The organism is Marinobacter fonticola (assembly GCF_008122265.1).
GTDB lineage: Bacteria > Pseudomonadota > Gammaproteobacteria > Pseudomonadales > Oleiphilaceae > Marinobacter_A > Marinobacter_A fonticola.
Genome location: NZ_CP043042.1, coordinates 1,780,526 through 1,895,178 on the forward strand (window position 1 = coordinate 1,780,526; position 114,653 = coordinate 1,895,178).

Below are 114,653 nucleotides of genomic sequence, written 5' to 3' on the forward strand. Positions count from 1 at the left end.
TTCTGCTTGCGCTGGTCGAAGCGGTCGAGCGCGCCTCGGGGCGCCCGGCGGCCATTGACCTATTGCGCGAGGAGCTTGAGATCCGCCCCAGTCTGAGAGGGCTTTTGCGGTTGGTGGAGGTGGCCGGCTACGAGAAGGGGATGACGACGGATGAAGGGCGGCTTGTTAGTCGCATGGGGCAGCTTCTGTTGGCCAACCGTCCGGTCTATCGTTGTATTAGCTGTGGCTTCGAGGGGCGTCAGCTGCACTGGTTGTGCCCAAGCTGCAAGAAGTGGGAAAAGGTCCAGCCGATTCAGGGCGTGGAGGCTGAGTAGCTGTTTCAGTCGTTCCAGCCATGACCAAGAGATAGAGTTCACTATGTTCGATCATAAAGGAGAGCTGGGACCGCGTATTATCGTGGCCCTGGATTTTGCAGATCAGGCTCAGGCCCTGTCACTGGCCGACTCCCTGGACCCGTCGCTGTGCCGAGTCAAGGTAGGCAAGGAAATGTTCACCCGCTTCGGGCCGGAATTGGTACGTCAGCTCCATACCCGGGGCTTCGAGGTCTTCCTGGACCTGAAGTTTCACGATATCCCCAATACGACATCGGCTGCCGTGGCAGCGGCGGCCGATCTCGGGGTTTGGATGGTCAACGTCCATGCTTCCGGCGGAGAGACGATGATGGCCGCCTGCCGTGAACGGCTGGAAGGTTATGGCGATGATCGGCCGCTATTGATTGCTGTGACGGTACTGACCAGCATGTCCGCCGACGACCTACAGGGGACCGGTATTAACGAATCGCCGGAAGCCCATGTCTCGCGGCTGGCGGCGATGACCTATAACGCTGGTTTGGATGGCGTAGTCTGTTCAGCGCAGGAGGCCACGACACTGCGTTCGGAACAGGGCGAGCGTTTTCGGCTGGTTACTCCGGGTATTCGCCCGACGTTCGCTGCAGCAGGGGACCAGCAACGCATTATGACGCCCGCTGATGCGCTACGCGCGGGTAGTGACTACCTTGTGATCGGTAGACCTATTACCCAGGCTGAGAAGCCTCTGGAGGCGCTTGAAGCGATCCAGGCGGAGATTCAATTGACGGAAGAGTGAGGTGTGAGCCCATCGCTGCACTTTGTCGCCGATTAGCGTAAATGGGGTCGCCGATTAGCGTGAATGGGAAGGCATCGTAAAAGGCTCGCTTAAGTAGCACAGGTCATGGGCACCTTCGGAGCAGCCTGCAAGGCTGCCCTTTGTTCCGGTTAAACCCCTTGAAAGAGGTTCCCCCCGCTAAAGTGCGATGACCATAAAAAAAGCCGCTGATTCAGCGGCTTTTTTGAATAGTGGCTCCCCGAGCTGGGCTCGAACCAGCGACAAACGGATTAACAGTCCGTTGCTCTACCAACTGAGCTATCGGGGAACGTCATCAGTGATGAGGCGCGTATATTACGGCTGCGCCCCGTTACCGTCAACCCCTTAATCGATAAACCTTTTACGGTTTTATCCTAAGCTTCAGGGACCGATTAACCGAGCGCTTTTTGTAGCCGTTCGATAGCTTCCTGCAGGTTCTCCATGCTGGTGGCGAAGCTTAGACGCATGTGCCCTGGCGCGCCGAAAGCGGAGCCTGGCACCAGTGCCACTCCGGCCTCTTTAAGCAGCATTTCCGCAAATTCGACATCGGAGTCGATATTCTCGCGCGCTTCGATGGCCTGCTGGAAACTCGGGAAAACATAGAAAGTACCGTCGCCTTCGAGGCACTCAACCCCTTGAATCTTGTTCAGCGCATCCACTAGATAGTCGTGGCGTTCCTTAAAGGCTTTGACCATCTCGCCCACGCATTCTTGCGAGCCGTCGAGCGCCGCCTGAGCCGCCGCCTGGGAAATGGAGGAAGGGTTGGAGGTGCTCTGGGACTGGATCTTCTTCATGGCCCCGATCACTTTGGCCGGGCCGGCGGCGTAACCGATGCGCCAGCCCGTCATGGAGTACGCCTTGGACACGCCGTTGAGTACGAAGGTGCGGTCGTACAGCTCCGGCGTGGCATTCAGGATGTTACTGAACGATTCGCCAGCCCACAGGATGGGCTCGTACATATCGTCGGTGGCCACCATGACCTGCGGATGCTTCTTCAGTACTTCGCCGATCGCCTTGAGTTCGTCCAGGCTGTAGGCCATACCGCTGGGGTTGGACGGGCTGTTGATCACGAACAGACGTGTGCGCTCGGTAATGGCTTCTTCGAGCTGCTCCGGGGTGATCTTGAAGCGGGTTTCTGCAGACGTCTCGATGATGACCGGTTTGCCTTCTGCAACCAGCACCATATCCGGATAAGAGACCCAATAGGGCGCGGGAATGACGGCCTCGTCGCCGGGATTCAATGTTGCCAGGGCCAGGTTGAAGAAACTCTGTTTGCCCCCACTTGATACAAGAATCTGGTTCGGTTCGTAAGTAAGGCCATTGTCACGCTTAAACTTCTCGATAATCGCTTTCTTAAGCCCGGGCGTACCGTCTACAGCGGTATATTTGGTTTGTCCGGCCTTGATGGCGTCGATCGCTGCAGATTTGATGTGATCCGGTGTATCGAAGTCCGGTTCGCCAGCGCCGAGGCCAATGATGTCTTCACCGGCAGCGCGCAGCTCGGCTGCCTTGTTGGTCACGGCCAGGGTCGGTGAGGGCTTGATCGCTTGTACACGGCTCGAGAGTTGAACGTCCAAACTAGCGCTCCTTAAGATGCGTCATGAGAGGCGGCCCGGTTGCTGGGTTGGAATACCTTGTAGGATGAACCGGGAAGCCAGATAAATGCAAAACGATCAAATGTTACCATGAAGCCCGTATAAGGAGGGAACCTCTGACTAACGCCTGAACCCTTGCGAAAGCCAAGGGCGTAGTCTGACGTTCCTGAGTTGAAGCGGGTCTTAATGTATCGCTTATCGCGACGCGACGTTTGTTGCGATTAACGCAATTTGCCTATCGCGCTGGTTCGAAGCCGCGATAACGAAAAGGGGGCACCGACGCCACATGTTCAAGGTTGAATCAGCTTACCAACCGGCCGGCGACCAGCCCAAAGCGATCGACGGCCTGGTCGACGGGATTGAATCCGGCCTGGCGCACCAGACCCTACTGGGCGTCACGGGTTCGGGCAAGACCTTCACCATTGCCAACGTCGTGGAGCGGATCAAGCGCCCGACCATCGTGATGGCCCACAATAAGACCCTGGCCGCTCAGCTCTATGGGGAGTTTAAGGAGTTTTTCCCCAAAAGCGCCGTTGAATACTTCGTGTCCTACTACGATTATTACCAGCCGGAGGCCTACGTTCCCTCGTCGGATACCTTTATCGAGAAGGATGCTTCGATCAACGAGCACATCGAGCAGATGCGGCTTTCGGCGACCAAGGCGTTGTTGGAGCGGGAGGATGCCTTGATCGTGGCTACGGTTTCCTCAATCTACGGCTTGGGCGATCCCCAGTCCTATCTGAAGATGATGCTGCACCTGGATCGCGGCGATCAGATCGACCAGCGCTATGTCCTGCGCCGGCTGGCTGAGTTGCAATACACCCGTAACGACGTCGAGTTTCACCGCGCCAATTACCGTGTTCGTGGCGATGTCATCGATGTATTCCCGGCGGAATCCGAGAAAGAGGCGATCCGCATCGAGCTGTTCGACGACGAGGTGGAAAACCTCAGCTACTTCGACCCGCTCACCGGTGAGGTGCTGCGCCGTGTGCCACGGGTAACCATTTATCCCAAGAGTCACTACGTCACGCCCCGGCAGACTGTGCTCGATGCGGTCGAGGACATCAAGGTAGAGCTGGACGGCCGGCTCAAGCAGCTGCGCGATAACAACAAGCTGGTCGAGGCTCAGCGTCTGGAAGAACGTACCCGGTACGATATCGAGATGATGCTGGAACTGGGTTACTGCAACGGTATCGAGAATTACTCGCGCTATCTCTCGGGGCGCCGGCCCGGGGAAGCGCCACCCACGCTGTTCGACTACTTACCGCCCAATGCACTGCTGGTGGTGGATGAGTCCCATGTGACGATCCCCCAGATCGGCGCCATGTATAAGGGTGACCGTTCGCGTAAGGAAACCCTGGTGGAATATGGCTTCCGTTTACCGTCTGCACTGGATAACCGGCCCATGCGTTTTGACGAATGGGAGCGTATCGCGCCGCAGATGATCTTCGTTTCCGCCACGCCGGCGAACTACGAAGCCGAGCATGCGGGTCAGGTGGTCGAGCAGGTCGTGCGGCCCACCGGTTTGTTGGATCCCGAAATCGAAGTGCGGCCGGCTTCCACCCAGGTCGACGATTTGTTATCCGAGATCCACAAGCGCGTGAAGGTAAACGAGCGCGTATTGGTCACGACCCTGACCAAACGCATGGCCGAAGACCTCACCGACTTCCTGCAGGAGCATGACATCCGCGTGCGCTATCTGCACTCGGATATCGATACGGTGGAACGGGTGGAAATCATCCGCGACCTGCGCCGGGGCGAGTTCGATGTCTTGGTTGGTATCAACCTGCTACGGGAAGGCCTGGATATGCCGGAGGTTTCGCTGGTGGCGATTCTCGATTCGGACAAGGAAGGTTTCCTGCGTTCCGAGCGGTCGCTGATCCAGACCATTGGCCGGGCGGCCCGGAATGTTCACGGCAAGGCTATTCTGTATGGCGATAAAATAACCGGCTCTATGCAGCGGGCCATCGACGAGACCGGGCGCCGTCGCGAGAAACAGATCGAACACAACGAGGCACATGGCATCACGCCGCGCGGGCTTGAGAAACGGGTGACCGACATTATGGAAGGCGCTCGCCACGGCGCCCCGGGCCGCCGCCGTGGCGGCGAACGCCCCGGTCAGCAAGCGGCCGAGGAGGCGGAAGAGTACCGCGTCAAGGCCCGTGGCAAGACGCCGGAGCAATTGCTTAAGGACATCACCAAGCTGGAGGATGAGATGTACAAGGCGGCCTCCGATCTGGATTTCGAAAAAGCCGCACGGCTGCGTGACGAAGTTGCCTCTCTCAAGGAGGCGACCATCCGGACGGCCTGATAGTACCCGGCCACGGCTCGCTAGCGGCCGTTCAGGCGGCCGTGTCCTTGCGGCCGCCGACGATCACAACGGCTTGCAGGTGCTGCTGGCGACCGTATCGGGCCATCTTCTCGAAAACACCGCGGTCGACCGGCAGGTATTGCTTGTCGGCCACGGTCTCGCCTTCTTCCACATCGATTTCAGGGTCGTGCAGGTAGACGAACTGTTCATCCATGGCGCATACCGTCACCCAGTGGGGCACGCGGCTGCGGTTGAGCTGCCAGGTACTGACGAGGATGACCGGCACATCGCCCCGGTCCAGCGCTTCTTCGATGACCGACAGAGTGATGGGTTCGTGGTGCAACTCGATGTCGGTTTGAGCCAGGTCGTCCACGAAACCTTCATGGACCAGATCCAGAACCCGTTTCTTTTTATCGCTGCGCACGGTGTCTTTGAAGAGAGCACCTTCATGGCTGACGTAGGCTGTGATGTCGAACCCCCGTTGCCATCCGGCCAGAGCTAAGCCGTGGGGGCCGCACCCACCGTGCCCAGCCAGCATGAATATGGTGGTGGCTTCGCGCCAAATGCGTAGTTCTTCCAGCGTTGTCAGGCGCCGTTCCGGGCATTGGGCTGCCATGGCCATCATCAGCGCGGCCGGGCCGCAGGTGAAATCAGTGGTTTGCGGGTAGTAGGGAACCGGACGCACCGCTCCTTTGGGCTCGAAGAAAAGGATACGACGTTCGAAGCGCAAGGCGGTGCCGTGGTCCTCGTAATAGTCCCGGTAGGTACCGAACTGACGGTAACCCAGACGACGATAGAGGCGGATGGCGGAGACATTGTCCTCCCGAACTTCCAGGCGCATGATGATGCGCCCGGCCTCGACCGCAACGGTTTCGCTTTGCCGCACCAGTCGCTCGCCGACGCCCTGTCCACGCGCGTCATCGGAGACCGCGATGGAATAGATTCGCGCCAGGCGGGTCGCCTTGTGCATCAGCACCAAGCTGTAGCCCAGCAGCTTGCCATCTTGCTCCGCGACCAGCACGCGGTCCCGGGGAACCTCCAGGAAGCGGCGAAAACTCCGTCGTGAGATACGGTCTTCGGTAAAACAACGGTTTTCGAGCGCCACCAGTGCGTTCAGGTCGGACAGCTCAGCTAGGCGAATAATACTGCTCATTTTGTTTCCTGTTGTACCTGCATAGTACCTGCGCCCGCTACCCGAACGGGCGCAGGCGCAGCTGACATCAAATAACCGGCACTACCCTCTGCAGGCTACCGGAATGAACTATTATGGGTCGTGACTGCTGCTTGCGAAAGGTGAGTGAAATCCGCTATACGCGCCTGATTGTGCGGTTGCCGGCAGCGGCGTATCTTCGCGTTTTCAGGACCGTTTCAGGAAGGAAATCGGTGACATGACCCGTCTTCTTATCGTTGTAGATCGTGACAAGGATTGGGCGCCGTACTACCCCAGTTCCGACGTCATGACGTTTGACCAGTACGTCCAGCTCTCGCTGAATGCTTCCCAGCGCGTGCGTGTGATTAATCTCTGTCAGAGTGCCCGCTACCTGAGTCGCGGCTACTACTGCTCATTGTTGGCTGAGGCGCGCGGGCACAATGTCGTGCCGTCGGTAATAACCCTCAACGATTTGCGCCGTAAGGACTTGTTCTCGTTGGAGCTGGAAGAGCTGGATCCTCGGGTGGTGCAGTGGCTGGACAAAGCGGCCGTGCCGGTGCCCGAGAAAGACGGTGGTAAAGAGTCCGTGCGCCAGGTGAAAATCCGCACGTTCTTCGGCAAGTCGGTCGACGAGGCCCTAAAACCGGTGGCCCGCGTATTATTCGAGCGTTTCCCGTCGCCGATCCTGGAAGTGGTTTTCCGTTTTCGCAAAACCTGGCAGATCGAATCCATGAAACCGGCCTCGCCGGCGGACCTGTCGGAAGCCGAACAGGATGTCTTCGCTTCAGCTCTCGATCGTTTCAGCAGCGCGCTCTGGCGTAAGCCGCGCTCGCGCCGCCAGTACCGTTTCGATCTGGCGATGTTGATCGACCCCGAGGAGAAACTGCCGCCGAGCGACCCTCAGGCGCTTGAGTATTTCATCAAGGCCGGCAAGAAGCTGGGAATTCATGTGGAGCCGATTACCCGCAAGGATTATATGCGGCTACCGGAATACGACGGTCTGTTTATTCGCGAAACCACAGCGATCGACCATCATACCTACCGCTTCGCCCGTAAAGCCGCCGCCGAGGGCATGGTGGTGATCGACGACCCGGTGTCCATTCTGCGTTGCACCAACAAGGTGTTCCTGGCGGATCTGCTGAAAAACAACAAGATTCCCACGCCGAAGACCCTGATTCTGTCGAAAGACCAGAAAGACAGCGTGCAACAGGCTATCGACACCCTGGGCTACCCGATGGTGGTCAAAATCCCGGATGGCGCCTTCTCCCGCGGCGTCATGCGCGCCGAGAACGAAGCGGAGTTAAAGGCGGCGCTTAAGACGTTGTTCCGTCAGTCCGCGCTGGTCCTGGCTCAGGAGTACTTCTACACCGAGTACGACTGGCGTATCGGTGTGCTCGGTGGGCGGGCAATTTTCGCCTGCAAGTACTACATGGTGAAGGGACACTGGCAGATATACAGCCACGGCGAAAATCAGCAATTCGACAGTGGTGAGTTCGATACGCTGCCCACTTACGAGGTGCCGCGCAATGTCATCCAGGCAGCCCTGAATGCAACGCGCCTAATCGGCGACGGCCTCTACGGTGTGGATATCAAGCAGGCGGGCAACCGGGTGGCGGTGATCGAAGTAAACGATAACCCCAACGTCGATGCCGATGTAGAAGACCGGTTCCTGGGGGGTGAGCTCTATACCCTGATCATGCAGGAATTCTTGACCCGCATGGAAGCTCGCCGCCGCGGTTGATGCCCGGTCCTCTCGGGCGCGCCGTTCGTTTACGCAATTGCCGGGTATCGATATCGATGCCCGGAGCTTGCGGGAGTGGATGAGATTTCCACCGGCCAGGGGGTTAGCGGTGCAATCGTAAAGTGTGCAGATTTGGCCTGATTTTGGAACTAACCTGATTGTCTTATGCACAAAGTGCAGAATGAACAATCAATTTTACAAACTGTTTCTTTTGGCTGTGCACCGGCTTGATGCGTTTGTAACACGCTGAAAATTAAGATAAAAAATGTTGATCAAAAAATGATCAATCTGTAGGGCGGCCCGTTTCCCAAGGGGTCTGAAAATCTGAACGCCCATTTTCAACAGGGTTATCCACAGTTTTCGTGGAAAAGGTCACAACAGCTTCACCATACAGTCATTTAGCCGTCATCTCTCTTTGGTGAGCGAGGCTGTGGAAAACCTTTCAAGCATCATTCGATCATAGAGGATGCGTCATGGGCTGCGGGTTTTTTGGTAGCCTTTCAAGTTGATGGCGCTTGGCAAAGTCGTTATCCCGGTGGCTGCCGCTCGTGCCCTTCCGTTATACTCGCGCTCCTTTGCAGGTGCTGGAGTGAACGACAATGTATGGGCTGATCCGCAATTTACTTTTTCGACTGCCTCCCGAGCAGGCGCATTCAGTGGCGTTGCGGTCCATGGATGTAGCGGAACGGTTTGGTTTGCTAAAAAAACTGTTTTCGTCCGTGCCCGACGCGCCCGTCAGTGTCATGGGGCTGCGGTTTCCCAATCCGGTGGGTTTGGCTGCGGGGTTGGATAAGAATGCCGAGCATATCGACGCGCTGGCTGCGCTGGGTTTCGGTTTCATTGAAGTGGGTACGGTCACGCCGGTGGCCCAGCCTGGCAATCCTCAGCCGCGCCTGTTTCGCCTGCCTGAGCATGGCGCGCTCATCAACCGCATGGGGTTCAATAACGCCGGACTCGACGTGCTGTTGGCCAACGTCCGTCGTGCCCGTTTCGACGGTGTTCTGGGAATCAATGTCGGCAAGAACAAACTGACTCCGGCAGAGGATACAGCCTCGGACTACCGCAAAGGCATTGCCGCAGTGTACGCGTTGGCCAGCTATATAACCGCCAACGTGTCATCACCCAACACCCCGGGTTTGCGGGACTTGCAGTTCGGCGATTCCCTGAAACAGCTCTTGGAAGCTATCAAGGAAGAGCAGTGTGTTCAGTGCGATCGCCAGGGCCGTTATGTTCCCGTTGCGGTGAAGATTGCGCCCGATATGGACGATAGCGCCATTCGGTTTGTTGCGGATGCATTACTGGAAACGGGTATCGACGGCGTCATTGCGACGAATACCACCATTGAGCGGGACGCTGTGGCTGGGCATCGCTACGCGGCAGAGCAGGGCGGGCTGAGTGGCCGCCCGGTGCGCGAGTCCTCGTTACGTGTGATAGAAGGCCTGTACAGCACCTTGGGCGATCGTGTGCCCATCATCGGCGTGGGCGGTATTGGCGATGCCGAGAGTGCGGCGGAGAAGGTGCGGGCCGGGGCCAAGCTGGTTCAGGTTTACACCGGCTTTATCTATCGGGGGCCTGAGCTTATTCGTGAAGCCACACAAGGTATCCAGGCGTTACGTTGACACGGTGAGACGTTGACACGGTGAGAAAGGGCAGCGCTAAGGGCCGGGTTTGCAGCGATCCCAAGATCACTCTCGAAAAAAAACGCCCAAAAAAATGGGCCCGCTTAGCGGGCCCGTGCGGGGAATAAACCCCGTGGCGTTGCATTTGCTGCTGGTAAGGGTCGAGTGGACCCTTTTGGGTTTTTGCTTCTGGTTCTATCCAGTTCAGTTTTTCTCTGCTAACGCTTGATAAATTGAGTGTTTCAAGCTCTCAATTTTCAGGTTTGCGATGTCAGATCATTAAAAGACAGTGGGTTATCGGCTTCAGGCCGTGATGTTTGGCAGTTTGTGGATACCTGAAACGCCCGTTAGGCCTTCCCAGTTATCCGTTCTCCCTTCCCGCCATCCGTTGAGCCATTCTTGCCGGCTTTCGGCCCTGTCGAGAGGGCAGCTATCTTTGGATTTACCGGAAATGCCGGCTAGATAACCCCGTTTGAATGCGCGAGCACTCATATCTCGTTTCTGTCTTTTCATGCTGTTCCTCACCTCATGGGTTTGAAGTTCATGAGTGTGCACACATGCCGAGCGGCCTTGTTAACCTCACCACCAACGGATGTCGTCCGCTGGAAAAGAGTTTGGCTGCAGGCCAGGATCCTGTCGCTGGCGCTATAAACGCCAACGCTTGAAAAGACGCGTCAAAAACAAGGTAAGACGAAAGTGATCAGGATGTACACTATTAATTTCATCTAGATGACTGCCGCTTTATATTTATGTGACATAAAAATGTCAGCGCTTAGCGCTCAAAGCGCTCATTTCATGCAGTTAGCGGGTAACGATTAAGTAGTGGATGAGCTTCCGCCTGAGGTCATCGACGCGCAATTAACTTGGGTTATTGCGAGAATGTCAGAAAAGGTTTGGTAAAGCGCAATACTAAGACAACCTAAGCCCATACAACGGGGCTGATCCCAAGCGTTCAAGCAGGAGTGATTTGTGTCGCGACACGATTTTTTTGTCAGTTGTCCCAAAGGCATCGAGTATTTACTGGCGGATGAACTTGCCGCGCTGGGACTGGACGTCGTCCGTCATGCCCCTGCCGGTGTCTGGGCTGCAGGCACCCTTGAGCACGGGTATCGGATTTGCCTTTGGTCACGGCTGGCCAATCGGGTGATCCTGCATCTGGGCACGGTCGATGGGCATTCCGGCGATTCGCTCCACGAAGCAGTCCATGCCATGACTTGGGAAGATCACCTGCAGGTGTCCGGTAAGTTCCGGGTCAATTTCATTGGCCAGAACGAAAATATTCGCAATACGCAGTTTGGCGTCCAGCGGGTTAAAGACGCCATTGTCGATAGGCTGCGTGAACCGTCGGGGCTTCGGCCAGCGGTGGATACGAAAGACCCGGATATCACGGTTTCTGTACGCCTGAACCGAGGTGAGGCTCAGGTTGGGATCGATCTCAGTGGTGAGAGTCTGCACAAGCGGGGCTATCGCATAGAAAAAGGCGTTGCGCCATTGCGGGAAAACTTGGCCGCCGCTCTGCTGATACGGTCCAGATGGCCGGATATCGCGGCGGCAGGTGGCGATCTGACCGATCCCATGTGCGGCTCGGGGACACTGCTGATCGAAGGGGCGATGATGGCCTGCGACATGGCGCCGGGTCTCAAGCGCGACGACTATGGCTTTCAGCGCTGGAGCGGCCACGATGCCCAGCTCTGGGACAAGCTTATGGAAGAAGCCCAGGCGCGGGCGGCGCTTGGCTGTCGAACCTCGCAAGCGCGATTCCGCGGCTATGACGAGAATGCACGAGTGATCGCGACAGCCTGGCGCAACATCGAGCGCATGGGCCTCAATGACCGTATCCATGTGGAAAAGCGGTCGCTGGCTGAATTCCATAACGCATCCCAGGCTGATAAAGGGTTGATCCTCACCAACCCGCCTTATGGTGAGCGTCTGAGCGAGCGTAAGGCGCTTGGCCCGTTGTACGAGGCGTTAGGGCAGGCCGTCCGCAATGAAGCCCAAGGCTGGGAGATGGGCGTATTTACCAGCGCGGCGGAATTGTGTCATGGGCTCGGCCTGCGCAGTCACCGTCAGTACAAGCTGTATAACGGGCAACTGCCGGCTCAGCTGCTGCTATTCACTATCAATTCGGAAAACGAGGCCAGGGTACGCCGTGCCGGTGAGCCCGAACAGGTCCGCGCGCGTATCGCCAATCCGGAACGGGCGGAGATGTTGCGTAACCGGCTGCGCAAGAACCTGAAACAGGTCGGGCAGTGGGCACGCAAGAACAATGTCGAATGCTACCGCCTGTACGATGCCGACATGCCTGAGTTCGCCCTTGCTATCGACTGCTATGGGGATCGCGTGCACGTGCAGGAATACGCGCCGCCCAAGTCGGTTGACGCGAGAGCGGCCCGTGAACGGCTGGCCGAGGCCCTGGCCGTCATTCCGGAGGCGCTGGGGATTGAGTCTGAAGCGCTGATCTGCAAGCAGCGCCAACGTCAAAGTGGTACGGCGCAATACGAGAAGCAGTCTGCCTCCGGTGATTTTTTTACCGTTCACGAGGGAGGCTGCGCACTGCGGGTCAACCTGAAGGACTATCTGGATACCGGGCTCTTTCTCGACCACCGCCCAGTGCGGCAGTGGATTCAGGGCAATGCGGCGGGCAAGCGCTTTCTTAATCTGTTCTGTTACACCGGGGCGGCCACCGTCCATGCCGGCGTTGGTGGAGCCCGTGAAACGTTAAGTCTCGATATGTCTAAAACCTATCTCAACTGGGCGCGGGAGAACCTGCGCCTGAATAAGTTAGAGGAGGGGAAACACCGGTTGTTGCAGGCTGACTGTCTGCAGTGGCTGGACGAGAAGCCGGGCAAAGGTGAAAGCGCGTTCGATTTGATCTTTATGGACCCGCCGACATTCTCCAACTCGGCCCGGATGGAAGGCGTGCTGGACATCCAGCGCGATCATCCGCACCTGGTGCGTCAGGCTATGAATCGGCTGGCACCGGACGGTGTCCTGGTGTTTTCTAATAACTTCCGGCGCTTTCGGCTCGATGACACCCTGGCGTCAGACTTCGACGTCGAGGATGTCACGCGGCAGACCATCGATAAAGATTTCGCTCGCAATACACGAATCCATCAGTGCTGGCATATTCGTCACCGCCGCACAGAGGCTTAACGTTAGCTGGCGGCAGGCGACGACGTGTGACGAGGGATACCGGCCCTTAGAACTCGTAACGAAGGCCGCCGTTGAACTGGTAACCGCTGGCGGATGTATCGGTGTCCTCGAACAGACGACCGCCCTCCAGCACCACATAGGTGTTGTCCAGCACTTCCAGGTCGATGCCGGCGAGCCAGCTGAAGGCAAAGGAGCTGCCTGGAAAATCGTCATCGAAATCGTCGTAGGGGTTATTCTCGGACGCTTCACGATTTTTTAGGTCGGCACTCCCTTGGATGTGCGAGAAGCCCACCTGAGCGTAGACATTGGAGAAATCGGTCAGGCCATAATGAACACCCATGTACCAGCTGGCGAACCAGTCGATATCCAGGGTGAGGTCGTCGGCCACCTCCGAGTCCGTAAGGCCGGCACCCGCTCGCAGCTCGACATGGAATAGATCGGAAATGTGCGATCCGAGGACGATGCTGCCGGTGCTCAGCCAACCTTCGCCGTCGTCGCCGGTGGCCTCGCCAACCTTACGGTATTCGAGCGCGGTACCGAGTACGCCAATGTAATCCAGTCCCGCCCGACTTTGCGGCGCTTCTTTCTGGGCGTGGCTGAGTGAGCTGTTCAGCAGACATGCCGAACATAGGGCGATGAACGATAAACGTCGGGCCATCATAGTGGGCTTTCCTGCCTTGGAAGTCTGACCGCGCGGTTGGCGGTTCTTATGATTATGTCTGGTGCAGGGGCGGGGATGACGTGCAGATGTGATAAACCGGCCCTGGTACGGCTATGGATTCTGCCGCTTACAGAGCGCGGATGCGTCGACCCAGATCACAATTCCCCAGGCTGGTTTTCCTCCGGAATCAACCCTTCTTCACGTGCCAGCATCAGTAAAGCGAAGACACCGCTTTCCGGCAGTTGTGGGTCCAGTCCATGGGTGAAGAGCAACTCCCGCCGCCAGTCTTCCAACTCGGGCCGGGACAGGTGCTTGACCAAGTGGTCGACCGTGGCCAGCTCGAAAGGCACGGGCATATCCATGGCCTCGAATAGCAGTTCAACCAAGCCTTCGTCCGGGTCCAGTCCGTCGACAAAGATGGTCTTGTCGGAAAGATCCTCGTTCAGTTCCCGGGCCAGTTCCAGTAGCGGCACGCCTTGTTCCTGCAGATAGCGCAGATCGACGTCGACGCTGTCCGGATCGTCGGGCAACCAGCTTTCGTCCGGCTCGATCACCACGGTTTTCATCGAACCGTCCTCCAGAGACCAGGCCATGGCGGTCGGGAAGCAGAGTTCGTCGGAGTCGACGAATTCGATGTCGAGAAACTGGGGCAGACGCATGAACACATCCCATATGCAGAAATAAAGGTGCTCAAGGATAGCAGAACTATAAGGCGGCGTGACGTGTCTCGATGGGCTTGAATCGCAGACGGTGGTAGTGAAAGAGATAGTGAAAGTGATAGTGAAAGGCGCAATTTCGAGTGCAGGCGTGATCGTGCGATACTGGCCTTAAAATCGATATTCACTTTTTTCAACGGGTACATGGATCACCATGGACAACGCGGTTTTCAACCAACAGCTTTTCGATTTCCTTCAGCAGTCCCCCACGCCGTACCATGCGGTCGAACAGTTGGCAAAGCGTCTCGAGGCTGCCGGTTTCGAGCGTCTCGATGAACAGGCGGAGTGGACCCTGGCGTCAGGTCAGCGCTACTACGTCACTCGTAACGATTCCACGATTATCGCCTTTCAGACCGGACTCGGCGACCCGGTAAAACAGGGCGTGCGGATGATTGGCGCTCATACAGACAGTCCTTGCCTGCGAGTCAAGCCCAATCCCGAGCTGTTCCGCAAGGGTTACTACCAGCTGGGCGTCGAGGTTTATGGCGGTGCGCTGCTCAATCCCTGGTTCGATAGGGATCTTTCCCTGGCTGGCCGGGTCAGCTACGTGGACAGCAACGGGCGACTGCGGGACGATCTGATCAATTTCCGCAAGCCGGTCGCGACGATTCCCAGTCTGGCGATCCATCTGGACCGCGAGGCCAACAACAGCCGTACCGTCAATCCGCAGACGGATATACCGCCGTTGCTGATGCAGGCGCCGGAGAAAGAGGCCATTCCGTTCAAGGAGTTGCTTGTTCGCCAGTTGCGCGAAGAGCACCCGAACGCCGATGTGGCCAAAGTGCTGGACTACGAATTGAGCTTCTACGACACCCAGCCACCGTCAGTGCTGGGCCTGAACGGCGAGTTCATCGCTTCGGCCCGTCTGGATAACCTGCTGAGTTGCTTCATTGGCCTGCAGGCGCTGCTGGATGCGGATGCCGCCCAGCCGGCGGTGCTGGTCTGCAACGATCACGAGGAGGTGGGCAGTATGTCGGCCGAGGGCGCCCAAGGGCCTTTCCTGTCGTCCGTGCTGGATCGCTGGGTCGGTGCAGCGCAGCGCCCGCGGGTAATCGCCCGCTCGATGATGGTGTCTGCCGACAACGCGCATGGGGTTCACCCCAACTATGCAGACCGTCACGATGGCAATCATGGCCCGCTGCTGAACGCAGGCCCGGTGATCAAGGTCAATAACAACCAGCGCTATGCCACTAACAGCCGTACGGCTGCGCTTTACCGGCACCTGAGTGAAACGCTGGACCTGCCGTGCCAGACTTTTGTGGTGCGCACCGATATGGGTTGCGGTAGCACCATCGGACCGCTGACCGCTGGCAACCTGGGTGTCCGTACGTTGGATATCGGTGTGCCGCAGTTCGCTATGCACTCGATTCGGGAAATGGCGGGTGCTCAGGACGGCTATACGCTCTACCAAGTGCTGCGGCGCTATATTGAGTTGGACGACCTGGGGTAGCCGTCTGGGAGAACGGTGTCTCGACCTCGGGCGAGGTCGATGCAAACGAAAAAGGCCGCTCGTTTGAGCGGCCTTTTGAAGTTCGGTGGCTCCCCGAGCTGGGCTCGAACCAGCGACAAACGGATTAACAGTCCGTTGCTCTACCAACTGAGCTATCGGGGAACAGCTGTGTTTCAGCAGGCGCGAATATTAAGGAAGTTGCGGTGGGGGGTCAACCCTCTCACCTGGAAAATTGGAGACTCCGCAAACTGACAATGACTGGGCGCCCCTCAAATCTCTATCCGCTGCCAACCGTTTTGGCCAGCGATGGCCACAGCTACCGGCCGCCGCTATGGTTGCGTAACGGACACCTTCAGTCCGTATGGTCCACATTGTTCCGGCGGGTGGCGTTGACGCGACCCCGGGAGGAAAGTCTCGCAACCGAAGATGGCGACGCACTGGACCTGGACTGGTACGCGCAGGGTAGCGATCGCTTGGCTATCCTGTCTCACGGTTTGGAGGGCCACAGCCGGCGGCCGTATGTCTTGGGTTTGGCTCGGGCGCTGTTGGCGGACGGCTGGGATGTGCTGGCCTGGAACTTTCGTTCCTGCGGCGGGCGTATGAATGACCAGCCACGCTTCTACCATAGCGGCGCGACGGAGGATCTGCATGCCGTCGTGGAACACGTGCTGGAGGCGCCAGCCCGTTATCGTCACTTGGCACTGTCCGGTTTCTCCATGGGCGGCAATCTGACGATGTTGTACCTTGCCGAGCAAGGCGAGCGCCTGGATAGCCGTATCTGCGGTGGGCTGGGTTTTTCGGTGCCCTGCGACCTGGCCGGTAGCGCTTCGATGCTGGCTCGGCCCAGCCGCAAGGTTTACATGCGGCGCTTCCTCAGGGACCTGCATGTCAAGATGAGCGAGAAGGCACGGCGTTTCCCGGACCTGATCGATATCGATGGGTTCGACCAGATCCGCAACTTCCAGCAATTCGACGAGCGCTACACGGCGCCCCTGCATGGATTTCGCGATGCGCAGGATTACTGGGCCCGGGCCTCGTGCCTGCCGCGTTTGCCGGATATCCGGGTGCCGTCGCTCATCGTCAATGCGCTCGACGATCCGTTTCTGTCGCCCTCGTGCTTCCCTGACAACAAGCAGCAGTTGGGAGACTGGGTACAGTTGGAAGCCCCAAGGTGGGGCGGACATGTGGGTTTCGTCGAACTGGCGCGCGACAGCTATTATTGGTCCGAGCGCCGCGCCCTGCAGTTTTTCCGGGACCTAACTTGAACCCCTAGGTCACGAACACGCAGGCAGCCTGTAGGTTGGGCTGGCAAGCCCAACAAATGCGGCAAATCTTGTTGGGCTTTTCAGCCCAACCTACAGGCTTGCCGTTCTTCCGGAGGCTGGTCTGAAGCTCCCGGAAAAATCCGGCGTGGTTCACTCTGTGGATTCGGTCTTTAGCAGCGGCTGTAGGTGAGGCCATACGTTGTCGAGTAACGCAGGCTGCGCCTGCGCGGTCGGGTGAATGCCGTCATCCTGCATAAAGCCTTCCCGGTTGTAGACGTCTTGCAGAAAGAACGGCACCAGGCCGGTGTCATACTTTGCCGCCAGATCAGGATAGATAGCGGCAAAGGCGTCGGTGAAACGCTTGCCGAAGTTCGGCGGCATCTGGATACCGACCAACAGAACGCGCGCGCCCTGTTGCTGGGACTGTTCGATCATGCTCGCCAGGTTGTCCCGGGTTACCTTGGGCGGAAAACCACGGAGTCCGTCGTTGCCGCCCAGTTCGAGAATCACGATTTCCGGGCCGTGCCGATCCAGTAATGGCGCAAGCCGCCGCTCGCCACCATCGGTGGTTTCGCCGCTGATGCTGGCGTTGGCAACCTGCCACTGGTCGAAACCTTCCTCTGCCAGACGTTGACGCAGTAAGCTGACCCAGGCCTTTTCGGTCTGTACGCCGTAAGCGGCACTCAGGCTATCGCCCATGATCAGCAGGGTGGGCTGGTTCGCTTGAGCCAGCATGGCGAACAGGGCAAGAAAACAAAAAACGATTGATCTCCGGAACATAAATCCCGTATCCATTGTCAGATGAAACATTTGTTGGCCGCGAATCAGCCGACATCACACCATTCGAATCTGTTATTTCTACCGTCGAGGAGACACCGTGGCAACCGGAACTGACATTTTGAAGGTCACAGGCCTCAGTCACGAAGTTGATCTGGGAAACGATACGCTGAGGATTCTGCATGAGGTCAACCTGACCATCGGGAAGGGTGAATCCGTGGCCATCGTCGGGCGTTCCGGTTCCGGTAAGACAACACTGCTGGGTTTGTTGGCCGGGCTGGACAGCCCGAGTCACGGCCGGGTCGAACTCGACGGCCACCCCATCAGCGAGCTGAGCGAGGACGAACGCGCCAGCCTGCGGGCACAGCGGGTGGGTTTCGTTTTCCAGTCCTTCCAGCTGCTCCCGGCCTTGACCGCTTTGGAGAACGTCATGCTGCCGCTGGAGCTGGCAGGACAGTCCGGCGCCGAAGCCCACGCGCGGGAATTATTGCAACGGGTGGGCCTGGGGGAGCGGCTGCAACACACGCCGCGCCAGCTTTCCGGTGGCGAACAGCAGCGGGTCGCCATAGCCCGCGCCTTTGCCGCCCAGCCCAAGATCCTGTTCGCCGATGAACCTACCGGCAACCTGGACAACAATACAGGCCAGGCAGTGTCCGATCTGCTGATGGCCCTGAATCGCGAGCAAGGCACAACGCTCGTCATGGTGACTCACGACGAGCAGCTGGCCGCCCGCTGCGAACGCCAATTGTCGATCGAGGCCGGGGAGGTGTCCGAAACGCGTGGTGTTCAAGCCCAAGGAGTGGCTGTTTGATGGCTGCATCGAAAACCCTAGGGCACACCGGGCGTGACTGGCGCGAGCGGGATATTCGGGTGCTGGTTGCGGCGTTGGTCGTCGCCGTCGCCACCGTGGCCACCATTGCGCTGTACGCCAGCCATCTTCAGCACACCCTGGTAACGTCTGCTTCCGCCTTCCTGGCGGGCGACCGCCAACTTGAAAGTGAAAACGGCCAACCCATCCCCCAGGCCTGGCGGGATGAAGCGGAAAGTCGTGGCCTGAAGACGGCCCGCATGGTCGAGTTTTCAACGATGGTCTTCGGGGCCGGTAATTTTCAACTGGTCTCGGTCAAGGCGGTTGACGACGATTATCCCCTGCGCGGTCAGGTGGAATTCCAGTCCGGGCCGCAGGCGCCACGTGAGATGATTGAGGGTGGCCCCGGCCGGGGCGAGGTATGGATCAACCCGCGATTGCTGCGGTTGCTTGAGGTGGATATTGGCGGCACGGTCGAGGTGGGCAATTCCTCGCTCAATGTCTCCGGCCTGCTGATCCGGGAGCCCGATGGCGGCTTCAGCATGTCGGCCCTGGCTCCGCGCATCATGATGCATGCGGACGACGTGCCTGCGACAGGTGTCATCCAGGACGGCAGCCGGGTTGAATACGTCAACCTGTTTGCGGGGGAGGCGAGTGCGCTCGATGCCTATTATGCGTGGCTCCAACCCCGCTTTTCGCCGAGTCATGAGTGGGAGAGCATCGAAGACGGCGAAACCCTGTCCGAGTCGTTATCGAAAGCACGGCGTTTTCTGTTGCTGGGGGGGAGTCTTGCGGTGCTACTCGCGGCGGTCGCGGTGGCGGTGGCCAGTCGACAGTACGCCCTGGGGCAGCGGGATACGGTCGCTCTGCTTAAGACGCTGGGTGTTCCAGGTCAGCGTATTTCGCGCGTTTACATCCAGCGGCTGGCGTTGTGGGGCGTTGTCGGCACCTTAGTCGGGCTAATGGTGGCGTTACCCATATTTTGGGGGTTGGCGTCGCTGACCGCCAATCTCCTGGAGCGTGAGGTCGATTTCAGCGTCGATGTTGCTGCGCTGGGACCGGCGCTGGTGACCGCGCTGGTCTCCCTTTTCGCGTTTGCCTATCCACCGATCCAGCGGCTGCGCCAGGTGGCGGCCATGCGCGTACTGCGGGCACAGCCAGGCGAGGGCGGTAGCGGCGTGCTGCGGGATGGACTGATTGCTGTTGTCGCCATCTTCGGCTTGGTTTGGATGTACGCCCGCGAACTCTGGATGGTGCTGGCCTTGTTAGGCGGCCTGGCAGCCCTGCTGCTTATCCTGGCGGTATTGGGCTGGCTGATGGTTCTGGGCCTTCGCCGGATTGTCGGCGGCGGCAACGCCTGGCGTCTGGCCCTGGTCGGCTTGTACCGGCACCGGAGAGCCAGCCTGTCGCAAATTGCCGTGTTCGCCATGACGTTGATGCTGGCGGCGACGCTCATTTTGGTGCGCTCTTCTTTGCTTGACGATTGGCAGTCGCAACTGCCTGAGGATGCGCCCAATCACTTCCTGATCAATATCAGTTCGGATGCCGTCGGCGAGGTCACCGGCTTCCTGAATGAAAACGGCCTAACGACCGACACCCTTTATCCCATGGTGCGTGGCCGCCTGACCGAACTCAACGGCCAGCCCGTGCGTGAGGCCGTCAGCAAGGACCGCGACGTCAATGCCTTGAACCGCGAGCTCAATCTGACCTGGATGGAAAACCTGCCCGACGACAACCGCATCGTCAACGGCCAGTGGTTCGAGCCCGGTGCTACCGAGGGCGTTTCGGTCGAGGCCGAGTTGGCGCAGCGCCTCGGGCTGAAGGTGGGCGATGTGCTTGGTTTTACCATCGGCTCCGAAACCATTGCCGAACCGGTAAAGAGTATCCGTACGGTGCAGTGGGATAGCATGAAACCCAATTTTTACATGGCTTTCCCACCGGGGGGGGCGCTGGAAGGACTGCCGGCGACTTGGATTACGAGCTTTCACCTGGAGCCTGAGCGCAAAGCGGTATTGAACGCATTCACCCGCGAGTTTCCGACCATCTCAGTACTGGAGCTCGATCACATCATCGAGCGTATTCGTGAGATCGTGATTCAGGTCACGCAGGCGATCGAGGCTATTCTGGCCCTGATTCTGGCGGCAGCCGTTGTCGTCATGGCGGCGGTGGTCAGCGCCACGCTTCAGGATCGGCAGCGAGAAGGGGCGCTATTGCGGACGCTGGGTGGTCGTCAGCGCCTGCTGGTCAACAGCACCATGCTGGAGTTTGCATTGCTGGGTCTGTTTGCCGGCGTTCTCGGCGTGATGGCGGCAGAAGTTGCCGTTTGGGCACTGCAGTACCGGATGTTCCAAGGCTCCTTCAACTGGCATTGGCCGGTGGTCTTCGGTCTGCCGCTGATCAGCGCCGTGGTCCTAGCGCTGTTTGGCCGGTGGCAGCTCAATCCCGTCCTGCGGGTATCGCCGATGTTGCTGCTGCGGCGGTTGGAATAGGAGGTTGCCGCGTCGCCTGGGTGCCTAGCGATAGGCATCCATGATCCGATCCAGATCGCCGTTGGATTTCATGGCGGTGAGCTCGGCGTTGAATTTATCGGCAAACGCGTCCATATCCGGACGCAGCATCAGGCGCAAGCCTAAGTCGGTCAGCGCATTGTCGCTGACAGAAAACTGACCGCGCCAGCCATTCTGGCGGATCAGCCACTGGCCGACCAGCATGTCGGAAATGGCGAGATCAAAATTATCGTCGCCGTGCAGCAGATAGCTGAAGAGGTCTTTGTCCTTGGGGACGTCGAAACGATGGGCCCGTTTCGACTCGAACATCTCGCGCAGATAGGGGTATTTGTAGCCTAGGTGGGTGACCACGGTCCGACCGGCGATATCTTCCGGACGGTCGTAGACGAATTTCTCCTCCCCGAGCGCAAAGAAGACTTCCCGGACGCGTACGATGGGGTCGGTGAAGACAAACCGCTCCGGGCGATCTGTCCATTCCCGGGCGCGGGCCGTGGCGTCGATGAAATCGTCCAGCAGCATGTCGTCGACACGCTTCCTGGGGATCTTATAGGCTTCAAGCCGATATCCCAGACGCTCTGTGATGCGCTTGGCGACGTCCCAGATAATGCCTGACGTTTCTTCTCCATCGACGATGGTATAGGGCGGGTAGCCTTCCGGGGAAACGTTTAGCCGGAAGACAGGGGCCTCCGACGCAAGGAGGGACGATGCGAGTCCCAGTAGTAGGAGCAAGCCCGCAACGGAGCAAAGTAAGATACGCAGCATGAACAATCGGCCCAGAAAGCAAAAGCCCGAGGTCGCGCCACATTATTCCGTCGTGGGGCCAAACATCGGGCAATGTAATCGTGCAACTTATTTGCGTCCGTGCACCAATTACTATTCTGCCAGAACTTTTGGGAATGAGTCTCGTTGTTTATTGTAAAAATAGTGTGTGTAAACAGCGACAAGGCTTGAGTGGAGGCGCTCGAAGCCTCGTCGCAGCACAGCGCAGATCAACTACCCCCAGGCGCGCCTCAGCACTGCCAATGCGTCTTCTAGGGTGACCTCCCGTGGATTAAACATAATGGAACCGTCGTCCAGGGCCGAGCGAGCAATGCGGTCGAGCTGGTCCTCAGTGACCTTACCGGTTTCCTGCAGGGTTCGTGGCAATTTGCAATGCTGGTAGAGTTCGTCTCGCAGTTTTCGAATCTCGGAAATGCACGCTTCGGCGCGCCGCGCTGCCGGTGTGGTGGCGTAGACGTCCGGTCCGGCCATGTAGATCAGCAGTTCGCTGAGTGGCTCACGGATGGATTCCAAATTGTACTCAAGCACGTAAGGCAGATACACGCTCATACACAGCCCGTGCGGCAAGTGGCAGATAGCGCCCGTAGCGTGGCCCAGGGAGTGAACCAGCCCAACCATAGAATTGGAAAACGCAATGCCGGCCATTGTGGAGGCCTGGGCTAGTTCCAGACGGCTGTCTGCGTCTTTGGGGTTATCCATCACCTGCAGCAGGTTGTCGCTGATTTTCTTCACTGCTGCAGTGGCGTAGGCATCGCTAAGCGGGTTCTTCGCCATACACGTGAACGCTTCGGTCGCATGGGTCATCGCGTCCATCGCCGTGGCCGCGGTAATATGGGGTGGCAGCGTCAATGTCATGCGCGGGTCGATGATGGCCGCATCCGGCAGCAGAAAGGATGAGGTAAAGGGCAATTTCACCGATTTCTCGGTATCGGCGATTACCGCGACTGCCGTGACTTCGGAGCCTGTACCCGCGGTTGTCGGCACTACGAAGAAAGGTTTCAAGGGACGCTTGAGGACGCCGGCACCGGCGTATGCAGAGAGGTCGTCGCCCCCTTCGGAGACCAGGATGTTCACGGCCTTGGCGGTATCGATCGAGGACCCGCCGCCGACGGCAATGATGGAGTCGCATTTCTCTTCCCGGTAGATATTGGCAATCGCCTTGACCACGTGGGTCGACGAATCGGTCGGCACATCGTCGTAGATGGCCGCAATCTCCTGGCCACCTTCCTCGCAGGCCTCCAGAACCGGTTCCAGCAGGCCCGCGGCACGGACGCCCTTGTCCGTGATCAGCATGGTTCGTGTTGCCGCCACGCCGGACAGTTCATAGGGAATATGTTCGAGGGCCGCTTTCCCGGCGATGACTTTGACCGGGCAGAAGAATTCGTAATAGCGCTGACTCATGAGGCTCTCGCTGTATCGAAGAAATGGGTCGCGACTTTCAAGTAAATGCGAGCGGCGCTTAGTACCTTTTCAGGCAACTTAAGATTGCTCGGGTATTCCTTCACCGCGCGTTCGGCGACGAGTTTCGGCAAGATGAAGGTTTCCAGCCGGTTCAGTATACGCGTCATGCGGATGGCATAGCTGATATCGCCATCGACCAGCATACGGTCGTAGGCAAAAGCCACGGACGTTTTTTCCTGGAAGGAGACGACCAGATAAGCATGGGCGATATGTTTGAACTGGATTGACAAATCCACTGGCCGGGGCGCTTCGGAGCCGAGATAGCGGAAGTGCCCGCTGCCGGTGTGCTCTACGATCAGGCCCGGGCCGTTGGGGCGAACCATCATTTCGAACAGAAACCCGTCAGGCAGTTCCCGGGCTTCGTTCTGTGCCGTTTTGTCTACTTCGCTAATACCTTGAAGGGCGCGGCCCATCACCTGAAACATTAGCTCCACATACAGCCGCCTAGCCTGGAGGGCCACTGGCTTGAGTCGTTTGGCAATCATGGTCTACCCGCTTTGTTGTTTGCCGTAAATGAATTTTTAGAGCTTTTGCTCTAGAAGTCAACTGGCCCAACACGAACGTGTGATGTCGGATGGGGCCATCTGGCGTTGTAGCAGCCATCGGATGGGGCTGCATCGGCGGCAAACCGGGTTAAGGGCACTTTTCAGACGCTAACATAGTCAGTCGCTAAGCTAGACGACCGGCCCGGTTCGCAGGTAAGCCGCAAGCCGGGCGTTGCTGGAGCCATAGATCAGCCTTGGGTGAGCTGCGCCAGTTTACGGCGCGCTTCCTCGGCAATCTCCCCGCTGGAATCCGCGGCCACCTGATAGTATTGAATGGCCTGGTCTCGCTGGCCCTGTTGCACGGCGATATCGCCCAGACGCAGATAGGCGATAGACGTGGGCACGACTTCGTTAGCTGCTTTCAGATCGCTTTCGGCAGCGCTCAGGTTTTTTAGCTCCAGATAGCCTAACCCCCGGTTAATCCGGTAACTGAACATTTCCGGATACAGGCTTACGGCTTTGTCGAAGCTTTGCTGAGCCTGATCTTCCTTGCCTTGTTCGCTCAGGACCTGCCCGCGCAGGGCATAAAAGGCGGCTTCTTTAGGTTCGATCTCGATGGCTTCGTTGATCTTGGCGAGGGCGGCATCGATATCGCCGGATTGCGCCAGCTCACGCGCTTTGGTTTCCGCCTTGTAGGCCGGTTGCTTGCTACGCAGGTACGCTAGCTTTTGCTCATAGGTTTCCTTCCCCAGGTTGCCGCCTGGGGAGCCCATTTCCTTCACCAATTCCTGGTTTTCCTCGACACGTTTTTGCGACGGGGGGTGAGATGCAAACAGTCCGTCGATCCAGCCGGCCTTGTTGCCTTCGGATAGCCTGACAAAAATCTCCTGCAGTTCTACAGCCGCCTGCGGGTCGTAGCCGGCTTCGGCCATGTATTCGATACCGTAGTGATCGGATTCCAGCTCGTGACTCTGGCCGTATTGGGCCATAGTCAGCTGGCTGCCCAGCGCGGCGCCTCCCATGATTAGCCCGGCATAATCGCTGTCCGACAGCGCCAGGCCGAGTCCGGCAATCCCGGCGTTGAGCAGCATGCCTTGCTGCATGCGCTGAACGCTGTGGCGTGCCGCCGCATGAACGATCTCATGGCCCAGAACCGCAGCCAGCTGCGCCTCGTTCTGAAGTTCGCTGAGCAGACCCCGGTTGATTGCAATCTTGCCCCCCGGTAACGCCCACGCATTGGGCACGGAACTGTTGAGCACAACGAACTCATAGGGCAGGTCGGGACGGTCACTCACCCTGGCGAGCTTTTGCCCCACGTTACTTACATAGTCATTGAGTTCCTGGTCGACGTAGTACTTGCCGCCCTGAACCTGTTGAGTGGGCTGATACTGTTCGGCACCGATAGACATTTCCTGACTTTCGGAGATGAGGGCGAGCTGTCTCTCGCCCGTTACCGGATTGGTGGTACAGCCAGCCAGAATCAGCGCTATTAGCGCGGCCACTACAATCGGGAAAGGGAATGTCAAACGCACAGCTCACTCCATGATCGGTTAACGGACAGGGTCAGGTTACAACCGGTGAGGTTATAACGATTGAAGTTATAACATAGTTGCGACCTGGGTATTATGGCGGCTATCGAGACCATTCAGTATCATGCGTTTATGGCGTTTCCGAATACTGTCTGTCTTATGTTCTGCCCGGTCTTAATCCAGAGCAGAGAGAGACTTAGTTAGACGCTCCTTCGACTCTTAGACTCCCCGGAAATTTTGATGGTTCCCGTCCTCGACCTGATTGCGTTGCTGTGGTTTTTGGTTTGCTGGGTCGGCTATGGCGAATACTCGCGCCGCAGGGCCGATGTGCGGCCATGCTTGTCGAACACCCTGGATCTTTATCGTCAGGACTGGATGCGCAGCATGCTTACGCGGGAAAACCGCATTGCCGATGCCAGCGTGGTCGGCAACCTCGAGCGCAACGGTGCGTTTTTCGCGTCGAGCTGTCTGCTGATTCTTGCGGGCCTCTTTACGGCGATGGGCTACACCCGGGAAATCATGGAGGTGTTCGGCACCATGCCTTTTGGCGGCAGCGGCGACACACTGGTCTGGGAAATGCGGTTGTTCGTGCTGATGCTCGTGTTCGTCTATGCGTTTTTTAAATTTACCTGGTCAATGCGAATGTATAACTTTGCCGCCGTAATGATCGGTGGAGCGCCCTTGAGCGACGACAGCAAGGTCTCGCCCGCAGCCAAAGAGGCGTTTGCCCAAAGCTCTGCCAGCGTTTGCAACCTTGCGGGGGATGCCTTCAACCTGGGCTTACGTTCCTACTACTACGCACTCGGGCTGGTCACTTGGTTTGTCCACCCCGTGCTCTTTATCCTTGCCTCGAGTTTTGTCGTGTTCGTGCTTTACCGGCGCGAGTTTCAGTCAGACGCGCTGCTGGCTCTGCGGTCTGGTAAAGTTTTCAAAGAGCCCGAAGCAAAAAAGGTCGGCGACAACAACGTGTCAGAAGGTAGTCATTAAATGACAGACGATATTCGGTTTGATCGGGTCAGCCGATTCCTGGATACCTTAGCGCAGGTTAAGGCTCTGGGCATCGAAGCGATCGAGGCCCGGGAGAATCATCTGATCCTGCGTTTGCCTTACAGCGAAAAAATTATCGGCAACCCAGAGTCTCGCGTGATTCATGGTGGCGCCATTACGACGCTCATGGATACCGCCTCGGGCTCGGTCGTGATTTGTGCGCTGGATAATTTCGAGCTGTGTCCAACCCTGGATCTGCGGGTCGATTACATGCGCCCGGCAGAGCCGGGCCAACCCGTGTTCGCCCGGGCCGAAACCTATCGCGTGACCCGCAATATCATTTTTACCCGGTGCGAGGCTTACCAGGAAACCGACGGCCAAACGATCGCGAACTGCGTGGCCACCTTCATGCGCATCGGTCGGGAAGCGACACCCAAAGCCTACCGTGACCTGATCACCGGAGGTGAAGCATGACCCGGCCCGAGATCCTCCGATATACACAGGAAACCGGCGATTTTTCCCGGCTGCTTGCCAGCATTCCCTACGCCGAGACTATCGGCCTGACGTGCGACCGGTTTGGCGACGATTTGATTTTTCGCCTGCCGCGCAAGGCGGAAAACCTGGGCAATCCCATTCTGCCAGCGATCCATGGTGGCGTTATCGGGGGCTTTATGGAGTTGTCCGCTGCCATTTACCTGATGATGTCTCAGGACGTGCTGCATATGCCGCGTATCGTGGATTTTTCCCTCGACTATTTGCGTGCCGGCCTCGACCGGGAAACCTATGCCGAGTGCCGCCTGACACGCCAGGGTAATCGCGTGTCGAACGTTCAGGTCACGGCCTGGCAGAAGTCCCGCAGTCAGCCTATCGCGACGGCGCGCGCTCATTTTTTATTGGAAGAGTAGGTTTCTCTTTGCAGAATCGGGCAAGATAAATTCAGTCTTGAAATGGGCGAGCCCGCCCCAATCTTCATTGCCAGACCTATTACGGCTAGTCTTCGGACTGGCCAATAAACAAGCAACATTGTGGTACTGAGCAAGGAGATACCCCGCCATGACGGTCGAAACGCAGAAAGAAACTCTGGGGTTCCAGACCGAAGTGAAGCAACTGCTTCACTTGATGATTCATTCACTGTACTCCAACAAGGAAATCTTCCTACGGGAATTGATTTCGAACGCGTCGGATGCTGAAGACAAGCTGCGCTTCGCTGCCCTGAAGGATGACAGCCTGTTCGAAGACGAGCCTGACCTGAAGATCCGCCTTGACTACGACAAGGGCGCGAATACGGTTACGTTGACCGATAACGGTATTGGCATGAGCCGTGACGATGTTATCCAGAACCTGGGGACCATCGCCCGTTCCGGCACTGCGGAATTTCTCAACCAGCTCACCGGTGACGAGAAGAAGGACAGCAAGCTGATCGGCCAATTCGGCGTGGGTTTCTATTCCGCCTTTATCGTGGCGGACCGCGTTGAGGTCTTTACCCGCCGCGCCGGCACGCCGATCGAAGAGGGTGTGCGTTGGGACTCCAAGGGCGATGGCGAGTTCACCATCGAAAACGTCGATCGCCCGGCCCGCGGCACCCAGATCGTGCTGCACCTGAAGCCGGAAGCGAGCGAGTTTGCGGATGGCTGGCGTTTGCGCAATCTGGTGAAGAAGTATTCCGATCACATTTCCTTCCCGGTCGTCATGAAGGCGGAAGTCGAGGACGAGGAAAAGCAGGACGAAGCGGAAGATGAGACGGTCAACGAGGCGACCGCTCTGTGGACCCTGCCGCGCACCGAAATCAAAGACGACGAGTATAAGGCGTTCTACAAGCACATCGCCCACGACTTCGAGGACCCGCTAATCTGGTCCCACAACAAAGTGGAAGGCAAGCTGGACTACACCAGCCTGTTGTACATTCCGGCCCGTGCGCCGTTCGACCTGTACAACCGGGAAGCACCCCGTGGCCTGAAACTGTATGTTCAGCGTGTATTCATTATGGATCACGCCGAACAGTTCCTGCCTCTGTACCTGCGTTTCGTCAAAGGCGTCGTGGACTCCAATGACTTGTCTTTGAACGTTTCCCGCGAAATCCTTCAAAACGACAGTACCGTTGAAAACATCAAGACCGCGCTGACCAAGCGGGTGCTCGACATGCTGGGCAAGCTGGCCAAGAAGGAGCCGGAGGCGTACCAGAAATTCTGGGATGAGTTCGGTACCGTCATGAAGGAAGGTCCGGCCGAGGATTTCAGCAACCGTGAAAAGATCGGCGGTCTGCTGCGCTTTGCCTCTACCCAAACCGGTGAGCCGACCCAGAGCGTTTCCCTGGCCGACTACATCGAGCGGATGAAAGAAGGCCAGAAGAAGATCTACTTCATCGCTGCCGACAGCTTTACTGCCGCTAAGAGCAGTCCGCATCTGGAAGTCTTCCGCAAGAAAGGCATCGAGGTGTTGATCCTGTCCGACCGTATCGACGAATGGATGATGGGCTACCTCACCGAGTACGACGGCAAGCAACTGCAGGATGTGGCGCGCGGCGAGTTGGACCTGGGTGAGGTGGAAACCGAGGAAGATAAGAAACACCAGGAAGAAGCGACCGAAGCCCACAAGGGGCTGTTGGAACGCATCAAAAAGGCGCTGGATGATCGGGTTCAGGAGGTTCGCGTTACCAATCGTTTGACCGACTCGCCCGCCTGTCTGGTGGTCGGCGATTACGATATGGGCGCCCAGATGAAGAAGATCATGGAGGCAGCGGGCCAGAAGGTGCCGGAGAGCAAGCCGATCTTCGAGATCAACACCGATCATCCGCTGGTAAACCGTCTGGAGCAGGAGAAGTCCGAGGATCAGTTTACCGACCTCGCGGCTGTATTGTTCGATCAGGCCACGCTGGCCAGCGGCGAACAGCTCAAGGATCCAGGCGCTTACGTTAGCCGCCTCAACCGGTTGCTGCTGGACCTAAGCAACTGACATGCAGTCGATTGTCGTGGACCTGTCCGTTAGCCCTGAGGAGTGGATCAAACTCTATCAGGGCGCGGCCCACGATGTTCGCGCGGTGTCCCGGGACGGACGTACTGTCCGTTTCCCGGCCCGTATCCTTTCCCGTTTCGCCCTGCGTGATGGCATCCACGGTTCGTTCCAAATCAACTTCGACGATCAAGGCAAGTTCCATAGTATTTCCCGTCTCTAGAAAATCAACGCCTTCCACATCGCCTATTAGTGCCTGTCGACTCATGCCCCCTCTTGGCTCTCACCGCCGTTGACACTTGACCACCAGCTTTAACGATAGTCCCGCTATTCATCATTTCCGCCGTTAATAGAAATTAACTCTTAATAGTCTAAGATTAATTGATTGCCCGTTTTTATGCTTAGGCTCTATCGTTTGGTTCGTAGTCGGCGCAAATACAAGCGTTCGGTCTCGAGAACGAGCCATCTTCAAAGCGATAGGAGTGCAGCCATGACGAATGATCGGAAACCCTGGAAGCGGTCGGCTCGCGCGTGGTTCGAGTACTACGCCAATTTTGCGCTGTCGCAGTAGCGCAGTTCGTGCGCAGATTCGGCTTTTGGCAGTTCGACAGTGCCGTAGCCGTCCTTAAATCGAGAGAAGGAGTAGTTCGGCATGTCCGATAAGAGACGACTTACGACGACCGCGGGTAGCCCGATCGCGGACAACCAGAACAGTTGGACGGCAGGTGCCCGCGGCCCACTGCTTCTGCAGGATTATCAGTTGATCGAAAAGCTGGCGCACCAGAATCGTGAGCGTATTCCCGAGCGCGTGGTGCACGCCAAGGGGTGGGGCGCTTACGGTACCTTTACCGTTACCCACGATGTCACCGCGTATACCAAGGCGCGTATCTTCTCCGAGGTGGGTAAACAGACCCCCTTGATTACCCGTTTTTCCACAGTAGCAGGTGAACTGGGCGCCGCGGACGCCGAGCGCGACGTGCGTGGCTTTTCCGTCAAGTTCTACACCGAGGAGGGCAACTGGGACATCGTCGGCAACAACACGCCGGTGTTCTTCGTGCGTGATGCCTATAAGTTCCCTGACTTCATCCACACTCAGAAGCGCCATCCGCGGACCAATCTGCGCTCGCCGACCGCCATGTGGGATTTTTGGTCCCAGTCGCCGGAGAGCCTGCACCAAGTCACGATGCTGATGTCGGATCGGGGACTTCCGGTAGGCGTACGCCACATGAACGGTTACGGCTCGCACACGTTCAGCCTGATCAATGCCAAGAATGAGCGGGTCTGGTGCAAATTCCACTTCAAGACTCGACAGGGACACCGATTCTGGACCAACGAAGAAGCGGAGCAGGTGGTCGGCAAAACACGCGAGTCGACCCAGGAAGACCTGTTCTCCGCTATCGAGAACGGCGACTATCCCAAGTGGACGCTGTACATCCAGGTCATGACGGAAGACCAGGCGAAGACTTTCGAACACAACCCCTTCGACCTGACCAAAGTGTGGCCGCATGGCGACTTCCCACTGATTGAAGTCGGTGTGCTGGAGCTTAACCGCAACCCGGACAATTACTTCTCTGAAGTTGAGAATGCGGCTTACAGCCCGTCGAACATCGTACCGGGCATCGGTCACTCTCCGGACAAGATGCTCCAGGCGCGGGTGTTCTCCTACGCCGATGCGCATCGCTACCGCCTGGGCACCCACTACGAGGCCCTGCCTGTAAACCGTCCGAGGTGCCCGGTGAACCATTACCACAAGGATGGCGCCATGCGTTTCTTCGAGAACGGCGAGTCCAATCCGGATGCCTACTACGAGCCGAACTCGTTCAACGGGCCGGTAGAAGACCCGGAAGTGAAGGAGCCACCGTTGCCCCTGCACGGCGATGCCGACCGTTATAACCATCGTGACGGCAACGACGACTTCAGCCAGCCGCGGGCGCTGTTCGAACTATTCGACGCCGGTCAGCGGGAGCGCTTATTCGGCAATATCGCCGGCGCCATGGCGGGTGTTCCGGCGAGGATCGTCGAGCGCCAGCTGAAGCTATTCGATCAGGTGCACCCGGAATACGGCGCGGGCATTCGTCGCTCGCTGGAAACGTAGTTTCTTTCTATCCGTCCCCCGGCTATCCGTCCCCCGGAACGAGCTGTGTTTAGCCGGTGAGTCGCATCACCGGCTTTTTTTTGTACAAATAATCTCTACAATGCGCGCTATCCGATCCCGTGCTTTTCTTTAGGTCCCGCATGCGTGTATTTCTTGCCCCGATGGAGGGGCTTGTTGATGGTTACATCCGTGAACTGCTGACCGCGGTGGGTGGCATCGACCGTTGTGTTACCGAGTTTATCCGCGTTACCCACGGCGACCTTCCCCCGCGGGTGTTCTACCGCTTCGGGCCCGAGCTACAAAATGGCTCGCGAACCCGGGCCGGCGTTCCGGTGGCGGTTCAGTTGCTGGGTTCCGACGTGGGCCAGGTGGCGCTGCACGCGCAAAAAGCGGTCGAACTCGGGGCGCTCCAGGTGGACCTCAATTTCGGTTGCCCGGCCAAGACCGTCAATAAGCACAAGGGTGGTTGTGTACTGATGCGCGAGCCTGAGCTGATGCATGCTCTGGTCGCGGCTGTTCGCGCTGCGGTCCCAGCCGATATCCCGGTTACCGCAAAAATGCGTTTGGGGTATGACGACCGCTCCATGGGAATCGCCTGCGGTGAGGCTCTGGCGGCGGCCGGCGCGAACGAGATCTGCATCCACGCGCGTAGCAAGGTGGACGGCTATCGTCCGCCGGCGTATTGGGAAGAGATTGCCCGGGTAAGAGAACGTGTAGCCACACCGGTTATTGCCAATGGGGATATCTGGTCGGTCGACGACTACTGGCGTTGCCGGGAGGTGTCGGGCTGCGACGACGTGATGATCGGCCGTGGCCTGGTTGCGCGTCCGGATCTGGCGGTGAAAATCAAGGCCAGTCAGGAAGGGCGGGTTGTTGCCGATATGCCGTGGTCGGGTGTTGTTGAACTGCTGGTGGATTACTGCCGCACGCTACAGACGTTTCTGGAGCCGCGTTACGCCACAGGCCGGATTAAGCAATGGCTGAACTATACCCGGCGTCAGTATCCGGAGGCGGAGATCTGCTGGGGCAAGGTAAAGCGCGCGAACCACCCGGATGCGGTTTGCGCACTGCTGGAAGCCAGCGCTGAGGCTTGGGTGCCGGTCAAGGCGACGGCCTGAAAGGCCTTCAGTGCGACGACGGCTGAGAGCGAATAGCGCCCGGGCATGATGAACGCCCGGGCGAAGAGGCTTTAATTAACGGGCGAGGGCCTTAATCAGGAAAGGCACGGCTTCGTCCACTGGAATATCCTGCTTATCCGCATCGCTGCGGCCTTTGTATTCCAGGGTGCCGGCGCCCAGCCCACGGTCGGATACCACCACGCGATGGGGGATGCCCACCAGCTCCATATCGGCGAATTTCACGCCTGGCCGTTCGTTGCGGTCGTCCAGTAGCACATCGAGGCCCGCCTGGCGTAGCTGCTCGTACAGCGTCTCGGCTGCTTCCAGCACGGCCGGCGACTTATGCGCGTTGAGGGTAACGACAGCGACCTCGAAAGGCGCGATCGCAGCCGGCCAGATGATGCCCCGATCGTCGTGATTCTGCTCGATGGCCGCCGCGACGATGCGCGATACGCCGATGCCGTAGCAACCCATTTCCAGGATCGCTGTCTTGCCGTGCTCATCGAGGACGGTGGCATTCATGGCCTGGCTGTATTTATTGCCCAGCTTAAAGATATGGCCAACTTCGATACCGCGCTTAATCTCAAGCTGACCGTCACCCTCGGGGCTGGGGTCGCCTTCGAGCGCGTTGCGTAGGTCTTCCACCCGGCCCAGTTCAACGTCGCGGCCCCAGTTAACGCCGGTAAGATGGACGTCATCCTTGTTGGCGCCGCAGATAAAGTCGCCCAGGTGAGCGGCACTGCGGTCGACGATCACCGGTAGCGGCAGGTCAACCGGGCCGATGGAACCGGCCTTGCAGCCGATCGCCTTCTTGATCTCCTCGTCGGTCGCCATGGTTAGCGGCTCGGCGATGTCTTTGAGGTTTTCCGCCTTGATCTCGTTCAGCTCGTGATCGCCACGAAGCACCAGGGCAACGAGCCTCGCGCCGCCGTCTTCGTCCGCTTCGCCCTTGACGATCAGCGTCTTCACGGTGCGGGTGGCATCGACATTGAGGAAAGCTGCAATGTCGGCAATGGTGCGCTGGTCCGGCGTGTCCACGGCCTTCATAGCGTCCACTGGCGCAGGACGCTCGCCGGCGGGTGCCATGGCCTCGGCCTTCTCGATGTTGGCGGCGTACTTGCCGCCGGTGCTGAAGGCAATTGCGTCTTCGCCCGATGAGGCCAGCACGTGAAATTCGTGGGACGAGCTGCCACCGATAGCGCCGGAATCTGCCTGCACAGGCCGGTAGTCCAGACCCAGCCGATCAAAGATGCTGCAGTAAGTGCGGTGCATCACCTGATAGGTTTCGTCCAGGGAGTCCTTGTTCAAATGGAAGGAGTAGGCGTCCTTCATGATGAACTCTCGAGCCCGCATCACGCCGAAGCGGGGCCGGCGTTCATCGCGGAATTTGGTCTGAATCTGATAGAAGTTCGCCGGCAGTTCTTTATAGCTTTTCAGCTCGTTGCGGATCACGTCGGTGATGACTTCTTCATGGGTCGGGCCAAAGCAGAAATCCCGGCCATGGCGGTCGTTCAGACGTAGCAGTTCGCCACCATACTGTTCCCAGCGGCCGGACTCCTGCCAAAGCTCGGACGGCTGGATTGCCGGCATCAGCACTTCCTGGGCGCCGCTCTTGTCCATTTCCTCGCGCACGATCCGCTCGACCTTGCGCAGTACGCGCAGCCCTAGCGGCAGCCAGGTGTACAGGCCCGAAGCAAGTTTGCGGATCATGCCCGCGCGGAGCATCAGCTGGTGGCTGATGATTTCGGCGTCAGCCGGTGTTTCTTTCAGTGTGGCGATCAGATAACGGCTTGCGCGCATCTTTCGAAGTCCGTGTCCATCGAGTGAGTTATTAACGAAGTGCTTAACGGGTCTCCCCCGGCTGCGACCTTTGGCGAGGACGAAGGCGCGGTTAAAGTCCTGTAAAGTCTTCCTCTCATTTATAGAGCCCGCTATTGTACGGAGCCAATGGGATTACGTACAGGCAAGGCATCCGGTGCCGCACCGGTGAGTTTTGGTAGGAGGTATAAAATGACCCTGAGCGCAAATGAAGTCCAGGCTCTCATCCGCGAAGGTGTGCCGATGGCGGGCGACATCGGATTTACGGTAGAAGAGGTCAGGGACGGGTTTGCGCGGGCGGTGGTGCCATTCGCTACGAATTTTGTGCGCCCGGGAGGAACGCTTTCCGGTCCGCTACAGATGGCGCTGGCCGATGCGACGATGTACGCTGCCATTCTGGCCTCTCTAGGTAAGGTGGAGATGGCCGTCACCAGTAACCTGAATATCAACTTTCTGCAGAAGCCCGCGCCCGCCGATCTGGTGGCAGAGGCTGTTGTCCTGCGAATGGGGCGCCGCCTGGCGTTCTGCGAAGTCCGTCTGCTGTCCGGCGAGGAAGAACGACTGGTTGCCCATGTGACCGGCAGCTATGCGCTGCCCGCCTGAGCCACGTGCCAGGTGCAAGTTAAGCGGGTCTTATAGGAAGAAGGCCCCATAAGGCACATAGGAAAAACTTGTCAGTATGACCGAGCGCAATAGTATCTCGCCGCGTCGCAAACCTGTGCAGGCGCGCAGTCGGGAGCGCGTTGAGGCCATCCTCCAGCACGCTACCCTGACTTTTCATGATAAGGGTGTGGATGCCACCAGCATGTCCGCAATCGCCCGACGTGCCAATATGTCGCTGGCTTCCCTTTACCGCTATTTCCCCAATAAGCCGGCTATCGTGAAGGCCATTGCCGAACGGCATGTGGAAAAGCTGGAAACCATGCTGAAAAACCGGCTGGACCGATTTGGTCCGGAAACCATTGTCGAAGTGCTTCTGGATGTCTACTTCGAATTCTATCGGGACGAACCTGCCTACAAGGCGATTTGGTCAAGCGTAGAAGCGATGCCTGAGTTGCGGGAACTCGACCTGAGCGAGCTGCGGACCAACGCCAGCGATCTTGATGCCTATCTGGCCCGACAATGCCCGCATTTGCCGGCAGACCGTCGCTGGTCCGCCAGTCTCATGGTGCCTCGGGCCAGCGGCAGCTTGCTGCGAATGGCGATTACGCTCCCCGAAGAGGAGGCCAAGGCGTTGCTGAGTGAACTGAAGCGTATGGTGCGAGCGTATTTGGACCAACTGCTTGACGAAGAAAAAGGTTAGAGTCGTTGACGCACGTCCAGGAGGAAAAATTGAAACACCTGCGCCGTTATATCCATGGGCTGAATCGTCTTGGTGCTGGGTGCGTCTGCCTGTTACTGGCAGCGTGCACCGGTTTACCTGACCGTGTCGAGCCGGTAACGGGTTTCGAGCCGCAGCGTTACCTGGGCACTTGGTACGAAATCGCCCGTCTGCCTCATCCGTTCGAGGAAGGTCTGAGTTATGTGCAGGCCACCTATACGGCCAATGAAGACGGTACGATCGATGTGCTCAACCAAGGCTTCAATGCCGCCAGCGGAGAATGGGAGCAGGCGAACGGCGTGGCCAAGTTTGTGGGGGAGCGGCGTGTCGGCCATCTCAAAGTGTCGTTCTTTGGCCCGTTCTACGCGAGCTATGTGGTAATGGCGCTGGATAAGGCGGACTACCGGTACTCTTTGGTCACCGGACCGGATCGTGACTACCTTTGGCTGCTATCGCGCACGCCGGAAATGGCGGCGCCGGTGCGGAAGCAGCTCGTTGCCAAGGCTCGGGAAGCCGGCTATCCGGTGGATGACCTGATTTGGGTAGAACAGTCCGGCGAACCGCCCGCGCCAAGGCCGTAATCACATCGGTGGCGATCTGCTAATGCACGACTAAAGGTAACCCAATGGCAGCGCCGTACTGTCGATCACCCGGCGCAGCACGAAACTTGAATGCACGCCGCTCACGCCTTGAATGCGCGTGATCTTGTTGAGTAGGAACTCGTGGTACTCATCCATGCCCGGAACCACCACCTTGAGCATGTAATCCGCGTCCTGGCCGGTAATCAGGTAGCACTCTTGCACCTCGGGATACTCGCTGACCTGATGTTCGAAGGCCTCGAATCTTTCCGGTGTATGCCGGTCCATACCGATCAGGATAATAGCGGTCAGTGCCAGCCCCAGCTTTTTATGATCGAGGATCGTGACGCGTCGGACGATGATGCCCGCATCCTCCAGCGCTTTGACTCGCCGCGAGCAGGGTGAGGGTGAGAGGCCGACCCGTTCTGATAATTCCTGATTGCTGAGCTCGCCGTGGCGCTGTAATTCTTCCAGGATTTTGCGGTCGGTCCGGTCCAGTTTGATCAGCTTTTCATCTTTCATGGCAGCAATCGCTAATTTCTCGTTAAATATTGGCAGTTGTTTCTAATATTGACCTTGTTGTGAGAAAATTAGCAAGCACATTGCGTGTTGGATGGCCTATGCTGTTCACGTTGTCGGACGACTCGGTCGCTTACCGGGGAATCGGTTGTCGTCACGGCACCGTCCGGGCCACAAGCCACAGGACAAGCACCAGGCCCGTCAGCCTCAGCAGGCGGGCTTGTTTATCGTTCCAATTACACAGCAAGGAATCGTTATGGGATTTGATCATCGCAAATACGTTGCCTTCCAGCCGGTTCGCAAAACCGATCGTCGCTGGCCCGACCAGGTCATCCAGCACGCACCGACCTGGTGTGCAGTTGACCTGCGGGACGGCAATCAGGCGCTAGTCAAACCCATGACCGTGGCTCAGAAGCAGCGCCTATTCGACTTGCTGGTCAAGCTGGGTTTCAAGGAAATCGAGATCGGCTTTCCGGCGGCGAGCCAGCCGGATTTTGATTTTTGCCGCAAACTGATCGAAGAAGATCGCGTGCCGGACGATGTGCGTATCCAGGTGCTGACCCAGGCGCGTCCTGAATTGATCGCGCGGACGTATGAAGCCTTGCAGGGCGCGAAGAATGCCATCGTGCACGTCTACAATTCCACCTCCACCGTTCAGCGCGAAAAAGTCTTCGGCCTGGATCGCGCCGGTATCCGCGAAATCGCGGTCAACGGAGCGCGCGTCGTTAAAGCCCTTGCCGATAAGCAGCCGGGCACGAATTGGACGTTCCAGTATTCGCCGGAAAGCTTTACCGGCACCGAACTGGACTACGCTGCCGAGGTGATCGATGCGGTGAACGACGTCTGGCGCCCGGACCAGGGCCAGGAGGTCATCATCAATCTGCCGGCCACCGTAGAAATGGCGACCCCGAACATTTTTGCCGACCAGATCGAATGGATCTGCGATCACGTGAAATACCGCGAACACATCCAAATCAGCGTGCATACTCACAATGACCGCGGCTGCGCGGTTGCCGCCGCCGAGCTGGCTGTCATGGCCGGCGCCGATCGTGTCGAGGGCACGCTGATGGGGAACGGTGAGCGTACTGGCAACATGGATCTGGTGACCATGGCCATGAATCTCTATTCCCAAGGTATCGATCCGTTGCTCGACCTGTCCGGCATGGCCGAGATCACCGACGTGGTGGAGGCTTGCACCGAGATTCAAACCCATCCGCGCCATCCCTATGCGGGCGAACTGGTTTTCACTGCCTTCTCCGGTAGCCACCAAGATGCGATTCGCAAATGCCTGACCCCGTATCAGGAAGGTGACAAATGGGAAATCGCTTATCTGCCGATCGACCCGCGTGACCTGGGCCGTCGTTACGAAGAAGTGGTGCGGATCAACAGTCAATCCGGGAAGGGCGGTGTTGCCTATGTGCTGGAACGCGATTACAAGATTTCCATGCCGCGCTGGCTGCAGATCGAGTTCAGTAAGGTTGTTCAGCTAGCCGCGGAAACCGAAGGCGGGGAAGTGGATTCCGATACCATCCACCGCCTGTTTGAGGACAAGTACCTGGCGGTGCGCCCGGAATGGCGTCTGCGGACCTATGATCTGCACCGCACTGACGATGGCGTAACGGCGTCCATCGAGTTTGGCGAGGGTGAGCGGGTCCAGCTTTCGGGCGAAGGGCTAGGCGCTGTCGAAGCTGTCGCTGCGGGACTCGAGAGCCGCTACGGCATCACGCTGGCGGTCGAGGCTTACGATGAGTTTGCCTTGAGCGAAGGCACTAATGCCAATGCGATGGCCTGCATTCGCATCCAAGTCGATGGCTCGCCTCACAGTGCTGCAGCGCTGGCTGAGGACACCACGTCCGCAACCTTGCAGGCGCTGCTCTCGGCGGTGGCTAATCATGTTGCTGTAGCTGCACCGGAGAATGCCCGTACAAGCACCGCTTGAGGGTCTAGTGAACTTGGAGGAGGCCGTGAACAAAAAGCGCTGTTCAGCCTTCTGCATCCTCCGCGCGAAGCGTAGTTCAGAGCGGAACACGCAAACGAAAAAAGCCGGCACATTCGTGTCGGCTTTTTGGTGTGCCAGCCAAACCGTGGCTGGCGGTCAACGCTATTATCAGACCGGAGTTACGTTTTCGGCCTGCGGACCTTTCGGGCCCTGAGTCACGGTGAACTGAACCTGCTGACCTTCAGCCAGCGTACGGAAGCCAGAGGAATTGATCGCGCTGTAGTGAACGAATACGTCACTGCCGCCGTCCTGAGCGATAAAGCCAAAGCCCTTGGATTCGTTGAACCACTTAACATGGCCGGTTTTAGTATCTGACATGAATCTTTCCTGTATTCCTGAGTTTTAAGCCCACAACGGGACGCGCCTCTTCCCCATACAGAAGAGCCGGGTTGCTGAGAATTACACAGAGTACTGAGGGAAGGGACCAACGCAGAGCAATTCAAGCCGACCGTGGTAACGCTTTCACCGAATACCGCTGTCTTTCACAGCGAATTTAGTATAGACCGTGTCCGAGGACCGTCAAAGAAAAATTTTAGCCGGAAAAACAGCGTCTTCCGGCTTATAGCAGGTTCATTTCCGAGGGGCTGTGAGCGGCGTTTTGGGGGTGCGTTTGGGTAGAACCCTAATGCCTGTCTTGCTCATAGATAGCTGTAAGTTCGCCGCTTTATGTTTTGAATTTTCGATCTTTCGTGGTCATCTCACGTGATACTTTTGTCGGTCGGAGCTTGGGGTCAGTGACGGAATCGATGCTGAATGTCTTCCAGAATGGTCGGGTCATCGATCGTCGATGGCACGGCGTAGTTTTCGCCGTCAGCGATGCTGCGCAGGACTCGCCGCAAAATTTTTCCTGACCGAGTTTTTGGCAGCCGGTCGACGATCATGGCTCGCCGAAAACAGGCGATGGCGCCGATGCTCTCACGCACCATTTCCACAAGCTCTTCTTCAAGTTCGTCGTGCTCGATCATCGCGCCGTCTTTGAGCAGAACCAGTCCAACCGGTAGCTGGCCTTTCATTTCATCTTGAACGCCAATGACGCAGCATTCCGCTACCGCCGGGTGCGAGGCCACGACTTCTTCCATTTCTCCGGTGGATAGGCGATGCCCGGCAACGTTAATGACGTCATCCGTGCGTCCCATGATAAAGACATAGCCGTCTTCGTCGATATAACCACCATCACCGGAGCTGTAGTAGCCGGGCAGCGGAGACAGATAGGTTTCGATAAATCGGCTAGGGTCACCCCAGATACCGGTTAGACATCCCGGTGGCAATGGCAGCTTGACGGCCACTTGGCCCTGATCGCCCCGGCGTGTGGGTGAACCCTTGAAGTTGAGGACCTGGACGTTGTAACCCGGCGAGGGTACCGTCGCCGAGCCGGGCTTGGGTGCCATCGTTTCAATGCCAACAGGGTTGCAGCAAATGGCCCAGCCGGTTTCCGTCTGCCACCAGTGATCGAGGATCGGCAGTCCGGTTTTCTCCCGCAGCCATTCGTAGGTCGGTGGGTCGAGGCGTTCGCCCGCCAGAAGAATGCGTTTTAGCGATCCGATGTCGTAACGGTGGAGGGCATCAGCCTCCGGGTCTTCTTTACGCACTGCGCGGAATGCCGTTGGCGCAGTGAACAGGATATTGACCCGGTGATCGGCGACCACACGCCAGAAAGCGCCGGCATCCGGCGTTTTGACCGGTTTTCCCTCGTAAAGAACAGTGGTGCAGCCGGTGATCAGCGGTCCGTATACGATATAGCTGTGGCCCACGACCCAGCCCACGTCGGAAGCGGCCCAGAATACGTCGCCGGGCTCGGCGCCATAAACGAGGTCCATGCTGTAGCGCATGGCCACGGCGTGCCCGCCGTGATCTCTCACCACGCCCTTTGGCTTGCCGGTGGTGCCGGAGGTATAGAGGATGTAAAGCGGGTCGGTGGCGCGTACCGGCACGGGGTCTACCGGCTCGGCATTGGCTTCCAGCTCGCTCCAGTCGAAATCGCGGCCGTCGACCAGGGCCGCGGTGACTTGCGAGCGCTGCAGTACGATGCAGCACTCCGGCTTGTGCCCGGCCTTATCGATAGCCGCGTCGACCAATGGTTTGTAGGGAATGACCTTCTGGATTTCGATGCCGCAGGATGCCGTGAGAATGGCTTTGGGGGTGGCATCGTCGATCCGCACCGCCAGTTCGTGGGCCGCGAAACCGCCAAAAACGACGGAGTGAATGGCGCCCAGACGGGCGCAGGCAAGCATGGCCACCACCGCTTCGGGAATCATCGGCATGTAAACGATGACCCGGTCGCCCTTGGTTATACCGCGCTCCTGTAAGGCCCCGGCGAAGCGCGCGACACGGGCGTGCAGCTCCGCGTAGCTGAAGCTCTGCTGTTGGCCGGTGACCGGCGAGTCGTAGATCAGTGCAGTCTGCTCACCGCGCCCATTACGCAAGTGAGCATCCAAAGCCAGGTCGCAGGTATTGAGTTCACCGTCCTCGAACCAGGTGTAGGTGTTCGGGTCGACGCGGGTGAGAATTTTTTCCGGCGTGCGGTACCAATCGATCAGCTGTGCCTTGTCTTTCCAGAAGCCTTCGGGGTCCTGGATCGACCTTTGGAACTCGTCGCGATAACTCATGGAACCACCTCGTTTATTGTCGGCCTCGGTCGTTATGGGCCTCGTTTATTGTCGATACAGCGCAAGGAGATATTCCGCGGGGAAGGCTGGCGGTGCTTTTTTCCCGGACGTTCACCACACTGTAAGTGGTTGTTGCTGGCTCGCTACTAGACGATGGGCTAAGAACGCATCGAACGGTTCTCACTCCGGCGGATTGCCGCGTTAGGGAAAATCGGAAACGTCACTCGGCTTAATCCCCTCGGCTTAATCCCCTTGGCTTAATCCCCTCGGCTTAATCACCTCGACTTAATCAGAGGTGCCTATGGTTCTTCTTCGATGTACACCGCGGTAACCATAGCTTCGATATGCCCCTGACCCAGCCGAGCGGTAATCCCGTCGCCGGCATAGAGATCGCTTGCCTTGCGCACTACCGGCTGTTTATCGGTGCCGACGATGGCATAGCCGCGATCAAGTGTTGCCAGCGGACTGACCAGGTGGAGCGACTGCGATGCATGACTCAGGCGCTCGCGATGTTCGTTGAGTTGCCAATGCACTTCCCGTCTCAAACGCTCGCCCAGGTTGGCCACGTGCTCCAGGCGCTGGGCCAGTATGCGGCCGGGGCTCTGCGCGGCCAGCCGTTGCTGGTCATGGCCCAGCCTTTGGCCGAGCTGTTGAATCTGCTGTTTGATGGCATTGAGCTGGCGGCTCTCAAGTTCGTCCAGGCGCTGCTGATAGACCTGCAACTCACGCCTTGGATCGCGTAGACGCTGGCTAAGATGGCCCAGTTGCTGACTCATATTACGCAGCATCCGGTCCATCACCGATTCCAGGCGATGTAATTGCTGCTCCAACGTGCGGACCCAGCCGGACTGGTCAGGGGCCAAGTGCTCTGCCGCTGCGGAGGGTGTGGGTGCGCGCAGGTCCGCCACAAAGTCGGCGATACTGAAATCCACCTCGTGTCCGACAGCGCTCACGGTGGGAAGGGAGCAGCCGGCAATGGCGCGAGCCACCTTTTCTTCGTTAAAAGGCCAAAGGTCTTCCAGGGAGCCGCCGCCGCGTCCGATGATCAGCACGTCGGCGACCCCGTGGCGTTCAGCATTCTGTATCGATGCGACGATCTCGTCGGCCGCATTCTGACCTTGGACGGCGGTCGGGTAAATCGTCACCGGAATGCCGGGACAGCGGCGTTTCAGCACGGTCAGAATATCGTGTACGGCGGCGCCGGTCGGGGAGGTGACCACGCCGATGTGTTTTGGTAGCGATGGAATCGGCTTCTTCCGCTCGGCCTCGAAGAGGCCCTCGGCCTGCAGCTTTTGCTTTAGTGCTTCGAATGCAGCCTGCAACTCGCCCAGCCCGGCGGGCTCAAGACTTTCGACGATAATCTGGTAGTCGCCCCGGCTCTCGTAGAGCGTGACTTTGCCACGGATAAGGATCTGGTCACCTTCCTTGGGCGGTCTCGCTACACGCTGGTTGTTGCCTTTGAACATGGCGCAGCGAATCTGAGCCTTGGCATCTTTGAGGGTGAAGTACCAGTGGCCCGAGGCCGGTCGCGAGAAGCTGGAAAGCTCGCCTTCGACCCAGGCCTGAAGAAAGCTGACTTCCAGCAAATGGCGCACCTGATGATTGAGTTGGCTGACGGACAGCGCGCGTGGGCGAGAGGCTGAAGCGGTTATATCCATAAAATATAGGGATTTTCCGAAGACTGGTGGTATCAAAAAGGGCGCAATTTCAAAAACATGCAAAGAGTAGGGGGAAGATAGCAGGTTTACTGTCCAACCTGTCCCCCATATAATAGATCGATTAAAGGGAGCGATGATAAACGCGCTCTGGTAGATCCTCCAGAATATCGGCACATGCGGTCGTTTATCAGGAGGGTGCCGGGGCGTTTCGTTTTTCTGATATCTCTGATTTCTGCCGGACCTGCCGCGGTTCCACGTGCCGGGTTATTCCAGTACCGGAGTTTTCAGGGTAGGCCTCCCGGAAATTTAGCACGTTAAATTAAGGCGGGTCCCATGCTGCGTATTGCCGAAGAAGCCCTGACATTTGATGACGTCCTCCTCGTTCCCGGTTACTCCGATGTGCTACCCAAGGATGTCAGCCTTGAGACGCAGCTGACAAAGGGTATTTCACTCAATATTCCTCTTGTCTCCGCTGCCATGGACACCGTCACCGGTTCCGAGCTGGCTATCGCCATGGCTCAGGAGGGCGGTATCGGCATCATTCACAAGAATATGTCGGTCGAGCAGCAGGCGGCGGCTGTCCGCAAGGTTAAGAAATTCGAAAGTGGCGTGGTGAAGGATCCGATTACCGTCTCCCCGGAAACGACGGTGCGCGAGCTGCTCGATATTACCTCGGCGAACAGCATTTCCGGCCTGCCTGTTGTCGATGGCCGTGACCTGGTGGGTATCGTCACTGGCCGTGACATCCGTTTCGAAAGCCGCCTGGATACCAAGGTGGCCGAAATCATGACACCTAAGGAAAAGCTCGTCACCGCCCGCGAGGGTGCCAGCCTGGACGAGGTTAAGAACTTGCTGCACCGGCATCGCATCGAGAAGGTGCTTGTGGTCAACGATGGCTTTGAGCTCCGCGGCCTGATCACTGTGAAGGATATCCAGAAAGCCAAGGATTATCCGCTGGCCTGTAAAGACGAGCAGGGCCGTCTGCGTGTCGGCGCTGCGGTCGGCACGGGGGGCGACACCGAGGCACGTATCGCTGCGCTGGTGGAGGCAGGCGTCGATGTTATCGTGATCGACACCGCTCATGGTCACTCCCGCGGAGTCATTGAACGGGTGAGCTGGACCAAGAAGAACTACCCGGACGTTCAGGTGGTCGGCGGCAACATCGCGACTTCCGAGGCGGCCATTGCCTTGGTGGATGCCGGCGCAGACGCCGTGAAAGTGGGGATTGGTCCCGGTTCGATCTGCACCACTCGCATTGTCGCCGGTATCGGCGTACCTCAAATTTCCGCGGTATCCAACGTCGCGGCGGCATTGAAGGATCGCGGAGTGCCGCTCATCGCCGACGGTGGTGTGCGCTTCTCGGGCGATCTGGCCAAAGCCCTCGCGGCGGGCGCCTACAGCGTTATGGTGGGCAGCTTGCTTGCCGGTACCGACGAGGCGCCGGGCGAAGTCGAACTATTCCAGGGGCGCAGCTATAAGGCGTATCGCGGCATGGGGTCTCTCGGCGCAATGGGGCAAGGCTCCAGCGACCGATACTTTCAGGATGCCAGCGAAGGCGTCGAGAAGCTGGTGCCGGAAGGCATTGAAGGCCGCGTGGCCTGCAAGGGGCCGATGCGTGCCATCGTTCACCAGCTCATGGGCGGTGTGCGTGCTTCTATGGGCTACACCGGCTGCAAGAACATGGACGAAATGCGGGTGCGTCCCCAGTTTACCCGTATTACCAATGCCGGCATGCGTGAAAGCCACGTCCACGACGTGACGATCACCAAGGAAGCGCCGAACTACCGCGTCGGCTAACACCGGCTCGCGTGGGTTAACACCCAGTAAGGCAATTAACAAACGCGGTTGCTATAGAATAGGGCCCGGCGGGGCGTTCAGCAGCTCCTGGCTTTAACCGGGGTTCGGGATTTTGTTCCGAGCCCCGTTTGCATTTTCTGAATTGAGGATTTCATGGTTCAAAACATTCATGACCACCGTGTTCTGATTCTGGATTTTGGCTCCCAGTACACCCAGTTAATTGCCCGTCGTGTGCGTGAGATTGGCGTCTACTGTGAAATCCGTCCATTCGATATTGCCCTCGCGGACATCGATGAGTTCAATCCCAAGGGTATTATCCTCGCCGGCGGGCCCGAGTCGGTGACCAAGCTGGGCGGCCCGCGTGCGCCGGACGGTCTGTTCGAGAGCAACAGGCCAATTCTTGGCATTTGTTATGGCATGCAGGCCATGGCCGAACAGCTGGGCGGTAAGGTAGCCAGTTCCGAGAAACGTGAGTTTGGTTATGCCCAGGTCAAGGTGCGTGCCGCAGGTCCGCTGCTCAAGGACATCACCGATCACCTGACCGATCAGGGCGAATCGCTGCTGGATGTCTGGATGAGCCACGGTGACAAGGTGGTCACCATGCCCGATGGTTTTGAGCTTTTAGCCTCCACCGAAAGTGCGCCGGTCGCGGCCATGCAGGACCTGGATCGCAACCTCTTCGGTGTTCAGTTCCATCCGGAGGTGACGCACACCCTGCAAGGCCAGCGTATCCTCGAGCACTTCGTTCTCAATATTTGTGGCTGCGAAGCCTGGTGGACGCCGGCGCAAATCGTCGAGGATGCGATTGAGCAGATTCGTGAACAAGTGGGTTCCGAAAAAGTCTTGCTGGGCCTCTCCGGCGGCGTGGATTCTTCGGTGACCGCAGCGTTGCTACACAAAGCCATCGGCGACCAGCTCACCTGTGTTTTCGTGGATAATGGCTTGTTGCGCCTGCACGAAGGCGATCAAGTGATGGATATGTTCTCCCGCAACATGGGCGTGAAGGTCATTCGCTCGGATTCAGAAGATCTGTTCCTGTCCAAGCTCGAAGGCGTCACCGATCCCGAGCAGAAGCGAAAGGTCATCGGCAACACGTTTATCGACGTTTTCGATGAGGAAGCTGCTCGCATTCAAGACGTAAACTGGCTCGCTCAGGGCACCATTTACCCGGACGTGATCGAATCCGCCGCCTCCAAAACCGGCAAGGCGCATGTGATCAAATCTCACCACAACGTTGGCGGCTTGCCAGAAACCATGAAGCTCAAGCTGGTGGAGCCCCTGCGCGAGTTGTTCAAGGACGAGGTGCGTCGTATCGGCCTGGAGCTGGGCTTGCCGTACGATATGCTCTACCGGCACCCGTTTCCGGGACCCGGCCTGGGTGTGCGTATCCTGGGCGAGGTTAAGAAAGAGTATGCCGAAATCCTGCGTCGTGCCGATGCCATTTTCCTGGAAGAGCTGCACCGTGCCGACTTCTACCACAAGGTGAGCCAGGCCTTCGCTGTGTTCCTGCCGGTAAAATCGGTGGGTGTTGTCGGCGACCAGCGGCGTTACGAATACGTGATTGCAGTTCGAGCGGTGGAAACCGTGGACTTCATGACGGCGCGCTGGGCGCGCCTCCCATACGAATTGCTGGAGACCATCTCCAATCGCATCATCAACGAGATTTCCGGTGTGTCCCGGGTCACCTATGACATCTCGTCCAAACCGCCTGCCACCATTGAGTGGGAATAATTCGGTTTACTGGTTGCAGTGAAGGTATTTAGTGGGTGAAGCATAGCGTTAGGGCAGGGACGATTGATGACGGTCACTGAAACGGTTGATCAGGCCCGTGAAGACGAGCGCTGGATGGATCGTGCCCTGACGCTGGCTAATCAAGCGGCCTCAATCGGCGAAGTACCGGTCGGGGCCGTCGTCGTTCTGCAAGGTCAGGAAATTGGTGCCGGTTTCAATACACCGATTTCCGCCCGCGACCCCACCGCTCATGCTGAAATCCGCGCTATTCGGGATGCTGCCCGTCGCGTGGGCAACTACCGGCTCAGCGGCGCTACCCTCTATGTCACTATCGAACCCTGTACAATGTGTGCAGGCGCGCTGGTTCATGCGCGTGTCTCAAGGTTGGTGTACGGTGCGATTGAGCCTAAAGCGGGGGCCATTGAGTCGTCTGCGAAACTGCTCGATAGCGAGGCGATGAACTGGCGCGTGGCCGTCAGCGCTGGCGTGCGGGCCGAGCAATGCAGCGAAACGATCAGCGCTTTTTTCTCCGAGCGCCGCAAGGCGGCAAAGGATAGGCGATAGGCCGGCTTAAGATTGGAATTAAACAACTGGTTTTAAACAACTGGATTTAAACAACACCGTGTCCTGTTGAAGACAGGCTGAATGTAAAGGGAAAGCTATGAAAGTTCTGGTCACCGGCGGCGCCGGTTATATTGGCAGTCACGTCGTACGCCAGCTCGGAGAAGCAGGTCACGACGTGGTGGTCTTCGACAACCTATCCACGGGTTATCGCTGGGCGGTCACCTGTGGCGAGCTGATCGTAGGCGACCTGGCGGACGAAAACGCCCTGGATGCCGTCTTCAAAGCGCACGATTTTGAGGCAGTTTTACACTTTGCGGCGAACATCGTGGTGCCTGAGTCCGTTGCCAATCCGCTGAAATACTATGGCAACAATACCCGTAATACCCTCAACCTGCTCAAGGCTATCGAGCGCTACCAGACACCCTACATGGTGTTCTCGTCCACGGCCGCAGTGTATGGCATGCCTGATGCACAAGTATTGACTGAGGATATGCCGTTGGCACCCATCAATCCGTATGGGGCGTCGAAAATGATGAGTGAGCGCATGATCATGGATCTGGCGGCGGCATCTTCGCTCAACTACATCATCTTGCGCTATTTCAATGTGGCTGGGGCCAATCCGGACGGTCTTCTGGGACAGGCGACGCCTGAGGCGACGCACCTTATCAAGGTTGCCTGCGAATGCGTCAACGGTATCCGCGAGGGTATGCAGATTTTCGGTACCGATTACGATACCCGCGATGGCACCTGTGTACGCGACTACATTCACGTTGAAGATCTGGCCAAGGCCCACGTGATGGCGCTGGAGCACATGAAGCGTGGGGGACAGTCGGATGTGCTGAACTGCGGCTATGGACGTGGCTTCACCGTGCGCGAAGTGATTGAGGTGGTCAAGCGGCTTTCGGGTAACGATTTTCCGGTCACGGAAACCGAGCGCCGGGCCGGCGATCCAGAAGCGCTCATGGCGGATAACTCAAAAATCACAAGCACCTTGGGCTGGCAGCCCGATTACGACGACCTCGACACGATTGTGGGCAACGCGCTGGCCTGGGAGAAAATCTGGCAGGCTCGCCAGAAAGGTTAAAAGGAATTGCGAACTCAGGACTATAAAAGGAAAGTTTCATGAAGATTACGATTTTTGGAACGGGTTATGTTGGCCTCGTAACGGGCGCCTGCCTGGCGGATGTCGGGCATGAAGTCTTGTGCATGGATGTCGATCCCGGAAAGATTGAAAAATTGCGCAATGGCATAATTCCGATCTACGAGCCGGGCCTGGAGTCCATCGTGACTCATAACGTCTCGGCCGGTCGCCTGCTGTTCACGACCGACACCGAGGCGGCGGTCAAGCACGCTGAAGTCCAGTTCATCGCGGTTGGAACGCCGCCGGACGAGGACGGCTCCGCCGACCTGCAGTATGTAACGGCTGTCGCCCGCTCCATTGGCGAACATATGACCGGCTACACCGTCATCATCGACAAGTCCACCGTTCCTGTGGGCACCGGCGACAAGGTAAGCGGAGCCGTGCGTTCCGAGCTGGATAAGCGTGGCGCCGAGCTGGAATTCGACGTGGTTTCCAATCCGGAGTTTTTGAAAGAGGGCGCTGCCGTCGCCGATTTCATGAAGCCGGACCGGATCATCGTCGGCACCGAGAGTAAGCGCGCGGAAGAGGTGATGCGGGAAATCTACTACCCGTTTAACCGCAACCACGACCGTATGATTTTCATGGATCTGCGTTCTGCCGAGCTCACCAAGTACGCGGCAAACGCCATGCTGGCCACTAAGATCAGCTTCATGAACGAGATAGCCAACCTGGCCGAGCGTCTTGGGGCGGATATCGAACACGTACGCCGCGGTATCGGTTCGGACCCGCGGATCGGCTACCACTTTATCTATCCCGGATGTGGGTACGGCGGCTCCTGCTTCCCCAAAGACGTGACTGCACTGACCCGGACAGCGCGGGACTGCGACTATGACGCACGGCTGCTGACAGCGGTCGAGAACGTCAACATGGCGCAGAAGCATGTTCTGTTCGATAAGGTTAGCCACTACTTCCAGGGTGAGCTGGAAGGCAAGACCGTCGCGCTCTGGGGCCTGGCCTTCAAGCCCAATACCGACGATATGCGCGAAGCATCGTCGCGCCGCCTGATGGAATCCCTGTGGAAGGCGGGCGCCAAGGTCCAGGCGTTCGACCCGGAAGCCATGGAGGAGACCCAGCGTATCTACGCTGAAGAATCGGGGCTTCAGCTCTGCGGTACCAAAGAACAGGCCCTTAAAGGGGCGGATGCTCTGGTGATCTGCACTGAGTGGAAGGAATTCCGTTCACCGGATTTCGCCTCAATCGCTCAAACGCTCTCGCATCCGGTTATTTTCGATGGCCGTAACCTGTATGCACCGGAAATGGTCGAGCGCCATGGGATTGTCTACTACGCTATAGGTAGAGGAAAGAATCAGTTTTCCGCTACCGGGAGCTAGCTATGAGTGGGACAGAGGCATTTGTCCTGCACGAAAAACTTGCCGAAGACACCGTATCGCTGGCCAAGAGTGAGCTGAGCGAGTTGCGGTTGATGAATGACCGAAACTATCCTTGGCTTCTACTCGTTCCCGAGCGGGTGGGGGCCAGGGAAATCTACGAACTCGCACCAGCGGATCAGCAGCGCCTGCTGCGGGAATCCAGTGCTATCGGCGAAGCGATGATGAACGCCTTCGAAGGCCATAAGCTCAACGTGGCAGCGTTGGGAAACATGGTGCCGCAGCTTCATCTGCATCATGTGGTTCGATACGAAGGCGATGCCGCATGGCCGGGTCCCGTATGGGGTGTCGTGTCGCCCGCCGCTTACACCGAAGCGGAACTGCGCGAGGTGAAGAAGAAGCTGGTGCCGGTGGTTTCGGCGTTTCGTTCGGTTTCATGAACGATTTTTCGGTGGGTGTCGGCCGTTACGGATTCCGCTAGATGAGGGCGGCGTAGGTTAACGTTTTAGCGCTAAGGAGGCGCACGAATATTAGAGCCTCCTTAGGGCTTTCAACGTTTCTCGGCCCTTGCCGTTTGTCTTGCCAACGACTGCGCGCCCAGTAGGATCATCCTGAGCTCGGTTTTGAGTTTGGTCTTTAATTCTTCCCTCTCGCGCGTTGTCGCATCGAGTGCTTCGGCGCCCTGGTTGAACACCAGAGTGACCATCGCCTCGGCGACCATGCGCGCATCCGACAGGGGCTTGTTTTGCTCCTCGGCGAAGCGCCGTAAGTCATCCGCCAGTTCGGTTACGAAGTGATCGATTTCCGCCTGTATTGCCGTCCGGAACGTCGTTGAAACCCCCGTACGCTCACGCAGCATGAGCCGGAACAGGTTGGCATTGTTGTTCAGGTATTCCATGAACGTGTCAACCGAGGTGTTGATGGCACTGCCGTTGCGGGCAATGCGCTTGCGTGCCTGACGCATCAATTGGCGCAGAGCGACGCCGCCTTCATCCACCAGGGCCAGTCCCAGTTCGTCCAGTTCGGCGAAGTGCCGATAGAAAGAGGTTGGGGCGATGCCGGCCTCGCGGGCAACTTCCCGCAGGCTCAGGCTGCCAAACCCGCGATCGGCACTGAGTTGTCGCAGGGCGGCGTCCATCAGGGCGCGGCGGGTTTTGAGCTTTTGTTCGGCACGGGCGGACACGGGGTTCTCCAACTGCGGCTTTCAGGCGCAACATGTTACCGTTCGCGCGACGGGGCGTCATCTATCCATCGTTGGGAGGATTAAGAGGGCTGCGGCGGCTGCCAGCCGGCGACCTGTTGAGATTGGTGGAAAAGGCCTGTTTCGTTGCCTGATTTTATTGCCGGTTATGTTTATAATATGCGGCCTTTCACGGGTCTGATTGTCGTTTCCAGCCGCGGCCGGAATACCAGTGTGCAGATACCGTGGCTAAACCCGCCTTGACTGGCTTCAGGATACAGTGCCGTTGCGCCCGTCAGGGCTGACCGGCCGTTCCCGCAGGCTCGGCGGTTTCCGATGATATGACCAGCGCTTCAGTGCGAGGGATTATGGAGTTTGATTCCATAATCTCCAGCGAAGTGAGGCTGCTGGGGTTGGTTGTGTTATGGGGAGTAAATCCATGCCGATTTATGAGTACGTTTGTGACGCGTGCGGTCACGAGAAAGATGTGATCCAGAAGATGAGCGATGCGCCGCTGAAGGTGTGCCCGTCCTGCGAGGCTGAAGCCTTCCGCAAGCGGATATCGGCAGCGGGCTTCCGTCTGTCCGGCACCGGTTGGTACGAAACCGATTTCAAGACCGGTAGCAAAAAGAACCTGGTGGACAAAAAGAATCCGGTGGATAAGGGCGGTGAGTCCGGATCCAAAAGCAAGACTGAGCCGGCCGCCGGCTAAGTCACTGAATACACTGAAAATTGATTAACAGGAAAGGGTATGCGCAGTCACTATTGCGGTGGAATCAACGAATCACATATCGATCAGGACGTGACCCTCTGCGGCTGGGTTCATCGTCGCCGCGACCATGGCGGGGTTATTTTTCTGGATCTGCGTGATCGTGACGGCATGTCCCAGATCGTAGTGGACCCGGACACGCCCGAAAGTTTCGAGTTGGCGGAAAAGGTTCGCAGCGAGTTCGTCATCCAGATCAATGGCCGCGTACGTCGCCGCCCGGCAGGCACCGAGAATTCGAACATGCCGACCGGCCAGGTCGAGGTGCTTTGTAAGTCATTGGCGATTCTGAACGCTGCCGCCACGCCGCCGTTCCCGCTGGACGAGCACGTGGATGTGGGCGAGGACGTGCGTCTACGCTACCGTTTCGTCGACCTGCGGCGCCCGGAAATGCTAAACCGTCTGCGTTTCCGCTCCAAGGTGACGAGTTACATCCGCAACGTCCTGGACCGCAACGACTTCATGGATGTGGAAACACCCATCCTGACCCGGGCAACACCCGAGGGCGCCCGCGACTATCTGGTGCCGAGCCGGACCCACGAAGGTTCCTTCTTTGCATTGCCGCAGTCGCCGCAGTTGTTCAAGCAACTGCTGATGGTGTCCGGTGTCGATCGTTACTACCAGATCGCCAAGTGCTTCCGTGACGAGGATCTGCGTGCCGATCGCCAGCCCGAGTTCACCCAGGTGGATCTGGAGAGTTCCTTCATCGACGAAGAGGGGTTGATGGGGATCACGGAAAACATGATTCGCGAACTGTTCCGCGATCTGCTGGAAGTGAACCTGCCCGAATTCCCGCGCATGACATACGCCGATGCCATGAAGCGCTATGGCAGCGACAAGCCCGACCTGCGGATTCCGCTGGAGCTGATCGACGTTGCCGATTTGGTCGAAAGCGTGGATTTCAAAGTGTTTGCCGGCCCGGCCAAGGATCCCAAAGGACGCGTTGCGGCGTTGCGCTTGCCCAAGGGCGGGGAATTGACCCGTAAACAGATCGACGACTACACCAAGTTCGTGGGCATCTACGGCGCCAAGGGCCTGGCCTACATCAAGGTCAACGATCTGAGTCAGGGTGTCGCTGGCCTGCAATCGCCCATCATTAAGTTCTTGGGCGACGATGTCGCCTTGTCGGTGATCGAACGTGTTGGCGCGGAAGATGGCGATATCGTGTTCTTCGGGGCAGACAAGACAACCGTCGTCAACGAGGCGCTTGGCGCTCTGCGAATCCGGCTGGGCCACGACCTGAACCTGTTCACGGCCGAATGGTCGCCGTTGTGGGTCGTGGACTTCCCGATGTTCGAGGAAAATTCTAACGGCGAGCTTACGGCGATCCACCATCCGTTTACCGCACCGTCATGCACGCCGGAAGAGCTGGCGGCAGATCCGGCCAATGCGTTGTCGAGAGCCTATGACATGGTTCTGAACGGCACTGAATTGGGGGGTGGCTCTATCCGTATTCACGACGAGAACATGCAGCAGGCCGTGTTCCGCATTCTCGGTATCGGCGAAGAGGAAGCCCGCGCCAAATTCGGCTTCCTGCTGGATGCACTGAAGTTCGGTTGCCCGCCGCACGGTGGTTTGGCCTTTGGTCTCGACCGTCTGATTATGCTGATGACCGGCGCAACGTCTATTCGAGATGTCATTGCGTTCCCGAAAACCCAGAGCGCCACCTGCCTGATGACCCAGGCGCCGGGCGAAGTGGACGAGCGTCAGTTGCGCGAGCTGCATATCCGCCTGCGCAAGCCCGCGTTGGCGAAGGAGCCCAGCGAGGCGGACGAGAAGAATCTTTCCAAGAAAGCGTAGCCAATCACAAAGCGGATTGAGTAAGAAAAGTCGCCCCGGTCTTGCCGGGGCGCACCCGAGTTGATGGAGTGATCAATGGCAGGACACAGTAAATGGTCCAATATCAAACATCGCAAAGCGGCTCAGGATGCCAGGAAAGGCAAAATCTTCACCAAGCTGATTCGTGAGCTGACTGTGGCTGCCCGCGAGGGTGGCCCGGACCCCAACGATAATCCCCGCTTAAGGGCCGTGGTCGACAAGGCCCTCACCGCTAACATGAAGAAAGACACCATGGAGCGGGCCATCGAGCGCGGCGCAGGCAATAGCGACGATACCAACTACGAAGAGCTAACCTATGAAGGCTACGGCCCCAATGGTGTTGCCATTTTTGTCGAAGTCATGACCGACAACCGTAACCGCACGGTGGCGGAGGTGCGTCATGCATTCAATAAGTTGGGCGGCAACCTCGGCACGGATGGGTCGGTGGCTTTTCTATTCAGTAAGCAGGGTATCGTCAGTTATGGGCCGGATGCGGACGAAGACGCCTTGATGGAAGCGGCGCTTGAAGCCGGTGCAGACGATGTTGCGGAGCAAGATGATGGGTCCTACGAGATCGTCACGCAGCCCGAACAATTCCTCGACGTAAAAGAAGCCTTGGTGGCGTTCGGCCATACGCCGGATAATGCAGAGGTCACGATGGTCCCGTCGACCTACGTTACGTTGGATCGCGACACGGCGGACACCATCCTCAAGCTGATCGATATGCTGGAAGACCTGGACGATGTCCAGAATGTCTATTCCAATGCAGATATTCCCGCCGAAATCATGGATGAGCTGAATGGTTAATCGGCGTTGGCCGGCTATGGGCCGGAGCGCGTCGTGGCGATAATTCTCGGCGTGGATCCTGGGTCGCGAATTACCGGCTATGGCATCATCCGCAACACCGGCCGGCATACGGAGTATCTGGATAGCGGCTGCATACGCATGGGTGAGAAACCCATGGCGGAGCGGCTACAGGTCATCTATCAGGGGCTGGCTTCGCTGATCGATCAGTTCCGTCCGGATGAATTCGCCATCGAGCAGGTGTTTATGGCCCGCAACCCGGACTCTGCGCTCAAGCTGGGTCAAGCGCGTGGCGTTGCCATGGTTACCGCGGCCAATAGTGGTCTCGCAGTGCATGAGTACTCGGCGCGACAGGTGAAGCAGGCTGTGGTCGGTAAAGGAAGTGCCGACAAGGCACAGGTCCAGCACATGGTACAGAGTATCCTGTCGCTGAACCGCAAGCCCCAGGCCGACGCCGCTGACGCGTTGGCCATCGCGCTTTGTCATGCCCATATGAGTCAGAGTATTGGTCGCATCTCAGCGGGCAGCCGGGTGCGCGGTGGTCGTATACGCTGAGTGAAGTTGCATAACTAACGTGGCATAACGGGTGTACTGTCTGGCTCATCGGTTATTCGACAACCTATCAATCAGGCAGCACGCCAGGTCGCCGGACTGCAATTCGTGGTTCGGCCAGCGGGGGAGAGTTTCGTGATAGCACAAATCCGGGGGCAGCTGATCGAGAAGGTGCCGGGCCATGTCCTGGTTGAGTGTGCCGGTCTCGGATACGAGCTCGACATCCCCTACACCACGTTCTTCCACTTACCGGACACCGGCCAGGAAGTGGCTCTGTATACGCATTTCGCTGTCCGTGAGGACGCTCAGAATCTTTATGGTTTTGCCGCAAGACTCGACCGCGACCTGTTCCGCTTGCTGATCAAGGTGAATGGCGTTGGCCCCAAGATGGCGCTGGCTATCCTGTCTGGACTGGACGCCCAGCAGTTCGTGCGTTGCGTGGACAACCGGGACGTTGCGGCATTGGTCAAGATCCCCGGGGTGGGTAAGAAAACCGCCGAACGCCTGCTGATCGAAATGGGTGATCGTCTGGGGCAGCTCGAGGGCCATTCACAGATAGGCCTCCAAACACCAAACCTCGCGGTTAGCCCCGAAGCAACGCCTGCATACAAGCCCGAAGACGAGGCCGAGGCGGCATTGATCACCTTGGGCTACAAGCCGCAAGAGGCCGCTAAGGCGGTCAGCCGCGTGGCAGAGAAGGGCATGAACTCGAAAGATATGATCCGTCTTGCGCTTAGGAATATGATTCCCGCGAACTGACGGCCGCCTCACAAGCCGGGGCTGGACGATTCAGCCGCCGTCGATGCTTTCATACAGCGAACTTGTGTTGATGGAGCGCCCGTTTGATTCGTGTTTTTATTGATGCGTTAATGGTTTCTGTCCGGAGCGTAACGTGACAGGCGTATTGGCGTTTGTAAAATGAACGTCAATTAGCGTTAGAAGCGTCGCCGCCCAATACAGATTAAATAAACGGGATGCCTGCGAACCAATGTCATGATTGAATCCGATCGTCTGATTTCTCCGCAGCCCGGTGCGTTTGAAGATGTACAGGATCGCGCTATTCGACCGACGCTGTTGGCCGAATATGTAGGGCAGCCGGCGGTTCGCGAGCAGATGGAAATTTTTATTTCCGCCGCCCGCGGACGGCAGGAAGCGCTGGACCACGTTCTCATCTTCGGCCCTCCCGGGCTCGGTAAAACCACCCTTGCCAATATTATTGCCAACGAGATGGGTGTGGCTATTAAGACCACATCCGGTCCCGTATTAGAAAAGGCCGGCGACTTGGCGGCAATGCTGACGAACCTCGAAGAGGGCGATGTCCTCTTTATCGACGAGATTCACCGGCTGAACGCAGCGGTGGAAGAAGTGCTCTATCCGGCGATGGAAGACTATCAGTTGGATATCATGATCGGTGAGGGGCCGGCAGCTCGGTCCATCAAGCTGGACCTACCTCCTTTTACGCTCGTCGGCGCAACGACACGTGCGGGTCTGCTGACATCACCGCTACGTGATAGGTTCGGTATCGTTCAGCGGCTTGAGTTCTACAACACCGCTGACCTGACCCATATCGTCCAGCGTTCCGCCTCTTTACTGGGCGTCTCCGTCGAAGCCGAAGGTGCGTTGGAAATCGCACGCCGCGCGCGCGGTACACCGCGGATTGCCAATCGTTTGCTGCGCCGTGTCCGGGATTACGCCGAGGTGAAATCGGATGGGGTGATTAGCGTCGAAGTAGCGGATCTGGCGCTGAATATGCTCAAAGTCGACAATCAGGGTTTCGATCACATGGATCGCCGGTTGTTGCTGGCAATGATCGAGAAGTTCGACGGCGGCCCCGTGGGCGTCGAAAGCCTGGCCGCGGCGATCAGTGAGGAGCGTGGCACCATCGAAGACGTTCTTGAACCTTTTCTGATTCAGCAGGGTTATATGGTTCGCACGCCCCGTGGTCGTATGGCGACTTCGCAGGCCTATCTGCACTTCGGCGTCACGCCGCCCAAAATCGGCGAGGGAGCATAACGATGGAACAGCGTTCGGAATCGTTTCGCTGGCCTATTCGTATCTATATCGAGGACACCGATGCGGGTGGTATCGTCTATCACGCCCGCTATCTGCACTTTATGGAACGAGCGCGAACCGAATGGGTCCGTAGCCGGGGCGTTGCGTTGCGCAGCGGCCTTGAAGAAAACGTCAGCTATGTCGTCCAGAAAATGTCGATTCACTTTCGGCAGCCGGCCCGGCTTGACGACGAAGTATGGGCGACCGCCGACCTGGTGGATTCTGGCCGGGTCTGGCTGGGGTTTCGGCAGCAGATAATTCGCCAGTCTGACGGCGTTTTGCTGACGGAGGCCGACGTCAGAGTGGCTTGCATCGCTCTGGATAGCGGCCGGCCACGCGCCATGCCGGAAGCCATGCAGGCGATTGTGCAGGCAAAAACAGAATAAAACCGGCCTTGCGGGGCCAGCAATGACAAGATCCAGGAGTGAAATGTGGAGTCACAACTGTCGGTTTGGAGTCTCATCGCCAACGCCAGTATTTTGGTGCAACTGGTTATGCTACTGCTGGTGCTGGCCTCGGTTATATCCTGGGGGCTGATTTTTCAGCGGTTGCAGGTGTTCAAGAAGGCCCGCAAGGCGCAACTGAGATTCGAGGAGCAATTCTGGTCCGGCATGGACTTGGGACAGCTCTACCGGGATGTCAGCAATAAGCCGACGCCTCGCAGCGGCATGGAATCGGTATTTCGCGCCGGCTTTCGCGAATTCTCAAGATTGCGTCAGCAGAGTCAGGATCCCGATGCGGTTATGGACGGCACTCAGCGGGCCATGCGAGTGGCGCTGTCCCGGGAGCAAGAGCGCTTGGAGGCGCATCTTCCCTTCCTGGCGACCGTCGGTTCGACCAGCCCCTACGTGGGCCTGTTCGGTACGGTCTGGGGGATCATGAACTCGTTTCGCGGTTTGGCCCAGGCCCAGCAGGCCACGTTGGCGACGGTCGCTCCCGGTATCTCAGAAGCCCTGATTGCAACGGCGATGGGCCTGTTCGCGGCTATTCCAGCGGTTATCGCCTATAACAGATTTGCTGCGAAATCCGATGCGCTGTTGAAGAACTACGAGACGTTCGCCGAAGAATTCTCCAGCATCCTGCATCGCCGCGTCCATACCTCTGAGAAAGGACGGGCGGCTTGATCCGATATACGTCCCGGGATAGCGCTATGTCGCTGGATAGTGCCACATTGCTGAAAGGTGCCATGTTGCTGGGTAGCGCCATATTGCTGGTGGACAGTGCCATGTTGCTGGGGAACCACACGATCGATAGGGGAGAAGGGCGATGAAAAGCACGGGTATAACGTCGGTTTCGGTTCCCCGCCGCAAACCAATGGCAGAGATCAATGTCGTTCCCTATATCGACGTGATGCTCGTGCTGCTGGTTATCTTTATGGTGACCGCGCCTATGATGACCCAGGGCGTTAAAGTGGATCTGCCGGAAACCACGTCCGATCCGATTCAGGCACAGAAAGACGTTGAGCCTGTCATAGTGTCTATAGACGCAAACGGAGCCTACTTTATGGAAGTGGGAGACGAAGAGTCCGAACCGATGGCGCTGGCGGACCTGAATCAGCAGGTGAGTAAGATTCTGGCCGGACGCAGTCAGCGTGACGTATTGGTGAGAGGGGATGAAAACGTGGATTACGGTACAGTCGTCCGCCTCATGGCCACGCTTCAGGCCGCTGGCGCAACCAGTGTCGGCTTGATTACTGAGCAGCCGCAAGGTTGATGGGTCGTGGTGGAGAATAAACGCGAACCGAACGACTATGTGGCGCAGCCGCCGTGGAAGAGCCCTATCGCGCTTTCATTGGTACTGCACGGAGCGATTCTGTTTTTTGCGCTCGTGGGATGGAGCTGGTCGACGCCCAGCCATGAGCCGCCGCCGCGAAATATCTCGGCGCGGCTGATCATGCCTGAGCCTCAGGCGCCTCCTGCGGAGCCGGCTGCCCAGCCAAAGCCTCAGCCCCCGGCACCGGAACCGGAACCTGAGCCGCAGCCGGACCCAGAAGAAGAGGCGCGCAAGAAGGCCGAGCAGCAGGCCCAGGAGCAGAAGCGCCACGAAGATGAACGGCGCAAGCAGATATTGCTTGAGAAGAAAAAAGCAGAAGCGGCCGCCAAGGCCGAGGAAGAGGCGCGCAAGAAGGCTGAAGCGGAAGCTAAGGCCGCGGCGCAACGCAAAGCTGAAGAAGAGCGACGTAAAGCCGAGGAGGCGCAAAAAGCTGAGCAAGAGCGCCGCCGAAAGGAAGCTGAAGCCAAAGCTGCGGAAGAAAAACGTAAAGCTGAGGAACAAAGGCGAAAGGAAGAGGCCGAACGGAAACGGCAGGAGCAGAAAGAGCGCGAGCGCCGAGAGGCTGAGAAGCGCCGCCAGGAGCGGGAGCGTCAACAGCGCGAAGATCAGCTGGCGGCACTCGCTACAGAGGCTCAACAGGAGCAGGCCGCTGCCGCTCAGGCGAGAAAAGAGGCTGCCGCCGCCGCCCGGGCCCGTGATGCCCGCATGGCTTCGGAAAGCGAAAAATATGAGGCGTTGATCCGCGAGCGTTTAAGCAACGCCTGGTATATCCCGTCGTCGGCCCAAAAAGGGTTGGTGACCACTTTGGAGATCACTTTGTTGCCCACCGGGGAACTGGTATCGGTGCGGATTACGAAAAGTAGCGGCAACTCGGCGTTCGATAATTCTGCGTTGAGTGCGGTGCGAGGCGTGCAGCGATTCCCCGTGCCCGAGGAACAGGATGTTTTTAACCGGTACTTCCGGACCTTCTCGATCCAGTTTGATCCGGAGACGCTTTGATGCAGGGACGCTTTGAACTGAACGATACCGTTAAACCACAACGAGACAGGATGCCAAGCATGATGCGTGTGATTGTGACCCTGGTATTGGCGGGTTTGATGGCCCTGCCGGCCCAGGCTGAATTACTGATCCGGATCACGGAAGGCGCAGATAATGCGCTCCCCGTGGCGGTGGTTCCTTTCGGCGAATCCGGCGGTGTTCAAGTGTCCGAGAACGTCGGACAGATCGTGCGCGACGATCTGGCTATGAGTGGTGAGTTCAAGCCCCTTGAAACCAGTCGCATGCTGAGTTTGCCTAGCAGTTCGGACGACGTGTTTTTCCGGGATTGGCGGTTGCTGGGGCAGAAGTATCTTCTGGTCGGTCAGCTTTCTCCGGGCGACGCGGGGAAGGTGCAGGCCCGCTTCGAGCTGTTCGATGTCAATCGCGAGCAGCGCATTCTCGGGGCCACTGCGTCTGCGCCGGCCAACAATCTGCGCGGGTTGGCGCACCACATCAGTGATCGTGTCTATGAAGCGATTACCGGCAACAAGGGCGTCTTCTCCACCAAAATCGCGTACGTCACACTCGATATGGAGAACGACAAGCGCGTCTACCGGCTGAACGTTAGCGACGTGGACGGCAAGCAGTCCCGTGTGCGGCTCAAGTCGAACGAGCCGATTCTGTCTCCGGCCTGGTCGCCGGATGGACAGAAGCTGGCTTATGTCTCGTTCGAGACGGGGCGGCCTGCGATTTACATCCACCAGCTCAGTAGCGGTGACCGCACCCGCATTGCGCAGTTCCCGGGTCTGAATTCGGCGCCGTCCTGGTCGCCGGACGGTGAATCGATGCTGATGACCTTGTCCCGCGACGGCAATGCCGAAATCTATGAAATGGATATCGATAGCCGGCGGCTGACACGACTGACGGATCACTGGGCGATCGATACTGAGCCGAGCTGGTCAGCCGATGGCGACGAACTGGTCTTTACCTCAGACCGTTCTGGTGGGCCGCAAGTCTATGCCATGGACGACGATGGCGATGACATGCGCCGACTCACATTCGGCAGCCGCTACAATGCGCGTCCGCGCTTTAGTCCGGACGGCGATCACGTCTTCTATGTTCATCAGCGCGATTCCTCATTCCATATCGCGCGGTTGAATATCGAAACCGGTGAAGAAACGATTCTTACCCGGAGCAAACTGGATGAGTCGCCGAGCGTGGCTCCCAATGGACGTCTTTTGATTTATGCAACGCAGCAGGAGGGCAAGAGTGTGCTTGCGGTCATCTCGGCGGACGGTGGTTCCAACTACATCCTACCGTCTCGGTACGGTGATGTACGCGAGCCCGCCTGGTCTCCCTTTATCAATTGACGTTACTCTGTAATCTTTAAGCAACCGATCAAGGATAAGACAAAATGATTCGTACCTATTCCAAGTTTCTTACATTGCTGGTTGCCATGGGCGTCATGGCTGGCTGTAGTTCGACCGCTACCCAGGACGAGGGGTACGGTTCCGATGTTTCCGCAGTCGATCAGGAAGGCGGTAGTGAAGTGTATGGCGGTGAAGGCTCTGACGGCGTGTCTTCGTCAACCATGACCGACGACGAGCGGGCGGCCCAGGCTGAGCAATCGGCACAACGGGAACAGGCTTCGATGCGTAAGGTTACAACCTTCTACTTCGATTTCGATACGTCCGAAATCAAGCCAGAAGCGCGTGACGTCCTGATCGCCCATGCTCAGTACCTGTCAAACAACCCCAGTGCCCGTGCGCGCTTGGAAGGGCACGGTGACGAGCGTGGCACCAAGGAATACAACTTGGCCCTGGGCGAACGTCGGGCCAAGTCGGTCGAGCGCTTCCTGGTCGTCAATGGCGCGTCTCGCGACCAGATCGAGACCATCAGCTACGGTGAAGAAAAGCCGGCGACCATGGGCAGTGGCGAAAGCGCATACGCCCAAAACCGTCGGGTGGAGCTGATTTATCAATAATCAACGCTGAGAGTTCGTCAAAACCGAACTCGTTAAATTAAGCCATCAACAAGGTGTAAGGCACATGAGTCGATATCTCATGGCCGCTTTGGCGCTATCGCTTTGCGGTAGCGCCTTGGCGCAATCGACTGTACCGGCATACCAAAATGCGGATTCCGAGGCTCGCCGCCAGACGGGGGGCAACCAGGCTAATGCCGAACTCTACTTCATGATCGAGCGCCTGCAGCAGGAAGTTCGCCGGCTGCAGGGTGAGGTGGAAGAGCAGCGACACAAGCTTGAACAGCTCTCCCGTCAATCCCGGGAGCGTTATATAGACCTGGATCAGCGCCTGCTCGAGCTTTCACGCAAGCAGGCGGATTCTCCTGCACCGGCGTCTCAATCTCAAACCGCGGCCTCTCAAGCTGCGCCTGAGACATCGGCGCAGCAGCAGGAAACCCGGGAATACCGACAGCCGACGGAACAGGAGCAGGCCGCCTACAACGACATCCTCAACCTGATTCGTCAAGACAAAGCCTATGACCAGGCTATAGACCGCCTTTATGCCTTCATATCGGAATATCCGGAGGGCGATCTCACGGTCAATGCCTATTACTGGTTGGGGGAAGTCTATCTGGTCAAACCCCAGTTACAGCAGGCCAAGCAAGCGTTCTCGATCGTCGCGACGCGGTTTGCCGACCATCGTAAGGCACCGGACGCGTTATATAAGCTGGGGGTAGCGCAGGCACGGATGGGAGACGAACAGGAAGCGAGAAGTACGCTTCAGTCTGTATCCGGCAAGTATCCCAATTCCAATGCCGCGCAGTTGGCGAGCGACTACATGACCAAGATTTGATTAATTTCTACACGGGTTGATCAAGCTGTGAGCAGGTCTTTGTGTTGTCTTAAGATTTTAATGGATTCCGGGAATTTCCCGTGTAAAAAGGGCTTGCCAACCCCCAAAAAATCCGTACCATATGCGCCTCGTTTGGGTCGTTAGCTCAGTTGGTAGAGCAGTTGGCTTTTAACCAATTGGTCGATGGTTCGAATCCATCACGACCCACCACCCGATTCTAGGGCGTTGCGTAAGACGTATCGCCCGGTAGTTTGCCAAACCGTTTCGGGGTCGTTAGCTCAGTTGGTAGAGCAGTTGGCTTTTAACCAATTGGTCGATGGTTCGAATCCATCACGACCCACCATACGCGAGCATGCAGGACATGCTCAGAAAAAGGGGAGCCCACGAAGGCTCCCCTTTTTTGTTTGCCGCAATTGCAGTACCCAAACAGCCTAGCTTCGTGGTGTTTTTTCACCGTCGGTTATTTGAGCGACAGTGGAAACGCTCTCAGAGGTCTTTTGGCCAGCGACCTGCCGGCAAAGGACTTCGAATCGTTGAGTAAAGTCGACATGATTCTGGTGAACCCACTCGTAGGCGCGGTCTATTTTCTGTTGTAAGGCGTTTTCCGGCATATCGAGTAATTGCCCCACCGTTGATTCGATAGCCTCGGGGGTGGTTGGGAATAGCCTGCCCATTTTGAAGGACCCCTTGTTCGCGCATTCAACTAAAAATCCGCGGTCTGAAGTAATAAGCTCATTCATGGGTGGGGCGTCGGTGGCGACAACAACCGAGCCCGACAGCATGGCTTCAATCAGTACGTGTCCGAAGCCTTCGACCTCCGACGGCGCCAGTACAATACCGCAATCACGACGCAGGCTTTTCAGCGTAAAGCTATCAATGTTGCGCCATAAATGAACGTTTGCCGGTAAATCGCCTAGACGGGCGGGATTGTCCATAACGATGTCGAGCCGAGGCCATTCAGGGTGGCGTCTCCAGGCCTCGACAATAGGTGCGGAGCCTTTGCGCGAGCTTTTGCCTGCCACATGCAGAAAACGGCGCAACCTCTCCCGGCGGCACCCCTCCGAGAAGTCGTAGGGCGGTACGGCAGGCTGATTCAGTTGCGGGTTGGAGAAGCCTAGGAATTCAACAACAGCGTGGTAGGGTTCGAAAATAGTGCAGGCTTCATGGGTTTTGCATAATATCCGGTTCAGTTTCGGAAAGTGCCTGAGGTTATGCGGGTAGACCCATTCTTGATTAGGGATGAGCCAATTCACCGACGCAGCGCCGCTGTAGCCCAAGCTCATGTCTTCAAGGTGGATCTGAAGATCGACGTGACGCCTCACTGCGGCTCCCAGTGTCACTTGGGCCCAGTCCAGCAGTCGGTAGATCGCCGGCGAGCGTTTCGTTTTAAAGGCTTCCCACCAAACGATCAGTTTCTTCTCAAACTGCTTGCGTGGCCGTCGGCGTGCAAGCTTGACCTGCCAGCCGCCGTTTTCCAGTAACTCCTGAACGAGCTCGGCGTCTAGCAGCAGTCCGCGACCGGTATTGAGGAATACGATTCTTGCTGATTTCCTATTGCCGGTGCGCACGTCGATGAGGTCCATGCCTGAAATTTTGAAGTCTGTATAATTAGGCGATACAGGGTGCCCCTGAAGTATAAGCAATCCTAATTCTTGAGGGCGAGCGTTTGTTTTTGCTCGATGCCGTCGGGTAGTCTGCTCTCAGCCTCCCGAGGTATCCTTTGCCGCTTTCTCCAATGCTGGCCAACACTTAACGACTGGCCTTTTCCGCCTGTTCGAATGCAGTGGAGGGTAACCTTGCCTTATCATAAGGTTATGACGAAATAATGTCTGATCCGGGGTGGTATAATGACGTTTCGCCCATATAGAGAAGGCATTGATAAAGCGCTATCCGCGTTCACCGGGTGAGTACTGCCTTAGACAGTCCAGCCGGGTATTGAGTGAGAGATGAGAGCCCATGATAAACGCCGACAACAGAATTTTGGTTAAGGAGCATCTTGCCCACGAGGCAGAGCCCCGCGCATTGAGTGGTGATGAAAAACGCCGTCTTGAAGATGAGATCAAGGCGGAGTTGAAAGCGCGTAACGCCGTGTTGGTTGCCCACTACTACACCGATCCGGATATTCAGCGTTTGGCGGAAGAAACGGGTGGTTGCGTATCCGACTCCCTGGAAATGGCTCGTTTCGGCAATCAGCATTCAGCCTCGACCGTGGTGGTCGCGGGCGTAAAGTTTATGGGTGAGACGGCAAAGATACTGAATCCGGAAAAGACGGTTCTGATGCCGACGTTGGAGGCGACCTGCTCACTCGACATAGGTTGTCCGCCTGAGGAGTTCAGTAGATTTTGCGACGAGCATCCTGATCGCACCGTGGTGGTTTATGCGAATACGTCTGCGGCCGTGAAAGCAAGGGCGGATTGGGTGGTGACGTCCAGTTGTGCCCAAAGCATCGTTGAGCACCTTGATTCAAAGGGCGAAAAAATATTGTGGGCGCCTGACAAGCATCTTGGGCGCTACGTCCAGCGTACAACCGGGGCGGACGTCCTGCTTTGGGACGGTTCCTGTATCGTTCATGAGGAATTCAAAGCTCGGGGTGTAGAGGATCTCAAAGCACTCTATCCGGATGCGGCTATCCTGGTTCATCCCGAATCTCCAGAATCGGTCGTCGAAATAGCCGATGTGGTGGGTTCGACATCCCAACTGATTCACGCCGTTCAAACACTGCCCAACGAGCGTTTTATCGTCGCCACCGACAACGGTATTTTCTACAAGATGCAGCAGTTGGCGCCCAACAAAACGTTGATCGAAGCGCCGACAGCGGGCAACGGCGCGACCTGTCGAAGCTGTGCCCATTGTCCCTGGATGGCGATGAACGGTCTGGAAAACCTGCTACACGTGTTGCGCACCGGCGACCAGGAAATTTTTGTGGATGACGCGTTGCGAGAAGCCGCCTTGCGGCCTCTACGCCGGATGCTGGACTTTACCGCATCGATGAATCTCAAGGCGGCCGGCAACGCCTGAGCGCGCTCCGGGGAAGCGGTCTTTCCCCGGCGCTCTTTCGCTAACGGCGCTGCGCCAGGGCCTCCGAAACTTGAGACAGGCGCTGGCTCACGATTTCCCGAACCGGGGTGCCGGGTGGCACCTTGTTCTGCGCTTCCTGGAGCTGGCGACGCGCGGCTTCCAGGTCGCCCACGAGAATATAGTATTCCGCACGCGCCCGGTGTACGCCAACGATGTTGCGGGCCTGACCCTCGGCATCCGACAATTTTTGCCACAGATCAAGGCTTTCCGGGAACGTGTTCGTAAGCTGCGTATATAGGTCGGCTGCCCGTTGGGCGTGGCCGGCCTCGTAATGAGCGGCCGCTAATTGGTAGAGGATCGGGTAGTTGCCGGGGTTGCGATGAAGTGCGGACTCCAGCAATTGGATAGCTTCGTCGGTCTTACCGCTCATGAGCAGGGCTTCGGCGAGACTTACCTGGAAAGTAATACGTCCCGGGTTGCTCCCTAAAAGTTCCCGCAGAATTGTTTCGGCCTTGGCGGGTTCTTCTGCTCGCAGGTAGGCCACCGCAAGGCCGTAACGTGCAGCGGCCTCGGCTACTTCACCGCGACCTTCGACGTACGACTGGAACACATCGACAGCCTGTTGGGGCGATTGAGCGTAATGCACCTGCAGACGGACTCGAACCAGATGATATTCCAGGGTATCGTCGAAATCCCCCTGGGGATACTGACTGGCGCGGTTGCGGGTGTCGGAGATGCGGCTTTGCGTCAGGGGGTGGGTCGACAGATATTCCGGTGGCTGGCCACCCTGAAGGCGGTTCTGGCGCATCATGATTTCGAACATCTCAGGCATACCGCGTGGGTCCATGCCTGCTTCGGCCAGAATCTCGAGACCCACCCGGTCGGCTTCCTGCTCGTTAGACCGGCTGTACTGCAGCATGTTCTGGATAGCAAGCGCCTGGGTGCCCGCAATGGCGGCAATGCCAACGTCGGATTTCGTTACCGCTGACAAGATGATGCCGGCAAGCATGCCGGCGATGGTCATGGGCGTGCTGGTTTCCTGTTGTTCCATGCGCCGGGCGAAATGGCGCTGGCTTAAATGCGCCAATTCGTGCGCCATGACCGAAGCAAACTGCTGTTCGGTCTCGGCGTTGAGGAAAAGGCCGCCGTTAACACCGATGATCCCGCCGGGAACGGCAAAGGCATTGATGGCCGGACTGTCGATCACCACCAGGTTGAGGTCGCGATTCTCAAGCGGCGCGAAGGGGACCAGGCGATAGACGACGGAGCTGAGGTAATCGACGACGAGCGGATCGTTGATCTGTTCGGCGGATCTACGCAGGGACTGCATGACCTGGCGGCCGATAGCCGCTTCCTGCTGCTCTGAAATCAGTCCGCCTCCCACACCGCCCAAGGTGGGTAGGGCACTATCCTGGGCGTGCAGCGGTGTTGTCGCCGATAGGCTTAACATAAGCCCGACGGCGATCCCCCTCAGGTACTTATTTTGATGCCGGCGGTGGGGGGCTGAAGCATGATGCATAGCAGGACTGATATACTCTCAAGTGCATGAAGATGCTGGCATGACTGCGGTGTAATGCAGTGGCGCCAGCGCGGATCATGACAGATTTAAAAGACTTTGGAACCTATTCTTCCGTTCCCGGCGGTCGTTAACCTCAACAACGTCCGACCTGAACAATCATCGATACCAACAACTATTCTGGCTGATATGACTGATCACGTTCTCGATACCAGCGGGTTACGCTGCCCCATGCCCTTACTCAAGACCAAGCTCCAATTGAACGCAATGCAACCGGGTGAAATGCTCGAAGTTATTGCTACAGACCCGGGTTCCGCTCAGGATATCCCGTCCTTCCTGAAACACACGTCGCATTCACTGGAAAAATCGGAAGAATCAGAGGGGATGTACCGCTTTCTGATACGCTGTGGCGAATCGCGCTAGACGGAGTCGTTAATGGTCAGAATTATTCGGGGCCTGGCCCACAAGTATTTTTCCGATGATGAGGCAGTGATCCTGTTCCTGCTATTGGTCATCGGGACGCTGGGTGTCATCTGGCTGGGGCATATGCTGGCGCCGGTGATTGCGGCGGTCATCATCGCCTTTATCCTGCAGGGCTTGGTGACCAAGCTGACGGATAAGGGAATGCCTAATACCGTTGCCGTTATCCTCGTCTACCTGCTGTTCCTTGGCGTCCTGGTTGGTTTTCTACTGGGGATGCTGCCATTACTTTGGGTGCAATTGACCTCCCTGGCGGGAGAGGCCCCGCGGATTTTCCGCGAGATGCAGAGCTATCTCGAACTACTGCCACAAGAGTATCCCACCCTCGTATCCATGGGGTCGATCAATAGCCTGTACCAGCAAGTGACAGCGGAAGTCGCTAATTTCACCCAGTGGCTCGTGTCGTTTTCTCTGTCCAGCATTCCGGATGTGATGGCGATACTCATCTATCTGGTATTGCTGCCCATCCTGGTCTTCTTTTTCTTGAAGGATCGGGATGTGCTGATGAACGCATTGGCCTCGACCTTGCCGCAGCAGCGACCGATGATGCGGCGGATTTGGCACGAGGTGAACCAGCAATGCGCCAACTATGTCCGGGGCAAGGCGGTGGAAATCGTCATTGTCGGCGGCGTGACGTTCGTGGCATTCCGTATTATGGGGCTGCCCTATGCGGCGCTATTGTCGTTGCTGGTGGGGCTATCGGTGGTCATTCCCTACATCGGCGCGGCTGTGGTCACCATTCCTGTAGCGATGATCGGTCTTTTCGCCTTTGGCTGGAGCAGTGAGTTTATCTGGTTGATGGTGATTTACGGGATCATCCAGGCCTTGGATGGCAACGTGCTGGTCCCCGTCCTGTTCTCGGAGGTCAATAACCTGCATCCGGTTGTCATCATTATTGCCGTGCTGTTTTTTGGCGGCATATGGGGGTTGTGGGGCGTATTCTTCGCTATTCCTTTGGCGACCATGCTTAAAGCCATTTTTGCAGCCTGGCCGGTGCGTCACTCGCCAAGTCGGGGCAGGGTCTGATAGCACTGATTCAATAGAACACAGGGTCGGAAATGGCCTTTGAGATAAAAGGCGCAGCCGTCAGAGGCTGCGCCACGCTATCCATTCTCAGTCGTGCCGCTCTGGCGGATTAGAGGCTTTGAACGGCTTTCAGAACCTCTTCTACGTGGCCGTTCACCTTCACGCCGCGCCATTCCTGCCGCAGTACGCCTTCCTTATCGATAATAAAGGTGCTGCGCTCGACCCCCAGACTCTCTTTGCCGTACATCTTCTTGAGCTTGATCACGTCGAAAAGCGTGCACAGGCTTTCGTCCTTGTCAGATAGCAAGTCGAAGGGAAATCCCTGTTTGGCCTTGAAGTTTTCATGGGATTTGATGCCATCGCGGGAGACGCCGAAGATGACCGTATCTGCTTTCTCGAAAGCTTCGTGATGGTCGCGGAAATCGCCGCCCTCGGTGGTGCAGCCCGGAGTGCTGTCTTTGGGGTAGAAGTAGATGACGACGTTTTTGCTTCCACGAAAATCCGACAGCGTAATGTCCTTGTCGCCGGTGGCCGGCGTGGTGAAATCAGGTACGGGTTTATTGAGTTGTACTGCGCTCATGGCTTCTCCTTACTTCGAATAGGGCTGTTTTGACAAAAGTCGGTTAGGGGGCGACAAGAATGGTTGTTTCGGTTGTCACCCGCAATTACCATTACCGTTTTACGCGAACGGAGTCTTTATGATCACTGGTAGCCTCGTCGCTTTGGCCACCCCTATGCACCCGGATGGCGAAGTCCACTGGGAACAGCTAGACAGTCTGGTTGATTTCCACCTGGAAAACGGTACACACGGTATTGTAGCCGTAGGCACGACCGGTGAATCATCCACGCTCGATCCCGATGAGCATTGTCGTGTTATTGGCCACATTATCAAGCGTGTGAACGGACGCATCTCGGTGATCGCGGGTACCGGAGGCAACTCTACCCGCGAAGCTATCGAACTGACGACCGAGGCTCATAAACTTGGCGCGGACGCCTGCCTGCTGGTCGTTCCGTACTACAACAAGCCTACCCAGGAAGGCCTTTATCGCCATTTCCGCACCATCGCCGAGGCGGTACCGGTCGATCAGATTCTTTACAACGTTCCTGGCCGTACCGCCTGTGACATGATGAATGAGACTGTGGAGCGTCTGGCGGACATTCCCAATATCATCGGCATCAAGGACGCAACCGGAAATATCCCCCGTGGCGAAGATCTTATCCGTCGGATCGAAGGCCGCATGGTGGTTTACTCGGGTGACGACGCCACTGCAGCCGACCTCATGCTTTGCGGTGGCAAGGGTAATGTCTCCGTTACGGCTAACGTTGCGCCACGCGGCATGGCAGACTTGTGCGAAGCTGCGATTGCCGGTGATCGGGCCCGGGTGGAAAGCCTCAATGAAAAACTCATGCCGCTGAATCGCAAGCTGTTTCTTGAGGCCAATCCCATCCCGGTCAAATGGGCCCTGCATCGTATGGGGCTGATTGCTGAAGGTATTCGCCTGCCGCTCACGCCGCTCGATCCCAAGTTTCACTCTGAAGTCGAGGAAGCGCTGACCAGCGCGGGCGTTCTTTGAGTCAACACAAACAGGTGGGGGTGGGCGAAACAGGCCTGTCCCAAAGTCGTTTGATGCAAGCTTATCCGAAACGTGCCTGCCTGCTGGCGGGCGCTGTGATGCTGAGCCTCGTTTCAGGCTGTGGTCTGATCCAGGACCGTTCCGACGAATACCGTAACGCGCCTGCCGGCGATCCGATAAAAGTACCGGACTGGCAGAGCAAAGCACGGATTCAACCCGTATATGCCGTTCGTGATGCCGATGCCGGAGATGCTGTCGCGCAGGGCGAGTTCTCGGTACCTGAGCCCCCGGACATGACCTCCGAGATCCTTGACGAAAACTATGTCGTCGAAGAGCTGAACGGGCAGGTCTGGCTACTGGTTAACGAGGTGCCCGGTCGAGTCTGGCCAATGGTGTCGTCCTATCTGACGGAGCGGGGCCTTGGCGTCGCCCGGGAAAATCCACAAATAGGCTTGCTGCAAACCGATATCGCCAATTATAGCCAGCGCGCCCGTTCTCTACTGGCTCTTTCCGGTGAGGACGCCAGCAGTGACTTGACCTTGGTGCAGTCTCGGATTGCGCCGGGTGTGCGGCGCAAGACTACGGAGATTCAATTCCGCATCCGTAAAGAACCCGCGCGGCCGGACGCTATGCTCCAGTGGCCATCCGAAACCACCGTAATGGCTCAAGAGAAAGAATTGCTGGCAGACTTGGGCAACTACCTGAAGGAACGGGAAGATACCAAGTCATACTCCCGGGCGGCGTTAAGCATTCCCAGTGCGCCCAAGGTGAAGCTGGTTTCCGGTCAAAGCGACGATCCGCATATCGAGATGGAGCTGAGCTTCGATCGCGCGTGGTCAGAAGTTAACCGGGCTTTATCCGAGGCCGATATTCCACTGGTCGATATTGACCGGAGTGCGGGGCAGTTCTACGTGGATTATCGAAGCGAAGAAGAGCTCGAATCCGGCTGGTTCGACTGGTTTGCAGATCCGCCCAAACCGGAGTACACGTATCTTGTAACGATCCGTCAGGATGGGGATGTGGTTAGCCTGCGAACCCAGGTTGCGCCCGATTACGATGGCGACAATCGATCCGCTCGACTGCTGTCAGAACTTTTTGAGTATCTCTATTGATATTCGAGTACATCTATTAATCGAGTTCCTCTATTAATAAAGGGTATTGCAAAGCGTCGCTTATGCAGTGGTTTTGCAACACCCTCAACAGGCAACGCGACCGGCGGTTCGTTGGACTGCCGGCACCCACCGGAGAATGATGATGGAAAAGCGCGAAGCGCTCTACTCAGGTAAGGCCAAGTCGGTCTACACAACCGACGACCCCGACCGCTTCGTGTTGCTCTTTCGTGACGACACCTCTGCTTTCGATGGCGAGAAGAAAGAGCAACTGGCCCGCAAGGGTATGGTGAATAACCGGTTCAATGCGTTCATTATGGAGAAACTTGGGGCCGCAGGTATTCCCACTCATTTCGAGAAACTACTCTCGCCGGTGGAATCTCTGGTCAAGAAGCTCGATATGGTTCCGGTGGAGTGCGTCGTGCGCAATTACTCGGCCGGTAGCCTGTGTCGCCGGCTGGGCGTAGAGGAAGGGCTGGCGCTATCGCCACCGACGTTCGAGTTGTTCCTGAAAAACGACACCATGCATGACCCGATGATCAACGAATCCCTGGCTGAAACTTTCGGCTGGGCAAAGGCTGAAGATCTGGCGCAAATGAAGACGTTGACCTACCGGGTGAACGAGATCTTGAGTTCTCTTTTCGATGACGCCGGCATGCTCTTGGTGGATTACAAGCTCGAATTCGGCCGCTTCAACGGCGAGATTGTCCTAGGTGATGAATTCAGCCCCGATGGCTGCCGCATTTGGGACAAGGAAACTCGCAGGAAAATGGACAAAGACCGCTTCAGGCAGGGCCTGGGCGAAGTCATCGAAGCCTACGAGGAAGTGGGCAGCAGGCTTGGCATCCAGTTCGACTGAGGATTCCGCGAAGGCGCAATCGAACGCCCTGAACATCAATGAACAAAAACAGGTGAGCAACATGAGAAAGACGGCAATTGTACTACTCGGCGGCCTGACCTGCTTCAGCACGGCGACGGTCGCTGACGTTTTGGGCTTAGGGGCTAACGTCAGCTACTGGGATTCGGATCTAACCGGCACGGCCAGTCAGGGATCGGATTCGGTCGATGTCGATAACGACCTGAACCTGGACAGCGATAGCAACGCCAACTTGACGGCCATATTTGAACATCCCATCCCACTGATCCCAAACGTGCGCCTGAACTACACGGCTATTGAGCAGAGCGGGCGTGGCGAGCTCAGTCTAAGCGGTTACGATGGTATCCCCGCAGGCGCGGATGTTCGGTCAGAGCTGGACTTGGATCAGCTTGACCTGACGCTGTATTACGAGTTGCTCGATAACTGGGTGAATCTCGACGCGGGCCTGACTGCCCGGAAAATGGATGGCAAGCTCACCATACGAGATATCACAGATATTGCCACCGTGAGCAAAACCGAGGTGGACGCCGTGATCCCCATGCTTTATGCCGCTGCGCGCTTTGATTTGCCGTTGACGGGCCTCTCCGTGGGTGTGGAGGGTAACGGCATCAGTTACGGGGGAGATTCGATTATCGACGGCGCCGGCTATGCGCAATACGACATTTCGCTGTTGCGGTTGCGTGCAGGTTACCGCCAGATGAATATCGATTACGAAGATGGCGACGAAACCCTGGATATTGAGTTGGGCGGGCCGTTTATCAGCGCTGGTGTCGACTTCTGAAGATTGTCGGAGTCATTCAGAAGTTGCAGAGCTTTTGGACTTAGAAAGAGCGCCTGACGGCGCTCTTTTTTTGAACGGCCGCTTGGCATACGCTTGGGAGAAAGACTTCCCGGAAGAGCGCACATTCGGGATGCGAGGTCCCATTCGGCTTGGTCCATTGTATTGAACGCATAGAAACGGGAGATTACCTTGAAAATACTGGTCACCGGCACCGCGGGCTTTATCGGCTCTCATCTAGCGCATCGACTGCTGGCGCGCGGCGATGAGGTCATTGGCGTAGATAACGTCAACGACTACTACGACGTGAACCTCAAAGAGGCCCGTCTGGCCAGGTTGACACACCAGGATGGCTTCACCGAAATTCGGCGGGACGTCGCCGACAGAGAAGCCATGGAAGGCGTCTTCCGAGAATTCCAGCCGGAGCGGGTTGTTCATCTGGCTGCTCAAGCGGGCGTGCGCTACTCGCTGGAAAACCCACACGCCTATGTCGACGCCAATCTTGTCGGCTTCATGAATATCCTCGAGGGCTGCCGCCACAACGACGTCAAGCACCTGGTCTACGCTTCCAGCAGTTCCGTCTATGGTGCCAATGAAGCCATGCCGTTCTCGGTACACGACAACGTGGACCATCCCCTAAGCCTCTACGCAGCGTCCAAAAAAGCCAACGAGCTTATGGCGCATACGTATAGCCATTTGTATGGTTTGCCGACCACGGGGCTGCGTTTCTTCACGGTCTACGGGCCTTGGGGGCGTCCTGACATGGCGTTGTTTATCTTCACTAAGAAGATCCTGTCTGGCGAACCGATTGACGTATTCAACCATGGACATCACAAACGGGACTTTACCTACATCGACGACATTGTCGAAGGTGTCATACGTACGTTGGACCATGTTGCCGAGCCTAATAGCGAATGGAGCGCGGCCGACCCGGATCCGGGCACCAGCAATGCGCCTTATCGTTTGTACAACATCGGGAGCAACAACCCCGTTGAGTTGAGTCGCTTTATCGAGATTATCGAAGAGCGCCTCGGTCGCAAGGCCGAGAAAAACTTTTTGCCCCTACAGCCCGGCGACGTGCCGGCGACCTATGCGGACGTTCAGGCGTTGATCGACGACGTTGGTTACAAACCGAACACGCCGGTAGAAGAGGGGATTGCTCGTTTTGTAGACTGGTATCGGGATTTTTACCGGATTTAAGTCGATTTTTTCCTGATCCGGTAAAAAACGGGTTGACCGTCCCGATCCGGATCAGTATATTTCTCCCCCGTTGACGGAGGACCATAGCTCAGTTGGTTAGAGCGCTACCTTGACATGGTAGAGGTCGGCAGTTCGAATCTGCCTGGTCCTACCAATAAAAAAAGCGCCCCGAGAGGGCGTTTTTTTTATTGGTCAAAACGAGCGATTTGAACTGCCGAAGGCAGCTCGACTCGAGCAAAGCGAGAGAACGTCGGAGCTACGCGACGACGGCCCGAAGGGTGAGGCGAAGCCGAATAATCTGCCTGGTCCTACCAATAAAAAAAGCGCCCCGAGAGGGCGTTTTTTTATGGGTCAAAACAAGCGACTTGAACTGCCGAAGGCAGCTCGCCGGCACAGCGGAGCGCTACTCCACCAATCAGCGCTCTAAAGCTCACCGCCTCAGAATTAACTTCCGCACCGCACTCCACCGATTAATCAGCAATGCCGCGAAGATCAGCGAGCACCCGCTCAGCTGAACGGCTGACATTGACTCGCCAAACCAGGCCGTAGCGAAAAGGGCGACCCAAACGGGCTCTAGCACAAGGATCACAACGCCATGGCTGTGGGTCGATAGGCTTTGAGCGTAGGTCTGGACGAAGAATCGGCCGGCTGTACCGATAGTGGCACTGGCCAGCACCCAAATCCAAAGCATGGGTTCGGCGTTGGTCAAGGTGGGAGACCACGGCTCGCGAAAAGATGAGATGACCAGCGTAACGAAGCCCACGGTCGTCAGCGCGATAGCGGTCAGCGCCAATGCCGGTACGCGTTCTTTACGCTGGTCTTTACCGTCAGGCCGTTGAGCTATGCGGGTGTTGGCTGCCCGGGTATTCAAGGTGAAATAGAGCGCGAAAATAAACGCCGCGATTACGAAGAAAAGCTGACCCGGCTCGGGGCGAAAACCGTTGCGTAACGACAGCAGAGCGAGCCCGGCGATAGCAATGGGCAGGGCCAGCCAGGTCGAAACGGGTTGGGTTTCCTTGAACGCGATACGCGCGATCACCGGTACGATAACAACCCCGATACTTGTCAGGAAGGCGCCTTCACCTACGTTTTCGGTCAGGAATAACCCGGTAATCCAACAGCTCATGGCGACCCCGAAAACCAGCCCCACGCCCACCGCGCGGCGCAGCTGGTCGGCACTCAGCCGCCGAATCTGACGATGGCCGGCAACCATCAGTATCGATCCGGCGAGCAGGAATCGAAGCGCCATGAAGAGCAGCGGCGGCATGAGCAGCACCGCTTCCTTGGAAAACATCCAGCTGATTGCTGCTAATAAAGTAACAACAACCATCAAAAGGTCGGATTTTCTAGAATCAGGGAGGTTCATGCGGTGAAACAACTCTTCGCTGTGTAAAACGCGAGCAGTTTAGCATGAGATCGTTAGGGAGCGAACGTTATACCTTTGACTGACGACGGTCCGTTTCATCCCCAAATCGCCCTTTGGATTCCGCTAAAACCTCCTCGGACGACATCTTAGAAAGAGCCGCTTTTCGCATTGGCCTCGAGTTCGAAACGCAAGTGCACATCATCACCCACCATATCGAGCCCGTAGTCCATTCCCCATTCGCTGCGCTGGATAGTGGTCGTGGCAGAGAGGCCCAGGGTGTACTTTCCGTGTCCAAAGGGGTACTCCGCCGTCTTGTTCAGGGTAACGTCCAATGAGACGGGGTGAGTCTGGCCGAGCATTGTGAGGTCGCCAGCCAGAACGCCTTCTTTGTCGCCCTTCTTGGTGAAGTCGGTGAACTCAAAGACGATGTCCGGATATTCTTCGGCATTCAGGAAATCGTCACCACGCAGGTGCTCGTCCCGATCGTCGTTGTCGGTGAACACGCTATCGCTTTGCACGACAACCTTGCCCGCGCCAAATTCGCCGGTTTCTTCATCGTACGCAAAGTGGCCTTCGGCCTCTGTGAAAAAGCCCAGTACGCTAGCGTAGCCCAAATGGTTAACAGCAAAGGAAATGGAAAAGTGCTCTGGATCGATGGTGAACTCGATGGGCTCGGCATAGGCCGGTACCACCGCCATCAACGCGAAAGGTAATGCCAGGGCATGTTGAGAAAGGCGTCGCATGTTGTTTCTCCTTAGATTGGTTTTTTTGCTTCAGGGCTCCTTAGCAACCAGCCAATGTCCTTCCCAAAAGAGTAGACCAGTAGGGCGAGGGAAAGGGCGAGGAAGGCCATCGCCAAACCTGACGGAACGGGCGGGAGCAAGCAGATCACCAGCGTGACCAGTTGCCACACGCAAACCGTCTTGCGCCTAAAACTTTCCGGTAGCGGCTGGTTCAGCACAGGGTAGAACCAGCCTGCAATGACGAAGGCATAGCGCATCAAGCCAATCAGCAGCACCCAGGCACCGGCTTTCTCGAGCGTGATCAACAGTCCGCAGAGGATAAGGATCAGTAACGCATCGAGTTCCATGTCGAAGCGGGCGCCAAAAGCGGATTGGCTCTGGGTACGGCGGGCGGCCGCGCCGTCCACGCCATCCAGGATCAGCGCCGCCAGGGTGATGAAAGCGACTATCCAGGCATGTGCCTGAGCGTACTCAGCAAAGGGGATGAAGCCGGCTACGGTGCAGATCAGCGCTCCGCGCGCCAGGGTGATGCGATTAGCAGGCCCAAGGGAGCTTACATCCACCGGCCGCTTGTCCGGTGACGCGCGCTTCCAGAAAAGGCCGACAACCCCGCCAAGACCAAGGCCCAAAAGGGCAGTAAAAAGGATGAACGGGGCCGAGAGATCGAGCGCCGCTGCGAGGGCAGCCGCGGCGCTGACCGTAAGGCCGGCCGCCGCAGCCAGTTCCAGAGTCACTTTAGCGGGCAGACCCGCTGACGTGGAAAGATCCATACCCGGCCCCCGGCGTAAACATAGTGCCGCTTAACTCAGAGTCACATTTGGTGCCGTTCTGGCGCCCAGTTCCTGAAACGTCTTAGGATCGTCACTGGAGGTTCTCAGAACAGCCGCATCAATCGAAGCTTGCAAGACATCTTAGTGTAATGCTTTATCCTGTGTACGGCTTTATTGAAAGCCTGGATGGCTGACTGAACTGGCGTCTGAATTGATGGCTGGATTAATAGATGGCTGGTTTAATAAAAAGGAGCAAGTCATGAGCGAATCGGCTGCGGGCCATAACTCTCATTATGACTCTCGGCGCAATTCTCGCCCGGACTACCAGGGCAGAGCGTACTGGATTACCGCACCGAGGCAGGGCGAGATCCGGCCGGTGACCGTCGACCGCAGCGACTTGGACGATTCCGACGATGTGATTGTCGAATCCCTGTACAGCGGCGTTAGTCGGGGTACGGAGAGTTTGGTGTTCAACGCAGCAGTTCCGGAATCGGAATATCAGCGCATGCGTTGTCCGTTTCAGGAAGGGGAGTTTCCGGCGCCGGTTAAATACGGTTATGCCAACGTGGGGCGAGTGTTGGAGGGATCGCCCCAGTTGCGCAACCGGGTTGTGTTTTCCTTGTTCCCTCATCAAACCTGTTTTCGCGTGCCTAAGGCCGCGGTGACGCCGTTGCCTGACGGCCTGCCGCCTGAACGGGCTATCCTGGCCGCCAACATGGAGACGGCGGTTAACGCGCTTTGGGATGCGTCGCCCCGTGTTGGCGACCGTATCGCGGTAATCGGCTGTGGCGTCATCGGTTGCCTGGTAGCCTGGCTGGCTAACCGCATACCGGGGACGCGGGTGGTGGCGATCGATCCCAAGTCGCAACGTCAATCGGTTCTGGCCGGCCTGGGTGTGGCCTTCCATACCGCTGCTGACGGCCGCGACGACTACGACGTGGTGATTCACGCGAGCGGCCACCCTGAAGGGCTCAACACCGCACTGGGGATGGCCGGTCTGGAAGCTCGCATCGTCGAAATGAGCTGGTATGGCGAACAGCCGGTGAATCTGATGTTGGGCGGCGCCTTCCACTCACGCCGGCTTTCTGTGATATCCAGCCAAGTTGGGCGCGTGTCGCCAGTGCAGGCGCCGCGCTGGTCCTATGGCGACCGCATGGCCCTGGCCCTGCGTCTCATGCAGACGCCGGAACTGGACAGCTTGATCAACTCGGAAAGCCGCTTTGATCAATTGCCTCAGCGCATGGGTTCCATCGCGTCTAACGACTCGGATGTCCTGTGCCATCGTATTATCTATTAATCGCCTTAGGTTCTTTATACGCCTTTTGATGATCGCTTAAGAGTAAGGAAATCTTATGTTCAGCTTGACGGTGCGTGATCACATGATGATCGCCCACAGCTTTAATTCACCGCGTTTCGGCCCGGCTCAGCAACTCCACGGGGCGACCTATATCGTCGATGTCACGTTTTTCCGGGAGCAGCTCGATGCTGATGACTTGGTGGTGGACATTGGCCTTGCCTCCGAGCAACTCAAAGCGGTGGTCAACGAATTCAATCTGACCAACCTGGATGCCAGGGAGGATTTCAAGGGCCGCAATACCACCACGGAATTCATGGCCAAGGTCATTTTTGACCAGGTGGCTGAACGTATCCGCAGCGGCGCCTTGGGCGACGAAGCCAAAGAGGTGAGCCGATTGAAGGTCTCGCTTAGCGAATCCCATATTGCCTGGGCGACATTCGAAAATGCGCTCTGATCAGCCGCAAACCGTCTTTCTCGTACCGGGTGACCCCAACCAACGAACCGGGGGTTATGGTTACGTCAGAAGTATTGTCGGGAGCTTGCGCGAACGCGGCCAAAATGTGCGGCTGAGTGGATTGGAGGGTGCCTTCCCGGAAACCGACACGTTGGCCCAACAGTCCCTGGACGACGCTCTCGACGAGCTGGCCGACCGTACGACCGTGATCATCGACGGACTCGCGCTGAGCGGTCTACCGCCCCTGCAAGCCCGGCACACGACACGCTTGCGGGTGCTGGCGCTGGTGCACCATCCGTTGGCGGATGAGACCGGTCTCTCGCAAGAGCGGCAACGGGCCTACTTCGCTAGCGAGAAGGCAGCTCTGCGTCATGTAAAAGGCGTGATCGTAACCAGCGAATTTACCGCGCGGCGATTAATTGATTTCGATGTTGAGCCGGCGAGAATTGAGGTTGTGACACCCGGTGTCGATAAGCCCGACAGCATCGGGCCGGATCGCTTCCGAACACCTGAGCAACCCTTTCGCCTGCTGTGCGTGGCTACCCTGGCACCGCGAAAAGGACAGGATTTGCTGGTGGAGGCTCTGGCCCAATGTCGGGACTACCCCTGGCACTGCTCGCTGGCGGGATCGACAGAACGTCACCCTGACTTCGTCGCCTCTTTGCGCAAGCAGATTGAGCAGCTCGGCTTGGCCGAGCGTATCGACATCTGTGGAGAGCTCGGTGAGCAGGCGCTCGCCCAGGCTTACAGAGGCGCCGATGTTTTCATACTGCCGTCCTGGTACGAGGGTTACGGCATGGTGGTGACCGAGGCTTTAGCTTACGGCTTACCGGTGATTACCACCACCGGCGGTGCGTTGGCCTTCACGGCGGCCAGCGAGGCATCGATCAAGGTGCCGCCGGGTGATGTGACGGCGCTCCGTGCGGCGCTTACGCAGGTTTTAAGCGAGCCTGAACGGCATCGGCAACTGGTGGCGGGTGCGGGACGAGCGAGAAACAACCTGCGGAGCTGGTCGGATGCCGGCGAGGCCTTTGCCGACGCCATTCAGAAACTTCTCAACTGAGGTCAACTTTCCAATGAAAATGAGTTCGCGTGGATGAGTGAGTCTTTGTTGCACGAAACCGCGTGGTTCGACAGCGATTGGCTGGCCGCTCGTGAAGCCGCCGACCATGCAGCACGCAACGTTGACTTGACCCAACGACTGAGTGAGTGGGTGCGAGGCCGTCGCTTGAACCAAGAGAGCTACCGTGTGGTGGATTTGGGGTGTGGCACAGGTTCGAATATGCGATTCCTCGCGCCGCAACTACCAGACGGGCAGGGGTGGCTGTTGGTTGACCAGGACGCCGCTCATCTCGATGCCGCCGAGCGTCTGTGCGATGGCCTTCCCGGCGTGGACAGCTTTACAACACTCCGGTTGGGCATCGAACGTGAAATTGTGGCGGCCATTCCCACGGATACCGATATCGTGTCGGGCTCGGCGCTGCTGGATCTGGTGTCGGCTCCGTGGATGGCTGAGATGACCGAACGGGTTGCCGGTATGGGCGCTGCCGCCCTGTTTACGCTGTCTTATAGCGGGGACTTCGCGATATCGCCAACGCTTCCGGACGATGCGCTGATACGCGACGCGGTGAACCGCCATCAACGCTCTGAAAAGGGCAGCGGAGAGGCCCTCGGCCCCGATGCGTGGTTACACTGTATCCGCGGTTTTGAAGATCGCGGTTATCGTGTGTTTTCAGCGCCATCGCCTTGGCTGCTCGGGCGGCGGCAACGCGATCTCCAAACCCAGCTCTTCCAAGGCTGGGCCGTAGCGGCAGCCGAGCAGAGGCCCGAGATGGCTGCCCGGATCGATAGCTGGCTCGCCGAAAGGCTGTCTCTGCTGACGGATAGCGCCGCACAGGCGCAAGTCTTCCATCAAGATGTTTTGGCGCTGCCAGCGGCAGGCGATTCCGACGCTGCATGAGCCGGTTTCCTCCCTCCCGCCTCAAATGGCCCCTCCTCAAATGGCTTTGGACCCTCGCCATTCTGGCCGGCGCAGTTTTCGCTTTTGGCCAGACAGATCTCGTTTCCAGGTTAGCAAACTTATCGCTTACCGCGGTTGCGCTCGCTCTCGCCCTTTTTACCGTTCAAGTTGGCCTGTCGGCTTGGCGATGGCGCTTCACCGCGAGACAGCTCGGGCTTTCCATCGACGGCGTCAACGCTGTGCGTGAGTACTACCTTGCTACATTCATAAACCAAGTTCTGCCCGGCGGTGTGCTGGGTGACGCCAATCGGGCCTTGCGCCACGGCAAGTCAACCCAGCGCCCGACGGAGGCCATACACGCAGTTATGATCGAGCGACTGTCCGGTCAGATCGTGCTTGCGTTGCTGGCAGGGGCCGTGTGGTTCATGACGCCGGTCACGTCTCCGGAATCGCCGTTGGTATGGGAGATAGGGGGCGTTGGCTCAACGGCGCTGATCATCGGCGTGCTTATCGTGCTGACGCTAGTTGCTCTGCTGTTCCGCGCGCGCCTGCGGGCGTTCGCCGGGGCCTTCCGCCACGCGCTTTGGGTTGGGTTGATCAAGCCGCGGGTATTGATAGTGCATCTGGTTAGTTCCGTAATTGTGGTAGGCAGTTACGTGTTGGCCTTCGTGGTGCTGGGCTGGGGCATGGAGGCTGCAATGCCCCTAAGCGTGCTCGTACCGTGCGTCTTATGTCTTTTGCTGGTTATGGCGATTCCCGTCACCGTGGCCGGTTGGGGTATCCGCGAGGGCGTGGCCGGAGCGCTTTGGCTCTGGGCGGGCTATCCGGCCGAAGAAGGATTGGCGTTGAGTATTGCCTACGGCACGCTCTTCATGATTTCGAGTTTACCGGGGGCTTTGTTTTTAGCCCTGTCTTTAATCCCGCGATTTCAGGGCCTTGCGAAACGCATGTCGAACAGGTAGTCGGTAGTCAGGTTATAGACGTGAGTATTCGGGCGATGCGCTTGGTCGAGGGTGTCGATGTCCGTTAGCTGCAGGGCAGGGACGCCGCTGCCGATAATCATCGGCGCGACGATCAGGTGCAGGTGGTCCAGTAGCCCGGCCTCGAGGAAGCTGGAGACGGTTTGGCTGCCGCCTTCGATAAAAATCCGCTGGTATCCGTGGTCGTGCAAAGTCCGGACGATGCTTTCGGGAGTGAACTGAGCGTGACCATCAGCGACCTGCAATTCGTTTCCTGCACGAGGTGCATCGGCGACGAGACGGTAAGTGGGTATAGCCTGATCGCCGAATAAGGTGTAGGCGTTGGTAATGCCTCGGCGAGGATCGATCACCACGCGATCAGGTTGGCGCCCGTCAACCCGGCGCACGGTTAGTCTCGGGTTATCGGCCCGCACCGTGCCGGCACCGACGACCACAACGTCCGCCATGGCACGCAGACGGTGCAGGTGATCCAAGCCCCCTTCGCCATTGATGTAATGGGAGGCGCCCGTGACCGTGGCGATCCGGCCGTCCAGACTTTGGCCAACCTGGGCGAAGACCTTTGAACGGCTTTGTGGATGGCAAAGTGGCATGAAACAGTCGAACAAATCCTCCACCTGCTGGTCATCGGGCTCGACATGCAGTGCCCATCCACCATCGGCCAGAGTGGTTAACAGCGGGGTTGTATCGTCGCCGAGAATGACCGGCCCGGTGACGGGAGAGGACCGCACTTTAAGTAGTAACTGCCAGGCGGTGCGGGAACTGATCCGATTTAAAGCCATCTCTGTAAACATCCTTAAACTAAAGCATCTGTCAGCCAATGAATGCCCTGTATAGTCCAGTAGAGGATACAGCTGAACGATCTAACATTGGCCTGGCCTTGGCATTACCGGCCCTTAGCATGAGGCCTCGGGCCTGCGAACTAAGATTTGGGTGACGGGCCAAGTAGCGAATGGACCGTAACCGGCGCGGGCTATCGAACAGAGCGCCGGTATGCGTGTACCAGTGTACTTGAACCACAAGGATTTGGATGATGCGGAAGGTCCAGCGAGCGATAGTCGAACTGAAAGCCGGCTATCCGGTATTGGTCAGCAACGGTGACGAGGCGGAACTGGTTTTCAGTGTCGAGGGCCTCGAGTCGCCGTCCTTCAGAGCATGGCTGGGTGAACTCGATAGCTCCACCCTTAGGTTGACGCTAACGCCTAAGCGACTGGAGAGTCTCGGCATCGAGTGTGCTGGCGCGGGAGGCGTGTTGGATGTGCCGCTAGACGATCGGGACGATATGGCTGCCGTTGTCGAAACCGTGCGCGTTCTAAGTTCGGAGTGCGCGCCGCAAGGCGGCTTTTTCTCTGACTTCGGGACACCGGGCGTCATTCAGGAAGCCGGACTGGTCTTGATGCGCCAGGGTCGACTGTTGCCTGCTTCGGTCTCCGTTACAGTACCGGCCGCGGCTTGGTCGGACGTGCATGCCGCGCTCTACGCCCAGGATCTAATAAAGGTGGAAGCCCGGGACGTGCTGGCGTTTGATGGGTCGGTTGCCCAGCATCTTATACGTATTTCAGAAGCTCAAGTGCCCCTTGAGGGTGCTGAAGAAACGCGCTTTGTCATGTTTCGGGAGGGCGGCGGATTGCGTGAGCACCTGGCGTTGATGATCGGCGGTTCTGCGAACTGGCCCGATCCGGTACCGGTGCGCATGCATTCGGCCTGCTTAACCGGCGACCTTTTCGGCAGCCTGCGCTGCGATTGTGGCGAGCAGTTGCGAGGCGCTGTTCAATCGATTATGGCCGCGGGCGGCGGCATTCTCCTGTACCTGGCCCAGGAAGGCCGCGATATCGGTCTGGCCAATAAGTTGCGCGCTTATAGTCTGCAGGATAAGGGCTTGGACACTGTGGATGCGGACCAGGTCCTAGGCTTTGGCGAGGACGAGCGTCAATACGGTATTGCGGTAAGCATGTTGCGGTCCCTCGGAATCAATCGCATCGATCTTTTGACCAATAATCCCGCCAAGCTCCAGGCAATGCGTGACGGCGGCATCGAGGTTGGCCAGCGCCGAGAGCTGTTGGGCAAGGTGACGCCCCACAATCGCCGTTATCTGGCCGCCAAAGCTGAAAGGGCGGGGCACCTGCTGGAGACAGCACTGAAGGCTGGAGGGCATTGAGGAGCCTTTGAAAACCAAAGACAATCCTGATGTTATCCTGAGACGCCCTAACCGACCTAACGCAGCAGCTTAAGGTTAAACTGTTGCGCTTCCCGGATCGTGATGGCCAGGGCCTGCGCAAAATGGCTGACAAGCTTCTCCCCTTGAGCCGGGGTGGCTTGGGCGGCGCGGCCGACGACACCCGCGGGGTTAAGATCTTGGCCCATCCATGCAAACGCGGCCTCGCTTTCCGGACCGAGCTTTTCGTTGTCTGCCAGTCGTCCCTCATCGAGGGCCTCGAAGTTCTGCAAGTGTTCCTGTCTCACCGCATCGGGGGCCAAGTGCAGCATCATTGCCGTTTCCAGCTCGCCGCCATGAATGCCTCGCGACAGCTCCGAAGCGGTTACTAGCGCCTCCGGCGTCTTGAACCGAAAGTAGTTGGCCTTCACGACGAGCATGCCGAACCGCTGACGTAGCTGTAGGGCGGCAAGATCGATGACCTGCCGGTTGCCCCCGTGACTGTTGAAGATCACCAGCCGGTGCACGCCGCTGGCGGCCACCGACTGGCCAATATCCACGAGCACGTCGATGGCGGTATCCGGCCGCAGCGACAGTGTGCCAGGGAAGGCTGTGTGCTCCAGGCTCAGCCCAACCGTCACCGTCGGCAACACCAATACGGAGCCACGGTCTATTTGCTCCAGTGACTGTGGTGGTTTCAGGGACTTTGTTGATTCCCGTGACTCCGGTGATTCCAGTGACAGCGATTTTAGTGCGCTCCTGAGGATGCTTTCGCCAATCGTCAGGTCGGTGGATAGCGGCAGGTGAGGGCCATGCTGTTCGATGGCAGCGACCGGCAGGATGGCTACGGTTTTGTCGCCGACGATGCTGGCGAGCTCACCGGTGGTCAGGTCCTGCCAGTAATGAATGGATGTGCCCATACGTTTCTCCGCTTCTCGCTGGTGACCAAGCATTCTAACTCAGAGGTTCCTTGGCGCTGTTTGAAAGTTGATTTAGAACCGTGTTTCTTCGTGGGGCCATTGCGCTGCAAAAGTTTCCTGGGGTGTAATGGGCCGAATGATCGATTCTAGGTCCTTCGAGGAGATCGCTTTGGGCGACAGTAACGGCATCGAACCCTCGGTCCACGACGGGGTGGCGACACTTTCCATACCACAATCCACGGAGCGCTTTTGGACCGCAGCGGCGCTGACGGATTTTCAACAGCGGGTACAGGCGCTGGGACTGGATCCGTCGGTACGGGCCCTTGTTATAACAGGCGAGCCCGGTCAGGCCTTTTCTCACGGTATAGACTTATCAGTGTTGGCCGATGGCAGCAAGGTTGCTTCGGCGGGCGTAGGGCGCCAGTTTGCGCAGGCGTTTGCGGCATTGCGCCGTTTCCCCGGTATTTCAGTGGCGGCGCTGACCGGTAATGCCACGGACGCCGGTCTGGAATGTGCGTTATGCTGCGATTTCCGCATCGCCGAGCCGGGCACCCAATTTGCCTTGGCGCCGGGGCGCCACGGTCTGGTGCCCGTGGCAGGCGGGAGTCAACTGCTGCCAAGATTAGTGGGAGAGGTGTGGGCCAAGCGGCTGTTGCTGTGTGGCGAGACTGTCGATGCGGACCAGGCTCTGGCCATGGGTCTGGTCGATGCCATCAGCGAACCCGGGCAGGCGCCGGTGCTGGCGGCAACTTGGGCTCGACGCTCGTTCGATCTCGGGCCAAAGGCCGTCAGAGCGGCCAAGCAATTGATCGAACATGCGCGGATGCGGCCTCTCGAAACCGGATTTGCTGCGGAGCGCGACTGGATGGTGGAATTGCAGGGCTCGGCCGAACAGGCCGAAGGCATAAAGGCTGGTCTCGAAGGTCGGGCGCCTCACTGGAATGACCAAACCTGGAACGGGAGCGATCGATGATGCGGTACATGACGTCCTTTCATCGACGATTGAAAACGCTACGCGAGACGAAGCAACTCTCCGTGAGCGACCTGGCGCGTCTGGTAGAAACGGATGAACGGCGGGTTCTGAGCTGGGAGAGCGATAACCCCAAAAACCGGCATTACCCGGATATCGACGAACTCATGGATCTCTGTTTGAAGACGGAGACGCCGCTGGATGCCTTACTGGATTTCGAGGATGCGCCGGACGCGGGACAGCTGGAGCTGCCTGGCCTGGCTTTTTCCCACGATTCCGATCTGAGCAAGGCGTTAGACGCCCTGGCGGAAGAAATTGAACGGCTAAAGCCTTCAGAGCAGGAGATGGAGTTGTTGCGCCGGTTCCGCAAAACGACTGCGGAAAACCGGCGCATGATCATTCAGCTATTGGGCTGAACGGTCGTTATCGGTCACTGATTTTCAGCCACCGTTTTTGTAGATGTTTTCGTAGACGTAGTTGGTCGCCTGCACGAAACCATCGATGCTCCCGCAGTCGAAGCGACGTCCACGGAATTTGTACGCCAATACGCAGCCTGATTTGGCCTGAGCGAGCAAAGCGTCGGTGATTTGCACTTCGCCGTTCTTGCCCGGCTCTGTTTTCTCGATGATTTCGAAAATATCAGGGGTCAGGATGTAGCGGCCAATGATGGCGAGGTTGGACGGAGCATCTTCCGGCGCTGGTTTTTCCACCATGTCGGTAATCCGGTACAGGCCATCTTTCATGGGCTCGCCAGCGATGACACCGTATTTATGGGTTTCGTCTTCCGGCACTTCCTCAATCGCAACGATGGAGCAACGGAACTGCTTGTACAGTTCGGCCATTTGGGCGAGAACGCTGATGTCGCCGGGTTCAGTAACACAGAAATCGTCCGCCAGAACAACGGCAAACGGATTGTCGCCCATCAGATTTCGGCCGGTCCAGATGGCATGGCCGAGGCCTTTCATTTGGTTTTGGCGAGTGAAGGAAAAGCTATTGTGATCGATCAGGTCGCGGATAGAGGTAAGTAGGTTTTCCTTGCCGGATCCAGCGATCTGGTGCTCAAGCTCGTAGCTAATATCGAAGTGATCTTCGATCGCCCGTTTGCCTCGACCGGTCACAAAGCCAAATTCGTTGATGCCAGCTTCGGCCGCTTCTTCGACACCATATTGCACCAGCGGCTTGTTGACGACGGGCAGGATTTCTTTGGGCATGGCCTTAGTGGCCGGAAGAAATCGCGTACCGTAGCCAGCAACGGGGAATAAGCACTTCCTGATCATATCTTTCGTCCTTTTCTAGCTGCTAGTCCAGAATCTATCGTTCAGAACTATTTTTAAAAACCATCCTCGGCTTTGCGAGGGTAGTGAAGCTTTTGCACAAAGTTTGCCAAGTGTAACCAAGTTAATGTGACAAATGGAGTAAAACCCCCTTACCGCTAATTCACGTTATTAGAAGCCTCTTTAGTTGTGAGGTGACGACGAGAGTTCGCGCGTTCTTGCTCTAGATTTTACGCCCTGTTTTGGTGCATTGGAGTAGGGCGAACTGGTCACAATGGTGTTTTGCTCGCTACTGGATCCCGTATTTGTTTCTGCAAAACGCTCTTCCCACCTTGTTTTAGGCATGCTCCAGAAACCGCATTTAAATTTCGTTACAAGTTTTTGTTTTTGGTTATAAATTAAAATTGTAAAATTTTGAAAATAGGGTCTAGTACAGGCCCGCTTCCTTCCCTATAGTCCGCTTAATTGCTGAACGGGCAGTTTTAATCAGCATTAGAAATAACTAAAGAAAGCGATCTAAGAGAACTGTCTCAAGAGATCGATCCCAAGGTAAGTCGTCTGGGTGAGTTCAGGATCGAGCTCGAAAAATAACGTGTTTTTCCCTGTGGATACACCAACATTTAGGTCGCCTAGTCGCGCCTGATGGAGACGCTTGCTTGTGAGATTTTGGTTGTTGGGTGCGCTTTTCTTAAGTGCTTTCAGTACAGAGGCTATGGCGGCAACTGGGGCTCCCGCTCCGATTGACCTGCCGGCGGCTGTGCGTCCCGAACTTGCGGGCATAGTCGATTCTTCAACCCGTGAAGAGGCCTCGCAAAGCTGGCTCACTTCCGCAAATACCGCGACCGACACGTCCGTCGATACCCAAATGCGCGCTGATTGGCCCAAAGGCCGGTGCGTACGCATCGACTCGATTCGTATGCCGGGTCTGCAATTGATTTCCAAGCGTCTGGAGACCCGGGTATCGGCGATGGTGCAGCCCCATGCGCGCCAATGCGTGGACCCGGAGCGTCTGGATGCGCTGACACAGCGCATTAACGAGGTATTGCAGGTTGATGGTAAGCCCGAAGCGGTGGCGGAGCTGCCGGATCGGCCCATAGTGAATGGTGTACTGACGCTGCGTTTCCGTGATGCCGCAATGGCTGCCCGCCGCACCCGTCCTTCGAATGGCGGAACAACGATTCAGTTGCGGAGCGCCGCGTCGGTGCAAAAGGCGGAGCAAGAAGAAACCGTGAAGATCCGCTCGATGCCGGTTTATGGTTTCGGACGCTGGACCGACAATACTCAGCGTGCGGCATCGAACACGGTGCCGGTCGCACCGGTGGCCAGCCCGGAGCGTAACACTGTGCCGAAGGTCGTACTGCAGCGGGTACAAAACCATTGGCTGGCCTCGCACCTACAGTTAGCCGGAAACTCGGCGCAAAGCAATGATGGCCACCACGGACGTATCGGGGTTGCTGCCAACGGTTTAGTGCAGGCCGATCACGACATGCGTCTGGATTTTAACGAATCCGCCTCCCAGCGCGTCGAGAACGAATCCGAAACCTTTGCTTTCAGCTATTCGTTTCCCCTGGGTGCTAATCGCTTCAGTCTCTACGCCAACAACTATGAATATCAGAGCACGGTCGTCGGCGACGACGGCAAGTACGAGGCCAGTGGCGAAGGCCGCAACATCAACGTTAGCAGTCGTCGTGCCTTGTTTTCCTGGGCGGGTATCGCTTTCGATAGCGTGCTGAGCCTTTCCAGCAGTGATGCCCGTTATTTTGAGCGGGGCCAGTGGATCGAAGACTCCTCCCGCCAGCTTTCAAAGTTCACCCTCGAAGGCGCCACGCACAACGATCTCTGGTTCGACATTCTATCCACGACCCGTATTTCGGCCTCAAGCGGCCTCGAGGTTTTGGGCAAGAATTACGATATGGAAGAGAGTCTCGATGAGAACGAGCGCTTCAATAAGTTTTCCGTGTCCAGCACCCTGAGTCGTGAGTTATTTAACTGGCAGTGGGGTGTGACGGGGCGCTATCAGTTTACGCCGGGTGAATTGCCGGGTTCGGAATACCTGCTGGTGGCGGGACCATCGATGATCGCCGGCTTCAACGGTCAGACGTTGGCCGCGGCGGAAGGCGGCTGGTTGCGGCTGGATGCCAGCAGTCCATCTTTTACAGTGCCGATGATGCCAAACCTCCGTTCGGACGTGCGCTTGTCCGTGCTTCAAGGTTGGGTACCTTACGACAGCCTGCAGGCCGACCGTTTCGGTTCGGCCAGCGCCGCGGAAATCTCGCTGCAGCTCCAAGCGAGAGGCTTGCGGGCGGACGTTAGTGTGGGCCGGATGCTGGGGTCATCCAGCCTGGCTACCCGCAAGCCGGACCTGCCGGATGTGTCTTTTTCGCTTTCTGTCGGACTCTGAGCGGTACTCCGTACCTCGATTAATCAGTACTTTCTACTCGATTAATCAGTACTTTCTACTCGATTAATCAGTACTCTCTACCTCGTTAATCAGTACTCTCTACCCCTAATAACGAGTACTTCCTACCTCTAATCAATACGCCCTGCCGTTGCCTGGACGGTAGGGCTCCCCGATTTTGTTACTTTTGCCCCCCGCCTGTGCGTTTCCGCATATACTGATTTTTAACTCGGACGCTGCTCCTAATTTGCCGCCCAGAGGCCCATTATATGCCGCTTCCGGCGCCTTACAGAGATGTCACTTGAAGCGCAAGCTACTGACAGTGTTACATTAATAAAGCATGCGTCGCCTGCGGTGACTGAATAGCGTCGAGCAGAGAAGGGAATCGGCGAGATTTCGTTCCTAAGTTGTGGGCGGGTTGATCAAAATAATGCACGATGACTGTGGAGCTGGAAATATCCGGCTTACCGGAAGCGCTCCAGACGACCGACTGGGAGTCGGCGCCCCGCTAGTACTGTGCGGAAACTGAAACGACGGAGACGGAAGATCCATGTTTTCAGCTCGACTGCTGTTAATCCCGTTTGCACTGGCGTTGGTGCTTACCGGGAATTCTGCCCACGCGTTTGGCCTGGCCGATGTTGTTGAAATGGCGAAGACCAAAGCCGCAAAGGCATACGAGCCACCTACTCCTGCGCCCCAGTTCTTGCGAGATTTAAGCTACAGCGATTACCAGGCAATCCGGTTCAAGCAAGAAGCGAGTCTCTGGCGCCAGGGCCAGTCCCGTTTCCAAGTCATGATGATTCCTCCGGGAAGCTACTACACCCATGCCGTCAAGCTGCATGAGGTCGATGGCGAGGGTGTAAAATCAATCGCTTTCGACAAGGCCAATCTCATTTATCCCAACGATGCTTTTGCCAAGCGGGTCCCGGCGGATCTGGGCTATGCGGGTTTCAAGCTGACGTTTCCGCTCTACAAGGAAACGGTACAGGATCAGTTCCTGACGTTTGGAGGCGCGAGTTATTTTAAGGGTATCGGGCGCCATAACCGCTTTGGACTGTCGGCGCGCGGTATTGCAGTGGATACCGGCTTACCTTCGGGAGAAGAGGTACCCGGCTTCGTTGAATTCTGGCTGGAGCGGCCCGCCGGGGGTAGCGATACCATGCGGGTCTACGGATTGTTGAACGGCCCGAGTGTCACCGGCGCTTATCGTTTCGATATTCATCCTGGCGACAGCACACGCATCGATGTTACGGCTGAACTGTTTTTCCGGGACAGCGTGGAATTGCTCGGTCTCGCTCCGTTGACGTCGATGTTCTACTACGGTGAGAACACCATCCGGCCGAAGGGAGAGTGGCGCCCTCAGGTCCATGATTCCGACGGCTTGCTGGTCCACGATGGCGATAGTGGGGAGTGGCTGTGGCGCCCCCTCATCAACCCGAGGACGCTGCGAATGAGCTATCTGCAGGCCGGCAAGCTCAAAGGTTTCGGTCTGATACAACGCAACACCAAGTTTCATCAGTTCGAGGATATGGAGGCGCGCTACGACCAGCGCCCGAGCGCCTGGGTTGACGTTAAAGACGACTGGGGAAAGGGCGACGTTGTACTGGTTGAAATCCCCACCCGCTCGGAGACGAATGATAATGTCGTGGCGTTCTGGTGGCCGGAGCAAAGGGTGAGTTCAGGTGATCATAGGACACTGGCGTACACCTTGAGTTTCGGCGCGCCGGGCATTGCCAATCAGCCAACGGCGTACGCCACCCAGACTTTCGTCGGCGAGGGTGACCGGATTGGCGGTGGTAACGTGGAAGGCGCTTTTCGCCTGATTGTGGACTTCAAAGGAGGCGAACTGGATAAGCTCAAGCCGGATGCGCCCGTGGTCAGCCAGGTTAGCGGCAGCGAGGGCGTTGAAGTCATCGAGCATTTCGTCGAATACAGTGAGCCGGAAAAGGCCTGGCGCCTATCGATGCTGGCCCGCCCGGCGCAGGATAAGAATATGAGTCTACGCGGCTTCCTCAGCGTTGAGGGCAAACCGTTGACCGAAACTTGGACTTATGAATTACCACCCAATTCGGATCTCAGGGCGCCCCAAGAATAAGGGTTTCAGGGATCAAAGGAGGAAGGATGTCTCGCGCTGTTTGTCAATTGGCCCTCGACCGCATTATGGCCTACTTGCGGGGATGCGGTGTGGAACCTACGCCGGAAATCTGTCGCAAGGCGTTGCAACTGGTGGACCAGGCGTTGGCCGAAGCGGGGAATGGCGAGGTTATGGAACTGGCGATGAACATGATCCCGGATTATTTCGACCTACCGCATATCCATGTTCCTCAGCAGCGGCCGCCATTTTTGCGTGGCAGTATTGGGTACAGTCCTTATGTCGTCTGAAACGGTTCGACAAGGAGGGGCCGCTAACGTGGCCGCCGGAAAAACCGGCGCCCAACGCAAGCATTCATGGCGGGGTGTTGCGTTCTTCCGGCGCACGATGCTCATTCTGTTCGTATTTGGGCAGACCGCGGTGGCCGGTTATTACTTGCTCTGGATATTGCCTTACCACGGCGGTACCGCCGTGGAAATGGGGCTTCTTATCCTCTTCGCTTTGCTTTATGCCTGGATCGCTGTCGGTTTTTGGACCGCCGTATTGGGGTTCGTCATACGATTGTTCGGCGGCGATCGACACTCTTTGCTTAAACGCCACCGGGGCGCTGCGCTCGAACAGACGCCGTTGGGCAAGACCGCCGTGATCATGCCGGTCTACCATGAACCGGTTCACCGCACGCTCAGCGGTCTGAAGGCGGTCTATCGCGATATCGAACGTGCGGGCCAGATCGAGAATTTCGAGTTTTACATTCTGTCCGATAGCCGCGACCCGAATGTCTGGCTGGAGGAGCAGGCGACTTGGCATCGTATCTGCGAAGAGCTAGGGGCAGAAGGCCGCATGTTTTACCGGCGGCGCACAGTCAACCTGAATTACAAAAGCGGCAACGTGGCGGACTATCTTCGTCGCTGGGGGCGACGCTCAAAGTACATGATCGTGCTGGATGCGGACAGCCTGGTGAGTGGCAAAACCCTGGTTCGCATGGTGCAACTAATGGAGCGTGAGCCGCAGGTCGGCATCCTCCAGACCAACCCAACGTTAATCAACGGCCAGTCCATGTTTGCCCGCCTGCAGCAATTTGCGAATCGGGTTTACTCTCCTCTGTTTGCGACCGGCCTTGCCGCGATTCAAATGGGTGATGCCGCATTCTGGGGTCACAACGCCATCCTTCGCGTCGATGCATTCATGCGCCATTGCGGGCTGCGTAAACTGCCTGGATTTGGCATCTTTGGCGGACCGATCATGAGTCACGACTTTGTCGAAGCGGCTTATATGGGGCGCGCCGGGTATGAGGTGTGGCTTGAACCGGGGCTGGGTCAGAGTTACGAAGAATCGCCGCCGACGCTCTCCGATGAGCTTACCCGCGACGAGCGCTGGTCCAAGGGGAATCTTCAGCACTTATGGATCATGCTCTTCGGACGCAAGATCCGTTTTGCGCATCGCCTGGCCTTTATGAATGGCATCATGGCGTATGTGGCTTCGCCCCTATGGCTCGCCTTTCTGGTTCTGACGACGGTTGAAGCTGCTCAGATGGCCCTCTCGCCCATAGATTATTTTCCCGAGGGCCACCAGGGGTTATTCCCGCTATGGCCGGAGTGGCGGCCGGAGTGGGCATTGAGTCTTGCCCTAAGCACGCTGGGTCTGTTGTTTGCGCCCAAGTTTCTCGCCATCCTCGATGCGCTGATTCATCGGAACACAAAAAAATTCGGGGGCATCGGGCGGATGTTCCTCAGCGTGATGATCGAAATCGTCGTGTCGGTATTGCTGGCGCCAGTGCGCATGTGGGCGCATAGCCGTTATGTGTTGGGCGCGCTGCTGAATTTTTCCTTGAGCTGGGCCGGCCAAAACCGGACGGAGGAAACCACGTGGCGAGAAGCCTTCATTACCCAGTTGCCGGGGCTGATCGTCGGCGCCTCCTGGTCGGCATTTGCCTGGACCCTGGATCCCTTGTTCTTCCTATGGTCGCTGCCGGTGGCTATTCCCCTGATTCTGGCGGCGCCGACCTGCGTCTTCCTGAGTCGCATCGGTGTCGGGCGCTCGCTACGCAAGCGCAGCCTCATGCTGATTCCCGAGGAGATTAAACCCTCACCTTTGCTGGATGATGCGGAACTTAGTCGCGAAGCCGAGCCCGAAGAATCTCCGTTAACCTTCTTTGAGGAAGCTGTATTGCGGCCACGCCTCAACGAAATGCACCAGGCTTTCGCGGGCCTGCACCGTCGGCGGGTACGAGAAGAGGTGTTGAAGTCGACGGTTCGACGCTGTCTCAAAGATGGACCGGACGTGTTGACCCGGAGCGAACTGAGCCACCTTTGCCGTGACCGCGAGTCGTTGGCTGTCCTGCACAGGGAGGCTTGGCGGGCTCGGCCTGAGAGCTACTGGGGGCGCCGCATCGAAAGGCTTGCAGCTATTAATGATTAATTGCGTAACGTGTTTGAGCAAGACAGATTGATCCTTTGCCGATTCAATGAATGAGGGAGGCGAAAGCCCAGCATGGATAGACGTACCGTCATGAAGATGTTTGCCGCGGTTGGCGTTCAGGGCGTGCCGCTGACAGCACTTTTCCAAAGCTCGCTGGCACACAGCCGTCCGATTGGGGAATCCCAGGCCTTTAGTTATGCGTGGCTGAAAGGGCGCGCCCGGGAGTTGGCGGCACAACCGTTCGAATCTCATGAGGGGGAGATCCCGCGTTCGCTCCAGGAGATTTCCTGGGATGACTACCAGGCGATTCAGTTCCGTCCCGAGAAGTCGCTCTGGCAGGGCGAGGATGTGAACTTCCGGGCCCAGCTTTTCCATCTGGGTTTGTTCTTCAAGACACCGGTGAAGATCCACGAAGTGATCGACGGCAAGGCACGGGAGCTGGGTTACGATCCAGAGTATTTCAGCTACGAAGGTAAGCAGCCGCTGGGTGATCTACCTGAAGATTTAGGGTACGCCGGCTTTCGGCTCCAGTTTCACACCAACTTCAAGCTCGATCTGGCGGCTTTCCAGGGCGCGAGTTATTTTCGGGCGGTGGGCGAGGAGATGCAGTACGGCATGTCCGCCCGTGGACTGGCGGTCGATACCGCGACCGACCACGAAGAGGAGTTTCCCAAATTCACGGCATTCTGGCTGGAAAAACCCAAGCCACATGCGACTAAGCTAACGGTGTATGCGCTACTGGATTCCCCGAGTATCACCGGCGCTTATGTATTTGACCTGTATCCAGGCCGGAACATGGTGATGGACATTGGGGCGGCGCTGTACCCTCGCAAGCAGATTGAGCGCTTGGGTATCGCGCCGTTAACCAGTATGTATCAGGTGGGTGAGAACAGCCAGCGCATGGATTACGACTGGCGGCCAGAGATCCACGACTCCGATGGGCTTTCGATGCTTACCGGCGATGGCGAATGGATCTGGCGGCCATTGGTCAATCCGCGCGGCATCCGAGTGAATAGTTTTGTTGGCGAGAATCCCGCCGGCTTCGGTTTGCTCCAGCGCGATCGCAATTTCGACCACTATCAAGACGACGGCGTGTTTTACGAAAAGCGTCCCAGTCTCTGGGTGCAGCCGAAAGAAGACTGGGGTAAGGGGCAAATCATGCTGGTCGAGATTCCCACAGTCGACGAAACCTTCGATAACATCGTGGCCTTCTGGAATCCCGAGAAGCCGTTGGCGCCCAACCAGGAACACCTTTTTTCCTATCAATTGCATTGGGGCGAAAAGCCACCGCGCGAGCCTTACGAGCTGGCGACCACCCGCGCAACGCGCACCGGTCTGGGCGGCGTCGTAGGGCAGAAGCGGGAATATTTCTCCTGGCGTTTTGCCATCGACTTTGCCGGAGGCATGTTGGATATGCTGGGCGACGACGCGGAGGTGACCCCGGTGATCACCAGTAGCCGTGGGCGGATCGAGATTACCTCGGCGCGTCCGCTGCATTCGATCAATGGCTATCGCGCCATGTTCGATCTGGTGCCGGACGACTCGTCGGAACCCATCGACCTGCGGCTATACCTGAAACTGGGGGATCAGCCCCTGACCGAAACCTGGGTCTATCAGTATACGCCGCCACCTCAGGACCAGCGCACGTTGTATTGAACCTGCAATCGAAGCCCCGGCATAGCACCGGGGTTTCTTTTTTTGCACGCCTTTTTTCCGGTGCATTAGGCCTCCCCGAGAAGCGTCCGCTACATTGAATAATTAAACCTTCCGCGGCTCCAAACCTTGTAAGCCATTCCACGTGCCGGTCTTGCCGGATTGTTGACAAAAAACTGTTTGAGGCGTAATTTTCTCGGAAACAGACCTATTTTGTTAACAAAATATGCTAGATATTGTCCCTCCGACACAGACTCGTGCAGACGAAGCCTTCGATTGTCTACAAACGGCCATCGTAAAAGGCGATCTTGTGCCCGGCGAAAAGATTGGCGAAGTGGAGCTGTGCGAGCGCTTCAATCTCACGCGAGGCCCGCTGCGTGAGGCTCTGGGGCGCCTGGAATCCAGAGGCCTCTTGATCCGCCGCCCGCACGCTGGCTTTAAAGTCATGTCGATGAGCGGCGAGGAACTGCTTGAACTGTATCGTATTCGCGAGGCGATGGAGGGTTTGGCGGCCCGCCAGGCGGCAGAGCGTATGACGGATGACGAAATTGCCGATTTACAGGCGCTACTCGATCGTCACGAGAAAATTGTCGACGAAGCCCAGGGTCAGGCGTACTACCAGCACGAGGGTGACTACGACTTCCATCATCGCATCGCGACCGGTAGCCGAAACCGTAAGCTCAGCCAGATGTTGCTGGGCGACCTTTACTACATGGTCAGAATGTACCGCTATCGCCTGAGCACGTCGGCTGGGCGTCCGCATCGAGCGCTCGGCGAACATCGCCGTATCGCCGATGCGATTGCCCACCGGGATGGGGAATTGGCGCAGTTCCTGATGCAGCGCCACATCAATGCCGCCCGGTTGAATATCGAGAGGAAGATACAAGAAGGCGTACTGAAGGTATAACAATCCTCGTAATGGCTAATGCACCCGCTGCGCGGATTCCAGAAACTTAATCGAGAAGGAGCGTTTATGAGCCAGTCACTGACGGCCGGAGCTCGGTTCCGCAAGGCCCTGAAGGACAACAAGCCATTGCAGATCGTCGGCACGGTTAACGCCTATTGCGCCATGATGGCGGAAAAAGTGGGTCACCAGGCGATCTATCTATCCGGTGGCGGTGTGGCCAACGCGTCCTATGGCCTGCCGGATCTGGGTATGACCACCATGAACGACGTGCTCGAGGATGTTCGCCGCATCACCGCTGTGACCGATACGCCTCTGCTGATAGACATCGATACCGGTTGGGGTGGGGCATTCAACATTGGCCGCACGATTAAAGAAATGGAGCGCGCCGGTGCTGCAGCCGTTCACATCGAAGACCAGGTGGCTGAGAAGCGTTGCGGCCATCGTCCCAACAAGGAAATTGTGTCGCAGGACGAGATGGTTGATCGCATCAAAGCCTGTGTCGATGCCCGTAACGACGACGACTTCTTTGTCATGGCCCGCACCGATGCGTTCCAGCGTGAAGGCTTGGAGCCTGCCATCGAACGCGCGCGGGCCTGCGTCGAAGCCGGCGCGGATGGCATTTTCGCCGAGGCGGTGACTGAACTGGAGCATTACCGCGCCTTCGCTGACGCCTTGGACGTACCGATTCTGGCGAACATCACCGAGTTCGGCGCGACACCGCTCTACAACCGCAAGGAGCTTGCCGAGGCCGGGGCCGGCATGGTGCTTTACCCACTCAGCGCCTTCCGTGCAATGAACAAAGCCGCGCTGAGCGTGTACCAGAACATTTTGGAGAAGGGCGATCAGAAGGACGTGGTGGACATGATGCAGACCCGCATGGAACTGTACGATTTCCTGAACTACCACGAGTTTGAACAAAAACTCGACGAGCTGTTCAAACACCAGAAAGGTTGATGATTAGCGGCGAAAGGAGCGGGTAGGTTTTAAGCCCGCCGACACCATTAGACAACTAAGGAGCCCTCTGAAAAAGTTCAGGCTGTGGATGAAGCGCAAGGCGCACGGAGCGCAAGACGCGAGACATACCGCCTGGTAGGCGAGTTTCTGACCGGGCTTGCGCACAAGCACCGCGCAACGCAGTGATTCGCCGCAGAATGGGCTTTTTCAGAGGCTCCTTAAAATAGACGCAAACAACGACGAATAAAGGTGACAACCATGGCAGAAAAAAAACTGGGTGGCGCAGGCCTTCGCGGCCAGGTCGCAGGCGTAACCGCACTGTGTACCGTCGGGCAAAGCGGCACCGGATTGACCTATCGTGGCTATGACATTAGCGATCTGGCGGAACACGCCCAGTTTGAGGAAGTGGCCTATTTGCTGCTGCGGGGTAAGCTGCCGAACCGTGAGGAGTTGGATGCCTATACCGCCAAGTTGCGTAAGCTTCGCGCGCTACCTGACGCATTGAAGACGGTGCTCGAACAGATTCCCAAGAATGCCCACCCCATGGATGTCATGCGTACTGGCTGCTCGATGCTGGGCAACCTGGAAACCGAAGAAGAGTTCAGCGAGCAGGACGACAAGATCGACCGCATGCTGGCCGTCTTCCCGAGCATTATCACTTACTGGTATCGCTTCGCCCACGAAGGTGTTCGTATCGAAACCGACGGGGATAGCGATTCCATCGGCGGGCATTTCCTCGAACTGTTGCATGGCAACAAGCCCAGCGAACTGCATGAGCGCGTGATGAACGTATCGCTCATCCTCTATGCAGAGCATGAGTTCAACGCCTCGACGTTCACCGCTCGCGTGTGCGCCTCGACGCTGTCTGACATTCACAGCTGTGTGACCGGTGCGATCGGCTCCTTGCGCGGTCCGCTGCATGGGGGAGCAAACGAAGCGGCCATGGCGCTGATCCAGAAGTTCAAAACGCCGGATGAGGCTGAAGACGGACTCATGGGCATGCTTGAGCGAAAAGAAAAGATCATGGGCTTCGGTCACGCTATTTACCGGGAGTCCGACCCGCGTAACGCCATCATCAAAAAGTGGTCGGAAAAGCTGTCCAAGGAAGTTGGGGACGAGGCGCTATATCCGATTTCCGTGCGTTGCGAGGAGGTCATGTGGCGCGAGAAAAAGCTGTTCTGCAATGCCGACTTCTTCCATGCGTCCGCCTACCACTTCATGGGTATTCCCACTGAGCTGTTTACGCCGATTTTCGTGATGTCCCGCGTGTCCGGTTGGACCGCACACGTTAAGGAGCAGCGCGAGACCAATCGTATTATTCGTCCTAGTGCCGACTATAACGGCCCAGACCACGCCAAGTGGGTGCCGATTGAGGAGCGTTCCTGATTGGTCTCTCCAGCCTCTCTCCCAGAGAGAGGCTTAACCATCCGCGTGCTGTGGCTTTAAAACTCTCCTCTTTTTCGCGTGTGCGAAAAGGCCGGGGAGAGGGGAGGCACCACCACATCCGACCCATTATCCCTAAAGGTCAACCATGAACACCCTATACCGTAAAACCCTGCCGGGCACCGACCTGGACTTTTTCGATACTCGCCAGGCCGTGGATGAGATCCAATCGGGCGCATACGACAAGCTCCCTTACACGTCGCGCGTCCTGGCCGAACAGTTGGTCCGTCGCTGCGATCCTTCAATGCTCACCGATTCGCTGAAACAGCTTATCGAGCGCAAAAGAGAGCTGGATTTTCCCTGGTATCCCGCGCGGGTGGTTTGCCATGACATTCTCGGCCAAACCGCGCTGGTGGACCTGGCAGGCTTACGGGACGCGATTGCCGAAAAGGGGGGCGACCCGGCCAAGGTCAATCCGGTCGTGCCCACCCAGCTGATTGTCGACCATTCCTTGGCCGTCGAGCATGCCGGTTTTGAAGAGAATGCCTTCGAGAAGAATCGTGCTATCGAAGACCGCCGTAACGACGATCGCTTCCATTTTATTAACTGGACTAAAAGCGCATTCGAAAATGTGGATGTGATCCCGCCGGGTAACGGCATCATGCACCAGATCAATCTGGAGAAGATGTCGCCGGTGGTCCAGGTCCGGGACAACGTGGCGTTCCCGGACACTTGCGTGGGCACCGATTCGCATACGCCCATGGTGGATGCGCTGGGTGTCATCTCGGTCGGTGTCGGTGGGCTGGAAGCTGAAAGCGTCATGCTGGGGCGAGCCTCGTACATGCGTCTGCCGGACATCGTCGGTGTCGAGCTCACCGGTAAGATGCAGCCCGGTATTACGAGCACGGATCTGGTGCTGGCGCTCACAGAATTCCTGCGGCGCGAGCGTGTCGTCGGTGCGTATCTCGAATTCTACGGTGAAGGCGCCGATGCGCTGACCGTCGGCGACCGCGCGACAATTTCCAATATGACGCCGGAGTACGGCGCCACGGCGGCGATGTTCTACATCGACGACCAGACCATCGATTATCTCAAGCTGACCGGTCGTGACGATGAACAGGTGGCCTTGGTGGAGCGTTACGCCAAAGAAGCCGGATTCTGGTCGGACAGTCTCAAGAATGCCGAGTACGAGCGGGTACTCACATTTGATCTGACCAAAGTAACGCGCACGCTGGCCGGACCATCCAATCCGCACGCTCATCTGCCCACGTCTGAGCTTGCCCAGCGCGGCATCGCCGGGAAATGGGAGGAGGAAGAAGGCAAAATGCCGGATGGCGCCGTGATCATCGCGGCGATCACCAGCTGCACCAACACCAGCAACCCGCGCAACATGATCGCCGCTGGCCTGATCGCCAGGAATGCCAACAAGCTCGGACTGATCCGCAAACCCTGGGTCAAGTCCTCGCTGGCGCCGGGTTCGAAGACTGTGAAAATGTATCTGGAAGAGGCAAACCTACTGCCGGAGCTTGAATCGCTCGGATTCGGTGTCGTGGCGTTCGCCTGCACCACCTGTAACGGCATGAGCGGCGCGCTCGATCCCAAGATCCAGCAGGAAGTGATCGACCGTGATCTTTATGCCACGGCAGTGCTTTCCGGCAACCGGAACTTCGATGGCCGGATCCACCCTTATGCCAAACAGGCGTTCCTGGCGTCTCCACCGCTCGTGGTGGCCTATTCCATTGCCGGCACCATCCGCTTCGATATCGAAAAGGATGCGCTAGGCTTTGATCAGGACGGCAACGCGATCACCCTCAAGGACATTTGGCCCAGCGATGAGGAAATCGACGCTATCGTTAAGCAGAGCGTGAAGCCCGAACAATTCCGAGAAACGTATATCCCGATGTTCGACGTGACCCGTAAAGCCCAAGCGATGGCCAACCCGCTTTACGAGTGGCGTCCACAAAGCACCTACATCCGCCGCCCGCCGTATTGGGAAGGCGCCCTGGCCAAAGAACGTAGCCTGAAGGGGATGCGTCCGCTGGCGGTTTTGCCGGACAACATCACCACCGACCATCTGTCGCCGTCTAACGCGATCATGGCGGGTAGCGCAGCCGGCGAGTACCTGGCCAAGATGGGGTTGCCGGAAGAAGACTTTAACTCCTACGCGACCCACCGGGGCGATCATCTGACCGCCCAACGAGCCACCTTTGCCAACCCGAAGCTGTTCAATGAGATGGTCCGGGACGAGAACGGCGAAGTGAAGCAGGGCTCGCTGGCCCGCGTCGAACCGGAAGGCCAGGTCACCCGCATGTGGGAGGCCATCGAGACCTATATGGAGCGCAAGCAGCCGTTGATCATCGTCGCCGGTGCAGACTACGGGCAAGGCTCCTCCCGCGACTGGGCGGCCAAGGGTGTACGCCTGGCCGGCGTCGAGGCAATCGTCGCTGAGGGTTTCGAGCGTATCCACCGTACCAACCTGATCGGCATGGGTGTGCTGCCGCTGGAGTTCCAGACCGGCACTACGCGCAAGACGTTAGGTCTTGATGGCACCGAAACCTATGACGTCATCGGCGAATTCAAGCCTTTGGCAACGTTGACGCTGGTGATCAACCGCAATAACGGCGAGCGCGAAGAGGTGCCTGTGATTTGCCGCCTCGATACCCAGGAAGAGGCTTCCATCTACGAAGCCGGTGGCGTATTGCAGCGCTTCGCGCAGGACTTTTTGGAGGCGGAGAAGGCGTCCGCTTGATGTGGCGTATCTCTCGCGAGGGGAAACGGAGGCGTTAAAACTCCGGCTTTCGGCCAATAAGCCTCTCTCCCGCCAGGGGAGAGAGGCTAAAACTGAGCAGCTCGTTTCATGGGCGGCGCAAAGAGAAGTTTAGCACTGACGTGAGAAGTCAATTTCAAGGGACTCCAAGATGACCCACAAACCACAAATCAAAATCCCTGCAACCTACATGCGTGGCGGCACCAGTAAAGGTATCTTTTTCAGTTTGAACGACCTGCCCGAAGCTGCTCAGGTGCCGGGTGAGGCGCGGGATAAGTTGCTTCTTCGCGTTATCGGCAGTCCGGATCCGTACGCTAAACAAATTGACGGCATGGGCGGGGCAACGTCCAGTACAAGTAAAGCGGTAATTCTGTCGAAGAGCGACAGCCCGGACCACGATGTGGATTACCTGTTCGGACAGGTTTCCATCGATAAGCCTTTTGTCGATTGGAGCGGCAACTGCGGCAATTTGTCATCCGCCGTTGGGGCGTTTGCGATTAACGCGGGCCTGGTTGCGACCGATCGCATTCCTGATAACGGCGTCGCAACGATTCGTATCTGGCAAGCCAACATCCAGAAAACCATCATTGCCAGGGTACCTATCACCAATGGCGTGGTGCAGGAAACGGGCGATTTCGAACTGGATGGCGTGACCTTCCCGGCGGCGGAGGTGCAGATTGAATTCATGGATCCGGCCGACGGCGACGGCGCCATGTTTCCCACAGGCAACTTGGTGGACGAACTCGAAGTGCCCGGTGTCGGGGTTCTCCAGGCGACCATGATTAACGCCGGCATTCCGACCGTTTTCGTTAACGCAGAAGATATCGGCTACACCGGTACCGAGCTCCAGGACGCCATTAATGGCGATGCAAAAGCACTGGCCATGTTCGAGACCATTAGGGCGCATGGCGCCGTGCGTATGGGTCTCATCAAGAACGTAGATGAGGCTGCCAATCGCCAGCACACACCGAAGGTTGCGTTTGTCGCTAAGCCTGCGGACTACGTGTCCTCGAGTGGCAAACCCATTCAGGCCAGTGATGTTGACCTGCTGGTGCGGGCCCTATCGATGGGGAAGCTGCATCACGCCATGATGGGAACCGCAGCCGTGGCTATCGGTACTGCTGCGGCCATTCCCGGAACGCTGGTGAATCTTGCGGCCGGCGGTGGCGACCGCAATGCGGTACTGTTCGGGCATCCCTCTGGCACTCTACGTGTGGGGGCCGAAGCGAAGCAGGTGAGTGGCGAATGGGTGGTCGAGAAGGCCATCATGAGTCGCAGCGCCCGTATCCTCATGGAGGGGTGGGTGCGCGTGCCAGGAGACAGCTTCTAGCCCGTTGCGCTTTCCGCAGAACCCTTGATGCCTTCGCCGCCTAGACGAAGCTCATAGAGGGGCGGGACGAAACTTCGATAAAAAGGTTAAACCACAGAGCCCAACGAGCCCGGGCTCCAGAGCAAAGGAGAATGCACCGATGTCTGCTACTTTCGATTTGAACGAGCGTCCGGATTACGATGAGGTTCTGCAGAAAATCGCTGACTACGTGCTCGACTTTAACGTTGGCGGTAGTGAAAATGACGATACTCACGAAGCCCTCGATACCGCCCGCAATTGCCTGATCGATACCCTTGGCTGCGGGCTGCTCGCTCTGCGTTTTCCCGATTGCACCAAGCATCTGGGACCTATCGTCGAGGGGACGACCGTGCCGCACGGCGCCCGGGTGCCCGGCACCTCTTTCCGTCTCGATCCCGTCAAGGCTGCCTGGGATATTGGCTGCATTGTGCGCTGGCTCGACTATAACGACACCTGGCTGGCAGCCGAATGGGGACATCCTTCCGATAATCTTGGCGGCATCCTGGCTGTCGCAGACCACCTGTCTCAGAAGCGCGTCGCTCAGGGTAATGCGCCCCTCACCATGCGCGATGTGCTCGAGTCGATGATCATGGCGCACGAAATCCAGGGTGTGCTTGCGCTGGAAAACTCGTTTAACCGGGTCGGTCTGGATCACGTTGTCCTGGTGAAAGTTGCTTCGACAGCGGTGAGTGCAAAGCTTATGGGCGCGTCCCGTGAGCAGCTCCTTTCGGCGCTGTCCCATGCCTGGGCCGATGGTCAGTCCCTGCGAACCTATCGCCATGCGCCGAATGCCGGCTCGAGGAAATCCTGGGCGGCAGGCGATGCAACGTCTCGTGCGGTTCGCCTGGCCGATATCGCTATGCGCGGTGAAATGGGCGTTCCAGGGGTGCTAACGGCGCCACAGTGGGGGTTTTACGACGTGCTCTTCAGCAAAACCAACAAGGACCAGGCGCTGAAGCCGGAGGATAAACGTCAGTTTTCCCTACCACAGGGCTTCGGGACCTATGTCATGGAAAATGTGCTGTTTAAGATCTCCTTTCCCGCGGAATTCCATGCTCAGACGGCGGCAGAAGCCGCGGTTACACTGCATCCGGAAGTCAAAGACCGGCTGGACCAGATCGACAGAATCGTCATCACCACCCACGAATCCGCGATCAGAATCATCTCCAAAGTGGGCACGTTGGCAAACGCAGCGGACCGTGACCACTGCTTGCAATATATGACGGCCGTGCCATTAATTTTTGGCAATCTCGTGGCCGAGCATTATGAAGACAACTTTCACGCAGCCAATCCGATCATCGACGAGATTCGCGAGAAAATGGAAGTTGTCGAAGACGAGCGTTATACCCGCGAGTACCTCGAGCAGGGTAAGCGTTCGATAGCCAATGCCATCCAGGTTTTCTTTAAAGATGGCACCCATACCGAGAGCGTTGCGGTCGAATACCCGATAGGCCATCGGCGTCGTCGGGAGGACGGGATACCGCTACTTGAAGACAAGTTCCGCAACAATCTTTCGACCCGTTTTCCCGCGCAGCGGTGCGATCAGATCTTCATGCTTTGTAAAGATCAGAAGGCGTTAGAGGCCACGCCGGTTCATGAATTCGTGGCGATGTTCGTTATTTGATGCGTCCGCTTCGGCTCGGCCACTTTAAGGATTCGATAATCAGCAGGTTGCTCGATCTCAGCGGAAATATACGAGGAGAGTCGGGCTGCCTGCAAAACGGAACTTGCTATTAACCGGCAGCCATTCTCACAGTATCGAAAGGTAAAATATCTGTCATATGTCTGTGCGGCTTGATTGCAGTTACAAGAAAATACAGTAGTATTGCTCCTCGGATGCCCTCGCCAATGCATGGGATGCACCCTGGCCGCTTGAGGCAAAGCAGTAGCGTGTCAAAAAAGGAGTTGACGTGGCGCACGTCAGGTTGTTCAGACATTACATACATCTTCCTTTCGTTATCCTGGGACTGATCGATTTCATCGTCCTTGTTTGCGCGTTCTCGTTGGCGGTATTTTTCCGCTTTTTCGGGGATGTTTCGTTCTTTACTCAGTCGATTACATACATCTATCCGTCCGCGCTTGTCTTCGCCGGGTTGAATCTTCTGGTGATGACCGCCATCGGCGTTCATCAGTCCCGGGTTGACGAAGGTCTTTCCGGGATGATGCTGCGCACGATTATGGCGCTGATTCTGAGTATTCCCCTCTCGCTGACCGCCTTCCTGATCGCTGACGACTGGTTGTGGTACCTGGGGGGCGGCGGCATTATTACTACAGCGTCGGTTTTTGGCTTCTTCCTTCTCGGCATATTCCGAACGGTGTTCTTCACGGTGGTCGGCGATGAAGCCTTTAAGCGCGATGTGCTGGTACTTGGTGCAGGCTACCGGGCCAAACAGCTACTGGAAGATTTGCGCACGCCGTTTAACCGTAAAGGTTTCAATCTTGTAGGATTCGCGCCTATACCCGGCGAGCCGGTTGAAGTTCCTGCTCAGCATCTGATAAATGTATCCGGGTCGTTGCACAGGTACGTTCTCAATAAGCCCGTAAGAGAGATTGTCGTTGCCGTGGATGACCGACGCAAAGGGTTGCCCATGGAGGATTTGCTGGAGTGCAAAATGGAGGGGGTTCGGATTGTCGATGGTGCCGCATTCTACGAGCGGGAATCGCGCAAGGTGGCGCTTGAGATGATTACCCATGGGTGGCTCGTTTTTTCCGACGGCTTTACGGTATCTTCGGTTGCAGGCGCTGGTAAGCGGGCGTTAGATATACTCACATCCGCCGCTCTTCTGCTGGTATCCAGCCCTCTGATTTTATTGACGATACTTGCAATCAAGATCGAAGACGGGCTATCGGCGCCGATTTTCTATAGCCAGGAACGTGTCGGCCTCGGCGGTCGTGTGTTTAAAGTGCATAAGTTCCGCTCCATGCGGACGGATGCCGAGAAAGACGGCGCTGTTTGGGCGAGGAAGAATGATACTCGTGTCACTCGGGTCGGCGAGTTCATTCGTAAGGTGCGCATCGACGAATTGCCGCAAATCTTTAACGTGCTGAATGGCACAATGGCGTTTGTGGGACCGCGTCCGGAACGTCCAATGTTCGTCGAGCAACTGGCAGAGAAGATTCCTTTTTACAACGAGCGGCATCGCGTGAAGCCAGGAATCACGGGTTGGGCCCAATTGTGTTTTGCCTACGCGGATAACGAAGAAGACAGTCGCGAGAAGCTTAGGTACGACCTTTATTACATTAAAAACCAGAGTCTCTTGCTTGATTTGCTGGTTATTATCCAAACAGTAGAAGTGGTATTGTTCAAGAAAGGTTCAAGGTAGGGTTAAAGGTCGATAGGGGTTGCTGAACAGGCGGCTAGAACGCAAGTCACGCGGAATGCGCCGTAACCAAAACCGCCTTGTTTCGCGGACTTCGGTCGAGTATCAGGCGAAAGCTAATTCATTCATTGATCCAATAAATTGTAGTGGGGAAAACAAATGGCACGGACGTTAGTTGCTGCATTTGCAGTGTTAACCTTACTTCTCTCCGGCTGTGTATCTACTCCGGCGTCATCGCCTGAAAAGATTCGTCAGGCGCTTAATGTCAAAAAGCAGGGCGTTGACCAGTACATCCTGGGGCCTACCGATGTCGTTCAAGTGTCCGTATGGCGTAATCCGGATTTAAGCGCCTCCGTGCCGGTTCGTCCAGATGGGCGGATCTCGGTACCGCTGGTCGGGGACGTCCAGGCGTCCGGCAGAACACCTGAGGATCTTGCGCAGTCCATTGAGGATGAATTGGCGGAATACATCCGGGAACCTCAGGTCAGTATCGTCGTCACCGGTATGGGCAGCCATGAGTTTACCGATCGTGTCAGAGTTACCGGCGCGGTCCAGGGCCCTATGTCTATGCCACATCGTTCCGGCATGACGGTGATGGATGTTGTGTTGCAGGCCGGCGGCGCGAACGAGTTTGCGGACCTGGACGATGCCAGGCTTTACCGCAAGATGGACAATGAAGCTGTTTCGATACCCGTCAACCTTGATGCCATCCTGAATCGCGGTGATATCAAGACCAATTACCTGTTGCAACCGGGTGACATTCTAACGATTCCCGAAAGGGATTTCTGAGTCATTCAAGATTGTCGCGTGTCCGTTACGAGCACGCGACTGAAGTAGTTGATAACGGTTTTGAAACCAGTAACGCATTAGTTGGACTATCGATATGGCGCTTCCTCTATCCCAACTGCCTGGTGAAATCATTCGCGAAGTTCGTGGTCGTAAATGGCTTGCACTGGCTGTTTTTGCGATCGTCAGTTTTGGCGTACTCGCGTTAGGTTTTATATGGCCTTATAAGTACCAGTCTCAAGTGGTGATCTACGTCGATGACGAGAACATTATCCGCCCCTTGATGGAAGGTAGTGCGGTTACCACAGAAATTAACGAACAGGCCTCCTCTGCCCAGCAGCTGCTGTGGAGCCGTAACGTTATGGAGCAGCTAGCGACCAACAAAGACATTTTCGGCAGTGGCGCAGCGGAATTGTCGAACGCGCAAATTGAAGGTCGTGTTCAGTGGCTCCGGCAAAATCTAAGCGTTGAAACTCAAGGTGAGGACTATTTCGGCATACAGTATCGCTCGGAAAGCCCACAGCAAGCGTTCAAAATTGCTCAGCAACTCGGCCAGTTGTTTATTGAAGAGTCCTCCAGGCGCAAACGCGTGGAGAGTAGAAATGCTTACGAGTTCATCGATAATCAGGTTAAGAGCTACGAGCGTCAGCTCTCTGAGGTTGAAGGTCGGATGAAGAGCTTCTTGTCAGAAAATGTCGATGGCACCGAGCAAGAAGCCAATAACCGGCTCGCAAACCTCCGTAGCCAGCTTGAACTGGCTCAGTTGGATAGAAAGGAACTCAACACGCGAGTGAATTCCCTCGAAAGCCAACTGCAAAACGTAAGTTCCACGTTTAGTCAGAAACAAACGGTGGATTCCTTCCAGAACCGAATCGCGAATCTTCAGGATCAGCTCGACTCCCTTAGGCTGAAGTATCACGATTCATATCCAGATATTGTCATTCTTGAGGAGCAAATTGCTGAACTCAAACGTCAGCGTGAGAATGCCTTAGCGACCGGTGCGGATCTCTCGCGGACCGTCCAAGGCCAGCAAATTGTAAACCCCCTTTACCAGGAGCTGAGCGCCGAGTTGGCTACGGTAAGAACCAACATCGCAGCTGTTGACACGCGCATCAATTCGTTGGATGCGTTGATTGGCGAGCAAAAGCAGCGCATGGAGCGAATCCAGGGCAATAAAGCTCAGTATTCCGATATTACCCGTGACATGGCTGTTAATAAGGAAATCTACGACGACCTCCTGAAGCGGCGTGAGAAAGCGCGTGTATCCATGCATCTCGATGTCGAAGGGCAGGGCCTGAACTATCGGATCAATGAATCTGCCCGGTATCCTTTAACGCCGTCCGGACCTCAGTTCTTCCAATTCGCGGCTATTGGGTTGTTCTTGGGTGCTCTAGCACCTTTCGGGGCCGTAGCTGGACTGTTGCAGATCGATCCAAGGGTGAGAGCCAAGGCTCAACTCGAGGACGAGGTTGGTCTACCAGTGCTGATCGAAATCCCCAAAGTTAGAACGCCCTTCGAGAGAAGACGCGACCATCGTGTGACGCTAGCGGTTGGCGTGAGCGCGGCGGTTGTGGCCATTGGTTATATTGCGATCGCGGTCGCCTCTGTCATGGGAGCGTTGTAATGGCAGAATTCCCTTCAAATCGTGGATTCAGTCCGTCAAACGACGAAAGTGCCGACCCAGCCATCGAAGAAGGCCGTGAGCTGACTTCGAAGCAGTCATCGGAACTGCGCGCTAGGGATTCGGACGGCAATAAGGATACGACGCCGGCCAAGAAGCAGGACTCCGACGTGTCCTATAACGATTGGGATGATTCCCGCCTGCTGGTTCCCAGTTCACTCGAGCTTGGCGCCGGCGCCGTTGACAAGTATGTCATCAGCAAGCAAATACGGCGTATGCAGGAGCCGCGCAGGCTGACAAACGATGATCTCGACGAACGGCGGATTATTTATCCCGAGTCGCCGGATCGCGATCTAGTCAATCGGTTCCGTAACTTGCGGACGAAGCTGCTGGAGGTTTCCGGAGGCAACAATTTTACGCTTGTCGTAACAGGAGCCGGCGAAAGCGCAGGCTCCTCGTTTACCGCCTTAAATCTGGCAGCGGCCTTCGCATTCGATCAAGCTAAAACGGCGCTGATTATCGACTGTAACCTGCGCGAGCCGGCGTTGCACAGCATGCTTGATATGGCGCCTGAGTCCGGACTGACGGATTTTCTGGATGAGTCGGATTACGACATCGGCCGCATTATTTATCCTACCGGTATCCCTCGTTTGCGCTTGATTCCTGCGGGCAGCCGGCGGGAATCGCCTGGTGAGTTCTTTACCTCGTTTCGGATGAAGCAGTTTCTCCAGGCGGTCAGGCGCCGTTACCCGGACCGTTTCATCATCCTCGACACTGCGCCGGTTACCGAGACTCCCGACGCTCGCATTCTAACCGAGCTGTGCGACTACGCGATGCTGGTGGTGCCACATGGCAAAGTAACCGCGTCGACCGTCGAACAGGCGGCAGGTGCATTCAATCCGGATAAGTTTGCCGGGGCGATTATTAATGGTTAGAAGCAATGGATCAGGGACGATTCGACGTCTCGCAGTCGCGTTATCAGGTACGGTAATCGTGTCAACAGTGTGCGCGGATCCGGTACAGATCGAACTGGGTTTGGACAATCGGTATAGCGATAACGTCACGCGCTCTGATACAAACGAACAAAGCGATCTGGAAACCCGAGTGAACGTAGGTGTGCGGCATTATGCCGAGCCAGGGCAATGTATGTCGGATCTTTCGGCGGACCTGGGCTACGGGATGTATCTTGACGATACCTACGATCCGGAAAACTATATTACGTTGGATTGGTTTGGCAACTGCGAGATTACTGATCGGCTTTATTGGGATGTATCCAATTCGACCCGGGACGTCATTCAGGATTCGCGTAGTGCGGCAACGCCTGACAACACGACCCGCCGCAACATCTTCAGGACCGGGCCCCGGTACACGTTGAGACTGAGTCCGCGTCACTATATTGACCTCGCTGCCGAGTATGAAAACGAGCAGTACGAGAGTTCGGACGAGCCGGATAGCGAGGGCGTCAGTGGGACGGTCGCGTGGCGGCATCTGTTCTCGCAGACGTTAACCGGAGGTCTTCGTTTCACGGCGTCGGATAAAGAGCTGGATACAGACGAAGACATAACGACGGAAACAGCTTCGGCCTTCTTCAATAAAGTTTTTTCAACCACGCAGGTTAGCGGGTCTATCGGTGCTACAAGACTTGAGACCGAGGTCGATGGTGATGTGCTGGTATCCGAGGGTATCACTGGCGATATCAGGATTGACCGGGAAATCACCGCCACAGCTTGGTCCTATCTTGAGGCTAGCCGGCGCATCACGGACGACACTTCGGACTACGATTTCGAGTTCGACGGCGTTACGTACGGCATCGAGCAGCGAACAGCGGTTGAAATTACGTCCTTTCGTGTAGGCCTGCGCAAACAGTTTGGCGACACCTCCAACCTCGATACATCCCTGGTTGCGGATCGTTCCGACGAAGTTGCCACCGGTATACGCGAAGACAGGGTTGCCGTGGAGGCGCTTTATCGCCGCCCCATTACCGGCTTTCTCGACTTCACCGCAGGCTCCCAGCTCGCCTATCTGAGTTACACTGACGACAATTCCGAAGATCAGCTGTTTAACGTTGATGTGGGCCTTTCTTATCAATGGGCTCGTGATTTGAGCCTGCGGGGCGAAATCGGTCACAACCGTCGGGCAAGTGACATAGGCAGCCGGGAGTACGTCGAGAATTGGATCTTGGTCGGAATTGAATACCAGGTTCGGTAGAGATCCGCGTTTTCTCAAGGAACTGAAATGAATCAGCCACTGAATGCATTAACCGTAGATGTTGAAGATTATTTCCAGGTTGCCGCGTTGGCTGAGGCTGTATCACGGGACGACTGGGATTCCATGGAATACCGTGTCGAGCAGAACACCGATCGGCTGCTGGCGCTGTTCGATCAACAACACGTCAAGGCGACCTTCTTCGTTTTGGGTTGGGTGGCAGAGCGTTCGCCGGACCTCGTTCGGCGTATCAAAGCTGGCGGTCATGAAATTGCGAGCCATGGATACAGTCACCAGTTGATTTACAACCAGCAGCCGGATGTCTTCCGCGAAGAAACCCGGCGCTCGAAGCAAATCCTTGAGGATATTTTAGGCGAGCCCATTCATGGCTACCGGGCGGCCAGTTACTCAATTACCGCACAGTCCAAGTGGGCGCTGGATATTCTCTGTGACGAAGGCTTTACTTGGGATTCATCGATTTTCCCGGTTCACCACGATCGTTACGGTATGCCGGGAACCCCTGAAAAACCCTATGTTCTTGAAGCGCCGTCCGGTGGCTTGTTGAAAGAGTTTCCACTTTCGACCTGTCCGGTAGGAAACTACCGCCTTCCCATCGCCGGTGGAGGTTACTTTCGGCTCTATCCTTATTTTCTGAGTCGCTGGGGGTTGGGAAAGATAAACCGGGCAGGGGAGCCTTTTATTTTCTATCTTCACCCCTGGGAAGTGGATCCTGGCCAGCCACGATTAAAGGCCAGTGCGTTCTCACGCTTCCGGCATTACAACAATTTGTCGGTGTGTTTCGATCGCTTGCAGCGTTTGTTGAAAGACTTCCGTTTCGGCACCGTGAGTGAGGTCATGGATTCTCTGGATCTCAATGCCGCTCCCGTTAAGGTTTAGTTCGACATATGGCAGAGAATTCAGTAGTAGGTACGCCTATCGATCCGGCTCATCCCCCCACTAAAGCGCAATTAGAAGAACTCAAGGCAGAAAAAGGCCGGTTAAGTCGGCAAATCGGTGAAGCCAAGAAAAGTGGCCAGTCGGCTGATGGACTGATTGCTCAGCTTAAGCAGGTTTCAGATGATTTAAAGACGCTTCAAAAAGCTCACAAAAAGTCTCTGAACCAGACCGACGATAGCCGCCCGGAAGCCCAAGTAACGACCGCTGCTCCGCCTTTTATCAGAAGTGCAGATGTCAGAAGTGCAGATAAGATCAGCGTGCAGGATGTTGTGTCAGATCCACGAGACAACGCTAGTATGTCCGCCTGGGATCGTTACGTAGACGAGCATCCGGCCGGCACACCTTATCACCGCCTGGGCATTAGGCAGTTCATTGAAACCACTTATGGGCACCAAACCCGGTATCTCTTCGCGCGCGGGGCGAAGGGGCAAGTCGTCGGTGTTTTACCGTTAGTTCAGCTTCGCAGCCGGCTATTCGGAAACTTCGTGGTTTCGGTGCCTTACTTTAATTACGGCGGTGTCCTCGCAGACAGCTCAGAGGTGGCGGAGCGCCTCGTCGACGAAGCGTCGGCGTGGGCCGAATCTCTTGGGGCTAGCCACGTGGAACTGCGGCATCTGGACGCATCCAAGCTGGATCTGCCAGCCCGGACAGATAAGGTCACGTTCTGGCTTGATTTGCCTAAAAAACCGGAAGAGCTCTGGAGCCAGTTCCGACCCAAATTACGAGCACAGATACGGCGTGCGGAACGAGAAGAGCCTGAATGTCACATCGGTGGCCTGGAGCTTCTCGATGATTTCTACGATGTTTTTGCCGCCAATATGCGCGACCTGGGGACGCCGGTATACGGTAAGCGCTTCTTTCGTGACCTCATAGAGCAGTCAGGGTTGTCCGCCTGGTTGGTGGTGGTGAAACTTAATGGCGAGCCCTGCGGTTGCGCGTTCTTGTTGGGTTATCGAGGGCGGATGGAGATTCCGTGGGCTTCGACGCTGCGCAAGTTCAATGCAACAGGGATCAATATGTTCATGTACTGGCGAGTGCTGGAATTCGCCATCGAGCAAGGCTTCCGGCTTTTCGATTTTGGCCGCTGCAGCGAAGAGGCCGGTACCTACCGGTTCAAACGTCAGTGGGGCGCAGAGCCTGTGCCCATGCGCTGGGATTACAAGATGGCGCCGGACACGCCGCTGCCGGGGCTCAATCCGCATAACCCTAAATTTATGCTGCTTATCGCCATCTGGCAGCGCCTGCCGGTCTGGCTAACCCGCATTCTTGGCCCCAATATCGTCAAGAGCCTGCCCTAATGAGCCTGTTCCAGACGCATGCGTGGCAAAGCGCCTGGTGGGAAACTTGGGGGGTGGATAACGACTTTACCAAGGTGTCGCCCTGGTCGGAAGGTCGCTGCGGGTTGTATCTCTCATCATATCGGGTTAAGGGAATCATCCCTTTGCGCTCCCTCGAGTTTGTGGGGAGCAGTTACCGCAACGTTCGATCAGTCAGGACCGAGTACAACACGTTGTGCTCCGAACTTAAGACAGATGCAGAGAACTTTGCCGCATTCACCGATTTATTGAAGCAAACCCGCTGGTCCGAGGCGGTATTTAACGACCTCATTGTCGGATCACAAGACATCGACTTTCTCTACGCGCTGGCGCGAAGCGAGAGATGGCTTGTCCGTGAGACAGCGTCGGACACTGCTTGGAGCGTCGATACGAACGGGGATTTTGGAGAATACCTTCGTTCTCTGGGCTCCAACACCCGGTTGAGGATATACAACCGCCGTCGTGTGCTCGAAAGCCTGGGTTCTGTGGATCACGAGAACCTCTGGCTAAAGGGTGATGAGGGAGTAAGGAGGTTCTTCGATGAGCTCAACCAGTTTCATTGCCGGCGTTGGGGCAAGCCCGTTTTTAGAGAGAAAGCCCTGCAGTTTCATCGGCGCTTTCTCGAGCGAGTAACGGAGGAAGGGGGGCTCCCGCAGCTCCTCCTCCTGTATTGTGATGACGCCGTGATATCAGTCTTGTACAACGTGGTTTACAAGGGGCGCGTCTACAATATTCAGAGCGGATTTGAAGAAGCCTTCCATAAAAAGCTTTCTTTGGGTTTTCTACACCTCGGATACGCAATCGAGTTTGCTTTTGAGGATCCGCAGGTAAGGGTTTTTGACATGCTTGCCGGGCGAGGGAAGAACAATAATTATAAAAAGCACCTGGCGACCAGCCGCCAAGATCTACTTTCGTTAATGGTGGTCCGAAGCCGGGTGCTAAACGCTCTTTACAGAGTCAAAGATCGTTAAAAACGGGCGCTCACCTGCGTTTCCTAAGTGAGCTGCCTGCCAATTCTAGCGTCCTGCTTAGAGTCTTTCCTTGGCATATTCCAGCCAGCTACAGTACTGCTTAAAGTGAGCGAGAGTATCTGGAAAGCTGAACCGCTTAAGCGCAAAGATGTCTGTGTTTTCCTTACGCTTCAGGTAGATATAGCCCGGGTCTGCCGAGAGAGCGCCGATAAGTCCGGCTTCCGCAGCCATCCGTTGCTCCCTCGGACCAAAATCGATACCTTCCCGACCGCTGGGAAAGCAGAAAATAGGTACCGGATTCTTTAAATTGCGACTAATCGCCTGCCAACTACCGGCAATTTCTTCCCTCGCTTCATCGTCGGTGAGTTGTGACAGGATCGGATGCCTTTTGGTATGAGGGCCGAATTCAACGTAATCCGACTCCAAAGCCCGGGCCTGATCCCATGTTATAGGCTGGTATTCAGACGGTGCCGAGCTAGGCAAGGTAACATGCAGCATCTTTGAAAAATCCGATACCGCGTTCTCGGCAACCGCGTTAGGCATTGTCTTATAAAAGTGCCGCAGCCGGCGTACCAGCAGGCGTTTATCGTTTGCCGTCTGGAACTGCGCCTTCGTCTCACCCTTCCCGAAGTCGAATTTAATTTCGTTCTCGCTAGTATGCTTGAATAGATACTCGAGCTTATAGTCCCAAGACCAATACTGAGCGTCCTGCATGTCCGTCGCTAAGAATACGGTAACCGGCGCCTGGTGACGTTCGAAGACGGGTAGAGCCTTCTCGGCCTGATCGTAAAAGCCATCGTCAAGCGTGAAAGCAACGGCCTTGTCAGGTAAGGGCCTGTTGGCTAGCAAAGATTCCACAAGATCGCGCAAGGAGATAATGTGATAGCCGCGACGCTTCAGGTAGCCAAGCGCATCTTCGAGATGACCGAGGGAATGCCCGCGGATACCTCGGTTGTCGTCTGCGAAGCGATGCATGAGAAAAACCGGAACCACCTGCCGTCTTAATGGCAGCATGAGACGACAGACGGGCGCGCTC

Annotated in this window: 102 protein-coding genes, 5 tRNA genes and 1 other RNA gene (2 of these 108 running past the window's edge); 80 read left to right on the forward strand and 28 right to left on the reverse strand. The window is 57.1% G+C overall.

Going from position 1 to position 114,653, the window contains the following annotated elements; genetic code table 11:
* Positions 1 to 314: the final stretch of a lipopolysaccharide assembly protein LapB gene (lapB, locus tag FXO11_RS07930; protein ID WP_148862479.1), read on the forward strand. Its footprint begins 856 nt before the window's first position; only the last 314 of its 1,170 coding nucleotides appear in the window; its start codon lies beyond the left edge, outside the window; it ends in the stop codon at positions 312 to 314.
* A 43-nt stretch (positions 315 to 357) separates the two neighbouring features.
* On the forward strand, positions 358 to 1,083 hold the full coding sequence (gene pyrF, locus FXO11_RS07935) for an orotidine-5'-phosphate decarboxylase (RefSeq protein ID WP_148862480.1): 726 nt from the start codon (positions 358 to 360) through the stop codon (positions 1,081 to 1,083).
* Positions 1,084 to 1,314: 231 nt separating this feature from the next.
* Here pyrF and FXO11_RS07940 read toward each other — a convergent pair.
* A tRNA-Asn gene (locus FXO11_RS07940) sits at positions 1,315 to 1,390 on the reverse strand.
* A 103-nt stretch (positions 1,391 to 1,493) separates the two neighbouring features.
* Entirely contained in the window at positions 1,494 to 2,678 is a 1,185-nt protein-coding gene (locus FXO11_RS07945; RefSeq protein WP_148862481.1) for a pyridoxal phosphate-dependent aminotransferase, read from the reverse strand.
* 304 nt (positions 2,679 to 2,982) lie between these two features.
* Here FXO11_RS07945 and uvrB point away from each other — a divergent pair, with 304 nt between their 5' ends.
* Complete coding sequence (uvrB, locus tag FXO11_RS07950) at positions 2,983 to 5,007, forward strand: excinuclease ABC subunit UvrB (RefSeq protein WP_148862482.1); 2,025 nt, start codon at positions 2,983 to 2,985, stop codon at positions 5,005 to 5,007.
* Positions 5,008 to 5,038: 31 nt separating this feature from the next.
* Here uvrB and FXO11_RS07955 read toward each other — a convergent pair whose 3' ends face one another.
* Positions 5,039 to 6,160: a GNAT family N-acetyltransferase/peptidase C39 family protein gene (locus tag FXO11_RS07955; RefSeq protein WP_148862483.1), complete on the reverse strand. Its 1,122-nt coding sequence runs from the start codon at positions 6,158 to 6,160 to the stop codon at positions 5,039 to 5,041.
* A 235-nt stretch (positions 6,161 to 6,395) separates the two neighbouring features.
* On the opposite strand from FXO11_RS07955, the gene FXO11_RS07960 reads away from it, so the two are divergent.
* Together FXO11_RS07960 and FXO11_RS07965 are read left to right on the forward strand one after the other, a co-directional pair.
* Positions 6,396 to 7,898: a RimK family protein gene (locus FXO11_RS07960; protein WP_148862484.1), complete on the forward strand. Its 1,503-nt coding sequence runs from the start codon at positions 6,396 to 6,398 to the stop codon at positions 7,896 to 7,898.
* Positions 7,899 to 8,497: 599 nt separating this feature from the next.
* Positions 8,498 to 9,517, forward strand: a complete 1,020-nt coding sequence (locus FXO11_RS07965; protein ID WP_148862485.1) for a quinone-dependent dihydroorotate dehydrogenase — start codon at positions 8,498 to 8,500, stop codon at positions 9,515 to 9,517.
* A 303-nt stretch (positions 9,518 to 9,820) separates the two neighbouring features.
* Here FXO11_RS07965 and rmf read toward each other — a convergent pair whose 3' ends face one another.
* Entirely contained in the window at positions 9,821 to 10,030 is a 210-nt protein-coding gene (gene rmf, locus FXO11_RS07970; RefSeq protein ID WP_148862486.1) for a ribosome modulation factor, read from the reverse strand.
* 456 nt (positions 10,031 to 10,486) lie between these two features.
* Here rmf and rlmKL point away from each other — a divergent pair, with 456 nt between their 5' ends.
* Entirely contained in the window at positions 10,487 to 12,670 is a 2,184-nt protein-coding gene (gene rlmKL, locus FXO11_RS07975) for a bifunctional 23S rRNA (guanine(2069)-N(7))-methyltransferase RlmK/23S rRNA (guanine(2445)-N(2))-methyltransferase RlmL (protein ID WP_148862487.1), read from the forward strand.
* Between the two features lie 46 nt (positions 12,671 to 12,716).
* Here rlmKL and FXO11_RS07980 read toward each other — a convergent pair whose 3' ends face one another.
* Together FXO11_RS07980 and FXO11_RS07985 are read right to left on the reverse strand one after the other, a co-directional pair.
* Positions 12,717 to 13,331, reverse strand: coding sequence for an outer membrane beta-barrel protein (locus FXO11_RS07980; RefSeq protein ID WP_148862488.1), 615 nt, complete (start codon positions 13,329 to 13,331; stop codon positions 12,717 to 12,719).
* 155 nt (positions 13,332 to 13,486) lie between these two features.
* Positions 13,487 to 13,990 (reverse strand): hypothetical protein, encoded by a 504-nt coding sequence (locus tag FXO11_RS07985; protein WP_148862489.1) that lies wholly within the window; start codon positions 13,988 to 13,990, stop codon positions 13,487 to 13,489.
* A gap of 211 nt (positions 13,991 to 14,201) precedes the next feature.
* Here FXO11_RS07985 and FXO11_RS07990 point away from each other — a divergent pair, with 211 nt between their 5' ends.
* Positions 14,202 to 15,497 (forward strand): M18 family aminopeptidase, encoded by a 1,296-nt coding sequence (locus FXO11_RS07990; protein ID WP_148862490.1) that lies wholly within the window; start codon positions 14,202 to 14,204, stop codon positions 15,495 to 15,497.
* 86 nt (positions 15,498 to 15,583) lie between these two features.
* On the opposite strand, the gene FXO11_RS07995 is transcribed toward FXO11_RS07990, so the two are convergent.
* Positions 15,584 to 15,659: transfer RNA gene (locus FXO11_RS07995), tRNA-Asn, on the reverse strand.
* Between the two features lie 92 nt (positions 15,660 to 15,751).
* Between FXO11_RS07995 and FXO11_RS08000 the strand changes: the two genes are divergently transcribed.
* Complete coding sequence (locus FXO11_RS08000) at positions 15,752 to 16,762, forward strand: YheT family hydrolase (RefSeq protein WP_148862491.1); 1,011 nt, start codon at positions 15,752 to 15,754, stop codon at positions 16,760 to 16,762.
* 150 nt (positions 16,763 to 16,912) lie between these two features.
* Here the strand turns inward: FXO11_RS08000 and FXO11_RS08005 are convergent, their stop codons facing one another.
* The gene (locus FXO11_RS08005; RefSeq protein WP_227546076.1) at positions 16,913 to 17,542 is read right to left on the reverse strand and encodes an arylesterase; all 630 of its coding nucleotides are present in this window, start codon (positions 17,540 to 17,542) and stop codon (positions 16,913 to 16,915) included.
* A 97-nt stretch (positions 17,543 to 17,639) separates the two neighbouring features.
* On the opposite strand from FXO11_RS08005, the gene FXO11_RS08010 reads away from it, so the two are divergent.
* Positions 17,640 to 18,350, forward strand: coding sequence for an ABC transporter ATP-binding protein (locus FXO11_RS08010; protein ID WP_264766200.1), 711 nt, complete (start codon positions 17,640 to 17,642; stop codon positions 18,348 to 18,350).
* Entirely contained in the window at positions 18,350 to 20,836 is a 2,487-nt protein-coding gene (locus tag FXO11_RS08015) for an ABC transporter permease (protein ID WP_148862493.1), read from the forward strand. Before FXO11_RS08010 ends, FXO11_RS08015 begins: the two co-directional genes overlap by 1 nt.
* A gap of 24 nt (positions 20,837 to 20,860) precedes the next feature.
* Here FXO11_RS08015 and FXO11_RS08020 read toward each other — a convergent pair whose 3' ends face one another.
* From FXO11_RS08020 to FXO11_RS08035, 4 genes are all read right to left on the reverse strand, one after another.
* The gene (locus FXO11_RS08020) at positions 20,861 to 21,616 is read right to left on the reverse strand and encodes a substrate-binding periplasmic protein (RefSeq protein ID WP_148862494.1); all 756 of its coding nucleotides are present in this window, start codon (positions 21,614 to 21,616) and stop codon (positions 20,861 to 20,863) included.
* 231 nt (positions 21,617 to 21,847) lie between these two features.
* Positions 21,848 to 23,035 (reverse strand): iron-containing alcohol dehydrogenase, encoded by a 1,188-nt coding sequence (locus FXO11_RS08025; protein WP_148862495.1) that lies wholly within the window; start codon positions 23,033 to 23,035, stop codon positions 21,848 to 21,850.
* Positions 23,032 to 23,580, reverse strand: coding sequence for a hypothetical protein (locus FXO11_RS08030; RefSeq protein WP_148862496.1), 549 nt, complete (start codon positions 23,578 to 23,580; stop codon positions 23,032 to 23,034). Before FXO11_RS08030 ends, FXO11_RS08025 begins: the two co-directional genes overlap by 4 nt.
* 248 nt (positions 23,581 to 23,828) lie before the next feature.
* Entirely contained in the window at positions 23,829 to 25,112 is a 1,284-nt protein-coding gene (locus FXO11_RS08035) for a M48 family metalloprotease (RefSeq protein WP_148862497.1), read from the reverse strand.
* Positions 25,113 to 25,349: 237 nt separating this feature from the next.
* On the opposite strand from FXO11_RS08035, the gene FXO11_RS08040 reads away from it, so the two are divergent.
* The 7 genes from FXO11_RS08040 (at position 25,350) to FXO11_RS08070 (ending at position 32,258) form a co-directional block, all read left to right on the forward strand.
* Positions 25,350 to 26,096 carry a DUF599 domain-containing protein gene (locus FXO11_RS08040; RefSeq protein ID WP_148862498.1) on the forward strand — a complete coding sequence of 249 codons (747 nt, stop codon included), beginning with the start codon at positions 25,350 to 25,352 and terminating at the stop codon, positions 26,094 to 26,096.
* Entirely contained in the window at positions 26,097 to 26,570 is a 474-nt protein-coding gene (locus tag FXO11_RS08045) for a PaaI family thioesterase (RefSeq protein ID WP_148862499.1), read from the forward strand.
* Positions 26,567 to 27,001, forward strand: coding sequence for a PaaI family thioesterase (locus FXO11_RS08050; RefSeq protein WP_148862500.1), 435 nt, complete (start codon positions 26,567 to 26,569; stop codon positions 26,999 to 27,001). The genes FXO11_RS08045 and FXO11_RS08050 overlap by 4 nt, the downstream gene beginning before the upstream one ends.
* A 148-nt stretch (positions 27,002 to 27,149) precedes the next feature.
* Positions 27,150 to 29,048 carry a molecular chaperone HtpG gene (htpG, locus tag FXO11_RS08055; RefSeq protein ID WP_148862501.1) on the forward strand — a complete coding sequence of 633 codons (1,899 nt, stop codon included), beginning with the start codon at positions 27,150 to 27,152 and terminating at the stop codon, positions 29,046 to 29,048.
* A 1-nt stretch (position 29,049) separates the two neighbouring features.
* Positions 29,050 to 29,268, forward strand: a complete 219-nt coding sequence (locus tag FXO11_RS08060; protein ID WP_148862502.1) for a DUF2835 domain-containing protein — start codon at positions 29,050 to 29,052, stop codon at positions 29,266 to 29,268.
* 429 nt (positions 29,269 to 29,697) lie between these two features.
* Complete coding sequence (locus tag FXO11_RS08065) at positions 29,698 to 31,140, forward strand: catalase (RefSeq protein ID WP_148862503.1); 1,443 nt, start codon at positions 29,698 to 29,700, stop codon at positions 31,138 to 31,140.
* Positions 31,141 to 31,280: 140 nt separating this feature from the next.
* A complete protein-coding gene (locus FXO11_RS08070; protein WP_148862504.1) occupies positions 31,281 to 32,258 on the forward strand; it encodes a tRNA dihydrouridine synthase in 978 nt (325 codons plus the stop codon).
* A gap of 75 nt (positions 32,259 to 32,333) precedes the next feature.
* On the opposite strand, the gene FXO11_RS08075 is transcribed toward FXO11_RS08070, so the two are convergent.
* Positions 32,334 to 34,058 (reverse strand): proline--tRNA ligase, encoded by a 1,725-nt coding sequence (locus FXO11_RS08075; RefSeq protein ID WP_148862505.1) that lies wholly within the window; start codon positions 34,056 to 34,058, stop codon positions 32,334 to 32,336.
* 216 nt (positions 34,059 to 34,274) lie between these two features.
* Between FXO11_RS08075 and FXO11_RS08080 the strand changes: the two genes are divergently transcribed.
* The 3 genes from FXO11_RS08080 (at position 34,275) to FXO11_RS08090 (ending at position 35,978) form a co-directional block, all read left to right on the forward strand.
* A complete protein-coding gene (locus tag FXO11_RS08080; RefSeq protein ID WP_227546133.1) occupies positions 34,275 to 34,679 on the forward strand; it encodes a PaaI family thioesterase in 405 nt (134 codons plus the stop codon).
* Between the two features lie 76 nt (positions 34,680 to 34,755).
* Positions 34,756 to 35,379, forward strand: coding sequence for a TetR/AcrR family transcriptional regulator (locus FXO11_RS08085; protein WP_148862507.1), 624 nt, complete (start codon positions 34,756 to 34,758; stop codon positions 35,377 to 35,379).
* Positions 35,380 to 35,408: 29 nt separating this feature from the next.
* Positions 35,409 to 35,978, forward strand: a complete 570-nt coding sequence (locus FXO11_RS08090) for a lipocalin family protein (RefSeq protein ID WP_227546077.1) — start codon at positions 35,409 to 35,411, stop codon at positions 35,976 to 35,978.
* Positions 35,979 to 36,008: 30 nt separating this feature from the next.
* On the opposite strand, the gene FXO11_RS08095 is transcribed toward FXO11_RS08090, so the two are convergent.
* Positions 36,009 to 36,497 (reverse strand): Lrp/AsnC family transcriptional regulator, encoded by a 489-nt coding sequence (locus FXO11_RS08095; RefSeq protein WP_148862508.1) that lies wholly within the window; start codon positions 36,495 to 36,497, stop codon positions 36,009 to 36,011.
* 253 nt (positions 36,498 to 36,750) lie between these two features.
* Between FXO11_RS08095 and leuA the strand changes: the two genes are divergently transcribed.
* On the forward strand, positions 36,751 to 38,433 hold the full coding sequence (leuA, locus tag FXO11_RS08100; RefSeq protein WP_148862509.1) for a 2-isopropylmalate synthase: 1,683 nt from the start codon (positions 36,751 to 36,753) through the stop codon (positions 38,431 to 38,433).
* Positions 38,434 to 38,601: 168 nt separating this feature from the next.
* On the opposite strand, the gene FXO11_RS08105 is transcribed toward leuA, so the two are convergent.
* The 3 genes from FXO11_RS08105 to xseA form a co-directional block, all read right to left on the reverse strand.
* On the reverse strand, positions 38,602 to 38,811 hold the full coding sequence (locus FXO11_RS08105; RefSeq protein ID WP_148862510.1) for a cold-shock protein: 210 nt from the start codon (positions 38,809 to 38,811) through the stop codon (positions 38,602 to 38,604).
* A gap of 413 nt (positions 38,812 to 39,224) precedes the next feature.
* Positions 39,225 to 41,099 (reverse strand): propionyl-CoA synthetase, encoded by a 1,875-nt coding sequence (locus tag FXO11_RS08110; RefSeq protein WP_148862511.1) that lies wholly within the window; start codon positions 41,097 to 41,099, stop codon positions 39,225 to 39,227.
* Between the two features lie 299 nt (positions 41,100 to 41,398).
* Positions 41,399 to 42,757, reverse strand: coding sequence for an exodeoxyribonuclease VII large subunit (gene xseA, locus FXO11_RS08115; protein WP_148862512.1), 1,359 nt, complete (start codon positions 42,755 to 42,757; stop codon positions 41,399 to 41,401).
* A 333-nt stretch (positions 42,758 to 43,090) separates the two neighbouring features.
* Here xseA and guaB point away from each other — a divergent pair, with 333 nt between their 5' ends.
* The 6 genes from guaB to FXO11_RS08145 all read left to right on the forward strand — a co-directional run bounded on the left by guaB (position 43,091) and on the right by FXO11_RS08145 (position 49,758).
* A complete protein-coding gene (gene guaB, locus FXO11_RS08120) occupies positions 43,091 to 44,554 on the forward strand; it encodes an IMP dehydrogenase (RefSeq protein ID WP_148862513.1) in 1,464 nt (487 codons plus the stop codon).
* Between the two features lie 153 nt (positions 44,555 to 44,707).
* Positions 44,708 to 46,285, forward strand: coding sequence for a glutamine-hydrolyzing GMP synthase (gene guaA / locus FXO11_RS08125; protein WP_148862514.1), 1,578 nt, complete (start codon positions 44,708 to 44,710; stop codon positions 46,283 to 46,285).
* Between the two features lie 66 nt (positions 46,286 to 46,351).
* Positions 46,352 to 46,849, forward strand: coding sequence for a tRNA adenosine(34) deaminase TadA (gene tadA, locus FXO11_RS08130; RefSeq protein WP_148862515.1), 498 nt, complete (start codon positions 46,352 to 46,354; stop codon positions 46,847 to 46,849).
* A gap of 97 nt (positions 46,850 to 46,946) precedes the next feature.
* A complete protein-coding gene (gene galE / locus FXO11_RS08135; protein ID WP_148862516.1) occupies positions 46,947 to 47,933 on the forward strand; it encodes a UDP-glucose 4-epimerase GalE in 987 nt (328 codons plus the stop codon).
* A 38-nt stretch (positions 47,934 to 47,971) separates the two neighbouring features.
* Positions 47,972 to 49,321: a UDP-glucose dehydrogenase family protein gene (locus tag FXO11_RS08140; protein ID WP_148862517.1), complete on the forward strand. Its 1,350-nt coding sequence runs from the start codon at positions 47,972 to 47,974 to the stop codon at positions 49,319 to 49,321.
* Positions 49,322 to 49,323: 2 nt separating this feature from the next.
* On the forward strand, positions 49,324 to 49,758 hold the full coding sequence (locus tag FXO11_RS08145) for an HIT domain-containing protein (protein WP_148862518.1): 435 nt from the start codon (positions 49,324 to 49,326) through the stop codon (positions 49,756 to 49,758).
* Between the two features lie 110 nt (positions 49,759 to 49,868).
* Here the strand turns inward: FXO11_RS08145 and fabR are convergent, their stop codons facing one another.
* Positions 49,869 to 50,501: an HTH-type transcriptional repressor FabR gene (gene fabR / locus FXO11_RS08150; protein WP_148862519.1), complete on the reverse strand. Its 633-nt coding sequence runs from the start codon at positions 50,499 to 50,501 to the stop codon at positions 49,869 to 49,871.
* A 436-nt stretch (positions 50,502 to 50,937) separates the two neighbouring features.
* Between fabR and FXO11_RS08155 the strand changes: the two genes are divergently transcribed.
* The 16 genes from FXO11_RS08155 to FXO11_RS08225 all read left to right on the forward strand — a co-directional run bounded on the left by FXO11_RS08155 (position 50,938) and on the right by FXO11_RS08225 (position 62,400).
* Positions 50,938 to 51,210, forward strand: coding sequence for an FmdB family zinc ribbon protein (locus FXO11_RS08155; protein WP_148862520.1), 273 nt, complete (start codon positions 50,938 to 50,940; stop codon positions 51,208 to 51,210).
* Positions 51,211 to 51,249: 39 nt separating this feature from the next.
* Positions 51,250 to 53,064 (forward strand): aspartate--tRNA ligase, encoded by a 1,815-nt coding sequence (gene aspS, locus FXO11_RS08160; RefSeq protein ID WP_148862521.1) that lies wholly within the window; start codon positions 51,250 to 51,252, stop codon positions 53,062 to 53,064.
* A gap of 75 nt (positions 53,065 to 53,139) precedes the next feature.
* Positions 53,140 to 53,889, forward strand: a complete 750-nt coding sequence (locus FXO11_RS08165) for a YebC/PmpR family DNA-binding transcriptional regulator (RefSeq protein WP_148862522.1) — start codon at positions 53,140 to 53,142, stop codon at positions 53,887 to 53,889.
* 33 nt (positions 53,890 to 53,922) lie between these two features.
* Complete coding sequence (ruvC, locus tag FXO11_RS08170; RefSeq protein WP_148862523.1) at positions 53,923 to 54,441, forward strand: crossover junction endodeoxyribonuclease RuvC; 519 nt, start codon at positions 53,923 to 53,925, stop codon at positions 54,439 to 54,441.
* A gap of 132 nt (positions 54,442 to 54,573) precedes the next feature.
* Entirely contained in the window at positions 54,574 to 55,197 is a 624-nt protein-coding gene (ruvA, locus tag FXO11_RS08175; protein ID WP_148862524.1) for a Holliday junction branch migration protein RuvA, read from the forward strand.
* Between the two features lie 234 nt (positions 55,198 to 55,431).
* Entirely contained in the window at positions 55,432 to 56,451 is a 1,020-nt protein-coding gene (gene ruvB, locus FXO11_RS08180) for a Holliday junction branch migration DNA helicase RuvB (protein ID WP_148862525.1), read from the forward strand.
* 2 nt (positions 56,452 to 56,453) lie between these two features.
* On the forward strand, positions 56,454 to 56,876 hold the full coding sequence (gene ybgC / locus FXO11_RS08185; RefSeq protein WP_148862526.1) for a tol-pal system-associated acyl-CoA thioesterase: 423 nt from the start codon (positions 56,454 to 56,456) through the stop codon (positions 56,874 to 56,876).
* Between the two features lie 45 nt (positions 56,877 to 56,921).
* Entirely contained in the window at positions 56,922 to 57,614 is a 693-nt protein-coding gene (gene tolQ / locus FXO11_RS08190; RefSeq protein WP_148862527.1) for a protein TolQ, read from the forward strand.
* The gene (locus FXO11_RS20260) at positions 57,611 to 57,760 is read left to right on the forward strand and encodes a hypothetical protein (RefSeq protein WP_168203138.1); all 150 of its coding nucleotides are present in this window, start codon (positions 57,611 to 57,613) and stop codon (positions 57,758 to 57,760) included. Before tolQ ends, FXO11_RS20260 begins: the two co-directional genes overlap by 4 nt.
* Positions 57,757 to 58,203: a protein TolR gene (gene tolR, locus FXO11_RS08195; protein ID WP_148862528.1), complete on the forward strand. Its 447-nt coding sequence runs from the start codon at positions 57,757 to 57,759 to the stop codon at positions 58,201 to 58,203. Before FXO11_RS20260 ends, tolR begins: the two co-directional genes overlap by 4 nt.
* A 6-nt stretch (positions 58,204 to 58,209) precedes the next feature.
* Positions 58,210 to 59,262 (forward strand): cell envelope integrity protein TolA, encoded by a 1,053-nt coding sequence (gene tolA / locus FXO11_RS08200; RefSeq protein ID WP_227546078.1) that lies wholly within the window; start codon positions 58,210 to 58,212, stop codon positions 59,260 to 59,262.
* Between the two features lie 59 nt (positions 59,263 to 59,321).
* Positions 59,322 to 60,611, forward strand: a complete 1,290-nt coding sequence (tolB, locus tag FXO11_RS08205; protein ID WP_148862529.1) for a Tol-Pal system beta propeller repeat protein TolB — start codon at positions 59,322 to 59,324, stop codon at positions 60,609 to 60,611.
* A gap of 44 nt (positions 60,612 to 60,655) precedes the next feature.
* A complete protein-coding gene (gene pal / locus FXO11_RS08210) occupies positions 60,656 to 61,225 on the forward strand; it encodes a peptidoglycan-associated lipoprotein Pal (RefSeq protein WP_148862530.1) in 570 nt (189 codons plus the stop codon).
* A gap of 64 nt (positions 61,226 to 61,289) precedes the next feature.
* Positions 61,290 to 62,057: a tol-pal system protein YbgF gene (gene ybgF / locus FXO11_RS08215; RefSeq protein ID WP_148862531.1), complete on the forward strand. Its 768-nt coding sequence runs from the start codon at positions 61,290 to 61,292 to the stop codon at positions 62,055 to 62,057.
* Positions 62,058 to 62,191: 134 nt separating this feature from the next.
* A tRNA-Lys gene (locus FXO11_RS08220) sits at positions 62,192 to 62,267 on the forward strand.
* A 57-nt stretch (positions 62,268 to 62,324) separates the two neighbouring features.
* Positions 62,325 to 62,400: transfer RNA gene (locus FXO11_RS08225), tRNA-Lys, on the forward strand.
* Positions 62,401 to 62,488: 88 nt separating this feature from the next.
* On the opposite strand, the gene FXO11_RS08230 is transcribed toward FXO11_RS08225, so the two are convergent.
* Positions 62,489 to 63,640 (reverse strand): glycosyltransferase, encoded by a 1,152-nt coding sequence (locus FXO11_RS08230; protein ID WP_148862532.1) that lies wholly within the window; start codon positions 63,638 to 63,640, stop codon positions 62,489 to 62,491.
* A gap of 373 nt (positions 63,641 to 64,013) precedes the next feature.
* Between FXO11_RS08230 and nadA the strand changes: the two genes are divergently transcribed.
* Positions 64,014 to 65,075, forward strand: a complete 1,062-nt coding sequence (gene nadA, locus FXO11_RS08235; RefSeq protein WP_148862533.1) for a quinolinate synthase NadA — start codon at positions 64,014 to 64,016, stop codon at positions 65,073 to 65,075.
* 40 nt (positions 65,076 to 65,115) lie between these two features.
* On the opposite strand, the gene FXO11_RS08240 is transcribed toward nadA, so the two are convergent.
* Entirely contained in the window at positions 65,116 to 66,594 is a 1,479-nt protein-coding gene (locus tag FXO11_RS08240) for a M48 family metalloprotease (RefSeq protein WP_148862534.1), read from the reverse strand.
* 186 nt (positions 66,595 to 66,780) lie between these two features.
* Between FXO11_RS08240 and FXO11_RS08245 the strand changes: the two genes are divergently transcribed.
* Entirely contained in the window at positions 66,781 to 67,014 is a 234-nt protein-coding gene (locus FXO11_RS08245; RefSeq protein WP_148862535.1) for a sulfurtransferase TusA family protein, read from the forward strand.
* Positions 67,015 to 67,026: 12 nt separating this feature from the next.
* Positions 67,027 to 68,097, forward strand: a complete 1,071-nt coding sequence (locus tag FXO11_RS08250) for an AI-2E family transporter (protein WP_148862536.1) — start codon at positions 67,027 to 67,029, stop codon at positions 68,095 to 68,097.
* 109 nt (positions 68,098 to 68,206) lie between these two features.
* On the opposite strand, the gene FXO11_RS08255 is transcribed toward FXO11_RS08250, so the two are convergent.
* Positions 68,207 to 68,677: a peroxiredoxin gene (locus FXO11_RS08255; protein WP_148862537.1), complete on the reverse strand. Its 471-nt coding sequence runs from the start codon at positions 68,675 to 68,677 to the stop codon at positions 68,207 to 68,209.
* 118 nt (positions 68,678 to 68,795) lie between these two features.
* Here FXO11_RS08255 and dapA point away from each other — a divergent pair, with 118 nt between their 5' ends.
* The 7 genes from dapA (at position 68,796) to FXO11_RS08290 (ending at position 73,949) form a co-directional block, all read left to right on the forward strand.
* Positions 68,796 to 69,671: a 4-hydroxy-tetrahydrodipicolinate synthase gene (gene dapA, locus FXO11_RS08260; protein WP_148862538.1), complete on the forward strand. Its 876-nt coding sequence runs from the start codon at positions 68,796 to 68,798 to the stop codon at positions 69,669 to 69,671.
* Positions 69,668 to 70,783: an outer membrane protein assembly factor BamC gene (gene bamC / locus FXO11_RS08265; protein WP_227546080.1), complete on the forward strand. Its 1,116-nt coding sequence runs from the start codon at positions 69,668 to 69,670 to the stop codon at positions 70,781 to 70,783. The genes dapA and bamC overlap by 4 nt, the downstream gene beginning before the upstream one ends.
* Before the next feature lie 142 nt (positions 70,784 to 70,925).
* On the forward strand, positions 70,926 to 71,639 hold the full coding sequence (gene purC / locus FXO11_RS08270; protein WP_148862539.1) for a phosphoribosylaminoimidazolesuccinocarboxamide synthase: 714 nt from the start codon (positions 70,926 to 70,928) through the stop codon (positions 71,637 to 71,639).
* Positions 71,640 to 71,700: 61 nt separating this feature from the next.
* Entirely contained in the window at positions 71,701 to 72,438 is a 738-nt protein-coding gene (locus FXO11_RS08275) for a TIGR04219 family outer membrane beta-barrel protein (protein WP_148862540.1), read from the forward strand.
* Between the two features lie 189 nt (positions 72,439 to 72,627).
* Positions 72,628 to 73,635 (forward strand): NAD-dependent epimerase, encoded by a 1,008-nt coding sequence (locus FXO11_RS08280; RefSeq protein WP_148862541.1) that lies wholly within the window; start codon positions 72,628 to 72,630, stop codon positions 73,633 to 73,635.
* A 77-nt stretch (positions 73,636 to 73,712) separates the two neighbouring features.
* Positions 73,713 to 73,789, forward strand: a tRNA-Val gene (locus tag FXO11_RS08285).
* Between the two features lie 30 nt (positions 73,790 to 73,819).
* Positions 73,820 to 73,949, forward strand: a non-coding RNA gene (locus tag FXO11_RS08290) — RtT sRNA.
* A 116-nt stretch (positions 73,950 to 74,065) separates the two neighbouring features.
* On the opposite strand, the gene FXO11_RS08295 is transcribed toward FXO11_RS08290, so the two are convergent.
* The 3 genes from FXO11_RS08295 to FXO11_RS08305 form a co-directional block, all read right to left on the reverse strand.
* Positions 74,066 to 75,001 carry a DMT family transporter gene (locus FXO11_RS08295; RefSeq protein ID WP_148862542.1) on the reverse strand — a complete coding sequence of 312 codons (936 nt, stop codon included), beginning with the start codon at positions 74,999 to 75,001 and terminating at the stop codon, positions 74,066 to 74,068.
* Positions 75,002 to 75,147: 146 nt separating this feature from the next.
* Entirely contained in the window at positions 75,148 to 75,744 is a 597-nt protein-coding gene (locus tag FXO11_RS08300; protein WP_148862543.1) for a YceI family protein, read from the reverse strand.
* Between the two features lie 11 nt (positions 75,745 to 75,755).
* Complete coding sequence (locus FXO11_RS08305) at positions 75,756 to 76,514, reverse strand: CDP-alcohol phosphatidyltransferase family protein (RefSeq protein ID WP_148862544.1); 759 nt, start codon at positions 76,512 to 76,514, stop codon at positions 75,756 to 75,758.
* A 259-nt stretch (positions 76,515 to 76,773) separates the two neighbouring features.
* Here FXO11_RS08305 and FXO11_RS08310 point away from each other — a divergent pair, with 259 nt between their 5' ends.
* The 5 genes from FXO11_RS08310 to FXO11_RS08330 are packed head-to-tail and all read left to right on the forward strand — an operon-like array spanning position 76,774 to position 81,187.
* Positions 76,774 to 77,811, forward strand: a complete 1,038-nt coding sequence (locus FXO11_RS08310) for a zinc-dependent alcohol dehydrogenase (RefSeq protein WP_202980305.1) — start codon at positions 76,774 to 76,776, stop codon at positions 77,809 to 77,811.
* Between the two features lie 55 nt (positions 77,812 to 77,866).
* Entirely contained in the window at positions 77,867 to 78,265 is a 399-nt protein-coding gene (locus FXO11_RS08315) for a 6-pyruvoyl trahydropterin synthase family protein (protein WP_148862545.1), read from the forward strand.
* Positions 78,255 to 79,328, forward strand: a complete 1,074-nt coding sequence (locus tag FXO11_RS08320) for a glycosyltransferase family 4 protein (protein ID WP_148862546.1) — start codon at positions 78,255 to 78,257, stop codon at positions 79,326 to 79,328. The genes FXO11_RS08315 and FXO11_RS08320 overlap by 11 nt, the downstream gene beginning before the upstream one ends.
* A gap of 33 nt (positions 79,329 to 79,361) precedes the next feature.
* On the forward strand, positions 79,362 to 80,225 hold the full coding sequence (locus tag FXO11_RS08325) for a class I SAM-dependent methyltransferase (RefSeq protein WP_148862547.1): 864 nt from the start codon (positions 79,362 to 79,364) through the stop codon (positions 80,223 to 80,225).
* Complete coding sequence (locus FXO11_RS08330; protein ID WP_148862548.1) at positions 80,222 to 81,187, forward strand: lysylphosphatidylglycerol synthase transmembrane domain-containing protein; 966 nt, start codon at positions 80,222 to 80,224, stop codon at positions 81,185 to 81,187. The genes FXO11_RS08325 and FXO11_RS08330 overlap by 4 nt, the downstream gene beginning before the upstream one ends.
* Here FXO11_RS08330 and FXO11_RS08335 read toward each other — a convergent pair.
* On the reverse strand, positions 81,154 to 81,984 hold the full coding sequence (locus FXO11_RS08335; protein ID WP_148862549.1) for a RibD family protein: 831 nt from the start codon (positions 81,982 to 81,984) through the stop codon (positions 81,154 to 81,156). The two genes, FXO11_RS08330 and FXO11_RS08335, sit on opposite strands and share 34 nt — an antisense overlap.
* A gap of 248 nt (positions 81,985 to 82,232) precedes the next feature.
* Between FXO11_RS08335 and ribA the strand changes: the two genes are divergently transcribed.
* Positions 82,233 to 83,360, forward strand: a complete 1,128-nt coding sequence (gene ribA / locus FXO11_RS08340; RefSeq protein WP_202980306.1) for a GTP cyclohydrolase II RibA — start codon at positions 82,233 to 82,235, stop codon at positions 83,358 to 83,360.
* Between the two features lie 56 nt (positions 83,361 to 83,416).
* Here ribA and FXO11_RS08345 read toward each other — a convergent pair whose 3' ends face one another.
* Positions 83,417 to 84,277 carry a creatininase family protein gene (locus tag FXO11_RS08345; RefSeq protein ID WP_148862550.1) on the reverse strand — a complete coding sequence of 287 codons (861 nt, stop codon included), beginning with the start codon at positions 84,275 to 84,277 and terminating at the stop codon, positions 83,417 to 83,419.
* A 136-nt stretch (positions 84,278 to 84,413) separates the two neighbouring features.
* On the opposite strand from FXO11_RS08345, the gene FXO11_RS08350 reads away from it, so the two are divergent.
* Positions 84,414 to 85,250 carry an enoyl-CoA hydratase-related protein gene (locus FXO11_RS08350; protein WP_168203139.1) on the forward strand — a complete coding sequence of 279 codons (837 nt, stop codon included), beginning with the start codon at positions 84,414 to 84,416 and terminating at the stop codon, positions 85,248 to 85,250.
* A complete protein-coding gene (locus tag FXO11_RS08355) occupies positions 85,247 to 85,663 on the forward strand; it encodes a helix-turn-helix domain-containing protein (RefSeq protein ID WP_227546081.1) in 417 nt (138 codons plus the stop codon). The genes FXO11_RS08350 and FXO11_RS08355 overlap by 4 nt, the downstream gene beginning before the upstream one ends.
* 24 nt (positions 85,664 to 85,687) lie before the next feature.
* Here FXO11_RS08355 and galU read toward each other — a convergent pair whose 3' ends face one another.
* A complete protein-coding gene (galU, locus tag FXO11_RS08360; protein WP_148862552.1) occupies positions 85,688 to 86,524 on the reverse strand; it encodes a UTP--glucose-1-phosphate uridylyltransferase GalU in 837 nt (278 codons plus the stop codon).
* Positions 86,525 to 87,233: 709 nt separating this feature from the next.
* Between galU and FXO11_RS08365 the strand changes: the two genes are divergently transcribed.
* From FXO11_RS08365 to FXO11_RS08455, 19 genes are all read left to right on the forward strand, one after another.
* Positions 87,234 to 88,922: a ShlB/FhaC/HecB family hemolysin secretion/activation protein gene (locus FXO11_RS08365; RefSeq protein WP_148862553.1), complete on the forward strand. Its 1,689-nt coding sequence runs from the start codon at positions 87,234 to 87,236 to the stop codon at positions 88,920 to 88,922.
* A 547-nt stretch (positions 88,923 to 89,469) separates the two neighbouring features.
* On the forward strand, positions 89,470 to 91,014 hold the full coding sequence (locus FXO11_RS08370; RefSeq protein ID WP_148862554.1) for a glucan biosynthesis protein G: 1,545 nt from the start codon (positions 89,470 to 89,472) through the stop codon (positions 91,012 to 91,014).
* A gap of 26 nt (positions 91,015 to 91,040) precedes the next feature.
* Entirely contained in the window at positions 91,041 to 91,301 is a 261-nt protein-coding gene (locus tag FXO11_RS08375; protein WP_148862555.1) for a hypothetical protein, read from the forward strand.
* 97 nt (positions 91,302 to 91,398) lie between these two features.
* Positions 91,399 to 93,429, forward strand: coding sequence for a glucans biosynthesis glucosyltransferase MdoH (mdoH, locus tag FXO11_RS08380; protein WP_406565646.1), 2,031 nt, complete (start codon positions 91,399 to 91,401; stop codon positions 93,427 to 93,429).
* Positions 93,430 to 93,501: 72 nt separating this feature from the next.
* Complete coding sequence (locus tag FXO11_RS08385) at positions 93,502 to 95,085, forward strand: glucan biosynthesis protein (protein ID WP_202980307.1); 1,584 nt, start codon at positions 93,502 to 93,504, stop codon at positions 95,083 to 95,085.
* 223 nt (positions 95,086 to 95,308) lie between these two features.
* Positions 95,309 to 95,989, forward strand: a complete 681-nt coding sequence (locus FXO11_RS08390; protein ID WP_148862557.1) for a GntR family transcriptional regulator — start codon at positions 95,309 to 95,311, stop codon at positions 95,987 to 95,989.
* 66 nt (positions 95,990 to 96,055) lie between these two features.
* A complete protein-coding gene (prpB, locus tag FXO11_RS08395; RefSeq protein ID WP_148862558.1) occupies positions 96,056 to 96,943 on the forward strand; it encodes a methylisocitrate lyase in 888 nt (295 codons plus the stop codon).
* A gap of 258 nt (positions 96,944 to 97,201) precedes the next feature.
* Positions 97,202 to 98,329, forward strand: a complete 1,128-nt coding sequence (gene prpC, locus FXO11_RS08400) for a bifunctional 2-methylcitrate synthase/citrate synthase (RefSeq protein ID WP_148862559.1) — start codon at positions 97,202 to 97,204, stop codon at positions 98,327 to 98,329.
* Positions 98,330 to 98,474: 145 nt separating this feature from the next.
* A complete protein-coding gene (gene acnD, locus FXO11_RS08405; RefSeq protein ID WP_148862560.1) occupies positions 98,475 to 101,075 on the forward strand; it encodes a Fe/S-dependent 2-methylisocitrate dehydratase AcnD in 2,601 nt (866 codons plus the stop codon).
* Between the two features lie 169 nt (positions 101,076 to 101,244).
* Positions 101,245 to 102,423, forward strand: coding sequence for a 2-methylaconitate cis-trans isomerase PrpF (prpF, locus tag FXO11_RS08410; RefSeq protein WP_148862561.1), 1,179 nt, complete (start codon positions 101,245 to 101,247; stop codon positions 102,421 to 102,423).
* A gap of 139 nt (positions 102,424 to 102,562) precedes the next feature.
* Positions 102,563 to 104,065, forward strand: a complete 1,503-nt coding sequence (prpD, locus tag FXO11_RS08415) for a 2-methylcitrate dehydratase (RefSeq protein ID WP_148862562.1) — start codon at positions 102,563 to 102,565, stop codon at positions 104,063 to 104,065.
* Positions 104,066 to 104,351: 286 nt separating this feature from the next.
* Complete coding sequence (locus FXO11_RS08420; protein WP_148862563.1) at positions 104,352 to 105,764, forward strand: TIGR03013 family XrtA/PEP-CTERM system glycosyltransferase; 1,413 nt, start codon at positions 104,352 to 104,354, stop codon at positions 105,762 to 105,764.
* A 156-nt stretch (positions 105,765 to 105,920) separates the two neighbouring features.
* The gene (locus FXO11_RS08425) at positions 105,921 to 106,550 is read left to right on the forward strand and encodes an XrtA/PEP-CTERM system exopolysaccharide export protein (RefSeq protein WP_148862564.1); all 630 of its coding nucleotides are present in this window, start codon (positions 105,921 to 105,923) and stop codon (positions 106,548 to 106,550) included.
* A gap of 94 nt (positions 106,551 to 106,644) precedes the next feature.
* A complete protein-coding gene (locus FXO11_RS08430) occupies positions 106,645 to 108,171 on the forward strand; it encodes an XrtA system polysaccharide chain length determinant (protein WP_148862565.1) in 1,527 nt (508 codons plus the stop codon).
* Positions 108,171 to 109,103 carry a P-loop NTPase family protein gene (locus FXO11_RS08435; RefSeq protein ID WP_227546082.1) on the forward strand — a complete coding sequence of 311 codons (933 nt, stop codon included), beginning with the start codon at positions 108,171 to 108,173 and terminating at the stop codon, positions 109,101 to 109,103. Before FXO11_RS08430 ends, FXO11_RS08435 begins: the two co-directional genes overlap by 1 nt.
* Before the next feature lie 58 nt (positions 109,104 to 109,161).
* A complete protein-coding gene (locus FXO11_RS08440) occupies positions 109,162 to 110,376 on the forward strand; it encodes a porin family protein (protein ID WP_168203140.1) in 1,215 nt (404 codons plus the stop codon).
* Between the two features lie 27 nt (positions 110,377 to 110,403).
* Entirely contained in the window at positions 110,404 to 111,270 is an 867-nt protein-coding gene (locus tag FXO11_RS08445; RefSeq protein ID WP_148862567.1) for an XrtA system polysaccharide deacetylase, read from the forward strand.
* A gap of 8 nt (positions 111,271 to 111,278) precedes the next feature.
* Positions 111,279 to 112,628, forward strand: a complete 1,350-nt coding sequence (locus FXO11_RS08450; RefSeq protein ID WP_148862568.1) for a FemAB family XrtA/PEP-CTERM system-associated protein — start codon at positions 111,279 to 111,281, stop codon at positions 112,626 to 112,628.
* Complete coding sequence (locus FXO11_RS08455; protein ID WP_148862569.1) at positions 112,628 to 113,617, forward strand: GNAT family N-acetyltransferase; 990 nt, start codon at positions 112,628 to 112,630, stop codon at positions 113,615 to 113,617. The genes FXO11_RS08450 and FXO11_RS08455 overlap by 1 nt, the downstream gene beginning before the upstream one ends.
* A gap of 57 nt (positions 113,618 to 113,674) precedes the next feature.
* Here FXO11_RS08455 and FXO11_RS08460 read toward each other — a convergent pair whose 3' ends face one another.
* Positions 113,675 to 114,653, reverse strand: the 3' portion of a protein-coding gene (locus FXO11_RS08460) for a polysaccharide deacetylase family protein (RefSeq protein ID WP_227546135.1). 32 nt of this gene lie beyond the right edge of the window; the window shows 979 of its 1,011 coding nt (coding positions 33-1,011); the start codon falls outside the window, past its right edge; its stop codon occupies positions 113,675 to 113,677.

Excerpts from the sequence above, each read along its gene's own strand:
- htpG (WP_148862501.1), top strand. The coding sequence starts at position 27,150 with ATGACGGTCGAAACGCAGAAAGAAACTCTGGGGTTCCAGACCGAAGTG.
- FXO11_RS08425 (WP_148862564.1), top strand. The coding sequence starts at position 105,921 with ATGGCACGGACGTTAGTTGCTGCATTTGCAGTGTTAACCTTACTTCTC.
- FXO11_RS08455 (WP_148862569.1), top strand. The coding sequence starts at position 112,628 with ATGAGCCTGTTCCAGACGCATGCGTGGCAAAGCGCCTGGTGGGAAACT.
- FXO11_RS08155 (WP_148862520.1), top strand. The coding sequence starts at position 50,938 with ATGCCGATTTATGAGTACGTTTGTGACGCGTGCGGTCACGAGAAAGAT.
- FXO11_RS07965 (WP_148862485.1), top strand. The coding sequence starts at position 8,498 with ATGTATGGGCTGATCCGCAATTTACTTTTTCGACTGCCTCCCGAGCAG.
- FXO11_RS08060 (WP_148862502.1), top strand. The coding sequence starts at position 29,050 with ATGCAGTCGATTGTCGTGGACCTGTCCGTTAGCCCTGAGGAGTGGATC.
- FXO11_RS08085 (WP_148862507.1), top strand. The coding sequence starts at position 34,756 with ATGACCGAGCGCAATAGTATCTCGCCGCGTCGCAAACCTGTGCAGGCG.
- mdoH (WP_406565646.1), top strand. The coding sequence starts at position 91,399 with ATGCTCATTCTGTTCGTATTTGGGCAGACCGCGGTGGCCGGTTATTAC.
- FXO11_RS08390 (WP_148862557.1), top strand. The coding sequence starts at position 95,309 with ATGCTAGATATTGTCCCTCCGACACAGACTCGTGCAGACGAAGCCTTC.
- FXO11_RS07985 (WP_148862489.1), bottom strand. The coding sequence starts at position 13,990 with ATGCGTCTGCCCCAGTTTCTCGACATCGAATTCGTCGACTCCGACGAA.
- FXO11_RS08000 (WP_148862491.1), top strand. The coding sequence starts at position 15,752 with ATGACTGGGCGCCCCTCAAATCTCTATCCGCTGCCAACCGTTTTGGCC.
- nadA (WP_148862533.1), top strand. The coding sequence starts at position 64,014 with ATGATAAACGCCGACAACAGAATTTTGGTTAAGGAGCATCTTGCCCAC.
- purC (WP_148862539.1), top strand. The coding sequence starts at position 70,926 with ATGGAAAAGCGCGAAGCGCTCTACTCAGGTAAGGCCAAGTCGGTCTAC.
- ybgF (WP_148862531.1), top strand. The coding sequence starts at position 61,290 with ATGAGTCGATATCTCATGGCCGCTTTGGCGCTATCGCTTTGCGGTAGC.
- FXO11_RS08250 (WP_148862536.1), top strand. The coding sequence starts at position 67,027 with ATGGTCAGAATTATTCGGGGCCTGGCCCACAAGTATTTTTCCGATGAT.
- FXO11_RS07960 (WP_148862484.1), top strand. The coding sequence starts at position 6,396 with ATGACCCGTCTTCTTATCGTTGTAGATCGTGACAAGGATTGGGCGCCG.
- FXO11_RS08335 (WP_148862549.1), bottom strand. The coding sequence starts at position 81,984 with ATGGCTTTAAATCGGATCAGTTCCCGCACCGCCTGGCAGTTACTACTT.
- FXO11_RS08050 (WP_148862500.1), top strand. The coding sequence starts at position 26,567 with ATGACCCGGCCCGAGATCCTCCGATATACACAGGAAACCGGCGATTTT.
- dapA (WP_148862538.1), top strand. The coding sequence starts at position 68,796 with ATGATCACTGGTAGCCTCGTCGCTTTGGCCACCCCTATGCACCCGGAT.
- xseA (WP_148862512.1), bottom strand. The coding sequence starts at position 42,757 with ATGGATATAACCGCTTCAGCCTCTCGCCCACGCGCGCTGTCCGTCAGC.
- FXO11_RS07980 (WP_148862488.1), bottom strand. The coding sequence starts at position 13,331 with ATGATGGCCCGACGTTTATCGTTCATCGCCCTATGTTCGGCATGTCTG.
- FXO11_RS08295 (WP_148862542.1), bottom strand. The coding sequence starts at position 75,001 with ATGAACCTCCCTGATTCTAGAAAATCCGACCTTTTGATGGTTGTTGTT.
- tolB (WP_148862529.1), top strand. The coding sequence starts at position 59,322 with ATGATGCGTGTGATTGTGACCCTGGTATTGGCGGGTTTGATGGCCCTG.
- FXO11_RS08365 (WP_148862553.1), top strand. The coding sequence starts at position 87,234 with ATGGCGGCAACTGGGGCTCCCGCTCCGATTGACCTGCCGGCGGCTGTG.
- galE (WP_148862516.1), top strand. The coding sequence starts at position 46,947 with ATGAAAGTTCTGGTCACCGGCGGCGCCGGTTATATTGGCAGTCACGTC.
- aspS (WP_148862521.1), top strand. The coding sequence starts at position 51,250 with ATGCGCAGTCACTATTGCGGTGGAATCAACGAATCACATATCGATCAG.
- FXO11_RS08040 (WP_148862498.1), top strand. The coding sequence starts at position 25,350 with ATGGTTCCCGTCCTCGACCTGATTGCGTTGCTGTGGTTTTTGGTTTGC.
- ruvB (WP_148862525.1), top strand. The coding sequence starts at position 55,432 with ATGATTGAATCCGATCGTCTGATTTCTCCGCAGCCCGGTGCGTTTGAA.
- FXO11_RS08230 (WP_148862532.1), bottom strand. The coding sequence starts at position 63,640 with ATGGACCTCATCGACGTGCGCACCGGCAATAGGAAATCAGCAAGAATC.
- FXO11_RS08300 (WP_148862543.1), bottom strand. The coding sequence starts at position 75,744 with ATGCGACGCCTTTCTCAACATGCCCTGGCATTACCTTTCGCGTTGATG.
- FXO11_RS08105 (WP_148862510.1), bottom strand. The coding sequence starts at position 38,811 with ATGTCAGATACTAAAACCGGCCATGTTAAGTGGTTCAACGAATCCAAG.
- FXO11_RS08015 (WP_148862493.1), top strand. The coding sequence starts at position 18,350 with ATGGCTGCATCGAAAACCCTAGGGCACACCGGGCGTGACTGGCGCGAG.
- FXO11_RS08070 (WP_148862504.1), top strand. The coding sequence starts at position 31,281 with ATGCGTGTATTTCTTGCCCCGATGGAGGGGCTTGTTGATGGTTACATC.
- prpC (WP_148862559.1), top strand. The coding sequence starts at position 97,202 with ATGGCAGAAAAAAAACTGGGTGGCGCAGGCCTTCGCGGCCAGGTCGCA.
- FXO11_RS08275 (WP_148862540.1), top strand. The coding sequence starts at position 71,701 with ATGAGAAAGACGGCAATTGTACTACTCGGCGGCCTGACCTGCTTCAGC.
- pyrF (WP_148862480.1), top strand. The coding sequence starts at position 358 with ATGTTCGATCATAAAGGAGAGCTGGGACCGCGTATTATCGTGGCCCTG.
- FXO11_RS07990 (WP_148862490.1), top strand. The coding sequence starts at position 14,202 with ATGGACAACGCGGTTTTCAACCAACAGCTTTTCGATTTCCTTCAGCAG.
- FXO11_RS08435 (WP_227546082.1), top strand. The coding sequence starts at position 108,171 with ATGGCAGAATTCCCTTCAAATCGTGGATTCAGTCCGTCAAACGACGAA.
- FXO11_RS08140 (WP_148862517.1), top strand. The coding sequence starts at position 47,972 with ATGAAGATTACGATTTTTGGAACGGGTTATGTTGGCCTCGTAACGGGC.
- FXO11_RS08350 (WP_168203139.1), top strand. The coding sequence starts at position 84,414 with ATGATCGATTCTAGGTCCTTCGAGGAGATCGCTTTGGGCGACAGTAAC.
- FXO11_RS08110 (WP_148862511.1), bottom strand. The coding sequence starts at position 41,099 with ATGAGTTATCGCGACGAGTTCCAAAGGTCGATCCAGGACCCCGAAGGC.
- FXO11_RS08165 (WP_148862522.1), top strand. The coding sequence starts at position 53,140 with ATGGCAGGACACAGTAAATGGTCCAATATCAAACATCGCAAAGCGGCT.
- FXO11_RS08345 (WP_148862550.1), bottom strand. The coding sequence starts at position 84,277 with ATGGGCACATCCATTCATTACTGGCAGGACCTGACCACCGGTGAGCTC.
- guaB (WP_148862513.1), top strand. The coding sequence starts at position 43,091 with ATGCTGCGTATTGCCGAAGAAGCCCTGACATTTGATGACGTCCTCCTC.
- FXO11_RS07955 (WP_148862483.1), bottom strand. The coding sequence starts at position 6,160 with ATGAGCAGTATTATTCGCCTAGCTGAGCTGTCCGACCTGAACGCACTG.
- FXO11_RS08430 (WP_148862565.1), top strand. The coding sequence starts at position 106,645 with ATGGCGCTTCCTCTATCCCAACTGCCTGGTGAAATCATTCGCGAAGTT.
- FXO11_RS08030 (WP_148862496.1), bottom strand. The coding sequence starts at position 23,580 with ATGATTGCCAAACGACTCAAGCCAGTGGCCCTCCAGGCTAGGCGGCTG.
- FXO11_RS08320 (WP_148862546.1), top strand. The coding sequence starts at position 78,255 with ATGCGCTCTGATCAGCCGCAAACCGTCTTTCTCGTACCGGGTGACCCC.
- FXO11_RS08305 (WP_148862544.1), bottom strand. The coding sequence starts at position 76,514 with ATGGATCTTTCCACGTCAGCGGGTCTGCCCGCTAAAGTGACTCTGGAA.
- FXO11_RS08025 (WP_148862495.1), bottom strand. The coding sequence starts at position 23,035 with ATGAGTCAGCGCTATTACGAATTCTTCTGCCCGGTCAAAGTCATCGCC.
- FXO11_RS08020 (WP_148862494.1), bottom strand. The coding sequence starts at position 21,616 with ATGCTGCGTATCTTACTTTGCTCCGTTGCGGGCTTGCTCCTACTACTG.
- FXO11_RS08145 (WP_148862518.1), top strand. The coding sequence starts at position 49,324 with ATGAGTGGGACAGAGGCATTTGTCCTGCACGAAAAACTTGCCGAAGAC.
- FXO11_RS08065 (WP_148862503.1), top strand. The coding sequence starts at position 29,698 with ATGTCCGATAAGAGACGACTTACGACGACCGCGGGTAGCCCGATCGCG.
- FXO11_RS08385 (WP_202980307.1), top strand. The coding sequence starts at position 93,502 with ATGGATAGACGTACCGTCATGAAGATGTTTGCCGCGGTTGGCGTTCAG.
- ribA (WP_202980306.1), top strand. The coding sequence starts at position 82,233 with ATGATGCGGAAGGTCCAGCGAGCGATAGTCGAACTGAAAGCCGGCTAT.
- FXO11_RS08330 (WP_148862548.1), top strand. The coding sequence starts at position 80,222 with ATGAGCCGGTTTCCTCCCTCCCGCCTCAAATGGCCCCTCCTCAAATGG.
- FXO11_RS08255 (WP_148862537.1), bottom strand. The coding sequence starts at position 68,677 with ATGAGCGCAGTACAACTCAATAAACCCGTACCTGATTTCACCACGCCG.
- FXO11_RS08045 (WP_148862499.1), top strand. The coding sequence starts at position 26,097 with ATGACAGACGATATTCGGTTTGATCGGGTCAGCCGATTCCTGGATACC.
- FXO11_RS08095 (WP_148862508.1), bottom strand. The coding sequence starts at position 36,497 with ATGAAAGATGAAAAGCTGATCAAACTGGACCGGACCGACCGCAAAATC.
- rmf (WP_148862486.1), bottom strand. The coding sequence starts at position 10,030 with ATGAAAAGACAGAAACGAGATATGAGTGCTCGCGCATTCAAACGGGGT.
- galU (WP_148862552.1), bottom strand. The coding sequence starts at position 86,524 with ATGATCAGGAAGTGCTTATTCCCCGTTGCTGGCTACGGTACGCGATTT.
- FXO11_RS08445 (WP_148862567.1), top strand. The coding sequence starts at position 110,404 with ATGAATCAGCCACTGAATGCATTAACCGTAGATGTTGAAGATTATTTC.
- FXO11_RS08375 (WP_148862555.1), top strand. The coding sequence starts at position 91,041 with ATGTCTCGCGCTGTTTGTCAATTGGCCCTCGACCGCATTATGGCCTAC.
- pal (WP_148862530.1), top strand. The coding sequence starts at position 60,656 with ATGATTCGTACCTATTCCAAGTTTCTTACATTGCTGGTTGCCATGGGC.
- prpF (WP_148862561.1), top strand. The coding sequence starts at position 101,245 with ATGACCCACAAACCACAAATCAAAATCCCTGCAACCTACATGCGTGGC.
- FXO11_RS08005 (WP_227546076.1), bottom strand. The coding sequence starts at position 17,542 with ATGTTCCGGAGATCAATCGTTTTTTGTTTTCTTGCCCTGTTCGCCATG.
- FXO11_RS08355 (WP_227546081.1), top strand. The coding sequence starts at position 85,247 with ATGATGCGGTACATGACGTCCTTTCATCGACGATTGAAAACGCTACGC.
- tolR (WP_148862528.1), top strand. The coding sequence starts at position 57,757 with ATGAAAAGCACGGGTATAACGTCGGTTTCGGTTCCCCGCCGCAAACCA.
- guaA (WP_148862514.1), top strand. The coding sequence starts at position 44,708 with ATGGTTCAAAACATTCATGACCACCGTGTTCTGATTCTGGATTTTGGC.
- FXO11_RS08245 (WP_148862535.1), top strand. The coding sequence starts at position 66,781 with ATGACTGATCACGTTCTCGATACCAGCGGGTTACGCTGCCCCATGCCC.
- uvrB (WP_148862482.1), top strand. The coding sequence starts at position 2,983 with ATGTTCAAGGTTGAATCAGCTTACCAACCGGCCGGCGACCAGCCCAAA.
- FXO11_RS08325 (WP_148862547.1), top strand. The coding sequence starts at position 79,362 with ATGAGTGAGTCTTTGTTGCACGAAACCGCGTGGTTCGACAGCGATTGG.
- FXO11_RS08370 (WP_148862554.1), top strand. The coding sequence starts at position 89,470 with ATGTTTTCAGCTCGACTGCTGTTAATCCCGTTTGCACTGGCGTTGGTG.
- leuA (WP_148862509.1), top strand. The coding sequence starts at position 36,751 with ATGGGATTTGATCATCGCAAATACGTTGCCTTCCAGCCGGTTCGCAAA.
- prpB (WP_148862558.1), top strand. The coding sequence starts at position 96,056 with ATGAGCCAGTCACTGACGGCCGGAGCTCGGTTCCGCAAGGCCCTGAAG.
- FXO11_RS08450 (WP_148862568.1), top strand. The coding sequence starts at position 111,279 with ATGGCAGAGAATTCAGTAGTAGGTACGCCTATCGATCCGGCTCATCCC.
- ybgC (WP_148862526.1), top strand. The coding sequence starts at position 56,454 with ATGGAACAGCGTTCGGAATCGTTTCGCTGGCCTATTCGTATCTATATC.
- prpD (WP_148862562.1), top strand. The coding sequence starts at position 102,563 with ATGTCTGCTACTTTCGATTTGAACGAGCGTCCGGATTACGATGAGGTT.
- acnD (WP_148862560.1), top strand. The coding sequence starts at position 98,475 with ATGAACACCCTATACCGTAAAACCCTGCCGGGCACCGACCTGGACTTT.
- FXO11_RS08310 (WP_202980305.1), top strand. The coding sequence starts at position 76,774 with ATGAGCGAATCGGCTGCGGGCCATAACTCTCATTATGACTCTCGGCGC.
- tadA (WP_148862515.1), top strand. The coding sequence starts at position 46,352 with ATGACGGTCACTGAAACGGTTGATCAGGCCCGTGAAGACGAGCGCTGG.
- FXO11_RS08240 (WP_148862534.1), bottom strand. The coding sequence starts at position 66,594 with ATGCATCATGCTTCAGCCCCCCACCGCCGGCATCAAAATAAGTACCTG.
- FXO11_RS08315 (WP_148862545.1), top strand. The coding sequence starts at position 77,867 with ATGTTCAGCTTGACGGTGCGTGATCACATGATGATCGCCCACAGCTTT.
- FXO11_RS08075 (WP_148862505.1), bottom strand. The coding sequence starts at position 34,058 with ATGCGCGCAAGCCGTTATCTGATCGCCACACTGAAAGAAACACCGGCT.